Source organism: Paenibacillus sp. JNUCC-31 (assembly GCF_014844075.1).
Lineage (GTDB): Bacteria > Bacillota > Bacilli > Paenibacillales > Paenibacillaceae > Paenibacillus.
Map to the genome: position 1 here is coordinate 3977202 of NZ_CP062165.1, position 115343 is coordinate 4092544.

General features: G+C 48.4%; 107 protein-coding genes and 1 riboswitch (1 of these 108 only partly in view). Of the genes, 82 read left to right on the forward strand and 25 right to left on the reverse strand.

What is annotated here, in order from left to right; all coding sequences use genetic code 11:
• The 3 genes from cysT to JNUCC31_RS17285 all read left to right on the forward strand — a co-directional run.
• A protein-coding gene (gene cysT, locus JNUCC31_RS17275; protein ID WP_192262794.1) for a sulfate ABC transporter permease subunit CysT crosses the window boundary here: on the forward strand, nt 1–810 show its 3' portion. The gene continues 27 nt to the left of window position 1, outside the view; 810 of the gene's 837 nt are visible here — the last part of the coding sequence; the start codon falls outside the window, past its left edge; the stop codon is at nt 808–810.
• 232 nt (nt 811–1042) lie between these two features.
• Complete coding sequence (gene cysW, locus JNUCC31_RS17280; protein WP_192262796.1) at nt 1043–1918, forward strand: sulfate ABC transporter permease subunit CysW; 876 nt, start codon at nt 1043–1045, stop codon at nt 1916–1918.
• 236 nt (nt 1919–2154) lie between these two features.
• Entirely contained in the window at nt 2155–2394 is a 240-nt protein-coding gene (locus JNUCC31_RS17285; protein WP_192262798.1) for a YezD family protein, read from the forward strand.
• A 190-nt stretch (nt 2395–2584) separates the two neighbouring features.
• On the opposite strand, the gene JNUCC31_RS17290 is transcribed toward JNUCC31_RS17285, so the two are convergent.
• On the reverse strand, nt 2585–3502 hold the full coding sequence (locus JNUCC31_RS17290; protein WP_192262800.1) for a hypothetical protein: 918 nt from the start codon (nt 3500–3502) through the stop codon (nt 2585–2587).
• 214 nt (nt 3503–3716) lie between these two features.
• Here JNUCC31_RS17290 and JNUCC31_RS17295 point away from each other — a divergent pair, with 214 nt between their 5' ends.
• The 4 genes from JNUCC31_RS17295 to JNUCC31_RS17310 all read left to right on the forward strand — a co-directional run bounded on the left by JNUCC31_RS17295 (nt 3717) and on the right by JNUCC31_RS17310 (nt 7171).
• Nucleotides 3717–4142, forward strand: coding sequence for a GNAT family N-acetyltransferase (locus tag JNUCC31_RS17295; RefSeq protein ID WP_192262801.1), 426 nt, complete (start codon nt 3717–3719; stop codon nt 4140–4142).
• 250 nt (nt 4143–4392) lie between these two features.
• Nucleotides 4393–5025: an NAD(P)-dependent oxidoreductase gene (locus tag JNUCC31_RS17300; protein ID WP_192262802.1), complete on the forward strand. Its 633-nt coding sequence runs from the start codon at nt 4393–4395 to the stop codon at nt 5023–5025.
• A gap of 159 nt (nt 5026–5184) precedes the next feature.
• On the forward strand, nt 5185–6858 hold the full coding sequence (locus tag JNUCC31_RS17305; protein WP_192262803.1) for an NAD(P)H-hydrate dehydratase: 1674 nt from the start codon (nt 5185–5187) through the stop codon (nt 6856–6858).
• 175 nt (nt 6859–7033) lie between these two features.
• The gene (locus tag JNUCC31_RS17310) at nt 7034–7171 is read left to right on the forward strand and encodes a hypothetical protein (RefSeq protein ID WP_192262804.1); all 138 of its coding nucleotides are present in this window, start codon (nt 7034–7036) and stop codon (nt 7169–7171) included.
• 417 nt (nt 7172–7588) lie between these two features.
• On the opposite strand, the gene JNUCC31_RS17315 is transcribed toward JNUCC31_RS17310, so the two are convergent.
• Complete coding sequence (locus tag JNUCC31_RS17315) at nt 7589–9199, reverse strand: gamma-glutamyltransferase family protein (protein WP_192262805.1); 1611 nt, start codon at nt 9197–9199, stop codon at nt 7589–7591.
• 236 nt (nt 9200–9435) lie between these two features.
• A complete protein-coding gene (locus JNUCC31_RS17320; protein WP_192262806.1) occupies nt 9436–10335 on the reverse strand; it encodes a glucose 1-dehydrogenase in 900 nt (299 codons plus the stop codon).
• A 168-nt stretch (nt 10336–10503) separates the two neighbouring features.
• Between JNUCC31_RS17320 and fosB the strand changes: the two genes are divergently transcribed.
• Nucleotides 10504–10923, forward strand: a complete 420-nt coding sequence (fosB, locus tag JNUCC31_RS17325) for a metallothiol transferase FosB (RefSeq protein WP_192262807.1) — start codon at nt 10504–10506, stop codon at nt 10921–10923.
• Between the two features lie 133 nt (nt 10924–11056).
• Nucleotides 11057–11254, forward strand: coding sequence for a hypothetical protein (locus tag JNUCC31_RS17330; RefSeq protein ID WP_192262809.1), 198 nt, complete (start codon nt 11057–11059; stop codon nt 11252–11254).
• Nucleotides 11255–11384: 130 nt separating this feature from the next.
• On the opposite strand, the gene JNUCC31_RS17335 is transcribed toward JNUCC31_RS17330, so the two are convergent.
• Nucleotides 11385–11669 carry a hypothetical protein gene (locus JNUCC31_RS17335; protein ID WP_192262811.1) on the reverse strand — a complete coding sequence of 95 codons (285 nt, stop codon included), beginning with the start codon at nt 11667–11669 and terminating at the stop codon, nt 11385–11387.
• Nucleotides 11670–11706: 37 nt separating this feature from the next.
• On the reverse strand, nt 11707–11832 hold the full coding sequence (locus JNUCC31_RS33835; RefSeq protein ID WP_267132476.1) for a hypothetical protein: 126 nt from the start codon (nt 11830–11832) through the stop codon (nt 11707–11709).
• Here JNUCC31_RS33835 and JNUCC31_RS17340 point away from each other — a divergent pair.
• The 3 genes from JNUCC31_RS17340 to JNUCC31_RS17350 all read left to right on the forward strand — a co-directional run bounded on the left by JNUCC31_RS17340 (nt 11824) and on the right by JNUCC31_RS17350 (nt 14552).
• Nucleotides 11824–12180, forward strand: a complete 357-nt coding sequence (locus JNUCC31_RS17340) for a 3-oxoacyl-[acyl-carrier-protein] synthase III C-terminal domain-containing protein (protein ID WP_228469054.1) — start codon at nt 11824–11826, stop codon at nt 12178–12180. The two genes, JNUCC31_RS33835 and JNUCC31_RS17340, sit on opposite strands and share 9 nt — an antisense overlap.
• Nucleotides 12177–12620 (forward strand): 4'-phosphopantetheinyl transferase superfamily protein, encoded by a 444-nt coding sequence (locus JNUCC31_RS17345; protein ID WP_192262815.1) that lies wholly within the window; start codon nt 12177–12179, stop codon nt 12618–12620. The genes JNUCC31_RS17340 and JNUCC31_RS17345 overlap by 4 nt, the downstream gene beginning before the upstream one ends.
• 120 nt (nt 12621–12740) lie before the next feature.
• Nucleotides 12741–14552 carry a S9 family peptidase gene (locus JNUCC31_RS17350; protein WP_192262817.1) on the forward strand — a complete coding sequence of 604 codons (1812 nt, stop codon included), beginning with the start codon at nt 12741–12743 and terminating at the stop codon, nt 14550–14552.
• Between the two features lie 118 nt (nt 14553–14670).
• On the opposite strand, the gene JNUCC31_RS17355 is transcribed toward JNUCC31_RS17350, so the two are convergent.
• The 4 genes from JNUCC31_RS17355 to JNUCC31_RS17370 form a co-directional block, all read right to left on the reverse strand.
• Complete coding sequence (locus tag JNUCC31_RS17355; protein WP_192262819.1) at nt 14671–15705, reverse strand: phosphotransferase family protein; 1035 nt, start codon at nt 15703–15705, stop codon at nt 14671–14673.
• Between the two features lie 18 nt (nt 15706–15723).
• Nucleotides 15724–16698 carry an SMI1/KNR4 family protein gene (locus tag JNUCC31_RS17360; RefSeq protein WP_192262821.1) on the reverse strand — a complete coding sequence of 325 codons (975 nt, stop codon included), beginning with the start codon at nt 16696–16698 and terminating at the stop codon, nt 15724–15726.
• Nucleotides 16699–16896: 198 nt separating this feature from the next.
• Nucleotides 16897–17928 carry a ribonucleotide-diphosphate reductase subunit beta gene (locus JNUCC31_RS17365; RefSeq protein WP_062322688.1) on the reverse strand — a complete coding sequence of 344 codons (1032 nt, stop codon included), beginning with the start codon at nt 17926–17928 and terminating at the stop codon, nt 16897–16899.
• Nucleotides 17929–18145: 217 nt separating this feature from the next.
• Entirely contained in the window at nt 18146–20479 is a 2334-nt protein-coding gene (locus JNUCC31_RS17370; protein WP_192262823.1) for a ribonucleoside-diphosphate reductase subunit alpha, read from the reverse strand.
• Between the two features lie 770 nt (nt 20480–21249).
• Here JNUCC31_RS17370 and JNUCC31_RS17375 point away from each other — a divergent pair.
• A complete protein-coding gene (locus tag JNUCC31_RS17375; RefSeq protein WP_192262825.1) occupies nt 21250–21576 on the forward strand; it encodes an MTH1187 family thiamine-binding protein in 327 nt (108 codons plus the stop codon).
• A 104-nt stretch (nt 21577–21680) separates the two neighbouring features.
• On the opposite strand, the gene JNUCC31_RS17380 is transcribed toward JNUCC31_RS17375, so the two are convergent.
• The 3 genes from JNUCC31_RS17380 to JNUCC31_RS34125 all read right to left on the reverse strand — a co-directional run bounded on the left by JNUCC31_RS17380 (nt 21681) and on the right by JNUCC31_RS34125 (nt 24224).
• Nucleotides 21681–22202, reverse strand: a complete 522-nt coding sequence (locus JNUCC31_RS17380; RefSeq protein ID WP_228469740.1) for a stalk domain-containing protein — start codon at nt 22200–22202, stop codon at nt 21681–21683.
• A gap of 465 nt (nt 22203–22667) precedes the next feature.
• Nucleotides 22668–23798 carry a PsbP-related protein gene (locus tag JNUCC31_RS17385; RefSeq protein ID WP_192262829.1) on the reverse strand — a complete coding sequence of 377 codons (1131 nt, stop codon included), beginning with the start codon at nt 23796–23798 and terminating at the stop codon, nt 22668–22670.
• A 66-nt stretch (nt 23799–23864) separates the two neighbouring features.
• Nucleotides 23865–24224 (reverse strand): helix-turn-helix domain-containing protein, encoded by a 360-nt coding sequence (locus tag JNUCC31_RS34125; RefSeq protein ID WP_192262831.1) that lies wholly within the window; start codon nt 24222–24224, stop codon nt 23865–23867.
• Nucleotides 24225–24588: 364 nt separating this feature from the next.
• Between JNUCC31_RS34125 and JNUCC31_RS17395 the strand changes: the two genes are divergently transcribed.
• The 5 genes from JNUCC31_RS17395 to JNUCC31_RS17415 all read left to right on the forward strand — a co-directional run bounded on the left by JNUCC31_RS17395 (nt 24589) and on the right by JNUCC31_RS17415 (nt 29015).
• Nucleotides 24589–24693, forward strand: coding sequence for a sporulation protein YjcZ (locus JNUCC31_RS17395; protein ID WP_192262833.1), 105 nt, complete (start codon nt 24589–24591; stop codon nt 24691–24693).
• Nucleotides 24694–24861: 168 nt separating this feature from the next.
• On the forward strand, nt 24862–25176 hold the full coding sequence (locus tag JNUCC31_RS33395) for a hypothetical protein (protein WP_228469056.1): 315 nt from the start codon (nt 24862–24864) through the stop codon (nt 25174–25176).
• 585 nt (nt 25177–25761) lie between these two features.
• The gene (locus JNUCC31_RS17405) at nt 25762–26262 is read left to right on the forward strand and encodes a sigma-70 family RNA polymerase sigma factor (RefSeq protein WP_416234315.1); all 501 of its coding nucleotides are present in this window, start codon (nt 25762–25764) and stop codon (nt 26260–26262) included.
• Nucleotides 26259–27236 (forward strand): anti-sigma factor, encoded by a 978-nt coding sequence (locus JNUCC31_RS17410; protein WP_192262835.1) that lies wholly within the window; start codon nt 26259–26261, stop codon nt 27234–27236. The genes JNUCC31_RS17405 and JNUCC31_RS17410 overlap by 4 nt, the downstream gene beginning before the upstream one ends.
• Before the next feature lie 249 nt (nt 27237–27485).
• A complete protein-coding gene (locus JNUCC31_RS17415) occupies nt 27486–29015 on the forward strand; it encodes an HD-GYP domain-containing protein (protein WP_192262837.1) in 1530 nt (509 codons plus the stop codon).
• Here JNUCC31_RS17415 and JNUCC31_RS17420 read toward each other — a convergent pair.
• Nucleotides 29008–29661: a phosphatase PAP2 family protein gene (locus JNUCC31_RS17420; protein WP_192262839.1), complete on the reverse strand. Its 654-nt coding sequence runs from the start codon at nt 29659–29661 to the stop codon at nt 29008–29010. The two genes, JNUCC31_RS17415 and JNUCC31_RS17420, sit on opposite strands and share 8 nt — an antisense overlap.
• 230 nt (nt 29662–29891) lie before the next feature.
• Here JNUCC31_RS17420 and JNUCC31_RS17425 point away from each other — a divergent pair, with 230 nt between their 5' ends.
• From JNUCC31_RS17425 to JNUCC31_RS17440, 4 genes are all read left to right on the forward strand, one after another.
• Nucleotides 29892–31307 carry a sensor histidine kinase gene (locus JNUCC31_RS17425; RefSeq protein ID WP_192262841.1) on the forward strand — a complete coding sequence of 472 codons (1416 nt, stop codon included), beginning with the start codon at nt 29892–29894 and terminating at the stop codon, nt 31305–31307.
• Nucleotides 31308–31461: 154 nt separating this feature from the next.
• Nucleotides 31462–32673, forward strand: coding sequence for an MFS transporter (locus tag JNUCC31_RS17430; RefSeq protein WP_192262843.1), 1212 nt, complete (start codon nt 31462–31464; stop codon nt 32671–32673).
• A gap of 30 nt (nt 32674–32703) precedes the next feature.
• The gene (locus JNUCC31_RS17435) at nt 32704–33384 is read left to right on the forward strand and encodes an oxidoreductase (protein ID WP_192262845.1); all 681 of its coding nucleotides are present in this window, start codon (nt 32704–32706) and stop codon (nt 33382–33384) included.
• A gap of 91 nt (nt 33385–33475) precedes the next feature.
• The gene (locus tag JNUCC31_RS17440) at nt 33476–33850 is read left to right on the forward strand and encodes a RidA family protein (RefSeq protein WP_062322713.1); all 375 of its coding nucleotides are present in this window, start codon (nt 33476–33478) and stop codon (nt 33848–33850) included.
• Nucleotides 33851–33983: 133 nt separating this feature from the next.
• On the opposite strand, the gene JNUCC31_RS17445 is transcribed toward JNUCC31_RS17440, so the two are convergent.
• Nucleotides 33984–34742, reverse strand: coding sequence for a tryptophan-rich sensory protein (locus JNUCC31_RS17445; RefSeq protein WP_192262846.1), 759 nt, complete (start codon nt 34740–34742; stop codon nt 33984–33986).
• A gap of 232 nt (nt 34743–34974) precedes the next feature.
• On the opposite strand from JNUCC31_RS17445, the gene JNUCC31_RS17450 reads away from it, so the two are divergent.
• Nucleotides 34975–35922: an arsenic resistance protein gene (locus JNUCC31_RS17450; RefSeq protein ID WP_192273094.1), complete on the forward strand. Its 948-nt coding sequence runs from the start codon at nt 34975–34977 to the stop codon at nt 35920–35922.
• 163 nt (nt 35923–36085) lie between these two features.
• Here the strand turns inward: JNUCC31_RS17450 and JNUCC31_RS17455 are convergent, their stop codons facing one another.
• A complete protein-coding gene (locus JNUCC31_RS17455; RefSeq protein ID WP_192262848.1) occupies nt 36086–37717 on the reverse strand; it encodes a response regulator in 1632 nt (543 codons plus the stop codon).
• A 5-nt stretch (nt 37718–37722) separates the two neighbouring features.
• Nucleotides 37723–39549 carry a cache domain-containing sensor histidine kinase gene (locus tag JNUCC31_RS17460; RefSeq protein WP_192262850.1) on the reverse strand — a complete coding sequence of 609 codons (1827 nt, stop codon included), beginning with the start codon at nt 39547–39549 and terminating at the stop codon, nt 37723–37725.
• A 142-nt stretch (nt 39550–39691) separates the two neighbouring features.
• On the opposite strand from JNUCC31_RS17460, the gene JNUCC31_RS17465 reads away from it, so the two are divergent.
• The 21 genes from JNUCC31_RS17465 (at nt 39692) to JNUCC31_RS17565 (ending at nt 66859) form a co-directional block, all read left to right on the forward strand.
• Nucleotides 39692–40573: a carbohydrate ABC transporter permease gene (locus JNUCC31_RS17465; protein ID WP_192262852.1), complete on the forward strand. Its 882-nt coding sequence runs from the start codon at nt 39692–39694 to the stop codon at nt 40571–40573.
• Complete coding sequence (locus JNUCC31_RS17470) at nt 40574–41410, forward strand: carbohydrate ABC transporter permease (RefSeq protein ID WP_192262853.1); 837 nt, start codon at nt 40574–40576, stop codon at nt 41408–41410. It begins immediately after the preceding gene.
• 724 nt (nt 41411–42134) lie between these two features.
• Nucleotides 42135–43433 carry an ABC transporter substrate-binding protein gene (locus JNUCC31_RS17475; RefSeq protein ID WP_192262855.1) on the forward strand — a complete coding sequence of 433 codons (1299 nt, stop codon included), beginning with the start codon at nt 42135–42137 and terminating at the stop codon, nt 43431–43433.
• Nucleotides 43434–43870: 437 nt separating this feature from the next.
• Nucleotides 43871–44461 (forward strand): TetR/AcrR family transcriptional regulator, encoded by a 591-nt coding sequence (locus JNUCC31_RS17480; RefSeq protein WP_228469058.1) that lies wholly within the window; start codon nt 43871–43873, stop codon nt 44459–44461.
• Nucleotides 44462–44539: 78 nt separating this feature from the next.
• Nucleotides 44540–46558, forward strand: coding sequence for an alpha/beta fold hydrolase (locus JNUCC31_RS17485; RefSeq protein WP_192262859.1), 2019 nt, complete (start codon nt 44540–44542; stop codon nt 46556–46558).
• Between the two features lie 227 nt (nt 46559–46785).
• Nucleotides 46786–47736: a DUF1177 domain-containing protein gene (locus JNUCC31_RS17490; protein ID WP_192262860.1), complete on the forward strand. Its 951-nt coding sequence runs from the start codon at nt 46786–46788 to the stop codon at nt 47734–47736.
• A 99-nt stretch (nt 47737–47835) separates the two neighbouring features.
• Nucleotides 47836–48507, forward strand: coding sequence for an AroM family protein (locus JNUCC31_RS17495; RefSeq protein WP_192262861.1), 672 nt, complete (start codon nt 47836–47838; stop codon nt 48505–48507).
• Between the two features lie 19 nt (nt 48508–48526).
• Entirely contained in the window at nt 48527–49480 is a 954-nt protein-coding gene (locus JNUCC31_RS17500; RefSeq protein ID WP_192262862.1) for an aminopeptidase, read from the forward strand.
• Between the two features lie 225 nt (nt 49481–49705).
• Nucleotides 49706–50332, forward strand: coding sequence for an aspartate/glutamate racemase family protein (locus tag JNUCC31_RS17505; protein WP_192262863.1), 627 nt, complete (start codon nt 49706–49708; stop codon nt 50330–50332).
• 370 nt (nt 50333–50702) lie between these two features.
• Nucleotides 50703–52235 (forward strand): PucR family transcriptional regulator, encoded by a 1533-nt coding sequence (locus tag JNUCC31_RS17510; protein WP_192262864.1) that lies wholly within the window; start codon nt 50703–50705, stop codon nt 52233–52235.
• 271 nt (nt 52236–52506) lie between these two features.
• Complete coding sequence (locus JNUCC31_RS17515; RefSeq protein ID WP_192262866.1) at nt 52507–53517, forward strand: ABC transporter permease; 1011 nt, start codon at nt 52507–52509, stop codon at nt 53515–53517.
• A gap of 51 nt (nt 53518–53568) precedes the next feature.
• Complete coding sequence (locus JNUCC31_RS17520) at nt 53569–54444, forward strand: ABC transporter permease (protein WP_192273096.1); 876 nt, start codon at nt 53569–53571, stop codon at nt 54442–54444.
• A gap of 262 nt (nt 54445–54706) precedes the next feature.
• Complete coding sequence (locus JNUCC31_RS17525) at nt 54707–56290, forward strand: ABC transporter substrate-binding protein (RefSeq protein WP_192262868.1); 1584 nt, start codon at nt 54707–54709, stop codon at nt 56288–56290.
• A gap of 95 nt (nt 56291–56385) precedes the next feature.
• Complete coding sequence (locus JNUCC31_RS17530) at nt 56386–57732, forward strand: M20 family metallopeptidase (protein WP_228469060.1); 1347 nt, start codon at nt 56386–56388, stop codon at nt 57730–57732.
• 111 nt (nt 57733–57843) lie between these two features.
• Entirely contained in the window at nt 57844–58821 is a 978-nt protein-coding gene (locus JNUCC31_RS17535; RefSeq protein WP_192273098.1) for an ABC transporter ATP-binding protein, read from the forward strand.
• A complete protein-coding gene (locus JNUCC31_RS17540) occupies nt 58818–59780 on the forward strand; it encodes an ABC transporter ATP-binding protein (RefSeq protein WP_192262870.1) in 963 nt (320 codons plus the stop codon). The genes JNUCC31_RS17535 and JNUCC31_RS17540 overlap by 4 nt, the downstream gene beginning before the upstream one ends.
• 190 nt (nt 59781–59970) lie before the next feature.
• On the forward strand, nt 59971–60492 hold the full coding sequence (locus tag JNUCC31_RS17545; protein WP_192262872.1) for a chemotaxis protein CheW: 522 nt from the start codon (nt 59971–59973) through the stop codon (nt 60490–60492).
• A 351-nt stretch (nt 60493–60843) separates the two neighbouring features.
• Nucleotides 60844–64047: a DEAD/DEAH box helicase gene (locus JNUCC31_RS17550; RefSeq protein ID WP_192262874.1), complete on the forward strand. Its 3204-nt coding sequence runs from the start codon at nt 60844–60846 to the stop codon at nt 64045–64047.
• 154 nt (nt 64048–64201) lie between these two features.
• Complete coding sequence (locus JNUCC31_RS17555) at nt 64202–64915, forward strand: hypothetical protein (protein ID WP_192262876.1); 714 nt, start codon at nt 64202–64204, stop codon at nt 64913–64915.
• A 317-nt stretch (nt 64916–65232) separates the two neighbouring features.
• Entirely contained in the window at nt 65233–66204 is a 972-nt protein-coding gene (locus tag JNUCC31_RS17560; protein ID WP_192262878.1) for a M15 family metallopeptidase, read from the forward strand.
• 226 nt (nt 66205–66430) lie between these two features.
• On the forward strand, nt 66431–66859 hold the full coding sequence (locus tag JNUCC31_RS17565) for a RidA family protein (RefSeq protein ID WP_192262880.1): 429 nt from the start codon (nt 66431–66433) through the stop codon (nt 66857–66859).
• Between the two features lie 194 nt (nt 66860–67053).
• On the opposite strand, the gene JNUCC31_RS17570 is transcribed toward JNUCC31_RS17565, so the two are convergent.
• Nucleotides 67054–68115, reverse strand: coding sequence for a copper amine oxidase N-terminal domain-containing protein (locus JNUCC31_RS17570; protein ID WP_228469062.1), 1062 nt, complete (start codon nt 68113–68115; stop codon nt 67054–67056).
• Between the two features lie 306 nt (nt 68116–68421).
• On the opposite strand from JNUCC31_RS17570, the gene JNUCC31_RS17575 reads away from it, so the two are divergent.
• The gene (locus JNUCC31_RS17575; protein ID WP_192262884.1) at nt 68422–68898 is read left to right on the forward strand and encodes a GNAT family N-acetyltransferase; all 477 of its coding nucleotides are present in this window, start codon (nt 68422–68424) and stop codon (nt 68896–68898) included.
• A gap of 38 nt (nt 68899–68936) precedes the next feature.
• Nucleotides 68937–70007 carry a Gfo/Idh/MocA family protein gene (locus JNUCC31_RS17580; protein WP_192262886.1) on the forward strand — a complete coding sequence of 357 codons (1071 nt, stop codon included), beginning with the start codon at nt 68937–68939 and terminating at the stop codon, nt 70005–70007.
• A 69-nt stretch (nt 70008–70076) separates the two neighbouring features.
• On the opposite strand, the gene JNUCC31_RS17585 is transcribed toward JNUCC31_RS17580, so the two are convergent.
• From JNUCC31_RS17585 to JNUCC31_RS17595, 3 genes are all read right to left on the reverse strand, one after another.
• On the reverse strand, nt 70077–71117 hold the full coding sequence (locus JNUCC31_RS17585) for a zinc-binding alcohol dehydrogenase family protein (protein WP_228469064.1): 1041 nt from the start codon (nt 71115–71117) through the stop codon (nt 70077–70079).
• 205 nt (nt 71118–71322) lie between these two features.
• A complete protein-coding gene (locus tag JNUCC31_RS17590; RefSeq protein ID WP_192262887.1) occupies nt 71323–71691 on the reverse strand; it encodes a hypothetical protein in 369 nt (122 codons plus the stop codon).
• A gap of 85 nt (nt 71692–71776) precedes the next feature.
• Nucleotides 71777–74347, reverse strand: a complete 2571-nt coding sequence (locus JNUCC31_RS17595) for a UvrD-helicase domain-containing protein (RefSeq protein WP_192262888.1) — start codon at nt 74345–74347, stop codon at nt 71777–71779.
• A 345-nt stretch (nt 74348–74692) separates the two neighbouring features.
• Here JNUCC31_RS17595 and JNUCC31_RS17600 point away from each other — a divergent pair, with 345 nt between their 5' ends.
• Both JNUCC31_RS17600 and JNUCC31_RS17605 read left to right on the forward strand, forming a co-directional pair.
• Complete coding sequence (locus tag JNUCC31_RS17600; RefSeq protein WP_192262889.1) at nt 74693–75484, forward strand: zinc ribbon domain-containing protein; 792 nt, start codon at nt 74693–74695, stop codon at nt 75482–75484.
• A 71-nt stretch (nt 75485–75555) separates the two neighbouring features.
• On the forward strand, nt 75556–76362 hold the full coding sequence (locus JNUCC31_RS17605) for a TrmB family transcriptional regulator (RefSeq protein ID WP_192262891.1): 807 nt from the start codon (nt 75556–75558) through the stop codon (nt 76360–76362).
• A gap of 272 nt (nt 76363–76634) precedes the next feature.
• Here JNUCC31_RS17605 and JNUCC31_RS17610 read toward each other — a convergent pair whose 3' ends face one another.
• Nucleotides 76635–77321 (reverse strand): NUDIX hydrolase, encoded by a 687-nt coding sequence (locus JNUCC31_RS17610; RefSeq protein ID WP_192262893.1) that lies wholly within the window; start codon nt 77319–77321, stop codon nt 76635–76637.
• A 79-nt stretch (nt 77322–77400) separates the two neighbouring features.
• Between JNUCC31_RS17610 and JNUCC31_RS17615 the strand changes: the two genes are divergently transcribed.
• Nucleotides 77401–77703, forward strand: a complete 303-nt coding sequence (locus JNUCC31_RS17615) for a hypothetical protein (RefSeq protein WP_192262895.1) — start codon at nt 77401–77403, stop codon at nt 77701–77703.
• A gap of 168 nt (nt 77704–77871) precedes the next feature.
• On the opposite strand, the gene mscL is transcribed toward JNUCC31_RS17615, so the two are convergent.
• Nucleotides 77872–78399, reverse strand: coding sequence for a large conductance mechanosensitive channel protein MscL (gene mscL / locus JNUCC31_RS17620; protein WP_416234316.1), 528 nt, complete (start codon nt 78397–78399; stop codon nt 77872–77874).
• A 235-nt stretch (nt 78400–78634) separates the two neighbouring features.
• Nucleotides 78635–78734: riboswitch (purine riboswitch) on the forward strand.
• A 304-nt stretch (nt 78735–79038) separates the two neighbouring features.
• Here mscL and JNUCC31_RS17625 point away from each other — a divergent pair.
• Both JNUCC31_RS17625 and JNUCC31_RS17630 read left to right on the forward strand, forming a co-directional pair.
• Nucleotides 79039–79626 carry a xanthine phosphoribosyltransferase gene (locus JNUCC31_RS17625; RefSeq protein ID WP_062326302.1) on the forward strand — a complete coding sequence of 196 codons (588 nt, stop codon included), beginning with the start codon at nt 79039–79041 and terminating at the stop codon, nt 79624–79626.
• A gap of 1 nt (nt 79627) precedes the next feature.
• Nucleotides 79628–80989, forward strand: a complete 1362-nt coding sequence (locus JNUCC31_RS17630; RefSeq protein ID WP_192262897.1) for a nucleobase:cation symporter-2 family protein — start codon at nt 79628–79630, stop codon at nt 80987–80989.
• 299 nt (nt 80990–81288) lie between these two features.
• Here JNUCC31_RS17630 and JNUCC31_RS17635 read toward each other — a convergent pair whose 3' ends face one another.
• Entirely contained in the window at nt 81289–81627 is a 339-nt protein-coding gene (locus tag JNUCC31_RS17635) for a DUF4870 domain-containing protein (protein ID WP_192262898.1), read from the reverse strand.
• A gap of 283 nt (nt 81628–81910) precedes the next feature.
• On the opposite strand from JNUCC31_RS17635, the gene JNUCC31_RS17640 reads away from it, so the two are divergent.
• The 16 genes from JNUCC31_RS17640 (at nt 81911) to JNUCC31_RS17715 (ending at nt 100769) form a co-directional block, all read left to right on the forward strand.
• Nucleotides 81911–83491, forward strand: a complete 1581-nt coding sequence (locus JNUCC31_RS17640) for a hypothetical protein (protein WP_192262899.1) — start codon at nt 81911–81913, stop codon at nt 83489–83491.
• Between the two features lie 22 nt (nt 83492–83513).
• Nucleotides 83514–84641, forward strand: a complete 1128-nt coding sequence (locus JNUCC31_RS17645) for a pentapeptide repeat-containing protein (RefSeq protein WP_192262900.1) — start codon at nt 83514–83516, stop codon at nt 84639–84641.
• Nucleotides 84638–85135, forward strand: coding sequence for an imm11 family protein (locus JNUCC31_RS17650; protein ID WP_192262901.1), 498 nt, complete (start codon nt 84638–84640; stop codon nt 85133–85135). Before JNUCC31_RS17645 ends, JNUCC31_RS17650 begins: the two co-directional genes overlap by 4 nt.
• Nucleotides 85132–85791 carry a hypothetical protein gene (locus JNUCC31_RS17655; protein WP_192262903.1) on the forward strand — a complete coding sequence of 220 codons (660 nt, stop codon included), beginning with the start codon at nt 85132–85134 and terminating at the stop codon, nt 85789–85791. The genes JNUCC31_RS17650 and JNUCC31_RS17655 overlap by 4 nt, the downstream gene beginning before the upstream one ends.
• A gap of 12 nt (nt 85792–85803) precedes the next feature.
• The gene (locus JNUCC31_RS17660) at nt 85804–86181 is read left to right on the forward strand and encodes a DUF4280 domain-containing protein (protein WP_090904232.1); all 378 of its coding nucleotides are present in this window, start codon (nt 85804–85806) and stop codon (nt 86179–86181) included.
• A 30-nt stretch (nt 86182–86211) separates the two neighbouring features.
• On the forward strand, nt 86212–89343 hold the full coding sequence (locus JNUCC31_RS17665; RefSeq protein ID WP_192262905.1) for a deaminase domain-containing protein: 3132 nt from the start codon (nt 86212–86214) through the stop codon (nt 89341–89343).
• 17 nt (nt 89344–89360) lie between these two features.
• Complete coding sequence (locus JNUCC31_RS17670) at nt 89361–90047, forward strand: Imm3 family immunity protein (protein ID WP_192262907.1); 687 nt, start codon at nt 89361–89363, stop codon at nt 90045–90047.
• 116 nt (nt 90048–90163) lie between these two features.
• A complete protein-coding gene (locus JNUCC31_RS17675; protein WP_192262909.1) occupies nt 90164–91048 on the forward strand; it encodes a hypothetical protein in 885 nt (294 codons plus the stop codon).
• A complete protein-coding gene (locus tag JNUCC31_RS17680; RefSeq protein WP_192262911.1) occupies nt 90996–91163 on the forward strand; it encodes a hypothetical protein in 168 nt (55 codons plus the stop codon). Before JNUCC31_RS17675 ends, JNUCC31_RS17680 begins: the two co-directional genes overlap by 53 nt.
• A 76-nt stretch (nt 91164–91239) precedes the next feature.
• Nucleotides 91240–92283 (forward strand): AHH domain-containing protein, encoded by a 1044-nt coding sequence (locus tag JNUCC31_RS17685; RefSeq protein WP_192262913.1) that lies wholly within the window; start codon nt 91240–91242, stop codon nt 92281–92283.
• A gap of 18 nt (nt 92284–92301) precedes the next feature.
• Complete coding sequence (locus JNUCC31_RS33400) at nt 92302–93579, forward strand: suppressor of fused domain protein (RefSeq protein WP_228469066.1); 1278 nt, start codon at nt 92302–92304, stop codon at nt 93577–93579.
• Nucleotides 93580–93771: 192 nt separating this feature from the next.
• Complete coding sequence (locus JNUCC31_RS17695; RefSeq protein WP_192262915.1) at nt 93772–95325, forward strand: HNH endonuclease; 1554 nt, start codon at nt 93772–93774, stop codon at nt 95323–95325.
• Nucleotides 95326–95336: 11 nt separating this feature from the next.
• Nucleotides 95337–95756, forward strand: a complete 420-nt coding sequence (locus JNUCC31_RS17700; RefSeq protein ID WP_192273104.1) for an SMI1/KNR4 family protein — start codon at nt 95337–95339, stop codon at nt 95754–95756.
• Between the two features lie 324 nt (nt 95757–96080).
• Nucleotides 96081–97946: an AHH domain-containing protein gene (locus tag JNUCC31_RS17705; protein ID WP_192262917.1), complete on the forward strand. Its 1866-nt coding sequence runs from the start codon at nt 96081–96083 to the stop codon at nt 97944–97946.
• Between the two features lie 11 nt (nt 97947–97957).
• Entirely contained in the window at nt 97958–99235 is a 1278-nt protein-coding gene (locus JNUCC31_RS33405; protein WP_228469068.1) for a suppressor of fused domain protein, read from the forward strand.
• A gap of 292 nt (nt 99236–99527) precedes the next feature.
• Nucleotides 99528–100769, forward strand: a complete 1242-nt coding sequence (locus JNUCC31_RS17715) for a M48 family metallopeptidase (RefSeq protein ID WP_228469069.1) — start codon at nt 99528–99530, stop codon at nt 100767–100769.
• A gap of 113 nt (nt 100770–100882) precedes the next feature.
• Here JNUCC31_RS17715 and JNUCC31_RS17720 read toward each other — a convergent pair whose 3' ends face one another.
• Nucleotides 100883–101158: a transposase gene (locus tag JNUCC31_RS17720; protein WP_192262921.1), complete on the reverse strand. Its 276-nt coding sequence runs from the start codon at nt 101156–101158 to the stop codon at nt 100883–100885.
• A 393-nt stretch (nt 101159–101551) separates the two neighbouring features.
• Between JNUCC31_RS17720 and JNUCC31_RS17725 the strand changes: the two genes are divergently transcribed.
• From JNUCC31_RS17725 to JNUCC31_RS17765, 9 genes are all read left to right on the forward strand, one after another.
• Nucleotides 101552–101740 (forward strand): hypothetical protein, encoded by a 189-nt coding sequence (locus tag JNUCC31_RS17725; protein ID WP_017690840.1) that lies wholly within the window; start codon nt 101552–101554, stop codon nt 101738–101740.
• Between the two features lie 157 nt (nt 101741–101897).
• Nucleotides 101898–102659, forward strand: a complete 762-nt coding sequence (map, locus tag JNUCC31_RS17730) for a type I methionyl aminopeptidase (protein ID WP_192262923.1) — start codon at nt 101898–101900, stop codon at nt 102657–102659.
• Between the two features lie 586 nt (nt 102660–103245).
• On the forward strand, nt 103246–104298 hold the full coding sequence (gene coxB / locus JNUCC31_RS17735) for a cytochrome c oxidase subunit II (RefSeq protein WP_192262925.1): 1053 nt from the start codon (nt 103246–103248) through the stop codon (nt 104296–104298).
• Between the two features lie 71 nt (nt 104299–104369).
• Entirely contained in the window at nt 104370–106220 is a 1851-nt protein-coding gene (gene ctaD / locus JNUCC31_RS17740) for a cytochrome c oxidase subunit I (RefSeq protein ID WP_416234445.1), read from the forward strand.
• On the forward strand, nt 106217–106843 hold the full coding sequence (locus JNUCC31_RS17745; protein ID WP_192262929.1) for a cytochrome (ubi)quinol oxidase subunit III: 627 nt from the start codon (nt 106217–106219) through the stop codon (nt 106841–106843). Before ctaD ends, JNUCC31_RS17745 begins: the two co-directional genes overlap by 4 nt.
• 3 nt (nt 106844–106846) lie before the next feature.
• Complete coding sequence (locus tag JNUCC31_RS17750; RefSeq protein ID WP_192262931.1) at nt 106847–107167, forward strand: cytochrome C oxidase subunit IV family protein; 321 nt, start codon at nt 106847–106849, stop codon at nt 107165–107167.
• A 106-nt stretch (nt 107168–107273) separates the two neighbouring features.
• Nucleotides 107274–108197 carry a cytochrome c oxidase assembly factor CtaG gene (ctaG, locus tag JNUCC31_RS17755; RefSeq protein ID WP_192262933.1) on the forward strand — a complete coding sequence of 308 codons (924 nt, stop codon included), beginning with the start codon at nt 107274–107276 and terminating at the stop codon, nt 108195–108197.
• Between the two features lie 36 nt (nt 108198–108233).
• Nucleotides 108234–108698 carry a DUF420 domain-containing protein gene (locus JNUCC31_RS17760; protein ID WP_192262935.1) on the forward strand — a complete coding sequence of 155 codons (465 nt, stop codon included), beginning with the start codon at nt 108234–108236 and terminating at the stop codon, nt 108696–108698.
• A gap of 113 nt (nt 108699–108811) precedes the next feature.
• Nucleotides 108812–109183 carry a hypothetical protein gene (locus JNUCC31_RS17765; protein ID WP_192262937.1) on the forward strand — a complete coding sequence of 124 codons (372 nt, stop codon included), beginning with the start codon at nt 108812–108814 and terminating at the stop codon, nt 109181–109183.
• Between the two features lie 106 nt (nt 109184–109289).
• On the opposite strand, the gene JNUCC31_RS17770 is transcribed toward JNUCC31_RS17765, so the two are convergent.
• Nucleotides 109290–109619 carry a hypothetical protein gene (locus JNUCC31_RS17770; protein WP_192262939.1) on the reverse strand — a complete coding sequence of 110 codons (330 nt, stop codon included), beginning with the start codon at nt 109617–109619 and terminating at the stop codon, nt 109290–109292.
• Between the two features lie 191 nt (nt 109620–109810).
• On the opposite strand from JNUCC31_RS17770, the gene JNUCC31_RS17775 reads away from it, so the two are divergent.
• The 6 genes from JNUCC31_RS17775 (at nt 109811) to JNUCC31_RS17800 (ending at nt 115334) form a co-directional block, all read left to right on the forward strand.
• Nucleotides 109811–110524, forward strand: a complete 714-nt coding sequence (locus JNUCC31_RS17775) for a hypothetical protein (RefSeq protein WP_192262941.1) — start codon at nt 109811–109813, stop codon at nt 110522–110524.
• A 94-nt stretch (nt 110525–110618) separates the two neighbouring features.
• Entirely contained in the window at nt 110619–111011 is a 393-nt protein-coding gene (locus JNUCC31_RS17780; RefSeq protein WP_192273108.1) for a GntR family transcriptional regulator, read from the forward strand.
• Nucleotides 111012–111026: 15 nt separating this feature from the next.
• Nucleotides 111027–111923: an ATP-binding cassette domain-containing protein gene (locus JNUCC31_RS17785; protein WP_192262943.1), complete on the forward strand. Its 897-nt coding sequence runs from the start codon at nt 111027–111029 to the stop codon at nt 111921–111923.
• A gap of 20 nt (nt 111924–111943) precedes the next feature.
• Nucleotides 111944–112846 carry an ABC transporter ATP-binding protein gene (locus JNUCC31_RS17790; RefSeq protein WP_192273110.1) on the forward strand — a complete coding sequence of 301 codons (903 nt, stop codon included), beginning with the start codon at nt 111944–111946 and terminating at the stop codon, nt 112844–112846.
• Complete coding sequence (locus JNUCC31_RS17795) at nt 112839–114137, forward strand: ABC transporter permease (protein ID WP_192262946.1); 1299 nt, start codon at nt 112839–112841, stop codon at nt 114135–114137. The genes JNUCC31_RS17790 and JNUCC31_RS17795 overlap by 8 nt, the downstream gene beginning before the upstream one ends.
• A gap of 720 nt (nt 114138–114857) precedes the next feature.
• Nucleotides 114858–115334 carry a recombinase RecA family protein gene (locus tag JNUCC31_RS17800; RefSeq protein WP_192262948.1) on the forward strand — a complete coding sequence of 159 codons (477 nt, stop codon included), beginning with the start codon at nt 114858–114860 and terminating at the stop codon, nt 115332–115334.
• Nucleotides 115335–115343: the final 9 nt, after the last annotated feature.

The following is a 115343-nucleotide window of genomic DNA, read 5'->3' on the forward strand; positions in this document are numbered from 1 at the left end:
CGCACGCTGCCGGGATTCGGATTAACGATGGGTTACAGTGTGCTCTACCTGAGCCTTGTTGTACTTATTCCATTGGCAGCGCTCTTGTTTAATTCCACAGGACTGACCTGGTCCACGATGATTGAGGTGGCGACGAATCCCCGGGTACTGGCTTCCTTTCAGGTGAGCTTTCTAACTGCAGGCGCAGCGGCTCTGATCGATTTGGTCCTCGGGCTGCTCCTGGCTTGGGTACTGGTCCGGTATGACTTCCCCGGAAAACGGCTGTTTGATGCCGTTATTGATTTGCCTTTTGCCTTGCCGACGGCTGTGGCGGGGGTTGCCTTAACGGCATTGTATGCCGGAAATGGCTGGATCGGACAGTTGGTGGAACCTCTGGGCATTAAGCTGGCATATTCACAGGCAGGCATTACTCTTGCGCTGATGTTTATCGGAATTCCGTTTGTGGTGCGTACGGTACAGCCGGTATTGCAGGAACTGGAGGCTGAGGTGGAGGAAGCTGCGGCTACGCTTGGAGCGGGAAGATGGCGGATATTCCGGAAGATCCTGCTTCCCGATCTGATCCCGCCGCTGCTGACAGGTTTTGCGTTAGCTTTTGCCCGAGGCATAGGCGAATATGGCTCAGTGGTATTTATCTCAGGCAATATGCCGATGAAAACGGAGATTGCGCCCCTGCTAATCATGGCGAAGCTGGAGCAGTTCGATTATGCGGGAGCTACGGCGGTAGCCTTGCTGCTGCTGCTGGTCTCTTTTGTCCTATTGCTGATCATTAATTCATTGCAGCGCTGGAGCCGAAAGGCAGGCAGAGCTTAACGCATATAAATAAGCCAACCTATATAAGTTGAACTTAACCTTTACACGATAACGGAGAGGACAGAAAAATCTGGAGAAGCGGAGCGTTTGCCTTTATCCCCGGATTTCCCCTTTTTAGGATTGGTTCAAGAAAAATCGGGGGATAACAGCAATCGGAAGATGCTCTGACCGCGCAGTGGCTTAGTGTAAAATCATTTGTTCAACTTATATAAACCAAAAGGAGGTACAGAATATGGCGGGTTCCGTTCCATTAACGCCTGCTTCCCGTGTGCGAACCGGGCCGAGTCCAAACCGTGCAACCACGGAAGGGCCATGGGTTAAATGGCTGTTGATCGGATTGGCAAGTCTGGTGCTGCTCTGGCTGCTCATCTTGCCGCTGGTGATCGTGCTAATGGAGGCGTTAAAGCAGGGCTGGGGTGTCTACATCGCCGCGCTTACCGAACCGGACGCCATGTCAGCCCTGAAACTTACGCTGTTGGTTGCCGGGATCACCGTGCCTCTGAATACGATATTCGGTGTGGCGGCCGCGTGGGTTATTACCAAGTTTCAGTTCAGGGGCAAAGGGCTTATGATCACCCTGATTGATCTTCCGTTTTCGATCTCGCCTGTCGTGGGCGGGTTGATCTTTGTCCTGGTCTTTGGTTCGAATGGATGGTTTGGACCGTGGCTGGCCCACCATGATATCAAAATTATTTTTGCGCTGCCAGGCATTGTGCTGGCTACATTATTCATTACGTTTCCCTTCGTCGCCAGAGAGCTGATTCCGCTGATGGAGGATCAGGGCACGAGGGAAGAAGAAGCGGCCGTTACGCTTGGGGCCTCCGGCTGGCGGATCTTCTGGAACGTGACGCTGCCCAACATCAAGTGGGGACTGCTGTACGGCATTATTCTGTGTAATGCGCGGGCGATGGGCGAGTTCGGAGCCGTGTCTGTTGTGTCGGGGCATATTCGCGGAGAAACCAACACGCTGCCGCTGCATGTCGAGATTTTGTATAACGAGTACCAGTTCTCGGCATCATTTGCCGTCGCTTCCCTGTTGTTGATCCTGGCTTTGGCTACGTTGCTGCTCAAGAGCTGGCTGGGGCATAAAACGATTCCTGAAAAGTGAAGAGAAGGGGCCCGATGCTCCTTAATCCTTGCCGGATGCCTTAGCCTGGGTGACAGTATGGCATAAAAATAAATTTTGCCTCATAATCATAAAAATTCGGATTGACAGCTACTGGAAGCCCTGCTAATGTATAAACCAAGTATATAGGTTGGATAAGAATGAATTATAAAGTCGGTTGGATGACAGCACACGAGTTGAATATCGCGGGCAGCAGCCCGAGAAGAGGAGGCGGCTCTATGGCTAAGCCGTTAAAAGTGGATGAGGTATGGATGGATCGCATTGCCGGACAGCTGAATGACATGGAGTTTGGCTCCCTGCACATCGTTGTACACGAAGGTCAGATTGTACAGATGGAGCGGACCGAACGCAAGCGATTTGAAAATGCGCCCTCCGGCAGCGCCTCCAAATCCGGCAGCACTGCACGAAGCAATACACCCCGTTCGTTGCGCGGATCAAATGCGAGCGCGAAGGGATAGGCTTAAGGTGATCCACGATTGAACCTGTTATCATATGTTTGGACCTTTTCTATAATGGAAATCGAAGTATGCAAAATGCTGAAAGAAGTGAAAATCATAAAAAGAGAAGCCGACGATTTCGCGGGCTTCTCTTTTTTTTGATATTGAATTAACTTGAGAATGCACATATCAGGCAAACCAGTTAAAAGGTTCACTTTTCGGAAATGGCTCCGGGTGTGCGTGGTTTATGGAGATTCAGCTCCAGGTTCAGGTTCTCATTGGCATATGTGTCTGTACTCATATTCAATCCATCATCGGAATCGGTGTGTCCCACATAGGGACGATCACTGCGAGAAGGACTTCCTGTCAGGCCGAAACCGGAGATGAACAGAATGAGTTGCAATCCGAGCGCATAGGGAGCAGCAACGAGTCCAATCAGATGCAAAAGGCCGCACAGTGCAATCAGCAAGGATAGCGCCTTGGTAACTGTACCTGCTGTATCCTGTCTTGGGCTCGCCCAGAGCAGATAGCCATAAATTATGGTAATCATCAGGGAAACGAAGCGTATCCAGGGCAAGGCTGCCTGCCAGGAATCGATGGAAACTTCGAGAAGACGCTGACGGAATATCAGATCGATTGTGAGAACCGACACCGCGAACAGCGCAGCGGGTTCAGCAACAGGCCGGATGATTTTCCAAACGGCTTTTCCCCAATGATCAGCCTGTGTATCCCGGCTAAGTTCTTCGGATAATGCTGTACTCTCACGTTCCAAAGCCCTGTGCATCAGTGCGAGTCTGGCCGGATCATGATCCCGAACACAGTCACGGATCTGATCCTGGAGCTGGGAGGATAGGCAGGCTGCTGCCTTACAGGCCAGCATGGCGGTTAACCATTCATTATGTTCATGTTCCGAAAATTTAAATTTCCGATTTTCGATGTCGGCAAGTTGTCCCAGAAGAGCTGTACTTATGTATAAAGTATCTCGTATTCTCCGCATTCGCCGGTCACGGCTGCGGCGAACTTCAGTGGCAGACCATATGTATATGCCAAGAAGCACAGCCATTACTCCGAACAGCACAGCATCAGATCCTGGTCGTGATGTGGCATCATCTATCCAGCGTTGAAGCACATGTGTTCCTCCTTTGCATGAACTTGGTGTATCATAAAATACGAATCAGTTCAGCTTCTCTCAACTATTACACAGGAAGTACATGAATTCAAGCAGGAACAGTAGGAATTTACTGTCATAAGTAGGGTTAAGGGGCCTAAGCAAAGAAATATAATCTCCATGGGATTTTCTATTTTTGCATGTAATCCTATTTTAATAGGAAGGGGTATGATTTATGGACCGAATCAACGTTGAACACACACCGCCCTCAGCAGCAGAGTACCTTGCGTTACGGAAGATCGCAGGTCTCAGTGCGATGAGCAAGGAGGGGGCGGAGATCGGGCTGCCGAATAGTCTTTTTGCTGTATGTCTGCGTGAAGAAAATGAAATTGTAGGCATGGGCCGGGTCATCGGAGACGGTGGTTGTTTCTTTCAGGTTGTAGATATTGCTGTACACCCGGAATACCAGGGCAAGGGCTATGGCAAACTGATCATGAGCGAGATCATGAATTATTTGCGTGAACGGGTACCTGCTCGCGGTTTGGTCAGTCTGCTGGCAGATGTCCCTGCGGATCGTTTGTATGCTCAATTTGGCTTTGCCTACACCCGTCCGAAATCGGAAGGCATGTGGTGGAGACAAGGGGAAGATGGACCGGAATAAAACAGCGGGCTGTAGAAGAAGCGAGGTATGATGAAGAAACTCCATCTCAATATGAGGTCATTGTTGTTGAGCTGCATCATGGGGCGTTTTCCTATGAATTAAGGGCAAGAGATGTTTTTTTACGATGGTTTACAAGTGAGTACACACGGTTTAAGATGGCGTGAGCCGTTTAAGGTATATAACAATGGGATTAAGTATTAAAATAACGGTAAATTGACAAGATGATATCTACTGAAAAGAGGGATTTAATATGAAAGTTGCCATTTTTGGAGCAACCGGAGCGATTGGGAAGACGATACTGTGGGAATTGATGGACCGTGGACATGAGGTGACGGCAATTGTTCGTGAGCCTTCGAAGGTTGAGATGGAACATGAGCGTTTACGTGTGGTGCAAGGGGATTTGCTTAACCCGGACCAGATTGCCGACTTTACAGCCGGTCAGGAGGCCGTTGTAAGCGCCTATGGACCACAGTTTGGCCAGGAGGAAGAGATGCTTGAAGTCACGCGATCTCTGATTGAGGGGGTACGGCGAGGCAAGGCGGGACGTTTGGTTGTCGTTGGCGGAGCGGGAAGCCTAATCACGGATTCTGGGGACATGCTGATGGATACACCAGGATTCCCGGAGGAAGTCAAGCCACTGGCGAAGGCTCATGCAGACGCGTATGACCTCATTGAGAAATCGGATATACACTGGACCTACATGAGCCCTGCGGCTACGATCACAACGGGAAGACGGACAGGCATCTTCCGGGTGGGCATGAATCGTGTGATCACCGATGACCTTGGTGAGAGTTCGATTTCCGTTGGCGATTTTGCAGCGGCGTTAGTGGATGAACTGGATGATCCGCAATTTATTCAATCCCGGTTTACGGTGGGGTACTAAGCACGTTATGCAGACTGAATGGTAAGATGGAGAACCTTGGCTGGTTTTATGGAAGGTGAGTGCGGAGTTCAAGTCTGGAGATGTGAAAGTGCGGCAAGTAAGATTAACTAAGGTTGGGTGAAGTTGTAAAAAGGGTTGTCACCGGGGAGGGATGGACTGTTGTTTATCGTAACCGCTGAACAGATGAGAGCTGTGGATGAGCATACCATTCATCAGCTTGGCATTCCTGCGGCCAGTCTGATGGAGAATGCAGGCAGGGCTATTGCCGAGGAAGTTATCGGGCTGTGCAGGGAAGATGGCACGAGGCGTGGAATGGAGCGAGGAGCGCGGTGTGAAAAGACGGCATCGAATTCCATGGCTCGCACCGGGCCCGGGGATCGGCAAGGTCATGGTGGCGACATCATCGCCGATCCGGCGCTCGTGATGGAGCAACCCGGCGATCAGCAGTGGTACATGCTGATCGGCAAGGGTAATAATGGCGGCGACGGGCTGGTTGCCGCGCGCCATTTGGTTGAAGCGGGGCTCGGCGTGACTTTGGTTTACGCCGATGCGCCCGAGTCACTGCGGGGAGAAGCCGCAGTGCAGCGGGATGCCGCCGCGCAGCTCGGCATCCCTGCTCTGGTCCACGGGCGCGAAGCCGTGGACTTCAGCCGGTGCACAGGCATCGTGGATGCGCTGCTGGGCACCGGCTCGCGGGGGGCGCCGCGCGGAGTTTACGCGGCGCTGATTGAGGCGGCGAACGACAGCGGCAAGCCGGTCGTGTCCGCCGATGTGCCAAGCGGGCTGAATGCCGACACCGGGGAGGTATATGAGCCCTGCATTCAAGCCCGGGTGACCGTATGTCTCGCGCTGCTCAAGCGCGGGCTGGTGCAGTACCCGGGTGCTTCCGCTGCAGGGCGCATCGTAGTGCGCTCCATCGGCATTCCCGCGCGGCTTGCGCCGGAGCATGGCCCCTCGGTCCGTCTGCTGACGGAAGAGGTGCTGCGCAGTGCCCTGCGCGTGGACACGGGCCGCCTCCGGGCACCGGACGGCCATAAAGGCACCTACGGCCATGTGCTGCTGGCCGCAGGCAGTCTGCCGATGAGCGGCGCGGGCTTGCTCTCGGCCAAGGCCGCGCTGCGCGCTGGCTGCGGGCTCGCCACATGGGCGCTGCCCGCGGCACTGCTGCCGCATGTCATCGGCACCGTGCCCGAGCTCATGCTCGCTGCCGCCGCGGATGGCGACAGCGGCGAGTGGAACGCGGCTTCCGCAGACGCTGTGCTGCGTCTCGCGGAAAGCCGCGACGTGCTTGCGACCGGCCCGGGCCTTGGCCGCTTCAAAGGCGACACAGACTGGCTGCGCCGTCTGTGGCAGCACACGGATCGCCCGCTCGTTATCGACGCGGACGCCCTCAACATGCTTGCAGACGCCGGCCCACAGGGGCCTCGCGACTGGGGCAAACGCAGTGCGGCGACCATCCTGACGCCGCACCCCGGAGAGATGGGTCGACTGCTGGGCATGCCGACCCCGGAAGTGCAGCGTGACCGAATCGGACACGCTGCACGGTACGCCCGCGAGCAGGGCGTGACCCTTGTGCTCAAGGGAGCACGAACGGTCATCGCAACGCCTTCCGGCGAGGCGTACATTAACACCACCGGGCATGCCGGCATGGCTACCGGCGGTGCCGGAGACGTATTGACCGGTATTATCGCCGGTCTGCTTGCCCAAGGGTTCAGCGCGGAGCAAGCCGCTGCCTTTGGTGTGTATCTGCATGGGCAGGCTGCCGAGCGAGCAGCATTGCTCCGCGGTGATCCGGCCTCTCTGCTCGCTGGGGACATCATCGACGCGCTGTGATGCTGGTTTGTGATTAGCCATTAGACATACAATGAATAAGGCACCTCGCACCCAAATATAAGAAAAGAAAACCTACGTTTCCCTCATGTAAAAGGAACGTAGGTTTTCTTTGGATATACCATTAAATCTAACTAGCGCACGGCTCCATTTTGTTCATATGTAACTGTTGGTGAATATGAGTAACCGTGATCTAAGTGATGAGCTGAAGGAACATCTTGCAAGTGGTTATATGGTTGGTCCACTGGAAATGCCGGATGCAGTACTTCAGGATCACTTACCATTGCAACAAACCTATCAGGACTTAATTTTCTGAGCAGCAATAAAAAAAGATAAGATACCAAGTTTGAGACAGGGAGTATAAGTGTTGACGCGTGAGGTGAGCATTTCCCTATATGTATATCGGCCAGAAACAGAGTGGGTATTATGGTGCTGGATGAAAATTTACGGAAAACGAATATAATCTCATGAATTGTACATTCTGTTTACAAATCTCAGCCATATGAATGTGGAAAAACTGAAACTGGTGGTTTGCAGATGTACAAAGACTGAAAAAAGGCAAAGAGGAGATGGGATGAATCATCTCCTCTTTGCCTATGGAATGGATCAGTTGCGTACATATTTTACATCATGTGTATGTCCTGCTGTTGATGTTAATCGTCCAATCGAAATGTATAAGAAAACGCTGTGGTAGCGATTAGCGATATACACTGGCTCCAGGGTTCCCTGTGGGTCACCATGCGGCTACCGAGCCATCAGCCCGGCTTTCCGTGCCGCCGCACAATACACCGCTGTCCGGGTTGCGCCAGATGATCTGGCCCCGTCCAAACATCGACGGGTCGAGAGCGACCTGTATGTCATGCCCTTTGCGGGCAAGTGCCTGTGCAATATGCTGAGGGAATCCGGGCTCAACCAGGATCGTTTTGCCTTTGGTCCACTGCCAGCGCGGAGAATCAAGCGCAGCCTGTGGATTGAGGTGAAAGTCCACCGTATTCATGACGACCTGCACATGACCCTGGGGCTGCATGAAACCGCCCATGACGCCGAATGGTCCGACCGCTTCATCACCCCGTGTGAGGAAGCCTGGAATGATCGTATGATATGTCCGTTTGCCCGGCTCCAGTGCGTTGGCGTGATCGGGATCAAGCGAGAAATTATGTCCCCGGTTTTGCAGGGCAATGCCTGTGCCTGGCACAACCAGCCCGGAGCCGAAGCCCATATAATTGCTCTGGATGAAGGAAACCATGTTGCCCTCACCATCTGCCGTTGCGAGATACACCGTTCCGCTTGCTCTTGGGTCGCCCGCTTCAGGTAGAAGTGCCCTATCGCCAATGAGCTTGCGTCGTTCGTCTGCATACGCTTCGGACAATAATTCCTGCACCGTTACGCCCATCTTGCGTTCCTCGGTAATGTATTTCTCCCCATCGGCAAACGCCAGCTTCATGGCTTCCAGCTGCCTGTGGTATGCCAGAACGGATTCCTTTTCTTCAAAATCAAAACCCTTCAACACATTGAGCGCTGCGAGAGCAATCAGTCCCTGACCGTTCGGCGGGATCTCCCACACGTCATAGCCACGATAGGAGACCGAGATCGGATCAACCCATTCAGGCTGGAATGCAGCCAGATCTTCCTTGGTCAGGTAACCTCCGTGCTCTGCCATAAAAGAGTGGATACGCTCCGCGAGTTCGCCTTCATAGAAGTCTCGCGCATCGCTCTCGCCAATTCGGCGCAGTGTAGCCGCATGATCCAGCGAACGCCACATCTCGCCCGCGGCGGGAACACGCCCGCCTGGGGCAAACGTCTCAAACCAAGCACGCCCGGCTTCCGCATCGCCTTGGCTTGGATAGATATCAGCTGCCCGTGCCCATTGGCGGGCCAGCCTTGGCGCAAGCGGGTAACCTTCTTCCGCATAGCGGACAGCCGGTTCCAGCGCTTCCGCCAGCGTGAGCCGCCCGAATCGGCGGCTCAGCTCAGCCCAACCGGCCGGTGCGCCAGGCACCGTCACCGGGATGACCCCAAGCTTCGGCATCTCCGAATGGCCTGCCGCCTTGAGCGCCTCAATCGATATACTTTGAGGCGCAGGCCCGCTCGCATTCAGGCCATGCAGCTTGCCCTCGGTCCAGACGAGGGCAAAGGCATCGCCCCCAATGCCGTTGGACGTTGGCTCCAGCACGGTCAGTGCCGCCGCCGTTGCGATGGCCGCATCAATGGCATTGCCGCCTTTTTTTAATATATCCAGTCCGGCTTGTGCAGCCAAAGGCTGTGAAGTGGCGACCATGCCTTGCTTGGCATAGACGGGCACACGGTAAGACGGATACGGTTGGTAGAGTGGATCGTAGTTCATCAGGTTGCTCAGCTCCTTGTCGCAAGACGTCAGGTTCCGGATTGACCGGTTCGATTTACGAAAGTACTCCTAAACCTCTTCGGAACAAGACCGCCGTTCTCCTGCTGACCGTACGAAATCCAACCTGACATGCCCGATCACACCGAAGTGTACGCCGCGCCGCATCCATGTCCTTGTGAGTTTCCTTGAATGGAGAAATGGTGCAAAAAAACCACTATCAATGTGACCCATTGGGATTAGGTTGTTACCATATCGCCGCCATTGACATGAATGCACTCACCGGTGACGTAGGAAGAGTCGCGGGATGCGAGATAGACGTAGGCAGCCGCTAGTTCATAAGGCTGGCCTGCCCGGCCCATCGGCGTCTCTGTACCGAACACCTGCACATCTTCGGCCGAGAAACTGGAAGGAATAAGAGGTGTCCAGATGGGTCCAGGAGCCACGCAATTGACCCGGATTCCTTCGGAGGCAAGCGATTTGGCGAGTACCCGGGTCAAAGAAACCACCGCCCCTTTGGTGGAGGAGTAATCAATCAGCTGCACATCCCCTTTATAGGCCGTAATGGATGCCGTGTTGATGATAGATGCTCCTTTACACAGATGGGGAAGAGCCGCTTGAATAAGAAAGAAATAGGCAAACACATTGGTCTGGAATGTATGGTATAGCTGTTCTTCCGTAATATCGACTATGCTCGGCTGTACGTATTGCACGCCATGATTGTTGACCAGAACGTCGATTTTGCCGAAGGTTTCCATCGTCGTGCGAATGACTGCCTCACAGTTTTTCTTCAAACGCAGATCAATCTCGATCAACAGACACCGTTGTCCCAGCTCTTCAATGCGATCACGTGTCCTCTCGGCGTCGGTCCGTTCATATAGATAAGCGATGGCGATATCTGCACCTTCTTTGGCAAAAGCAATGGCTGCCGCTCTGCCGATTCCGCTGTCACCACCGGTAATAATGGCCACCTTGCCCTCCAGCTTGCAGCTGCCGATATAGGCCGGATCTTCACTGATCGGTTCAGGTACCATCAAGGTTTCCAGGCCCGGCTGCTGGTCCTGATGCTGGGGTGGGAAAGCCAGCTTTTGTTCCTTGCACACCGTTTTCTCACCGTAAAAAGGATAGACAGGACTCATTTGTAATACATCCTCCTCGCACGTTCGTTCATACGCCTAAACTATGCATTCGCCCAGAAGAAGGTGCGACAGGAGGAAGAAGGGCATTTGTTTTTTGCGCAAAATATACCATAATAAGGATGTAGCTAGGGCAACACGCCATTAAAATATGGAGGTGTCAAGAGCCAAATGAATATTCAGGGGATCAATCATCTCTGCTTTTCGGTATCTAATTTGGAACAATCCATTGCTTTCTACGAGAAGGCTCTCGGTGCCCGCATTCAAGTGAAGGGACGTAAGCTGGCCTACTTCGAGCTTGCAGGTCTCTGGATCGCCTTGAATCAGGAAGATGTGATTCGCAATTATACCGAACGAACCTATACGCATATTGCATTTACCGTAAAAGAGGAAGAATTCGATGAATCTGTCCAGCAATTACGGACAGCCGGGGCAGACATTCTCCCAGGAAGACCACGTGATCCAAAGGATGCGTTGTCCGTTTATTTTACCGATCCAGATGGTCACCTGTTCGAACTGCATACAGGTAACATGAAGCAAAGGATGGATTATTATCGCGAAGAGAAGCCTCACATGACTTTTTATCCATAAAATCGTTGTGTAAATGGAGGTAAATGGTAATTAAAGTATTTAATGTCACTGCGATTATCCGTAAAATAAGTCTCAGGTTCGCCGAGGATAAAGGATAGATCTATTGCCAAATGATACAGAAGGAGAGATGGACGTGGGGAGCAAAGGATCCAAATTACGGGTAATGGCAAGTGGACTCTGCATGGCCACAGTCGTGCTGGTTTCGGTTCTTACAGGGGGGATTCACGTTTCGGGGGAACGCACGGGGCTTGTTGAATTTTCGGATCAACAGAATTACGGATTTCCACCTTCAACTCTACTTGATCTGAATGATCCGGTTCCTCTTAGATGAACATGTTGATTGGATCCTGTGTCGTTTTGAAGCTTAAGCCGTAAATAGGGGCCTCTGTACCAGAGACCCTGGATACCATAAAACCTTTTCGTTTTGTTTCTGCAGTTGTTAGGAGAAGATGATAGTTGCCTTATTTGATAAATGCTTTGTAGTCGTTGTATTCCATTTTACCATTCTGTTTGCTCAGAAGGAGTAATTGGTGGCTGATGTTCGCTTCACGGTCTGCATAGATGCGTTTGAGCAGATCGTGGCTCATTCGAAGAAAGTAATAGCCTTCGTCTGGATTGTCTTTCTCATGAAACACCACGCCAAGAAGACGATATAATTTTGCCCGGAGTATCCCTTCATCTTGCTGATCCAGCAATTGAAGGGCTTCTTTTTCTGCTTTATGATAGAAATCCAGACCTTGGTCCACATTCCCCAGGCGCAGTGATTCTGCCGTAGCTGTTCTGTTAAGCAGAGATGGTCATCAGCATGTCGTTCAGGCGACGCATATTTTTCGGGATACCCGGTTCCATACCGGCTATCACGCAACCGCCGATGAGATTACGGCATTTAACCGATTGTATGTGGATCATATCATTCAAGGCATGGAAGAGCTGCTGTCCATGAAAGGCTTGACTCTTCAGGAAGTGGATCATATTTTCCCCCATAACGTCAACTGGAAGACCTGGAGGGAATTCTCACGGCGAACGGGGATGGGGCAGGAGCGGATATATCTGGATAACATTCAGCGAATCGGGCATACCTTCTCCACGGATCCGTTTATTAATTTGAGCTCGGGATTGGAGCAGGACTGGGTTTGCAGGAAGGGACGCTCCATCATGGTCAGCATCGGGCTGGGCAGCTTTTTCGGTTTTGCATTGGTAGAGCATGGAGGGAATGAAGAACGAGCGAACAGGAGGAGTGACAATGCACGTCATTGAATTCTAGGGAAGGGGAGCGAAACCTGCTGGCCTGCAAGCGGCTGGCGACGGCTGTTACACCCCGTAATACGGAGCTTGGAGTAGACGTTGAGTGGATGCGTCCGTTGCTGCGTCAGCAAGCCATTATTAACCGATTTCTGACTTTGGAAGAGCAAGGTTATGTTCTGGATAGCGCGTGTAAGGGAGAAGAGCATTTCCCCCTGTTATGGGAGATCATCACTCGCAAGGAGGCTTGGATCAAAGCGTGTGGCCAGGCACTGTGTGGACAATGGAGGGCGCTAAATACGGTGGATGAACGTTTCACTAAGCTGGATCTGGTTGAACACGAGGGACGCTTTTATAAGCTTTGCAAACGGGATAACTTAGGATTGGGATATAATGCCACTCTATGTACTGAAGGGAGAACAGAGTCTTCCATCCGATGGATGTCTTTTATTTGAATTTGGACAGGAAATAGCTTACATATCTCTTGTGCAAACAATGGATGTACATATAATATGGACAAGTAGACCCTTAATTTACCACTGTTCAACGGACTACCATGTTGGAGGAGGAATGTCATGATTCAGTTTCCCAAACCGGATGTAGAGCAATATTTCCAGACGTATCGGATATCCCATTTTGCCGTATCGGCCGACGAGAAGCGCATGTATTTTGACAGTAATCTGAATGGTCAGCCTAATATCTGGGCGATGGATTTGCCAGGTGGATATCCGTATCCCTTGACGTATTTAAATCAGAGCAGCCAGTTTATTAAAGCAGACCCACAAGGACGCCATATTCTCACGGCGTTTGATCGGGATGGAGATGAGAATTACCATCTATATGCACTCCAACCGGAAGGTGGCGTTCCATTTCCTGTTGTTCCGGCAGAGCCGAATGATCGATGTTATTATGCCCACTTATCCGAGGATGGACAGCGTTTATATTACATGACCAGTAGGGATAACCCCAACTATCTCAATTCACGCCGGATTAATCTGGAAACGGGGGAGGATGAGCTTCTGCATCAGGGGGAAGAGGTTACAAGCAATCTGGTTGCTGTGAGTTCGGATGAACAAGCCTACGTAATCCTGGATGTATACTCTAATACCTATCAGAAAGCATACGTGTACCGGAACGGTGAGTCAGAATCCATTATTCCGGTCTCCGAGCGGCAGAGTCAGGTCCCGTATGTCCTTTTTGCAGACAATAATCGGCTTCTGATGATTACCAATGATGACGAAGCGTATTCCTATGTAGCTGAATACCGGATGGATAACCGAGAATTCCGCTCATTGTGCAGAATTGAAGGCGAAGACGTAGAGGAAATTCGTTGGCACAAAGCTTCAGAGACGTTATATTTCTGGACGTTTACAGGACCAGAGAATCGGATGTACGCGCTGGATAAAGGCTCCGAACAGCCTCGTCGTGTGGATATGCCGCTGGATACGGTAGATCAAGTGACGGTTACCGAGGCTGGCAACGTGTATATTCTGGGGCGTGGAGCCGTCCAGCCGCATAACATCTATCGGTTGATGGCAGGTAGCGACTCCTGGGAACCTTTGACTGCCAATCGGGTAACGGGGCTTGATCCGAGTGATCTCGTCTACCCGGATGTTATTCGATATAACTCCTACGACGGACTGGAGATCGAAGCGCTTTTTTTCACGGCGAAGCCGGAACAGGCTAATGGCTACACCGTATTTTGGCCGCATGGCGGGCCACAGGCATCAGAAGCGAAGTTTTTCCGACCGATGTTCCAATTATTGCTGGCACAGGGCTATCATATTTTTGCCCCAAACTTCCGGGGAAGCACGGGATATGGAGCTGAATTTGTCAAAATGGTTGAGAGGGATTGGGGTGAGGGTCCCCGCCTGGATTGTGTTGCCGGTATAAACTGGCTGTTTGACGAGGGGATTTCGTCTCCAGAGCGCTTGTTCGTGGTAGGAGGCAGTTATGGTGGATATATGACCCTTCTGCTGGCAGGACGTCATCCGGAGTTATTCCGGGCTGCTGTCGATATTTTTGGGCCGAGCAACCTGTTCACCTTCCTGGAATCGGTGCCGGAAGACTGGAAGCCAATGATGGACAACTGGCTGGGTGATCCGGTCCGGGACCGCGAACGCTTAACGAAGGATTCACCGATTACGTATCTGGATCAGATGGTGAACCCGATGCTGGTCATTCAGGGGGCCAATGATCCCAGGGTCGTGAAGGCGGAATCGGATCAGATTGTGGCCGCGCTGCAGGAGAAAGGGGTAGACGTGGAATACGTTGTTCTGGATGATGAGGGTCACGGTTTCTCCAGAAAAACGAATGAGATTCTCGTTTACCGACGGATGCTGGAGTTTCTACAGAAACATCAGGAAGCTCCCGTTCCGCAATCCTAATACAGATCAACGTCTACCCGTTAGCTCCAGCTTCATTGTGAATTAATGTATAAGAAAAACCGTCAGAATGAGAAGTTCTCATCGCCTGACGGTTTTTTTGGCGAGTGGTTTGATTAGGCTAATCCAGCAGAGCAACAACCGAATCCAGATATTGTTCCGCCCACTGCGCAAATGGCATATCTGAAATCCAGGTCACTCGGCCTGTTGCTTTAACTTCGCCCCACAACAAAATACGTTGATACAGCAGATGTATTCTGAGGCGTGTAGCGAAGTGCTGGCATCGCTCTGCGTCTGTTGCACATACAAGCTCCCGGTAACCGGACAGGAAACGCTTAGCGAGTTCTGGGGAGCCCTCGCTTACATACCTGGCTGTTATTTTGGTGAGATCGGCTGTACCGTCTCCAAAATAGGAAGTAGTAAAATCAAAGAGGCCACTAATTTCCCATTCCGAAGCAAGGCTGTTCTTCTTCTGGATTACAAAGTTTTCAACCTTAAAGTCCCCCATCACAAACCCGGCAACAGCAAAGGCATGAAACGCAGATTCAGCCTGTCTTAATTGCTCGTCCACCCACTGTAGATCTTCATCCGTAATCACAGAGTACTTCGCAGCATCCTGTAGCCAGTGACGGATGGTTCCGTAGAGCCAGTCCTGGTACGTTCCGGCAAAGGGGACAATCCTTCCAACAACTGGGTCGTATTCACCAGCGTCGGGTACTTTCCAGCGGTGTAATTCTGCCAAGGCGTGGGCGAGCATGGTAGCGATATTCTCCTGCTCCTCCTGGGACAGTGAAGCCTTTAAGGACGGATCATGTAGGTGTCTTCCGGGTAATCGGGGCATAATGGCATAGCTCCAGCCCAACGTGTCAGTTTCTTCATCTAGCAGGTATGGATCAGGCACAGGAATGTTGGTGTAAGTCGTCAGCTGTTCTATGAAAAATTTTTCCTCCTGGAGCTGTCCTGGATATAGGGGGTTACCTTTCAGAATATACTCCCCAATGGAGGAACGAACGAGCAGCGTCTGGCCCATCATGCCTTCTTCTGTCCGCTTATAATCGATCAGCGTTCCCAGATTAAAATGATGCAGTGCATCTTGTAATGAAGCAGAGGAAATCTCTCCAAGTGTGTTGGAGCCAAAGTAAATACGGGTTGTCATAAAGCTCCCTCCTAGTGTTTAATCCTCAACTTCTTCGTCAGACAGTTCAATCGTATCCGCATCAACCAGACCGCGTATAAATGCTTCAAAATGAGGTGCAAGATATGTAATCTCATAATCGTCTTCCTGATCCACATGAACGACAGCAGGCTCGCCCTCCGGGCCGCAGAATCGATAGTCCAGCATCACCACATCATGCCCGGCGGAAGGGCAATCACAGATGACAATCCCGAGATCGGGATATCCCCATTCTTCGATCATGAAACGACTTCCAAATTCCCCAGCCAACGTATTGGATTTGTCCCGACCAATTCCAAGGATTCCGGTAATGGCGATATGATCTTCAGCCCATGAAGTTGCTGCTTTGGTTGGAAAAGCGGTGCGTGCAGGAATGCCCCCGTTTTGGGTATTCATTAGCTGAATATAGGAAGCGGGGAGCTTGTACCCCAGCTCTTGTTCAATGGAGATAATTAAATCTTCGTCGAATGGCGGAGATACATAGCTTTCCAGCGCATATTCACTTTGCTCCCAAAATGTTGCAGGTACATATGTACCCGATGCCGCCCTTAGATGATTCAGTGTATCACTCTGTTCTAAAGCCAGTCGTTTCTCTTCATGTTGCTGACGGTCCCGCTGCATCTTTTCGGCTTTTGGGCGTACCCATCCAAGGAATTCGATGGTCGATTCATCATGGGGCGAGAGCTCGTTCGCCATCTCAAAAGCTTGCAGCGCCTGTTCATACCTGGCCATATGATAATAGGCGTAACCCAGGCGGTAGTGCCAGAGCGGATCACTTGCTCCCTGCCCGTTGACGAATAGTAACTGTTGGACAGCTTCACGGTAACGTCCTTCATTGTTATACGCTCTGGAAAGTTGTCCAATTAGCTCATAATCCCGCTGCGATTCAGGGATATGTTGAATGCGTTCGATTATGAGACCGAACTGGTCCTGTTCATGCCACATGTTTAGTTGTTCCAGCAGCTCTTTTTCCATCGCTATGCCTCATTTCAATAAGGGAATGTGAACCTAACCTATTTCCATTATATCTTACAAGCTTGCAGGATGAATGGGTATAGTATCCTATCCAGCTGTATGGAAAAAAACACTCCCCTGTGCTGAAAGCCATCAAGACAGTTCAACAAGGGGAGTGTTGTGTATTTGTTTTATGTTGCGTTCAATTCATCAATTAACTTACAGATCGTCAAATCCGTTATCGTCGCCAACTTTACCATAGTTACGGGATTTAGCTTCGAAGAAGTCTGTTTTGGTTGCATTCAGTGCTTCATCGGAGAATGGTTTGATCCAAGGCATGCAGTTCACATCCACGCCTTCGTATGCTTTTTCCATGCCCATCAGGCGCAAACGTTTGTTGGCGATATACTTGATGTAGTCTTCCAACTCGTTCAGGTCAATGCCGCGTACGTTGCTGAGTGTGTAGTGTGCCCAGTTGGTTTCAAGTTCAACAGCGCGATGGATTGTTTTGTATACATAGTCCATGTTCTCAGGCGTGTTCAGTTCAGGGAAGTCTACCAGCAGCTGTTTGTACACTTCAGCGAAGAAGTAACAGTGTTGGTTTTCATCACGCTGGATATAAGAGATCATCTGACTGGTTGCCATCATTTTCTGGTCACGGGCCAGATTATAGAAGAAGGCAAATGTACTATAGAAGAAGATACCTTCAAGTACCAGATCGGCTACCATGGCTTGGAAGAACGTCTGTGGAGACGGATTATCCCGGAACGTTTGGTAGATGTCGGCGATGAACCGGTTACGGTCAAGCAGCACCGGATCATGCTTCCAGTATTCAAAGATTTCCTTTTGCTCCCGATCAGATACGATGGAAGAAAGGACGTAGGAGTACGATTGGTTGTGTACCACTTCCTGTTGTCCAATGATTGCCGAGATCGCTTCCAGCGAGGAATCGGTGAAATAACGTTTCACGTCACCGACAAACATCGTTTGCATGGAGTCCAGTACAGCGAGCAGGGAGATGTTGACTTTAAATGTGCGCTGTTCTTCCGGGTCCAATTGGGCAAATTGGGAAGCATCCTTGGACATCGGGATTTCATCCGCGATCCAGTGGTTGAGCAGCAGTACTTTGTACAGCTTGTACATATGAGGCATGCGAATATCGTTCCAGTTCAGAATGCCTGAGCATTCACCTTCAATGATACGGGTAGACTGGTTAGGCGCTTCGGTATTGAAAATTTTCTGCAATTGCATAATCCGTTCACTCCTTGAATGAATTTACACTGTATAACTACGATGACAGAACAACTTTTATATTAGGGGCTGTAATGTGGCATCTATATCAACATCCATGATGTTGTGATCATGTTTTGGGCAAAAAAGTACCAGGGCAACACCATTTTGCAATCAAAACAGGGATGCCCTGGTGGTCATCTTGGATCTAGTGAATCTTCTTCTTCACTGATAAAACTTAGCTTGCACAAGAATCGCATTCTTCAATAGTCAAAGCACGGCTGCGGACATAATAGGTTGATTTCAGGCCGGCTTTCCAGGCATGCAGGTGAAGCTCCAGGAACTCGGTTGCTTTAATATCTGGACGTACATAAAGGTTGAAGCTTTGAGCCTGATCGACGTGGCGCTGACGGGCAGCAGCCATATTGATGGAAGCATGCTGGTCCACCATGAACGCTGTTTTATAGTACCAGATCGTTTTTTCAGACAGGTCAGGGGCCGGGTTGGCAATTTTGTATGTCGTTTTCTCTTCATAGGACAACAGTTCGTAAAGTGGATCAATACTGGCTGTGGAACCTGCGATGATGGACGTTGAACCATTCGGTGCAATGGCGAACAACCAGGCGTTACGTACACCGTTTTGCTGTACTTCCGTTTGCAGTTCTTTCCATTGGTCGGTTGTAACGAATTTGCCTACGCGCTCACCGGTTGTGTACTCCCGTTGGTCGAAGTATTTGCCTGTCTGCCAATCGGAACCTTGGAATTTCGGATAATGACCTTTTTCCTTGGATAGCTCCATGCTGGCTTTAACGAGCAGATAGTTAATTTTTTCATACAGGTTATCGTTATACGTGACTGCTTCTTCCGATTCCCACCGAATGCCTTCAAGAGCAAGCAGGTGATGGAGTCCGAATGTTCCCAGACCAACCGCACGGTACTGACTGTTGGTATATTGGGCTTGCAGCACTTCAATATTGTTAATGTCGATAACGTTGTCCAGCATACGAACCTGAATCGGTACCAGACGCTCCAATACATCATGCGGCACTGCACGTGCCAAGTGAATGGAGTTCAGGTTGCAGACTACGAAATCGCCCGGCACTTTGGAAATCACGATGCGGGTTTGTCCATCTTTGGTTACGAGCTCTTCCTTTTCAACTACAGTTGCAGATTGGTTCTGCATGATTTCGGTACAAAGGTTGGATGAGTACACCATGCCGTGTGCGCTGTTCGGGTTCGCACGGTTGACGGTATCCCGGTAGAACATGTAAGGCGTACCCGTTTCCAGTTGGGATTTCATGACACGTTTCATGATGTCAATCGCCTGAACCGTGATCCGGGACAGCAGCGGGTGGTTGACCGCCTCCTCATATTTCTCACGGAATGCGCCTTCGCCTACGGACTCATCATAGAAATCTTCCAGTCCGAGTGGACGACCGTTCTCATCTTTCCAGCCCATCACTTTTTTCGTTTCATGTGGGCAGAACAGGCTCCATTCACCGCGGCTGGCTACCCGCTCCATGAACAGATCTGGCAGGCAAATCCCGTGGAACACGTCATGCGCACGCATCCGCTCGTCACCGTTGTTCAGCTTCAGATCGAGGAAGGCCAGAATGTCTTTGTGGAAGACGTCCAGATAAACAGCGATCGCACCTTTACGTGTTCCGAGCTGGTCTACGCTGACCGCAGTGTTGTTCAGTTGGCGAATCCAAGGGATAACGCCAGAACTTGTATTTTTGTGCCCCCGGATGTCCGATCCACGCGCTCTGACTTTGCCAAGATAAACGCCGATGCCGCCGCCCATCTTGCTCAGACGCGCTACATCTGTGTTGGAATCAAAGATTCCTTCAAGGGAATCGTCTACTGTATCAATGAAGCAGCTGGAGAGTTGTCCGGCCACTTTCTTGCCCGCATTGGACATTGTAGGTGTAGCTGCTGTCATATACATGTTGCTCATGGCCCAGTACGCTTCTTTAACGAGATCCATACGTTTCTCAGCAGGCTCCTGATGCATCAGGTACATGGCGATAACCATGTAACGCTCTTGTGGCAACTCCATTACTTTTCCGTCAAAATCGTGAGCGAGGTAACGTTCTGCCAGTGTGAGCAAGCCGATATAGTCAAACAACAGATCATTACGGTAGTCGATGCATTCAGCAAGTTCGTCGATCTGCTCCTTGGTGTAACATTCCAGCAATTCTTCACGGTAGATACCTTTCTTCACGAGATCTACGAGAAGAGGGTGGAACGCGCCGTATGGCTCTTCCGGATATGACTTATATCTGCGGTTTGTGGCCGCTTTTTTGTAAAGGGATGTCAGCAGGGAGCGCGCCGCTGCAAATTTCCAGTTAGGCTCTTCCTTTGTTACCAGTTCCAGTGCGCTCATCATAAAAGCGTTGCTAATCTCGTCTCCGGTAACTTCGTCACGACGGAGCTTGCTGTTTACCCCGCGTACCAGACGTTCCTTGTCCAGCATGTCCAGTCCTTCCAGAATACGATCCGCATATACCGAGATGCGCATTTCATCAAAGGCAAGCTGGCGGTTGTTCGGCTTGGTCACAACTTGTGGCATGAATATTCCTCGCTTTCACATGTTTAAGAGATAAAATGGAGAAATTCTTTATATAAAGAATTGAGTGTCTTCTTACGTTGGGATATAGATATATACTGCATAATGCGGACTGAATGGTGGTGACAGGGCGTCGTACTTCATCTTGTGACATAGGACAGCTTTCAGCACCTGATCCATATACAAGGTATTCTTCTCGCGTTGCGATTGGAAATGCCCATGGAAGGATGCTCTGGCTTCCTTATGACCCATTATTAAAGGTGCAACAAATGACATAAAAGGTTTCTTATGTAAACTTTTGTCTATTGCAAACGCGCCTGTATGATGAGGATACCGGGTGCAGTCCAAACAGCCCCGTTAACCTCAGTGTCAGCTCTGTTTCGAGAAAGCGATTTACACCTACAGGGACGTGCCTTTGAAGGTGATTTCATCCTTTTTTCACGAGATTTCAGAAGGTGACTCATAGAAGTGGGGTAATTCGAATTCACTACATTTTGTTGCTGTTATCATAATGTAACCCAACATATAGTGTTTGTAAACAGGGTCAACACCGTGAAACGTAATTCCGAGTATACCATTTTAGCCAGGAATCCGCAAAGGAAAAGGACTGGAAGATTTGAAGATTGTTCAAAAAAATTTTTGGGTCAAATCAGATGACGTCTTCACGTCAGTTTGAATTGTTACGCATTCAGCTGGTAGAATAAAAATAGTCAAAAATCGACTAAAATGAGCGGCAACGGTGAATCACGGGGCCCAGAGGAGGCGGAGCGAAAGTGGCAATAGCAGAAGTGACTGTAATTCCAATTGGAACCGGGACGACCAGCTTGAGCAGTTATGTGGCGGATATGCAGAAAGTGTTGGAAAATCAGCGGGGCATTACATATCAGTTGACCTCCATGAGCACCATTATTGAAGGCCCGTTGAATGAGGTGTTCACCGCAATTGCGGCCTTGCATGAAGCTCCGTTTCTATCTGGAGCCCAGCGTGTTTCCACCTCCGTGAAGATAGACGACCGTCGTGACAAACCGGACGCTTCCAGTGTGCAGAAGCTGCAATCTGTTCAGGATCAACTGGCATCTCGTCAAGCTCGGCCCAATTAGCAGATACCTTTAGTGTATATGGCATTCTGATGCAGGATGCAAACCTAAAAAGCTTCGCAGGATTTCTCCTAGCGAAGCTTTTTAGGTTTACAGGATACTGAATACTACAGAATTAAACCTGCTTTTTTAAGATCAGCTCTGTTTAGTACCAAGGATCCTTGTAGTTTTTTTATACGAACTGTATTTCCGGATGGAGCGGTTACAACTTTCTCCTCATCCTCTTTGAGACCATTGGCATTAACGCTGAGGATTGTTTTTAAATTTTTAGAAATGTTATATACATCTGCTGAATCTCCCTTTAGATTAACCTGGTATCCATTAGATGCAGACAAATCAATCAATGTAATCCAATCTGCCTGGGATTGGCTTTTGGCAGAGAATTCAATAGAGCGGGTTGCACTTGAATAGTTTACCTCATAACCGAGGATTTTAGCAGCCTCGCGTAGTTGGAGATATGTATTCCCTTTATAGAGCAATTGATCAGATGTTACTGACTTGGATTGGCCATTTACGATAACTTTAAAGTTCGCAAGAGTGGCTTGTACCTTTTTGGAGGTAGCTGCAACAGCCATGGAAGAGGACCCGATCAACATCCCGATGGATAAAGCAATAATTACCTTTTTCATTTTCACGTGCATCATCATCTCCTATGTAAGTATGCTATACCTAGGAATAATACCCTAATCAGGAAGGATTGACACGGGTGTAAATTATTATATTTTTACTCCTTATGAATCAATTGTTGGCTTTCATATATAAATTCAAATGTCCAAATATGTTCATGAATTTTATGAACGGGTTGTTTAATTGGTCCCAAAGATCTGTATTTATAAAATAGTGTTATGACAAGAGGACTATACCCTTTCATTTTTATGTTAATACCGCGGCTTGCCAAAAGTAAGGCCTGGAGGTCTGGTGGCTTTGCCTTGCCTGCATTCTGCTTAAAAAAGCCGCAATGGTGGAAAAACGCAAAAGGGACAAAGCAGGATAAACCTCTGCTTCGTCCCTTTTGAACGTATGGGTGTTATTTCTCTTCACCAATATGCTTTTAAGGGCATTTGAGACAGCCCCTTTAAGGAATATTGAGAAGGCTATTCTGCAGTCACCAGTGCTGCTCCAATGAGCGTAGCATTGGTATAACCACCTCCAACATTCTCAAATGAGAAGTTGGCGATCGGAGCACCGATTACGGTAGCGTAGTCTCCCTCAAGCAGATCGCCTGTGGAGGATGGATAGATGGCGAGTACATTGTTTCCGTTATCATCCATGATATGAACGATAGCAGCTGTGGAGCCATCAGAAGTATCTTCTTCAACCTCAATAACTTCACCGCTAATTTGTATAAAATGTTCATAGTAATTCGCAACATTTTTATTCAAATGTTTGGTTGTCACTTTGGTATCCACCAAACTTTTAAGCTTTTTGCGAACTTCAGCTGTACTGGCTGGGATTAAATCGTCGTGCGCTGTGAAAAAGTCATAAGAAACTTGTTCCATGATCGCTGTATCATTAGTTATGATCGGGGTTAATTCTTTGAAATAATCAGCCGCAGTTACTACTGTCTCCTGGTTTAAAGAAGCTGTATTCGCTTTAGTCTGTTCAATAGGAGAGGAAATAACCAATGAATTCAAAATTTCATTGACTTGCTCTTTTCCTTTTTGTTCATAATAGTTCTTGGAGTAGGTTAATGTCAGACTATAAAGCTCAGCATTGGATGGAATCAGGTATTGAATCAAGACAACCTCTCCTCCAGATGGGTGGTTATATGTTCCTTCCAGAACACCTGCATTGTAATCTTTGAAAGGTTTTTTGGTGTAACTGGTCTTCTTATACTCTGGAACACCAATGCTTTGCCCATTTTGTTCATAGTAGGCAACAGTTGCATTGGCTATTGCTTCGGGGTTAGTTTCACCACTCGGATTAGCATCAATAAGAAAATTAACGTTATCGGCAAATTGAGTTGCTTCCTGGTTAGAAAAAGCAGCTTTGAGTGCTGGCACGTTCAATTGGCTTGTATCTACGCTTTTCCAGTGATCCGGATATGAAAATGAGAAACCTTCTCCACTATATGTAGTGTATTTAGTAGCTTTAGCCTCGGCCGAGCTCGTTTCGGTTGTACTTGCTTTCTCTGAAGTTTGTGTATCTGCTGTTTTTGTTGTTTCTGAATTACCGCAAGCACTAAGCAATGCTGTTAATGCCAAAATCGTAATAAGCTTTTTCATGATATCTAATTGCTCCTAGTGTGTTCCCCATCGGATGGGATTTTTTTCTAAGATCATCGTGTGGGTTCAATGATTACGATCTGAACTGCTCATGATAAAGTTGAAAAATTGCCTGGTTTCGTTTTTGAGTTGATCAGGCGCATTAAAAAATTCCCTTAGAAAGACTCCGTGTAAGGGATGATCCAGGTAAAAAGACATTTGCTCATTTAAACTCTGAATTGGATTTGAGGTTAGACCGATAAGATAATCGGCACTCGTCCCCAGAACGTTCACCAAACGACATAAAGCATCTGGATCAGGTTTCCTATGATTGTTTTCATACCGGGACAATTGAACTATTGTAAGGTTCGTTTTTTCAGACAATTCCTTCTGAGAAAAACCCTTCAGTTCCCTTAAATGTTTAATGCGTTCACCTAGAGTAGGCATAGACACTCCTTTCTACTTGAATAGTAAAATAATATCATCCCTACATAAATGAGAATACATAATTACCGAAAAGGTAATGAGTGTGTTGAAAAGACGGTAATCCTATCCAATAAAATATACCATTACGGTAATGTTTAAGGATGTAAATAAACAACATCTTGATAAAAAACTATGATTTTAATAAATATACGCGTGCTCCTAAAGAACCATGGGATCGTTATATGTGTAATATTGAAGCTTAAAGTTTCACTGCTGTAGGGAAGATATCCTTTGAAGGACAGCCGCCCAATTTTAACTGGAGCCCGGTCTCACGAGGGACTTTTGCATATAGTGAATTGTACCTCAAATCAAAGGAGGGTTTTACATGAGTGGAGTTGTAGGTGGATATGGCGGCGCTTGGACATCGACTGGTGCCATTTTGGTTCTGTTCATTCTTCTCGTTATCATCACTAAATCTTTCTGGGTATAATGTGTGGAACTCCGCCGGTTTACCGGTGGGGTTTTTTTTGTAGGTTGTGGACAAGCCCATATGAATAGTGAAAACGCCTATTTTGTCAAAGGAGGGCGATAGCCCGATCCAGAGGTAGGCAGAATACATAGCTTAGGGGTGTAGGCAAATGTTAAGGAGGAATGAACAATGAGCGAAGTTAAACCGAATTCACCGAACGGACAGGGACACGTATACGGACATATGGGAGGGTATGAGCATATGCAAGGATATCAATACACAGGTCATGAAATGCATGGGTACGGATATGGATATGGGTGTACAATGCCGATGGGATATGGCTACGGATATGCACATCATGCGAATCATGCTCCAATGCTGCATGGTTATCAGCAGGGTTGTGGAACTTCCTATGGACATGGTGGAGGAAGCTGGGGGTCCATGGGTACGATTCTTGTACTGTTCATCCTGTTGGTCATTATCTCCAAAACGATGTTTATCTAGCTCTTGCCATAACAACGGGTTCAGGGAGTTGATCCGTACAACTCCGATGAAAGGCGCCGAGATTGTATCGGCGCCTTTTGGCGGTCTGACGTTGCCAAAACTTAACACGGTTGTAATCCCGTGGTTTCTGTAAGCAGACATGGAAAAACACCCGGAACCCAATTCCGGGTGCTTTGTGTATGTTTTCAATCTTCTCAAGAATAAGTGACATCCAAAACAACAAAAGCCCTACCTCTCTTTTGTCCTTGCGGCTCCGATGACCGCGCCAGTGTGAATGGGAACATCTTGTGAAACTCTGTACTACCGGGTTATTGTGATTCAGGTTCTTCAATCTTCATAGGTTAATGTGCTTGTTCGCTGCGGTCGCAGCATGAAGAAAATATTCCGGGGTTAAAAGAAGACAGAAAATCATATGAGGTTGTTTAAAAACCAACTCTTATACTATACCACAGGCTGTAATTTTTTGCAATTAAAAGGAAGGGTGAAGCTTTTTTTGAAAACAATTGCGAAAATATTTCAAATTTTATCTTCCATAAGGTAATCCTCTTCGATTGATTCATTTTATATGACCGCTATGAGCGGGCGGTGTATTCTTTTGCCTACCGGATCGTTGGTGATCCGATGACTGCAGAAGAGACTGTTCAAGAATTATTCTTGCGGGTCTGGAACAATGCGGAACGGTATGAGGCCTCACAGGGGAAGCTGACCACATGGATGTTTGCCATTACGCGCAACATTGCAGTGGACATGCTGAGGCGGAAATCCAAAGGTGCAGCTACGACCTCAGTGGAGAACGAAACACTGGCGGCTTATGCCGATGAACATACAAATACAGAAGAAGAAATAGAACGCAAATGGGAAGGTGTCCGAATCAAAGAGGCCCTGTCCCAGTTAAACGGTGATCAGCAACAGGTCATTGAATCGATCTATTATGCAGGCTTAACGCAACAGAAGGTATCCAGCAGATTCGGGATTCCGCTGGGTACGGTAAAGAGCCGTGTCAGGCTTGCCATGCGGCAGCTTCAGAAGCTGCTCGCCGATGCTGAATTGCATCCGGACGCGGGAAGGGAGGGCATACATCCATGATAGAACGACATGAGGAATGGTCTGATCTGGCGCCGGTGTATGTGCTGGGAGGACTCGAAGCGGAGGAAGTGGCAGCGTTTGAAGCGCATTTGGCCCATTGTGATTCTTGCCGCCAGGAGGTGAGGGAATTGCAGGAAGTCACTGGCTTCCTGCCACTCGCGGCGGAACCTGTTGCACCGCCGCCTGGCATGCGAGCACGTGTGCTGGGCAACGTGCTCGGCCACGCGCAGCAGAGCGCCAAGGCGAAGCCGGCGGCTCCTGCGAAGCCTGAAGCACCCGCGGTGCTTCAGGAGGATCTTGCGCCGCAGCAGGAAGCGGCGCAACCCGGGCAAGGCCTGCCGCCGGAGACGGCGGTGCCTGCAGCCCGGGTGGAAGAGGCTGCACAGGCACAGCCGTGGCAGCCACAAGGACGCGCGCGTGCGCGCAGCAGCCGCGCCTGGCGCGTAGCGAGCGCAGCCCTTGCGGCAGCGGCGCTTGTGCTTGGCATCTACGCCGGGCAGCTGCAAGGCCAGATCAATTCGCTGAAGCAGCAAGCTGCGGGCTCATCGGCTGCGCAAGAGCAGCTTGCTCAGGCACAGGCACAGAATGCGCTGCTGCAAGAGCGGCTTGCTTCAGCAATGCAGCCTGCACAGGGGATGCAGACAGGTGAAGCCGTCAGGCTCAATCCTGCCACGCAGGACATCGTGGCCCAAGGTTTGGCTACCATCGTCATTGACAGCAAGGGGACGCACCTTGTTGTACAGGCAGAGAACTTGCCCACGCTGGAGGGGGATGAGGCGTTCCAAGTTTGGCTGATCAAGGGGGATACTCCTCAGAATGCAGGGACATTCCTTAGTCGTGACGGTACGGGAGCAGTGTATTACACACTTGACTCTGCCAACGACTACGATACGGTTGCCATCACACTTGAACCGGATGCAATGGGTAAGGAGCCTCGCGGCACGATGATTCTGGCTGCCAAGATCAAAGGATAATAAAATGAATGACCATACCAGACTGTTCCCTCCAGGGAGCAGTCTTTTTATCGTGCTGCATGAGTATAGATAGGGGTGGAAAGTACAATTCCAACAATCTAGCAGGGGTGGGTTTCCAGTTCTTCTATTGGCTGATTCAATTAATTTTTTTAGTCCAAATAACCGATAACAAATAGGAGGCAATACTCTTAATCTCTCCACTGTCATCAATGGGGAGAACTGGTTGCACCAAGAGAGTGAGGGGTTGGGTTGGAAGTATACCGTTCATTTATCTTACGTCTGTTGCGCAATTATCTGATCGGTTCAATAGCGGCTGTTTTTGTGGTTGGTTCCGTGGTTATGGTGTCTACATTACAACTACCAAACATTCAATTTATACGTCTTATTATCATTGTGCTGATTTCACTCTTGTTCATGCTTGTCGCTGAACTGATTACCCTATGGGCGCAACTTGGGCCCATTCGGCAATTTTTTGCATCAGAGCATCATGAGAAGGCTGATCTGACCAAGATGTATGAGAGCATCCACCGTTTTCCTGGACAAACGATTTATCGTATTTTGGGTCCGCATATGCTTGGCTTTTCCCTGCCGGCAGCCGGACTGACGATATGGATGATTTCTACCGGGGGACTGGAATTTCCGTACGGATACGTCGCAGTTGCAGCTGCGTGTGCGTTATTGATTGCCGTTATGCATGCCTTGATTGAGTATTTCCTGACCGTTCGGACGGTGAGACCATTGCTGCTGGAAGTTCGTCGCAGAGGCAAAGAGCAGCATGGCATAGAGCCATCGCTTGGTGGACGTGTTCTGGTTTCCATTCAGCGTAAATTTCAGCTGAGTACGGCACTGATTGGTTTATTTCCATTACTTCTGTTCTTCCTGGCTACATTTATCCGTCTTCAGTATATGGATAGCGAGTTTGCGAAAGAGTATATTCTGTGGGCAGTTCTTATCGTTGTGCTGGGCGGGGGATTCGCTCTTGTGGGAAGCTGGCTGCTGATTCGGGATGTTCGCGGTCCGGTTACGGAGCTGACTGAGGAGATGACCCGAATTCAAGAGGGGGATCTTGGCAGAAGGACCCCTGATCTGTACGCGGATGAATTTTCTGCACTGATCTCCGGATTCAATATGATGATTAACCGGCTTGAAATGCGACAGGAACGCAACCGGCAGTTGCTGCAGAGTTATTTTTCGACCCTGGCGGCTGCACTGGATGCACGGGACAAATATACGGCTGGTCATTCTATGCGAGTCGCAGAATATTCTATCCTGATTGGGAAGCTGAGCGGAATGAATGAAGAGCAAGCTGATCTGTTATACAAATCAGCGCTGCTGCATGATATTGGGAAAATCGGCATACCCGATGAAGTACTCCTGAAGGATGGAAAACTAAGCGATGATGAATTCGCCATTATTCGCACACATCCCGTGTTAGGGGAGAGTATTTTGCTACAGATTGAGCCGATCGATGCCATGGCAGACTTCCTGCCGGGTGTAAGATCTCACCACGAAAGATATGATGGCAAAGGATATCCGGATGGCATGGTTGGTGAGGAGATTCCGCTGTTTGGCCGTATCATTGCCGTAGCCGATGCATTTGATGCGATGACGTCTGACCGTCCATATCGGAATGGGATGAGCCATGAGAAAGCGTTATCTATTTTGGAAGAAGGAAAAGGGACCCAGTGGGATCCCTATTTTGCCGGTTTGTTTATTGACGAGTGGAGAAGGCAGCAACAACAGCATGTCCAGGAGCCAGCCGAGCGAGGGGTCAGCTGATCCCCTCTGTCCACTTCGATTCTTTTCTGCGCCGACGGTGAAGAGCAAGTCCGGATATGATTGTGAAAATGCATTCGCCAAGAACAACTGCGCCCAGAGCGTCATAGATGACGTGTTGTTTGATCATTAAGGTGGACAGTATAATCAGGGCTGCACCCGCAACAATAAACCATTTGACCTGTTTTCGAATGTTCTGAACGGATAGAACTGCACGCATAACCAGATAAGAATGAAGAGCATGAATGCTGGGAAAACAATTATATGGACGATCCTGGCTGTATAGCCATCCAACAACAGAAGCGCCGAGACCTGTACCTGTTAACTCGGGACGGGGCACCATAGTCTGAAAATTAAAATAGATCAGATAACAGATCCAGACACAGATATTCATGGATAACAGGACACGGTAATAAGTGAGCCGATCCTTCGCACATAGATAAGCCAGCACGCCAAAAACAAATGGATACCAGGCTAGATATGGAATGGACATGGCAGGTACATAAGGAATCAACCGGTCGATCGGGGAGTTAAGTACAGAGAATCCGCGCTCCGGACTATTCAGAATATCATAGAACATTCCCATGACAGCCAGGGAAAGCATTAAGCTTAATGACAGCCAATAGGATTTGCTTTTTAACAAGTGCACAACACCGGTTCTCCTTTCATCCATGTTCGCAAGGAACAGGATCAGCAGTAATTAAAATTTAAACAACAATATATTCTACTACGTTCTGCGCACAAATTGAATCCTGATTTGTGTATTTTTGTGCATTTTTTGATGGCATGGGAATGCCGAAGGCTGAAAGGGCATGATATGATAGAGGCATACGGACTAAGGTTTTCAGTCATTGAATACACGACAACAGGAGTGAGTGAATGCAATTTTCAAAAATGTTCGTATTGAATATGGGGATGCTTATTACCATTGCTTACCTCGCCAGTGTGTTCTATAAATACGTCGTAATACGTGCTTCATCACGTGTAAAACAGATCAGTTCGTTGTTTGTACTTATATTTGCTGGCTGGATCAGCACGGTATTTGGGTTTCAACTTAATGATGAAGTGGTCTTCGATCTTCGTTTTGTTCCTTTAATTGTTGCGGTTTTGACGTATAGACAACCCTATAGCGCTATTATCGTAGGGGTTGGAATTGGACTGACCAGGTTAACTTTCGGTATCAATGAGGCTACGTTGGCTGCACTGATTAATATGTCGATTCTGGGCGTGGTGTGTGCCGGGTTGAATATATGGATGAGACGCAGTGACTACAGGCTGATTGTTAAAGTTGTGCTCGTTACAGTGATCGTAAATGTGATCAATAGTTTGAACATCGCTGCTTTCGGTGTTATCCCGGCTGCATACTTTTTCTCACATATTATGCCGTATACCCTTCCAGCAGGTATTGTACTCAGCCTTATTTTTGCTTTTATTTTGCGTGATTTTCAGAATGAACAGAATCGGATTTTGCTCATCCAGAGCACAAACCGTCTATTATCTATACAAAAGGAAGAATTGCAGAAAGCAAAAATAGTCCTGGAAGATCGCGCCAAACAATTGATGATCGCTTCGCAGTACAAATCGGAATTTCTGGCGAATATGTCACACGAGCTGCGAACACCGCTGAACAGCGTGATTAACTTTGCCCAGATGATCAGTGAGAACAGCGATACAATGGAACCGGAGGATATCAGCCGTTTTGCAATGATGATTGAACAATCTGGTCAGGAATTGCTTGCATTAATCAACGACATTCTCGATCTGTCCAAAGTGGAAGCAGGCAGACTGGATATCGTCTTGGAGGATATCAGTGTGGCACAACTCACGGAAGATGCCATGAACCACTTCCAACTGGTTGCCGAGAAAAAGGGAATCCAGCTGCATCTGGTCAAGAAACCAGGGTTGCCAGAGACCCTCTGGTCTGATCCCCAGCGGGTTCAGCAAATTTTGCGCAATCTCATGTCCAATGCCATCAAGTTTACTCATCAGGGGAAGGTCACACTGACCGTGAGTACCAAGCAGATCAAGAAGTCAGGTATTCAGAGTCGATGGATTGTTTTCTCGGTGCAAGATACCGGGATTGGGATTTCTAAGGATAAACATCAATCCATCTTTGAGGCATTTCAACAAGCGGACGGGTCCATTAGCCGAAAATTTGGGGGAACAGGTCTTGGCCTGTCCATTAGTCGGGATTTGGCCAGATTGCTGGACGGATCAATTGAACTTGAAAGCACTGAGGGCAAGGGAAGCACCTTCTATCTCTATCTGCCGTTGAACCGTGAAAAAATGAGTTGACAACCCTCACGCTGTGAGTAGAATTTGGGGTGACAACTAGCATCGACCGGCACTTGAAACCCGGTCTAAGGAGTGTATCCCCATACAGAAGACGGTCAACGTTAACCCTTCCCCGTTTGCAGGCAAACCACGGCGCAAGGGTTCAACACAACGCATGAATTTATCCATTGCAACATGGGAGGGTGTTCCGGCAATTATTTTGCAGACGTTGCTGGGAGGCCCATTTTTAACCGGATTTCTGTTGTACCTCGGGGCCGGGTCAAGACATATTGGCTTCGTGCTCGCCATCACGACATTTGTGAATATCGCCCAGATTGGGGCAGCTTACTGGATGCAGCGTATTCGCAGCCGCAAACGGATGCTAATAGTATTTGTGGGAATGCATCGCATTCTGTGGAGTTCGACGGGGCTAATCCCGTTCCTTTTTCCCAAGGAGTGGTGGGTAGTCATCTACATCGGTGTGTATACGGTTGCATTCATAGCCAATACAATTGGCGGTATGATCTGGACTTCGTTGATTGGAGACATTGTTCCTGCCAAGGTGAGAGGACGATATTTCGGAATTCGGAACACCATTCTGAATGCGCTTGGAAGCATATGCTTATTCGTAGGTGGCATCGTTCTGGACCGATTCCCCGGGGAGACGGGGTTCTTGATCCTGTTCATTCCTGTATGGATTTGCGCCATTGCCAATACGGTAATTTATTTCTTTTATCCGGATGTGCCGTTTGAGCGTTCAACTGAAAAGGTTTTCTGGAAGATGTTCAAAAAGCCGTTTCAGGATTCGTCCTTTCTGAAGGCCGCACTGTTCCTCGCTGCCTGGTTACTGATCCAGACGTTGATCGTTCCGCTATTTTCCTATGTGATGCTCGACCTGCTTAACATTAATTATCAGACGGTATCCATGATTACCGTGGTACAGACGCTCGTCATGATGGCCGGATTCTATATCTGGGGTAATCTGAACGCGAGATTCAGCAACAAAACCTTATTATTTTGGACATTACCGATCATTGCACTCTCCTGTTTGTCATGGGGATTGATGTCGTTTATGCCTGTTTTGATAGCGCTCTTTTTATCTCATATTTTTCTCGGTATTGGTGTGGGCGGGTTCAACCAGCTTGCCTTCAACTTTACAATCGGAGATACACCGAAAAGCGAAAGACCAATGTTTGTCGCCGTTTATTCAGCTCTGACCGGAGTGACTTCGTTTCTTGGGCCGCTGATAGGCGGCTGGTTGTATGAGAGAATGGAAGCCTGGCCCGATGCGTTGACCTGGGTTTCTACCTATGGTTTCCAAGTGGGTGTCGGTGCAGCCATGCTGATTCTCACTTTTACGCTGGGCCGTCGTGTACTTCTGAAATAAACATCCAGTTTGGCGATTGGAGGGATGTAATTGGAGAGTCTTGAACGGAAAGCGATAGTGATTGGAGCTACGGGGCTTGTTGGTGGCTTATTGGTGCGGAGTCTGCTCCAGCATCCGGGGTATCATCGAATTCGAGCGCTGGTCAGGCGACCGCTGGAATGGGAACATCCCAGGCTGGAGCAGTATGTGGTGGACTGGGAACAATTGGAGAGCCGCACAGATCTGTTTGATGATGTGGATGACTTGTATTGCTGTCTGGGGACAACGATTAAAAAAGCAGGCAGTCAGGAAAATTTCCGCCAAGTGGACCTTCATTACCCCGTAAGAGCCGCAGCACTTGCTAAGGAGCAGGGAGTTACCCAGATGCTTGTCATTTCCTCCATGGGAGCGGCTTCCGGTTCCCGATTGTTCTATAGTCGAACCAAGGGTGAGATGGAGGAGGCATTGTCGGCTATCGGTTTTCGTTCTTTACATATATTCCGTCCTTCCTTAATCCTTGGCGATCGCAAAGAAAAACGGTTGGGAGAGCAGTTGGCTGCGCATGTCATGACATTTCTGGATCGCTGGATGAAAGGCAGAGTGGATAAATACAGGGCAATCCAGGCTTCCACCATAGCTCGAGCCATGATTAACATTGCCATTGTTCGAGCGAAGGGGGATCATGTGTATTCCAATGACGTCATTCATGTGCTGGGATTGGATGAGTCCTGAGAGGGATCGTGGTATAATAGGCTGTATAAATAAATTCGGGGCCTGCTCCCTAGAGAGACAGGACGGCGAATAAGAAGGAGAGAACTCGTTCATGAAAAAACCAATCTCCACCGATCAGGCGCCAGGCGCTATTGGTCCATATAGCCAAGCCGTTGATGCAGGTGATTTCATCTACACTTCCGGTCAACTGGGTTTGGACCCGCATACGGGAGAATTCGGAGCAAACGTACAAGAGCAGACTCGTTTGTCTCTGAGCAATGTAAAAGCAATTCTGGAAGCAGCAGGTACGAGTATGGATAAAGTCGTGAAAACGACGGTTTTCCTGAAAGACATGAACGATTTTGTACCGGTAAATGAAGTGTACAGCACGTTCTTCGAACAGCCTTATCCGGCACGCAGTGCGGTTGAAGTCGCTCGACTGCCGAAGGATGCACTTGTGGAGATCGAGGTCATTGCTCTGAAATAGAGCTGACGGGTATTTGCCAAGCAGAATCAGCATTTTACGTTGTTTTATTTATGCAAAATGCTCGGATACATAAAAAGCCGATTTCAGGTCATGTGACTGAAATCGGCTTTTTGAATTATTCATGAACTGAGGCTCAATCCCGATCCTGATTACGGGCGAAGAACAGCCATACCGCATAAATGGCCAATGCGATCGCAATGATAATTGCCGTATAATATACGGAAGTGACGTCTTTTTGTTTGAGAGCGATGGCAATGTATGCCCATGTGAAAACAAGTGGATACGCGCTATCCCGGTAAGGGAAGCTCACGAGTACAGCCAGCACCAGACCTACAATTAACATAATGATGGTCCAGGTAGGTTCACTGAGCCCGAAGCCATCCCAGCCGACTTTATATAATAATACAGCCGTATTGATAATGGTTGCCACGCTGACCCACCCAAGATATATGCTGAATGGCAGCTTCACGAGCCAGACTTCGGCAGTCGTGGGGAGGGTGATTGCACGCGTTTTTACATACAACATGATCAGGGACAGCAGTAACAGAACGATGACGACTAATGCGAGTCCAATTTTGAGGTTTTGAAAAGCAAAAATCCACGCTACATTAAAGGCGCAGCTTGCCAGAAACCAGTAACCGAGGCGGGTAATGGAGTCCCTTTTCCACGAAGAAGGAACGAATTGATAGATGACAAAGCCGGCGAGCAGCAGATAGATCAGTCCCCATATGGAGAAAGCATAGCCAGCAGGTGTGAGCATTACAGGGTACATATCCGATACGTTCTTGTTGGTCCTGCCTCCGATCGGCAGTGCGTTGGAAAGGTAGTTTACTACGATCACAGCTATAAATCCAATCGCGTTTAACCACTTATACGGATTGTTACGTGACATGGTGTTTCCTCCTTGGTTTAACAAAAATGAATGAACCACGGGTCAGTATACAATGAATATACCCAGTTCTTTCGCAGTCTAATAAGGAGCCGCAAAAAAATTCACAGGATCGTTGTCTTCTATCCTGCGGTTTGCCGCTCTTTTATTCGCTGTGCTACGTCTCAATGTACGCTAGCAAAAGCAGAAATATGTTCACTTTAAAGGAGGAAGAAAGTTGTTTACGAGAGAAACGATGGAGAAGCAACAAACGTGGTTTTATGTCGTTGCCCTGTTCGTGGGAGCGGCGATTGGGCTGGGCACCCCTGAATGGGGATCAGCGCTGCATTATACGGTTTCACCCGTGCTTGCCATTTTGTTATATAGCATGTTTGCACAGATTCCTTTTTTGCAGTTAAAAGAATCCTGGTCTAACCTGCGGTTTATTGGAGCTTTGCTGGTCGCAAATTTTATCGTTGTCCCTGTGATTGTGTGGTTGTTAACGTTGGTGTTTCCGCAACCTCCTGCCGTACTCATAGGCGTGTATCTCGTACTGCTGACTCCCTGTATTGATTATGTTATTGTTTTTACACAGTTGGGTCGTGGCAATGAAAAGTTGATGCTTGCCGCAACACCCATCCTGTTTGTGATGCAAATGGTCCTATTGCCCGTTTATTTGTGGTTGTTGATAGGGAAGGAAGCGGCACAGGTCATGCAGGTGGGGCCTTTCGTGGAGGCTTTTCTGTTCCTGATCGTTATTCCGCTGCTGTTGGCTATTTTTACGCAAATTGTGACCAAAGGCAAAGCTGGAGGGGAAAGGGTGATGAACGCAACCGCCTGGCTGCCTGTACCCCTGATGGCTTTGGCATTGATTGTCGTTGTCGCATCGCAGATCGGTAAGGTCTACCATGATTTTGCTGTGATTGTGGATGTTCTGCCCATCTATATTATTTTTCTGATGGTTATGCCCTTCATCTCACGAATCGTAGTGGCTCTATTCCGATTGGATACAGGCGCAGGCAGGGCCGTTATTTTCAGTGCAGGGACCCGAAATTCACTTGTCGTTCTGCCATTGGCACTTGCGCTGCCCCAAGAGTGGGCGACAATTGCCGCCGCTGTGATTGTAACCCAGACGATCGTGGAACTGGCGGGGGAGTTAATCTATATTCGAATTGTTCCTTCTGTCATACTGCGGGATCGCTGATCCCTTAGAAAAGAAGATCCGGTTGTATCTATTAAGATAAATTCATTGGTGTAAAAAGGAAAAGGGGCTATCCCAGAGTCATAACATGACGGGATGCCCCTTTTACAATTCAAGGAATAGAGCACGTTTTATTTAGCGAAATTTTCACAGTTCCGGAGACTCATTAAGTATTCCCGTCAGATAATGTTTTGCGGTATTCCCCCGGTGTGATGCCCTCCATTTTTTTGAACACTTTACTGAAGTACTTCTCGTCCTGATAACCGACCATCTCCGAGATTTTTGCAATTCGCAGTGAAGGGTTCTGTAACAGCAGCTTGGCGTTATTGATCCGCAGCTTGCCTAAATACTCCGACCAGTTCAACCCGAATTGCTGCTTGAATCTGCGTGAAATATATTCGCGACTCAGGTAGAACCGTGCAGCAATCTGCTGCAGGGACAGGTCCTCCTGATAATGGGCATCCATATAACGTGCAATCTCACTCATTGGGTCCGGAGTGGCGTGATGATGTGCAGTGAGTGCCTTACCGGCAGCGAGCAACCGCTGTTCCAGCAGGGAACGCAGCAAGGGTAGAGATATCAGACCTTCGTGATCCCAAGGTAACTCGGCGAATGGAATGGACTGTTCCTCTAACGATTCCTCTTCTTCCTTCGGTGGTGCGCCTGCGGCATCGTCGAGCCAACGGTCGAGCATCCACTCCAATTCATCCACCCATTGCTGTATTTGCTCGGCGGTTACAACATCGAGCCGAGTGATGGGATCAATCCATTCTGCAACTGCATTGGACACACTGGAAGCACGTCCGCTCATGGATGCGAGCCGCAAAGATTCCTCAAAGGTGGATAACCTCAGCCCCTTGTTGCCAATGGAGGACTCCAGTGCATCGTGAATGCGCTGCTTCGTTTGCAAGGCGTTGCGTCGCCACAACCGCATACTTGCTTCCTGATAGGCTCCCGAGGTTCCTGAGGGATAAAGCTCACAGCTGGATATACCAAAATGAAGACGGCGCTGTATAGTCTGTTCCAGTCCATCGTTCACTTTTTCGAGAATGGATTGAAGTGACGAGCATTGGCCCCAATATAGGATAACGATCTCATCCGGTCGATCAAGCTGGCGGAACACGACACCTTCGGCAGGTGGGGATAACATCTCCGCACAAATATTCAGGACGGAGAATACAAGCAGGTCAGGCTGACTGCGGTATTTCGCCAAACATTGAGCATCGAGATGCGAAAGGCTGGTGACTGCCACACTGCAACTGTCGATCTGCTCGGGCAGATTCAATTCATCCCGCAGCCGCTGGAATTGGGTATGGTTACTCCCGCGCCCAACGACCAGCTCCGTGAGCAGTCTATCATGGTAGTGAGGGCGCATCTGGTTAACTACCATGGATTGTCGTGTGGACTGCTTACGTACCGCATCCGCTTCTTTCCAGGCATCGACGGCTCTGAACAAGGATGAATTCAGTTCATCTGCTTCGACGGGTTTGAGCAGGTAGTCTGTACCTCCATAACGAATCGCATGTCTGACCAGTTCAAAATCATCATATCCGCTGATGACCAGTACCTTGCTATGCGGGGCATGAACGGATATCCATTCAAGCAGAGCCATGCCATCCTTGCCAGGCATTCGCATATCGCTGAGTACAATCTGCGGTTGATGGGCCGTAATGGCGGCGACCGCCTCGTGACCATCTGCGGCCTCATACAAGGTATCAATTCCTGCCGCATCCCATTGGCCAAGTAGCCGTATCGCATCGCGGACGTGTTTTTCATCGTCGACAATCAAGGCTTTCATGTTGTTCACTCTCCCGCGTATAGTTTGACTATAATCTCCACGCCATTTGGTTTCAGATTGCCAATCGTAAGAAGCGCATTGTATCCGGGCGGGGAATTCAGTTGGAGCCGGCGCATCACGTTACGCAGTCCAATCGACTCGCTTTCTTCTGTATTTTGAGTAGGGCCGGAAGAGATGGACGCTTCACGCAACCAACGCTGAATTTCGGACAACTTGTCTTCCGGGATGGACGGCCCGTTATTTTTCAGATGAATTTCAATCCAATCGTCAGGCGTCCTGCGGCTGGTGATCTGTATCCTCCCTTTACCGGGCTGGATGTCCGCTCCATGTTTGAAATAATTCTCAATCAAAGGCTGCAAAGTCATCCTCGGCATTTCAGCGCGCAGGGTATCTCCGGCAAAATCCAGCTCAACCTCCAGGCGGTCACCGAACCGCTCTTTTTGCAGTTCCAGATAAAGCCGTGCATGCTCGGCTTCTTCATGCAACGTGACCTGAGTCTGGTCACGCATGCTGTAGCGCAGCATTTTGGATAAGGAAGAGAGCAGCACATACACCCGCTGTCCTTGTTGTTGCAGCGCCAGTGTACCAATGGATTGCAATGTATTGTACAGAAAATGGGGATGAATCTGGGCTTGCAGTGCTTTAAGCTGATTGGTTTTATTGGCAATTTCCAACCGATATTCCCGCAAAATCAAATTGTTCACCGTATCCATCATATCTCGGAAGTGGCGGGCGAGCACACCGATCTCATCTCGACTCGTTAACCGGATATCCACATGAAGACGTCCTGCCTGAATCTGGTTCATATAACGCATTAATTGCTTGAGCGGTCCGGTGATCCGAATGGAGATGAACAGGGTTGCCACAATGACCAATAACAAGGCAGCAATGGCGATCATGGCGTTATTCCACGTTAATGTGGTGGCACTGGCGTACAGCGTTTCATTCGGAATCTGCTTGATAATGGTCCAGTTGGCAAATTGGCTGCCTAATTGCTGGTACACATACATCGAATGATCTTGTTCAAAATGTCCCGACGCGGTCTGGGCTGACCCTGTAGCAGTACGCGCTGAATTCAGCTGAGTCGCCGCTTCCTGCCGTAATGCATTCGTTCCACTAACTTCCGATTTTCCTTCGTATATCATCTGGTTCTGATTGTCGATGACATAGATCTGTTCCTTTACCGGATCATACAGTCTGCTGCAAATTTCGGCAATTGTATCCATATTCAAATCAATGGCAAGCACGCCCAATCGTTCAGTCGAAGGTACATCCTTGATCACACGGTGAAGGGTGATTACGGTTCTTGGAGGATCGTCCGCTGACGCCGCCTTGAAGCCGTAGGAATGACTAAGGTGCGCCGATTCGATCCAGATATCGGGGCTGTTGCCGGCGGCTATTCCATGTAGCGAGTCGGAATAGGCCTTTTTTCGTTCTTCCCGCTTCGGGAAAGGATTCGCAATCAATGTCGATTGATTGGCAACAAAAGAGTGCAAATACAGCTGGAAAACATCCGGTACAGCCGCGCGGATCGTCTGCAAAGTGGTGTATACCTCGGCAACTGCGCGATAGTCACCTGGGATTTTCGACAGATTCCGCAAAAAATTCGGATCGTTGTACACAGCAAGCGAAGCCCTTGCCACGTTATCCACGTAATTGTTGAGATTCGTGGACGCCTGAAAGATCAGGCGTTTGTTCTCTTCGACAGCCTGCTCACGCAGAGCGGTCTTGGTCTGGATAAACGTCATGCTGATGGAGGCCAGCAGCGGAATCGTCGTGGCAATGAGCATAAAAGCGATGAGCTTGGTGCGAATACTGTAGTATTTTGACATCGGACACCCCTTCTGGTTGCAGGATAATAGAGGACAATATTTTACACCCAACTGTTCACCAGGGTCGGTGTTTCCCTGCCCGAGATTGGGGTTTAATAGAACAAGAGACCAATTTCATCCATCAATAGAAGGGGAGAACGATATGAAGCATCGCAAGTCTTCACAGCTGTTGCAGCAGCTTGTGTTCGTAGGTCCCTCCATCGTCTTTTTTATTCTCATTATCGTGGTCCCTTTCCTGCTTGGTATGGTGTATTCTTTTACCGACTGGAACGGGGTGTCAGCTAACATTCATTGGGTGGGATTCGATAATTTCAAACAAATTTTTGCGAATGATCCCAAGTTTGTATCTGCGTTTTGGTTTACGGTGCGCTTCACCTTGGTTGGTGTAATCTTGACCAATGTTATCGGTTTTTTCCTGGCGTATTTCCTGACCAAACCGCTCAAGACGAGAAACATTCTGCGTACGATCTTTTTTATGCCTAACGTGATCGGCGGGCTGTTGCTCGGCTTTATCTGGCAGTTCATATTTGTGAAAGGGTTTTCAGCTGTAGGCGATGTAACGGGCTGGTCCTTCTTCAACCTCCCATGGCTGGGAGATGAACCGACCGCCTTCTGGGGGATCGTCATTGTATTTGTCTGGCAGACCGCAGGGTATCTGATGGTCATCTACATCTCTTCCTTGACCAACGTCTCGCCTGATCTGCTGGAAGCTGCCGAAATTGATGGTGCCAGCCGCTGGCAGGTACTGCGCAGCATTATTTTCCCGCTCATTATGCCGGGAGTTACGATCTGTCTGTTCCTGGCGATTTCCTGGTCGTTCAAAATGTTCGATCTCAATCTGTCCCTGACCAAAGGCGGACCGTTTGGATCAACAGAGTCGGTAGCTCTGAATATTTACAACGAAGCTTTTGTGAATAATCGGTACGGCATCGGTACAGCCAAAGCACTTGTGTTCTTCGTAATCGTTGCCATTATCACGATGATTCAGGTACGTGTGACGAAGAGCAAGGAGGTGGAGGCATAGATGGAAACGTCGAAAAATTATCGCTTCAGTACCATTGTAACCGAAATTATTATGGTGCTCATTGGATTATTGTTCCTGGTACCGTTCTACTTCCTGTTTGTCAATTCGGTCAAAACGTTCGGTGACTTGCTCACCAATTCAGCTGCTTGGCCGGAAGCATTCCAATGGGGCAACTATGCGAACGCCTGGGAGAAAATCAAATTCCCATCAGCGTTGATGAACTCGCTCATTGTCACAGTGGTCAGCAATCTGCTGCTTGTACTAATCAGCTCCATGGCCGCCTATCGAATGGTTCGCAGCGATACCCGCTTCAACCGGATTCTGTTCGGCATGTTCATTGCTGCCATGGTGATTCCGTTTCAGTCTATCATGATTCCACTCGTTACTGTAACCAGTAATCTTGGACTGATCGACAGTCTGTTCGGACTTATCATCTGTTATCTCGGTTTCGGGGCACCGATGTCCATCTTCCTGTTCCACGGATTTGTCAAATCGGTTCCGCTCGAAATTGAAGAAGCAGCGCGGGTGGATGGAAGCTCTGCCTACGGCGTGTTCTTCCGGATTGTATTCCCGCTCATGAAGCCGATGTATGTTACGGTCATCATCCTGAATACACTCTGGATCTGGAATGACTATCTACTGCCATCCCTGATTCTGCAAAGCTCCAATTTGCGTACAATTCCGATTGCGACCTTTGCGCTTTTTGGACAATATACGAAGCAATGGGATTTAGCCCTGCCTGCACTGGTGCTTGGCATCATGCCAATTATCATTTTCTTCCTGCTGATGCAGAAATACATCATTCAGGGGATTACCGCTGGATCAGTTAAAGGGTAGTGCGAGGGGATGTGCCGCTCCGGGATCATGTGGGGGAGTGCGAGGGCGGTCCGCTCCGGGATCATGTGCGATTTCGGTCGCTGTTGCTCCTCGGTGGCCTGAATGAGTTAAGGCAAAGAAGCCACCGAGTATCAAAGGCGAGCGCTCCGCTCCTCCAGCGCATCATGATCCCTCCGCTCCGACCTCGCACGGAGGTATGCAAATGGAGTCATGCCCGCATAGCATGGGCTTGACTCCAGAAGGGAAAATGACCAAGGGCGATGCGATGAAAGTATGCATAGTCTGGGCACTTCTCTGGGGAGGAATGATATATTCTCGGGTCAAAGTTCTAACGAACCCACCGCATCTTATGAGGTGAATAATCAAGGGATTCAAAGTTTAACGAACCTCAGTAACGTTATTTAGGCACAAACAAGCGTCCGAGCTTAAAATTCGCACAAATCAACGAAATAACGTCTCTATGATTCGTTAAATTACTAATCTGGGCAAATAATAGCGAATAGCATGCGCTTGGTTCGTTAGAATGGAAGAACGATAGAAAGGGGTGTAACTCGTCATACACATGGCTTATGAGCCTTTCCCTCGGGGAAAGAATAGAGCAAAAACGAGTTGCAAGAGCGAAAGCTGCGGGGCGGTTGTGAATTAATCACCGCTTGTTCCCGGTGGCCAGAATTAAAAAGCAAGGAAGCTGTTATACTGAAACTACTATAGGGAGAGTGTATGTATGAAAAGAATGACCAAGTTGACGTTGCTTATGCTAATTGCTTTTTCCGTAATGCTTGCGGGTTGTGGCAACGGAGATAAGAGTGGAAGTCCTGTTAACACAGACGCCCAAGGTGGCGGCGAGGCAGCAGCAGGGGACAAAACCATTAAAATCTTTCAATATAAAGTCGAAATTGCGGAAGCGCTTAACCGTCTTAAAGCGGAATACGAGAAATCCCATCCAGGCATCAAGCTGGACATTCAGACTGTGGGTGGCGGCAGTGACTACGGCGCTGCATTGAAAGCCAAGTTCGCGGCTGGCGAGCAACCGGATATTTTCAACGTTGGCGGTTATCGTGAACTGGACACATGGCTCGAATACCTGGAAGATCTGTCAGGTGAAGCATGGGTTAAAGATGTGCTTGATGTAGCCAAAGAGCCAATGACCAAAGACGGCAAACTGTATGGACAGCCGCTGGCACTGGAAGGTTATGGTTTCATTTATAACAAAGACCTCTTCCAAAAAGCAGGCATCACCGAAATTCCAACCACACTGGAACAATTGGATCAGGCTGCACAGAAGCTACAAGCCGCAGGAATTACCCCGTTCTCCAATGGATATCAGGAATGGTGGGTACTCGGCAATCATAACGTAAACGTGGCATTTGCGAATCAGGCTGATCCGGTGAAATTTATCCAGAGTCTTAACGAAGGTACGGAGAAAATCCCTGGTAACCAAGTGTTCACGGACTGGATGAATCTGCTCGATCTGACGCTGAAATACAGTAACAAAAACCCGCTCACAACCGACTACAACACACAGGTAACCCTGTTTGCAAGCGGGGAAGCAGCGATGATGCAGCAAGGGAACTGGACGCAGGTACAAATTGATGGCATCGATCCTAATCTGAATCTCGGCATTCTGCCGATGCCAATTACGAATGAACCGAATGACAAACTGTTTGTTGGTGTACCGAATTACTGGGTTGTGAACAAGAACTCGCAAGTAAAAGCGGAAGCAAAAGAGTTTTTGGAATGGCTCGTGACATCGGATATCGGTAAACAATACATGACCAAAGAATTCAAGTTTATCCCGGCATTCAGTTCCATTCAGGCATCTGAAGAGGATCTGGGTGACCTCGCAACCGACATCATGAAGTACAGCCAGGAGAACAAAACGTTAAGCTGGAACTTCAACCGTTTCCCTGAAGGTGTTCCACAAGAATTCGGCAGCACCATTCAGGCATATGTGGCAGGCAAATCGGACAAAAAAGCGCTGCTTGACGCCTTGCAGCAAAACTGGGATAGTCTGAAAAAGTAACCAACTCGGATTAACCATATGCAGAAGTAAAATAGTGCCGTCTCAACCTTGAATGGTTATCCACATACTAGTATCCACAGGCTATGGGAGCCATTCGCATGTGATTTGGATGAACAGCCAACTCCAATAGGTCAACCAGAATTGTTCTGGTTGGCCTATTTTTTAGTTGGAGGACTTTCTGCTATCGCAGATCGGAAGAATATTTGCGATACGGCTCCTGAAATGTGGATAACTCCATCATATGTAGAGGTTCAATGACATTTTTAACACAGGGATAATACTATATGTGGATATCTTGTGTGTACAACCTTCTAAATGTGGACAAGTATGACTAATTTCGGGCAAAGAGCATCTTTTGTTAACGGAAAAACTTGTATTTGTTTAATTAGTACTGTATAGTTCTAAATATGACAAATGAAAAATCAATCTCTGGATCTGTGAAATCCAAAAGTTCCAATCCGGTCAATCGGATCAAGGCAGTCGAAGTGGCCGCTCAGTTATTTTTACGTCAGGGATACAGCTATGTCAGCATGGACGAGGTCGTGCGGACAAGTGGTGTATCCAAATCGAATATCTATTATCATTTCAAAAACAAGGAGGAATTGCTTCAGGCCGTGGTGCAATACTGGATTGCCCAGTATGAATCGGAGCTCTACCTGCTGCTCAGTCAGCGTGAACGAGAGGTGACAGAACGCATCTATTCGTTTATAGCATCACTGTCCGCAGGCATGGAGGGGCGCGATTATAAAGGAAGCTGTCCATTTATTACACTGTATATGCAGACACCAGTCAGCGCGCCCGAAGTGAAAGAAAGTATAGCCCGCTTTTTCCGGGATCTGCAGCCGATGATGGAAAAGCTGCTGCAGCAAGGACTGGATCGTGGAGAATTCCGTAAAGGAATTGAGCCGGGACCGGCGGCTTCATTATTTATTGCAGCATTGGAAGGGTCACTTGTACTCGCGGAGACTGCGCGTGATATAGGGATTATTAAACAATCAGCACGTACATTTTGTCAGATGCTTCGGTAAACGAAGCTCTTTTTTTGGATTTTACTAGTACTATATAGTACTAAAATACATGGTGCTAAAAAGGGAGAGAGATTAGAAATGAGTATACATAATTCATCATTGTCAAATGCAGAACGTAACACCAGTCCTTATCAGGCAAAAAACAGCATAGCGACTCAATCAACCATTATTTTGATGACTGGCAGTACCGGATTTATAGGTAAGGAGGTAGTGAAACAACTTGGGGACAGTGAGGCCCAGTTATTGCTGCTTGTACGCTCTGAATCCAAAGCCAGGAAAGCTCTGAAAGCATACGGAGTAACGGATTTCAGCCGAACAACCTTTATTCAGGGAGATTTGTCAGCTCCAGGTCTGGGTCTAACCAAAGCTGATCGTGAGCGTGCTCTTCAGGCCAATGTCATCATTCATGCAGGTGGAACGATGGATGTTACATTGGAGCCGAAGGTGGCAGAACAGATTTTTATGAATGGAGCAAGGGAGATCGCCAAACTTGCGGAAGAAATCCAGCGTACACATGATTTGAGGCATTTTATCCACATCGTTGGTTTTATGAGTCCGTATGGAAGGACGAACTCTCCATCCATATCTTCAGCCAATAATGATGTTGGGCATAAGTTGAACCGACAGAAGTCATTGATTAGCAAATATTTTCATTCCGAGAGTGCCTATGAGCATATGAAATTCGAAGCGGATCGCTATATTCGACAACACGCTGAGCAACATTTGTATACCTTATCGGTTGTAAACCCGAGTACAGTCGTGGGTCCGTATCCCACGGGTGCAACCGAGCAAACGGGCGGGATTGGCATGCTGATACAGGCGATGAGAAGGGGGAGAATGCCTGTGATTCCCGGTGGTTTTCTGCACTGGCTTCCACTTGTGTCCAATGACGTGGTTGCACAGACCATTGTTTTTCTAACCCAGGACAGCAAGCCATCCGGCGGCACATATCCCTTGTTATCCAGAAAAGTGGACAGTCCGGATATGAACGATCTGATTCGGTTGCTGGCGGCAGAATTGGATGTATCTGCACCATGGTGGTCAGTGCCACTGCCGCTGATTCACGCAGCCATGAAGGCTGGTGGCACAAGGATCAGCGGTATTCCGCCTGAATCCATTTCGTTTATAACCAAACAGGATTTCGAGGTGGAGCAGACGGAACAATTGTTTCGGCGAATGGGGCAACGCATGCCGGATATCAGTCAGCTATTGCCTTATGTTACAGCTGATCTGGACTATCGATTTAGCTATTCTTCACAGGATAATCTGTCTTCGGGCTGGACTCGAACAAGGAAGGGCAATCTTGCGGTGCTGGTTCATGAGGGCCAGGGAGAGCCGTGGGTAATTATTCATGGTTTGATGAGCAGTGCAGACGATATGTTACCTTTGGGAAATGCGTTATGGTGCATGACGGGGAACCCGGTATGGCTTGTGGATCTTGCCGGATTTGGGCGTTCCCCGGTTCATAGAAACAGGGCAAAGGGGATGGCTTTCAAAGGGCAGGTCGAGGCGGTGCAAAGTGTACTGGATGAGGCGCATGGCCCTGTTAGACTGGTGGGGCATTCCGTTGGGGCTGCGATAGCCGCGGTGGCAATGCAGGAGAGTGAACGTCATCATATCCAGCTTGCCATGCTGCAACCTGTATGGGAAGCACCGAGGGGTGGCGCTCAGCGCCTGATATCAAGGTTCCCGAGAAGAATGCTGCAAGGAATGCTATTGCGAATGACTCCACATTGGTTGGCGGGGCTGCTAAAGAGGGCAGATGTTTCGGATATCGATCCAACTTTGTTTGATGACTATGCCCGGAGGGCTTCTTCCGGTCTGAAATCACCACGCATCGCAGGAGCGAATGCAGATCTGCTCCGCTGGATACAGTCCCATCCAGACCATAAAATATCACAGACGAGTGTGGAGGCACAGCGCACATTTATGATTTGGGGGATAAACGATCAAGACTACACACGCCCGGCAAATATACATTCATCAGTCCAGCGTGTGGAAGTTCCCTACGGTCACCAGTTTCCTGTGTTTTATGCAGAGGAAACAGCCTCATTGCTTGTTAATTGGCAAATGGAGAGTAGGACATCGTTGAATTGAGTGTTACATCCCCAAGGATTGGATCATATTCAGGAGAATCGACACTAATGTTAAATAAAATAACATATTCAGTTAGATAAAACGTATAAAAGCGTTATTTTCATTCCCATTTATACTTGCCGCACAATAAAACCATGCTCATTTTGGCAAGGCAGTACATTGTGACCCTCTTCTGAACTGCGATAGACTTGATCTCAAGATCAACAGCTAAGAGGAGGATGTGTACGATGCCACTTCAAAAAACGTTATTGGCACTGGACGCGCTGGACAGCGCTTATGTGAATGGTGAGAGTGTAAAGCAATTATTTGTTCCATATCCACAGGTTTCCGTTGGAGTACTGACCGTACATGGGGAAAAGGGGAGTACGGATTTTGTTAAAATCATCATCCCCGGTACGGAGGGTAAGCGGTCTGGAGGACAAGCCCCGACCATGGGTATTGTAGGACGATTAGGTGGGATTGGTGCCCGTCCAACGCGCATTGGACTTGTCTCGGATGCCGACGGCGCCGTCGCTGCTGTTGCAGCAGGCCTGAAGCTCGCCGATATGCAGACCAAGGGCGACTCGTTAAAAGGGGATATCATTGTGACGACGCATATCTGCCCCGATGCACCTACTCTGCCGCATGAGCCGGTTGATTTTATGGACTCTCCGGTCGACATTTTGCAAATGAACGAACATGAGGTTCTGCCCGAGATGGAAGCTATTTTGTCTATCGACACAACCAAAGGAAACCGAGTGATTAATCATAAAGGGATCGCTATTTCGCCAACGGTGAAAGAGGGATACATTTTACGGGTGAGCGATGATTTGCTCCGCATCATGGAGATGACCACAGGGCAGCTGCCTGTGACATTCCCGATTACAACACAGGATATTACGCCTTACGGCAATGACTTATACCATATCAATTCCATTTTGCAGCCAGCGGTGGCTACACATGCACCTGTTGTAGGCGTAGCTGTAACAGCCCAATCCGCAGTGCCGGGATGCGGCACAGGAGCAAGCCATGAGATTGATATTGCAAGCGCAGTTCGTTTGGTTGTGGAGACCGCCAAGGAATTCACCAATGGCACTTGTTCTTTCTACAGCGTGGAGGAATATAACCTGATTACTCGTCTGTATGGATCAATGAAAGTACTTCAGACCCCGGGGATGCAAGCAGCTCCCTCTGCATAGTGTTCCTGAAGAGGTAACGATTGAAGCGGCAGATGGGAATACTGCTGCGGACATGCGAATGTAACGTGTACAGCAGATATGAGATGTAGGGGGCATAAAATGATAAAGCAGCTTGGCATGATAACAATTGGACAAGCTCCGCGAACGGATGTGGCACCTGTCATTGAGAAGCATTTGGAGGGGCGGGCAGAACTTGTTCAGGTCGGGCTGCTGGATGGACTTTCAGCAACTCAGATCGCTGCGCTGGCCCCGGAACCTGGTGATTATGTGCTAACTTCCCGTCTGCAGGACGGCAGTGCGGCTATCGTATCCCGAGAAAAAATCAGGCCGATTCTGGATCGTAAAATCCGCGAATTCGAAGGCTTGGGTGTCTCCAATATTTTGTTGCTGTGTACAGGTTCATTTCCGGGTCTGCGATCAGCCAAGGCGCATCTCATTGAACCTGACCGTATTATTCCTCCAGCGGTACAGGCCATGGCCGATGGGCGCCGTCTCGGGCTGATCGGGCCTTTGCCTCAGCAGGCGGGGCAGCTTGATCTGAAGTTTTCCTCCCTGGTCCAGCCTGCGTTTGCCGCAGCTTCTCCCTATACATCCGGCGAAGCCGAATTCCGTCAGGCGGCCGAATCACTGAAGGGGCGTGTTGAGCTCATTTTACTGGATTGCATGGGGTATGATGAGCGCCACCGTCAATGGGTTGCCAATGCAAGCGCAGGAATCCCGGTCATTTTGTCGAATGCTCTAATGGGCAAGTTAGTAGCGGAAATGGTCTGACACAGGAGGAGACGAACGAATGAACCAGCAGCGAATTGATGTCAGTAAAAATGTTTTGGTGGAATGCCTTGGACTTCGCAGTGGTGAGACACTGGCTGTTGTAGCGGATGATGCCAAGAGAGAACTGGCGGAATCCATATATGAGGCAGGCAAGGCACTTGGAGCAGATGCGGTGCTTATGGTAATGAAGGAACGGAGCAAATCCGGTGAAGAGCCGCCTGCGCCGATTGCCGAAGCGATGAAACGTGCGGATGTCGCGGTGTGCGTAACCCGTTATTCACTAACCCATACACAGGCTCGCAAACAGGCGGCAGCTGCCGGAACCCGGGTAGCCACGATGCCGGGCATGACGGACGATATGTTCATGAACGGTGCAATCACCGCAGAGTATCCCAAAGTGAAGGCTTTGACCGATAAGGTTACAGGCATGCTAAGTGCAGGGAGCAGCGTTCGCATCGAGAAGGATGGATACCAGCTGTCATTCTCCATTCAGGGACGCAATGGCGTGCCGAGTACAGGCATGTATCTCAATCCGGGTGAGTCCGGCAATTTGCCTTCAGGTGAAGCTTACATCGCACCCGTTGAAGGCATGGGCGAGGGTGAAATTCTGGTGGATGGCTCCATCGCAGGAATAGGCGCGATCAGCAAACCTGTTCTGTTGACGGTTAAAGAGGGCCGTCTTGTTTCGGCAACCGGCACCGAAGGAGACAAGCTGCTATCCATGCTGGGCGAAGGTGAGGGTCGGATTCTTGGCGAATTCGGCATTGGTACCAATGACAAGGCCCGAATTACTGGGGTTGTCCTGGAGGACGAGAAAGTCTACGGGACGATCCATGTTGCTTTTGGCAGTAACAATACCTTCGGTGGTACAGTTGCAGCAGGGGTTCATATTGATGCTGTTGTGCAGAAGCCGGATGTCTACATCGATGATGTCCTTATTATGCGTCAGGGAGAACTGCTTGATCAGAAATAGAGCAGAATAATCATGAGATAACCTTGTGGATCAGTAGAGGTGTATGAGAGCGTACCCACAACCTATCCACAATGGGGGTAGATGCGTAAATTTCGCGGTAGTTTTAGCGACAAATACACAACATATTCACAATAAATATAGAGATATCCACATGATTGGGGGTAACTATCAACAGATTGTGGGTAACATACGCACAAGATATCCACAGCCTGGGGAGGAACGCCAATGTTGGGTCTTATAAGAGTGATTACGCTTCATCATGAAGAAGATATCCACAGACACGGGGCATTAATTGAAGGGCGCTATGGCATTCGGGTCCGAAGTCGATGCATTCCCCAGCAACCGCTGGGTGTGTATGATCGAGCTACAGAGCTTGAATCGATTCCCAAAATTGTGGATCTGGCGCGGGAACTGGAACAGGAAGGGTGTACATCTATTGGTATTAGTTGTGCAGCTGATCCGGGTATTGCAGAAATACGCGCCGCTGTTCGGGTACCCGTATATGGTGCTGGATCATGTGCTGCACATCTTGCACTCACCTCAGCTACACGGGTAGGTGTATTGACGATTCTGGAGGAAGTGCCTAGCCTGATTCGTGAAATACTTGGAGAAGCTTATATCGGGATGGACCGACCCGAAGGCGTGGTTACAACCCTCGATCTGAACACGCCAACAGGGCGGATGGCGGCACTGGAAGCTGCTGGAAGACTGAAGGCTGAGGGTGCTGAGTCCATTGTTCTCGCGTGTACCGGCTTTGCAACGATGGGTTTCGCTTTTGAAGTGGAAAAAGAACTGCATATCCGCGCACTCGACCCGATCTATTCCTTAGGTGCAGCTGTGTCTCTGCGGTAAATGCTTAATCCATGGGATGCCTGAATCGTATTTTAGTAGGAAAATATAGCTTGATTCTAACGCCGATGCAGTTATTCACAACTGTGTCGGCGTTATTTGTGATGCTAGGATAGTTAATCTCGGTATAGGAAGTGAATAAGTGAAGTTTGTTTTATAATGTGACGCGATAAAGTGTTAAAATTATTTTTTGGGTTATATGCTGCAACTAACAACCTGAAAAGTTTGTTTTATTTTATGAACGTAATCCAAGCCATACGAATATCACAGAATTTCCCGTTTTTTTTGATCAGATAGTCTGGTAAACTATCCAAAAAATTAGATGCAGTATGCGAGGGCGATTTGCAAATCTGGCTGAGGGTGGTCGATAGGCTTGAAAACGACAGGCATTACACTGAAAGAACTGTTGAATATTCCTATACTCAGTAAGGCCAAGGTGATCAGCGGGCATCAGGGATTGGATCGGGTTGTTCGGTTTGTGGATATTATGGAGGTGCCTGATCTGCAAGGATGGTTGCGGGAAGGCATGCTCATGCTGACTACGGCCTATTCGATTCGCGATAATCCCGGTCTGCTTGGGGAACTGATCTATACGCTTAATGAGGCGGGGGCGGCTGCTTTGGCTATAAAACCTGCCCGTTTTCTCAAAGAAATTCCGGAAGAAGCCATAGCAGCCAGTAATGACTGCGGCCTGCCTATTATTGAGATTCCTCCCGAAATACCTTACATGGATATTACGCAACCTGTTATGGAATTGGTGCTGGACCGACAGGCAGCCTTGCTCCGCAGATCCGAGGAAGTATATCGAACACTGATGACTATGGTGCTTGAAAACAGTGGGATTCAGGCTGTGGGAGACAACGTGGCCGAACTGCTCCAGGCGCCTGTAGGTGTCATCGACAATGGTGGACAGATTATTGTTTCTTCACCCCCTGATTATGATTGGAAGGAAGCTGTAAGCCCGCTCGTATGGGAGATCAATCTGGATCGCCGGAAGGTTGCGCGGCTGCTGGTGGATAAGGACTCCCTTGATGAAATGGAACAAGTCGGAATTGAACAGGCCAGATTGGTTCTATCCCTGGAATTGATGAGAAACAAGGTGGCGGAAGATACCGAATTGCGTTTACGGGGCAATTTCATTGATGAACTTTTGACACCTCCCCTGCTCTTACGGCATGAAGCCGAATCCAGAGGGCGCAAGCTCGGAATGAATCCGGAGCATCTATGGGAAGTGGCCGTAATGGAAGGTGAGGCTGCCCCTGATGAAGACTTGTTGACTGAATTGCTTGCACATGAAGCCAGAAAACGGAGAGTTACACCTCATATTGAGTTCAGGACTAACCGGGCTGTGCTCTTTTTGCCAACACCGGAGTCCAAGGATGCGGTGTGGATGGATCACATTCAATCCTGGACTGAAACCATCGCGGTATGGATCGAAGATCCGGCAAACAAGTTTGGACAATGTAGAGTTGGTGTGGGCACACAGGTTTCGCTTTGGAATATGCATCAGAGCTATGGAGAGGCCAGAAATGCTCTGATGGTATCCTCCCGTTTGTCGGGAGGGCGTACCACCCGGTTTGAGGATGTGGAGGTATATCATCTGCTGGGCGAAACGGCAGATGATCCGGGTTTTGCAGCATTGTTTGAGCGAAAGCTAGGGAAATTACGTGACTATGATGAAGAACATAGCGGCGATTTGCTGCGGACCTTTTTTTATTATCTGGAAAGCCGGGGGAGTCTGATTGAGACAGCAAATCGGCTCTACATCCACCGGAATTCAGTCAAATATCGCCTGGAGCGGATTAGGGACATTACGGGCTTCGATCTGAACCACCCGCGTGAACAATTTGTCTGTCATCTATGTCTGGTGTACTACTACATGAGGCAGGACAAACAAAAGGTTTAGGTTCTACTCATCGGGCCTAAAGGTCGAAAAATAGCGAACTATGTCTTTAAGTGTGATTTAACATGACATATTGGGGAGACATTAGTGCACAATCGACAAACGGTTGTGCTTTTTTTTAGCTAAATGGGACGTAGTTCGTCGCTTGGTTTCTAGGTAAAATAAGCACAATTACAAAAGAAGAGACGGATGACAGACATGCTGTCAACATTGGGCCGTCCACAGAGAACCGTAAAACAGCAAGTGAGACATCAGAGTTAAAGGGGTTGATCGATTGTTTGCTTACACGCTCCGAAGGCTGCTGCAGATGATTCCGGCGCTGATCGGCATCGTGGTGATTACCTTCATCCTGTCCCGTGTTCTTCCGGGAGATCCCGCCATTGTCATGGCTGGTGAACAGGCCACGGATGATGTCATTGCCAAAATCCGAATGGACATGGGATTGGACAAGCCGCTAGTTGTACAGTTTTTTAGCTACGTTGGACAATTGCTTCAAGGGAATCTGGGGTTCGCCTACCATACCGGTCATACAGTGCTGAGTGATTTCGGTACCCGCTTTCCAGCAACCATTGAGCTGACGCTGGCCAGCGTGATTATAGCCATCTGTGTTGCAATTCCGGTAGGTATCATCGCCGCAACCCGAAAAGAGTCCTTTGTGGACCATATCTCCAGGGTGTTCTCACTGATTGGAGCATGTGTACCGATCTTCTGGCTGGGGTTGTTGTTTATTTACATCTTCTATTCCATCCTCGGCTGGGCTCCAGCTCCCATGGGACGCATCAGCGGAGACCTCAACCCACCGACTCATATCACCGGATTGTACGTGGTAGACAGTCTTATGACCGGAGATATGGTTGCACTCAAAAGCAGTCTTGCACACTTGCTGCTCCCGGCGATCTGCCTGAGCACAGGAACCATGGCGATTGTCGCGCGTATGACCAGGTCCAGCATGCTGGAAGTCATCGGACAGGATTATGTGCGTACTGCACGAGCCAAGGGCTTGAGCGAAACCGCGGTCGTCGGCAAACACTCCCTGATCAATGCTCTGATTCCCACGTTGACCGTGCTCGGCCTTCAGTTCGGAGGATTACTCGGTGGTGCGGTAATCACGGAAACGATCTTTTCCTGGCCTGGCGTCGGCGGTTATGTCACAGATTCGATTCTGGCTGCCGATTATGCACCAATTCAGGCGTTCACACTCGTAAGTGCCATTCTGTTCAGCTTTATTAATCTGGCGGTGGATCTGGTCTATGGATTGATTGATCCACGAATCCGTTATGAATAGGGTCGCCGCGAAAGGAGGAGTACCGCTGTGAGTACTGCCGCACCGACTTCCATGGGAACAAAGCCTACACAAGCGGTTGTTCCCAAACCCAAAACCTTTCTGAGACTATTGCTCCGCAATCGGCTCGCTGCCATTGGTCTGGTCTTTATCGTCATGTGGACGGTCATTGCAGCCATTGCTCCCTGGATCGCACCATATGATCCGTATATGACCGATACGGCCGTGAAGCTGGAATCCCCGTCAGGCGGTCACTGGTTTGGTACCGATAACTATGGTCGGGACATTCTGAGTCGCGTACTGTACGGAGCCAGAATCAGTATCTGGACGGGCTTGATTGCCGTCAGCATCTCGTTTGTCATTGGGGTTCCGCTTGGCGGAATTGCTGCTTATTACGGTGGACGTACCGGCAATATCATCATGCGGGTGATGGATGTATTGCTTGCTTTTCCCTCGCTGGTGCTGTCCATGGCTATTGCTGCTTCCATCGGCAACGGACTGACGAGTGCAATGATTGCTGTTGGAATAGTCGGCATTCCCGAATTTGCCAGATTGATGTATGGACAGACGGTATCTCTGCGCGAGAAGGAGTACGTAGAAGCCAGCAGAGCCATTGGTGTACGGGACAGAGTGATTCTGTTTCGCCACATTTTGCCGAATGCTTTGGCACCGCTGCTGGTGCAGGCAACGCTCGGTATGGGTTTTGCGATCTTGACGGCATCCAGTTTGAGCTTCCTCGGTCTTGGCGTCAAACCGCCTACAGCCGAATGGGGGGCCATGATCTCTGAAGGACGAGAGTATATCATTTCCGGACAATGGTGGCTCGTGACGTTCCCTGGACTGGCTATAGCCACATCCATTCTTGGTTTTAATCTGCTCGGAGATGGTTTCCGTGATGTACTGGATCCGCGGTTGCGTTCGGGAAAATAGAGATGGGTCACCACCAGCCTCTATAGAACCGATTCATAGATAGCTGTATGGTGGAACCGACTTGCGGGGAATGCCTGAGATAACGGCATGCAAGGTTCCATCATCGGCAGTAGGCTGATCGAATGCTGGTGTTTGGCATCGGGAGTGAGGTGAGCTGCCTTCCCGGTACTGAAGTACACATTTACTCTGTCTAATGAAAGCTGCAACGTTTTACAGCTGTATTGCATCATAAGACTGGTTCGAAAAGGGGAGGAAACTAAAAATGAAAAAGTTCAAATGGTTTTCTGCAATGATCGCTCTTACGGTTGTTCTAGGCGGCTGTGCCAGCAATGCCAACCAGCAGCCTGCGGCATCCGGTTCAGGGGAAGCAGCGAAACCTGCACCGACACTGACAGTTGCGTATTCAGAGGGTGGGACGACGATGGACCCGGCTGAGGCGAATGACCTGACTTCCGACACATTGGTACTGGCAACCTACGACCAGCTGGTAACCTATGGTGTCAAAACGGTGGATGGTGCAGACGTAGCCAACACAGAAGATATTCAACCGATGCTCGCTGAGAGCTGGGAAGTATCAGATGATAACAAGACATATACGTTCAAAATCAAAAGTGGCCTGAAATTTCAAAGCGGAAATCCGGTTAATGCGGATGCAGTTGTGTACTCTTTTGACCGTGTGGCCAAATCAAGCTCCGGCAGCTTTCTATACGGAATGGCCGACATCAAGAGCGTGACTGCCAAGGACGACTCCACTGTCGAGATCGTGCTGAATAAAGCCAACCACATGTTTACCCAGATCATTGCCATGTATACCTTCTCCATTGTGGACCAGAAGCTGGTCGAGGAAAAAGGTGACGATTATCTGAAAACAAATGCCGCTGGCTCTGGCCCGTTCACACTCGAAAAATGGGACCCGGCCAGTGAAGCCGTCTTCCAGGCTAACAATGATTACTGGCAGGGTGCACCGAAGCTCAGCAAAGTAACACTGAAATTCACGAAGGAAGCCTCCAACCGTGTTCTGCTGTTGAACAAGAGTGACGTGGACATGGCAATTGAGATTCCTCCAAAAGATGTTGCGGCTTTGCAAGAGAACAGTAATTTGACGATTAAGTCGAATGCGAGTAACCGCATTTTGTTCTTCGCGATGAACAACAATGTCAAGCCGTTTGATAATGAAAAAGTACGTCAGGCCATCAACTATGCGATCCCTTATGACCAGTTAATCAACGATGTCATGTATGGTCAGGCCAAAGAGATGAAGAGTGCTGTGGCGAGTAACACACCAGGCTTTACGGATGCAGGCTATGTGTACGAGTACAATCTGGACAAGGCCAAGGAATTGTTGAAAGAAGCAGGATATGCAGAGGGATTCAGCTTTGACTTTACTCTCGGTTCCGGATTTGACGATTGGGAATATGATGCGGTGCTGATTCAAGCGGAACTGGCCAAGATCGGTGTCAAAATGAACATTAACAAGGTCGCTCGTGCACAGTTCCTGGAACAACAAAAAGAAGGCAATCTGGTCTCCTACATTTCCAAATGGACCTCTTTTGTTAATGATCCTGGATACCACCTGGGCTTCCTGCTCTACGGCAAAGGTTCTTCCAACTACATTCACTACAACAATGCAGAAGTCAACAAGCTGTGGGAAGAAGCAGGAGCAGAGCCGGATCAGGCGAAACGAAACGAGCTGTACATGAAGGCACAGGAGATTATTACAACAGAAGCACCGTGGGCATATCTCTACGAATACAATCGGGTTGTCGGCATGAACAACAAAGTCAGCGGATATGTGTACTACCCGGATGAGGTTCTGCGTTTCTACCCACTTAGCAAGGAGCAGTAAACGAAGGATGACTTTGGGGGACAGGCAATTATGCCTGTCTTCTGACGATTCGTGCCAAGTACCATACAGCCAATATTGGAAGGAGCCTGATCAGGATGGATTGGAAAAGGAAAGTACTTGAAGCAATCGAGGAAGGCCAGGATGAATTATTGGAGTTATGTTCACAGTTGATCCGCTTTCCTACGGAGAACCCTCCAGGGGATTCACGCGAGATTAGCGCTTTTATTATTGAATATCTCCATCAGGCCGGAATCGATACCAAAGTACATGCGGCAACGGAAACGATGTTTAACCTGATCTCGACGTTAAATGGAGAAGGGGCGGAGAAGTCGGACAAACATCTGATTTTCTGTGGGCATACGGACGTTGTGCCAGCCGGGGATCTTTCACGATGGGATTTTGATCCGTTCTGCGGCGAAATTAAGGACGGCTACATGCTTGGACGGGGTGCATCTGACATGAAGGGCGGGCTTGCGGGTCTGATCTATGCGACGGTTATTCTGGCGAAGCTGGGTGTACCTTTGCGGGGTGACCTGTCACTGATGATTGTCCCTGATGAGGAAACGGGAGGCGATTTGGGTGTGCCCTGGGTACTGGAGCGCGGCCTGGCAACGGGTACTGCAGCAGTCATTGCCGAGCCGTCCAGCCCGCAGCATCCGACGATTGGACAAAAGGGGAGCTGCTGGTTTGAGTTTACAGTGGAAGGCACACCGGGTCATGGCAGTCTGCAGCCCATTGTAGGCGATAATGCGATTGTAAAGGCGGCCAAGGGTATTGAAGCTTTACAGCGGCTGTGGGACATCAAGCCGGACATCCCGGAAGACGTGAAAGACATTATCCGCATCTCGCAGGAGTATGCTCGCGACCGGGAGAAGGCAGGTCTGGCCTATCAGGTGTTCGATCATGTAACCGTGAATATCGGTTCGATTCAGGGTGGAACCAAGGTGAACGTGGTAGCGGATCGCTGTACGGTTCAGGTGGATTCACGTGTTCCATTTGGTGTGGATTACCGGGATGTGCTCGACCGTGCTCGTTCGCTTCTGCTTGAAGCAGGAATTGAGTCGGAGTTGAAGCCTTTTGGTTTCCAGGGCAACGCAAACTGGACGCCAGCACATGAACCGATCGTTAGTCAACTGGTGGAGAGCATCAGCGAAGTGAGCGGCGAAGAGGCGTACGGTGTGCTGCAATGGGCATCCAGCGATGCACGCCACTTCCGTAATCATCAGATTCCGGTATTGCAATATGGTCCGGCAGAGCTATCCACGATTCACAATTTTAACGAAAAAGCACCCGTATGGCAGATTATCCAATGCGCCAAAGTGTATGCGCTGAGCGCCCTTAAATATTTGGGTGTGGAAGGCATGGAAGATGAGACGTCATTGAAGAATTTGAAGGGTTTGAACGGTGCAGCTTCCGAAGAAGCCACGATTGCCAAGCGCTAATTCTTTTTCGGGAGAGAAGGGAGTCTGGAGAACAAGCTGAACGACTGAGTGGTAGGGGCATGTGTGAGGATGCAGAAGATTCAGAACGTAATGGTATGGGAGGGGAACAACATGACTGCACTGCTCGAAGTTTCGGATTTGCGGACAGAGTTTATAACGGATGCAGGCGTAATTCGTGCCGTGGACGGAATCAGCCTTTCCATACGGCAGGGAGAGGTGCTGGGTATTGTAGGGGAGTCGGGATGCGGGAAAAGTATTACCTCGTTATCGATTATGCAGCTTCTTCCCAAAAAGATCGGCCGCGTGGCTTCAGGAGAAGTCCGTTTCCAGGGGAAAGATATGCTCAAGCTGTCCAGGAGGGAGATACGCCGAATTCGGGGTAACCGAATGGCCATGATCTTTCAGGAACCGATGACTTCGCTCAATCCGGTATTCAAGATCGGCAAACAAATCTCGGAGGCGGCAAGGTATCATCTGAAGCTGGGCAAAAAAGAGGCTTGGGCACGGTCAGTTGATATGCTTCGCAAAGTCGGCATTCCCCGTCCCGAACGAATTGCGGAACAATACCCGCACCAGCTCTCCGGCGGCATGCGCCAGCGGGTGATGATCGCCATGGCGATGGTATGCAGCCCGCAGCTGCTCATCGCCGATGAACCGACAACCGCCCTGGATGTAACCATCCAGGCGCAGATTCTGGATCTGATGCGTGACCTCCAGCGGACGGAGAATATGGCAATCATGATGATCACCCATGATCTCGGCGTTGTAGCTGAGATGTGTGATCGCGTCATGGTGATGTATGCAGGACAAGTAGTGGAAGAGACGGATGTCAAAACCCTTTTTGCCGATCCGAAGCATCCGTATACCCGTGGACTGCTCGCTTCACTGCCACAGCTTGCGGGAGATCAGGATCGTCTTCAGTCCATTCCGGGCCAAGTTCCGAATCCCGCCCATATGCCGTCTGGCTGCCGCTTTGCTCCTCGTTGTCCGGTTAAGGAAGCGCGGTGCGAGACGATACAACCCGAATTACTGGAGACAGCGCCAAGTCACAGCTGCCGCTGTCTGCTGCAGCAGGAGGGGATTATATGAGTGCGATATTGGAAGTCAGAAACCTGAAGAAGCACTACCCCATTCGTAAAGGTCTTTTCTCCAAACAGGTCGGTGCCGTCAAGGCCGTTGATGGCGTAACGCTGTCCGTGGAGCGCGGTGAAACGCTCGCTGTGGTCGGGGAATCCGGGTGTGGCAAATCCACTACAGGACGTGCAATTTTACGACTCATAGAACCGACGGATGGCGAGGTGTTCTTCGAGGGCAGGGATGTACGAAAGCTGCCCCCAGAAGAGCTGCGCCGTTTCCGAACCGACATGCAGATGGTATTCCAGGACCCGTATGCCTCCCTCGATCCGCGCTGGACGGTACAGCGTACGCTGGAGGAGCCACTGCTTACCCACCACAATCTGGGGAAAAACGAGCTGAAAAGCCGAATCGAAGAACTGATGGAAGTGGTTGGATTATCTCCATATCAGGCACACCGTTTCCCGCATGAATTCTCGGGTGGACAACGCCAACGGATCGGTATTGCCCGTGCTCTCGCATTGAACCCGAAGTTCATTGTGTGTGATGAGCCGGTCTCTGCATTGGATGTGTCCATTCAGGCACAGGTGCTGAATCTGATGCAGGATCTGCAGGAACAATTCGGACTGACGTATATGTTTATCTCTCACGATCTGTCCGTCGTTAAGTTCATCAGTGATCGTGTGGCCGTCATGTATCTGGGCAAAGTGGTGGAGCTTGCGCCCACCTCCGAGTTGTTCACCGAGGCGCTGCATCCGTATACGAAAGCATTGATGTCTGCTGTTCCCGTTCCTGACCCGAATGTGCAAAAGGAACGAATTGTCCTGAGCGGAGATGTGCCCAATCCGGAGAACCCGCCATCCGGTTGTGCTTTTCATACCCGTTGTCCGTATGTAAAGGACGAGTGTCGCTCTGTTATCCCGGAGCTGCGGGAGATTTCCCCGGGACGCCAGGTGGCGTGTCATCTGTATTAAAGTGATCACCAGAGTTGAAGAAATACGTAGAGAAATGCAAACAGATAATGCAAACCGAAATGCAAACAAGTCTCCAGTGTACGTGGGGCTCCGTTTGCATTTTTCTTTTCTTTAAGCCATCCCATCAGGCCAGTAATTGAATCCTAAAATTTTTCCTGACATCAACCGATATAAACACAGAGAAAGCAACATGAGATGGATTATTCATGATCAGGTTTATTATAAAAAGCTTCTTATCGAAACTGAAAACAAGAAGGGTATGAAGACATCTATGGATGAGGAAGTACAAGTTCAATACATTAATTTCTCAGTCGGAAATCAGATTTGTGCGATTCGTATTGATGAAGTTCATGAAATTATCAGAATGCTCCCGGTAACCACTGTTCCTTTTGGCAGCCCTGAGATCAAGGGTTTTACACCCCTTTACGGCAAAGTGGTTTCGGTTGTTAGTGTACGCGTCCTGCTGGGCATGCCTGACGAGGAGCCTACACCGTCCACTCGCATCATTGTTGTGCCGTACCATGACGATTATGTACCGCTCGTTGTCGATTCAGTGGATTCCGTGGTGATGTATGATCGATTTGAAGAGCCTACGGAAGAATATAGACGTTACGCAAAGGGAATATTCAAGGAAATCGCACACAATGACGATCATGAAGCCGGTATTCTTAATCTGGACGTATTGCTCGGTAATTTAACCCAATCCCATTAAGCATTGCTCTTACGGATGCTATAACAAAGCATAAATTCAGTTAGTTATGAAAATGCTCCTTGCCCTTTTCAGGGATGAGGGGCATTTTTTAGTGTGATCATCCTATCCTCCAATGCAATTTACGTGTTGTGTTTCACCCTTTAACAGACGTAGTCAATATCATATAAAGTGGTTTGGATGGTTTTTTGAAGTGATGTAGAAGCAGAAAAACGGAAAAGGGAACTATTTTTCGGTACAGATCAGAGGGGACAGGGAACAAAAGAAGCACTTTTTATGTGTAAAAGTTTTTAAATCCGAGCATTTTCGTATATGATGGAGAGTAACAATGCGAAGGGATGACGGGAGACTGTAATGATGCAATCGCTGTATGGAGTATGGCTTGGTGACGTGTTTTTTTGTTTTTCCGGTGAAACATCGGAGCCGCGTGTGGATGCGTGGAGCCACGTGGTACGGAAGCTGAATTTTGGCGACGGGGGCCGTCTGTTTCAGCCTGCGGCTCTGCGTCTTGCGGAGCTTCGTTGGCCTAATCCGATGCGTAATGCTGCGGAAGCGAAGGGTACGAAGCGGCGCCAATTGCTCGGACGGACGTTGGAGGGGCTGGCTATCTCGCCCAAAGATACGTTCAAACTGCTGCTAAATTGGGACGACAGGATATTGAATGCGTCAGGAATTCAGGCTGGAGAAGAAATTCGCTACTGGGTAAAAGCGGCACAGTTTACACAGGAACTGCTGCTGCGGGGAGAATTTTCTCCTTCCGCTGAATTTGCGGCCAAGACGGGTGCGCGTCGCCGTACTGGTCAGGAAACGCTGACAGGGGTATGGCGTCCACGTCTGTTGCAAGAAGCGGATGTGGACCGTTTCCGGGAGCTGGCGGAATCGATGCCGCCGATTGGATTGTCTGCTCCCGGAGCATACGCATCTTCTGAACCGGAATCACGGGAGGAGGCGGGAGCGACCGTATTATTTTCATTTATGAGCGGAATGGTTCATGCGGTTGTCACGGGTGAGATGGAGGGCATGGATAGTGAGTTGTCTCGCTACCGTACCCCATTCCGGCGTGGATCTTCTCCAGTTGCGGAGTTATGGTGGAACAGCCTGATCTCGATGTTCCGTCCGGTGACGGTGCAGGGCCCGACGGAAGAAATGACAGAACTCATTGGCACGCTGCAAGAAGCGGGTGGAACAGCGATGCCTGTCGTAGGGGGCGAAGAGTCCACACCGACGGAAGGTCAATTGAAGCTGGTGCTGCGACTCGAACCTCCTCTGGGTGAGCATGAATCGTTGTGGGGAATTACCTTCTGGGTAGACAGTGAACAGGAAGCCGGTCTGAGATTGCCTGCACGTACAATCTGGGCCCATCCGGACCGGGATCTGGACCGGGGCAAGGTGTGTTATATTTCGGCTGCTGAGCAATTGCTGATGGGGCTGGGTCAGGCCGCAGAATTGGCACCGGAGCTGGAGACGGCACTTCTTCATGCAAGGCCGGAAGGAATGAAGCTGGAACAGCAAGCGTTTTTTGAATTTTTGACGTATGCTGTGCCTCGTCTGCAGAAGGCGGGAGTAACCGTGTTAATGCCTTCCCGCTGGAGCCGTGCCGGGAAGCGCCGCGCAGGATTGCGCCTGCAGATGCTCAATCGTGGAACAGAAAGACCGCTCGGAGCCCCGTCTGCACTGGGTATGGAGCAGTTGGTCGCTTTCAAAGCGGAACCGATGCTGGACGGCAAACCTGTGACGTCGGAGGAGCTCGCTGCTCTTGCGGAAGCAACGGTTCCTTATGTCATGTTCCGCGGCGAATGGATTGAAGTGGATACAAAAGAGATTCGCCAGGTTCTGCGTTATATGAAAAAAGAAGAAGAACAATATATGCCTCTCTCCGAATGGCTGCATCTGGCAGCTGAGGAAGGTGAGGATACAGCATGGAAGGGTCTGTCCGTCTTTGGCGCGGATTCCGAAGGACTGCTCTCCTTCCTGCTCGACGGACAGGTGCTTCGCAGTATTGAGCCGCGTCAGGTTCCGGCAGAGCTGCATGGTGAACTAAGACCTTATCAGGAGCGGGGTTACCAATGGTTATCCGCCATGCGTGAGCTTGGGTTTGGGGTATGTCTCGCCGATGATATGGGACTGGGGAAGACCATTCAGGTGATCACCTGCTTGCTGGATTTGAAGCATGAGGAACAACAAGCGGCGGCTGAAGAAGCACGTGAACATGAAGCGTTTATGGGTATGGAAGGACGTTCCTCGAATGATGAGCAGCTGAACATGCAGGGTGTACATCTGCCTGCGCTTATTGTGTGCCCTACCTCTTTGCTCGGGAACTGGCAGCGTGAGCTGAAGCGCTTTGCCCCGAATCTGTCATTGTATATCCATCATGGCGGACAACGGCTGCACGGCAGTGCCTTTCAGGAAGAAGCACAGTCTCATGATATTGTGCTGACAACCTATCATCTGGCAGGCAGGGATGGCCCGGATCTGGCTTCGTTGCATTGGTCTACCGTTGTGCTGGATGAGGCACAATATATTAAAAATTACCGTACGAAGCAAGCACAAAGCGTCATGCGTCTGTCTGCGCCGCACCGCATTGCGATGACGGGTACGCCGGTAGAGAATCGGTTAAGCGAGCTGTGGTCCATTTTTCAATTCCTGAATCCGGGGTATCTGGGTACAGCTTCTTCATTCCGCCAGCGGTATACGGGACTGGGTCCATCCGAAGAAAATGCAGCGTCCTTGCGTGAGCTTCATCGGCTTGTATCGCCCTTTATGCTGCGCAGACTGAAAAGTGACCCGGATATCCGCAAGGATCTGCCGGAGAAGCTGGAACTGAAATCCTATTGTTCCCTCACGCCGGAGCAGACCGTTCTGTATCAGCGCGTAGTGGATGATCTGATGGGTGGATTGGATGGGCGAAACGGAATCGCCCGTAAGGGAATTGTGTTGTCCTCACTGACCAAGCTGAAGCAGATCTGTGACCATCCCGTTCTGGCTGACAGCAGCCGGAAGGAACATGGCAAGGCTGAGGCATCCGGCAAAATGGAACGTTTGCTGGAATTGCTGGATGCAATCCGTGACAACGGGGAATCAGCGCTGATTTTCACCCAGTATGTGGCGATGGGGGAGCTGCTCGTTTCCCGGCTTACACAGCGCTACGAGGAAGAGCCGTATTTCCTGCATGGCGGTGTATCGAAGTCGCAAAGGGATGATATGGTGGAGACCTTCCAAAAAGGGGAGGGCCCATCCTTGTTTGTCCTGTCTCTTCGTGCCGGGGGTGTGGGTCTGAATCTGACGCGTGCCAGTCATGTCGTTCACTACGATCGCTGGTGGAATCCGGCGGTGGAGAATCAGGCGACGGACCGGGTCTTCCGAATCGGACAGAATCGCAATGTACAGGTGCATAAACTGATCTGTCAGGGCACCCTGGAGGAACGGATTGATGAGCTGATTGAGAGTAAAAAGGCACTTTCCGAGCAAGTCGTCGGTTCAGGTGAGAACTGGTTGACGGAGATGTCGGATGATGAGCTGCGCGGCCTGATCTCGCTACAGGGCGAGGCGTGGCTGTAAGTTGCGAGATAAACAATGAATGCACAATATAATCACAGGAAGGGGGATTGTTGTGAGCGAAAAATGGAATGTCGAGCTGCATATGTCCCCCGGTGGATGGACAGCAGAAGTGAGTGCAGCTCCTGATGCAGGCCAAGCGGCGTCAGGAGACGTAGTGAAGACCGGATCAACCGTAGGCCCGTTCACGGTCACAGGTACGCTGCCGCAGCTAAGTGAAGCCGCACGCGAGGCCGTGCTAGATCAGCTGCGCAAGCGCCCGCTGGCGCTGTATGCGCTGCTGCGCGGCGGCCCAGCCCCGGCGGAACTCGCCGCGCTGCTTCCCGCTGCGCCAGGCGAGGCCGCGCCGGGCACGGCCCCCGCTGGCAGCTCGCTTGGCGCGGGCGGCGCAGCGGCGTGCACCTGCGGCCGCCCGGGCTGCGCGCATGCCGCGGCCGCTGAGCGTGCCGTTGCTGCGCGCTTCGCGGCCGAGCCGCTGCTGCAGCTGGCGCACGCTGGCCTGCCGCGCGAAGCGCTGCTCGCCGGCGTGCTGGGGTCATGGGCGGAAGAACTCGCCCATGATCCCAGCGGCCCCGGCCGCGCAGCCGAAACGGCCGGCCGCCCGCAGGCGCGGGGCGGCGAAGGCGGCGCAGCCGTCGGCGAGTGGATCGCCGAGGCCGCCGCGGAAGGCGCCATGCACCAGCCAGGGCCTGGCTTCGGCGCCGTGAAGGTGCGGCTGGTGCAGCCGGGCAAGCTCCCGGCAACGCCGGAACTGGCGGCTTTGCTGCCAGGCGTGCCGGCCGCCGCAGGGCTGGCATTGATCCGCGAGCGCGTAGCCGCGCGGATGTGGGAGGCTGTCCAGAAGAAGAAGGACAGCCCGGCAACCAAATGATGCATCCATTGTGGCGGGGGAGATCTCAGATCGCCCCCGCTTGTTTGTGATGTGCATCCGAACCAGCTTTCTATCCGGAAAGGTATACACACTCGTCCAATTCACTTCTTTTGTATACATCCATGGGATAAGGGCCTAAAAGTCCAAAAAACGACCGTACAAGCTGTACACCCGGCATATCTTTATGTTGACTTCTGCTCAGGGAGCTCTTTGTCGGTGGAGCTTTGTTGCAATTTAAGGTATACTGTCGCAGGGGATGACAAGCCCGAATGCACAATTTCAGCCATTTTTGATCATATTGCGATAGGAGATTTTACATGAAAACACGTACAGGACGACAGCGCTACATTGCAGTTATGCTGTCTTCACTTATGATATGCGGAGCCTTGCTGTCCGCTTGCCAGGACGGTTCAGGATCAGAGGAGAATCAGAATCTGAACGCCGCAGGAAATGCACAGCAAGAGTCCGATGGGACCACCGTTCATTTTACCGAGGACAACGGCGGTGATGGTAACACAGGTGGGGATGAGAGTTCATCTTCTGGCGATAGCAGTGAAGGTACGGATAGTAGTTCTGGCAATGCTTCAAATGGAGAAAATCAAGGATCTTCTGATGCAGGCAATGGAGCCACAGCAGATGATCCCCTGATGGAGAAACGCAGCATTAGCGCCCTGCAAACGACGATTGATGCACAATCGGTAGTGACCAATGCACAGGCGATGACTGTTATCGTTAATAAACAGCGCAGCCTGCCTGAAGGGTATGAGCCGGATGATCTGGTGGAGCCGAACGTACCGTTCTCCTTCGACGGACCGCATGAGAAGCGTCATATGCGCAAGGAAGCTGCCGAGGCGCTGGAGAAGCTGTTTGCAGGTGCCAAGGCGGACGGCATTGAGCTTCGTGCGGTATCTGGCTATCGTTCTTATCAGCGTCAGGTGTCCATCTACAACAACAATGTCAAAACCAAAGGTCAAGAATACACGGATCGTGTAAGCTCTGTGCCAGGCCACAGCGAACATCAGACCGGACTTGCGATTGACGTTTCCAGTCCAAGTGTAGGCAATGCGCTGGAAGAGGTGTTTGGCACATCAAAAGAAGGCGAGTGGTTGGCCGAGCATGCAGCTGAATATGGGTTCATCATTCGTTATCCGAAAGGTGAGGAAGGTGTAACCGGCTATGTGTACGAGCCATGGCATATTCGCTATGTTGGCCCCGAGCTGGCCCCGGATGTTGTGAAAAGCGGCTTGACACTTGAAGAATACTTCGACGAAGCCAATATCAAGCTGTAAGTTAAGGGCCACCTTACGTTTGCATACAAGAGTGCAATAGGATCAATATTCCGAAGTCCCTGAAAGATACTACTTACCGAGGTAAGTGGTGATCTTTCAGGGGCTTTTTTAATATATATGAAGTTCAACCGATGAGAACCTTAATTTCCTTGTCTACATGGACAGTAGACTGATATACTTCAGAGATTAATCAAGGGGTATGACAACGAAAGCGAGGGACAGCAGAATGAGCAAACAGCAGGTGTTTACGGGTTCTCCATGGGAGCCGCTTGTCGGATACTGTCGTGCCATCCGTGTAGGCAACCGGATTGAAGTGGCGGGGACAACGGCTATGCAGGACGGTGTTGTGGTTGGAGCAGGTGATCCATATGCACAGACGAGATTTATTTTGCAGACCATTGAAAATGCACTGAAAGAATTGGGAGCAGACATGTCTCATGTCGTAAGAACCCGCATGTTTGTAACCGACATTTCCCGGTGGGAAGAAGTGGGCAAGGCTCATGGTGAATTTTTTGGTCAGATCCAGCCTGTCGCCACGATGGTGGAGGTTCGCGCACTTATTGATCCTTTGTTGATGGTCGAGATCGAAGTGGAGGCCATTGTAGAAGCAGAAACTGGAGCTGAAGCTGAAGTTGATACCGAAATAACAGAATAGGTCCAATACGTACATTCGCGAAGAACTTTTTTGGACAGCAAGATATACATTGGAAGATGTAAAAAATGCGTGATCGAGAAATAACCTTACCCAACCTCCATGAAAGAGGATATGCGGGATAAGGTTATTTGTGCATGAACCATGTTTGATCCAGGGTTTTCTATAGATGAAGCAGGCCAGCCATCACTGGCTGTTTATTTCGCTTCGGATGGTGCTGCTGGTGCCTCCAGTACCACTTTCCAAGCGTTACCGATCGGCGGCAGACTGCGAGTCAGGACCGGGCTATAGAATCCGATGACTTTTGCCCCTTTGGTCAGTTGTTCCGCTTTAACCGTTTCCCCTTTATGGTTCACCAGTTGTGCATCCTTGCCAATGTTAAGGATAACATGATCAGGTGCTGTCTCTGTCAGACGGGAACCGGAGATCTCGATCTGAGAGCCATTATCTTCGATTGTTTTTACGTTTTCAATTGTACCTGCTGTACCCAGAACCTCTTTTGGTTGTGCTTGGGATTCAGAAGCTGCAGTATCCAGTACAGTGACCTTGTAGGTAGGTGTTTGCGGTGGCAAACTGAGGGTTGCAATCTCTGAATGCTCCGCTTCCACGCTCATACCCAGGGTCAGATCGGTGAGTTTGATTTCTTTGCCATCCGCGGATTTGAAAGTGGTATCCTCACCGACATTCAGTACGATCCCGTCTGTACCTGCACCGCCGATATGGATGGATTGATATTTGCCTTCGCTGTTGATTCCTGTAATGACACCACGCTCGGTTACGGTTTTCACGTCCTCTTCAAGAGAAATGTTAACCTGGTTTCCTGTTGTTTTCACTTGACCATGCAATACCTTTTCTGCAAAAGAAGCAGGTACAAATAACTTGCCCTCCGTGATTTCGGGTGCTGTTCCCAGCGTAAGCAGCATTTTGTTGACCGAATACTGGTCTTTGCCTGTAATGACGAGTGTCCAGAGAGTGCCTTTGGACAATTCGGCGGATTTGTTCTCCTTGTTCCATTTCAGTTCAATGCCAAGCGCCTCGGTAAGGTCACGCAGCGCGATCATCGGTACTTGACCATCTTTATTCCAATAGCCGTCAGCCATTGATGCGCCATTCACAGATACTTTAACGGCTTCGAGGCCTTTGCTGTCAGCTGATACGGAAGTTGAGTTAATCGGTTGTGTACTGTCCAGAGTAGCTGCATATGCCGCTCCGCCGCTCAGGGCCAAGGACAGGACCATCAGGGCGCTTACTTTTTTCATGTTGTTGTTCATTGCTGATTTTCATCCCTTCTAATCTTGGTTATATCGCGGTAAACTCCTAATTAGGGCCGCGCTTCATTCTTATAGACGGGACAACTTGATTAAGTGTTGCACTTGAAAGTCATGAATGGAAGCAGTATGTCAGATCATTATTTACAATATCGGCCAAATTGCAGGTTACAGGCATCAGGATACGGTTAAGATCCAAGTGAGTGGTAAACCTGTAATTCACATTCCTGATTGTCTATATTTTGGAATGAATTCATATGTAACTGATCACATTCAAAACAAGGAGGAACAGGTCAGATGAGTGATATGTTGGTTAAGCTTTACGATTTGCCGGAGCAAGAGAGTGGACTGAAAAAGTTGGAGGAATCCTCCATTGTCATCCGAAGAGCCATCGCACCAGAGAAGCAGCTTGTGCTGGATTGGGTGAGATCCCATTTTAGCCAGGCGTGGGTGGATGAATGTGATGTGGCCTTTGCACGTCAACCCGTGTCTTGTTATATTGCACTCGAGCATGGCAAAATGATCGGGTTTGCCTGCTACGAGTCGACGTGTCGCAACTTCTTTGGTCCAACAGGTGTGGGTTCGGAGGCAAGGGGTAAAGGGGTGGGCACTGCTTTGCTCTTGGCCTGTATGCATGCCATGAAAGCTGATGGTTACGCTTACGCGATCATTGGATCGGCGGGACCGGTGGACTTTTATGCTCAGACATTGGGGGCCGTGAAGATCGAAAATTCAACACCAGGGATTTACAAAGGCATGCTCCGGGCAGACTAAACAATATCCATGTTCAGGAAAAGGAAGGGAGGACGAAGATGAGCACGAGCAAAATGCTGCATATTGGCATGATCGGTACGGGGTCCATCTCGGATCTTCATATGAGGTGTTATGCCAAAAACGAGAATGCCGTTATCTACGCCATCTGCGATCTGAACGAACAACGTGCTACCGCAGCCGCACAGAAATATGATGCACAGTCAGTGTACACGGATTACCGGGAGATGCTGAAAGACCCGCATGTGGATGCCGTTAGTATTTGTACGTGGAACAATACCCATGCGGATTTTGCCATTGCTGCTCTGGAGGCAGGCAAACATGTGCTTCTGGAGAAGCCGGTAGCAACCAATGTGGAAGATGCGCTGCGAATCGAAGAGGCCGTGAAGAAGAGCGGGTGTACATTCATCGTGGGTTTTGTGCGTCGTTATGACAATAATATGCAGATGCTGCGCAGTTTCATTGATGCGGGTGAGTTTGGTGAACTCTATTATGCCAAAGCCTCTATCCTGCGGCGTCTGGGGAATCCCGGAGGATGGTTCGCGGACAAAAACCGTTCCGGGGGTGGTCCACTCATTGATCTGGGCGTACATATTATCGACCAATGCTGGTATCTGATGGGCAGACCGAAACCTGTTTCGGTCAGTGGCAATACGTATCGGAAGCTGGGCAATCGTGCCCATATCGAACATCTTTCTTTTTACAAAGCCGCAGACTACAGCTCCGCAGTTAACAACGTGGAGGATATGGCGAATGCACTGATTCGCTTTGAGAATGGGGCCTCTCTGGCAGTAGATGTGAGCTTTACCCTGCATGCCCGCGGGGATGAATCTTCCGTTAAGCTTTACGGTGAGCGTGGGGGATTCGAGCTGGAACCCAAAACGCTAATCGTCACCGAGAAACACCATACGATTCTGAACATTGAACCCCAGACAGACTATACAGGTTTAGATATTCATGGCGCCTTCCAGAATCAGATTGATCACTTTGTGGATTGTTGTTTGAATGGTACCGAGCCGATCAGCCCGATCGCGGATGGTGTGGCCTCGACAAGGATGCTGTGCGGGATCTACGAGTCAGCCGGAAAAGGTCAGGAGATTCGTCTGGACTGATTCATCTTACAATCGGTTCGGTTTCCTTTAATGGATTCATGGATCGTGATCAGATAAGTGGACTACCGTTTACTTTTCAAACCCTTCCAACACGATTTTACCAATCGCAGTGCCCGATTTGCTCTTTCGGTAGGCTTCCAGCAGGTTAGCCGCATTAATCGGTTTAATCCGCTCTGCCATCGTTGTATGAATCTTGCCAGCATCCACCAGATCCGCGATTTCATTAAGTAGATGATGTTGTTCAATCATATCATCTGTCTGGAACATCGGACGGGTGAACATCATTTCCCAAACGAGCGTTACACTTTTTGAAAATAACTTTTGAAGTTCGGCTGGTTTTTGGAATGGCAGAATGGAACAAATTTTCCCTTGCGGCAAAATAACGTCTGCCATCTCTTCCATATGCTCATCTATATGATTTAGCACGAAAATATATTGTACACCAGTGAGTCCGAGATCTTTAAGTTGGGGTCCAAATGGTTGATGATGGTTGATCACGTAGTCTGCCCCGTTTGATTTTGCCCAAGAGACCGATTCGGGACGAGAGGCAGTTGCTATGACTTTAAGGCCAGCCAATTTGGCTAATTGAGTAGCGATCGATCCGACGCCCCCCGCAGCCCCGATAATAAGCATACTGTTGCCCTCGTTATCCGATGCATTCCTGGAAATGCCCAAGCGCTCGAAAAAGGCTTCTCCCGCCGTAAGGCTTGTCAGAGGTAAAGCTGCCGCCTGGGCGAAATCCAGATTTTTCGGCTTTCTGCCGACAATTCGTTCATCCACTAAATGAAATTCACTGTGTCCGCCTGGGCGCATATTGCTCCCCGCATAATACACTTCGTCACCAACGTTGAACAAATGGCAATCGGAGCCGATGTCAACGACCACGCCCGCTACGTCACGGCCAGGCACAGTCAGGGATAAATCGTCTGGATGTTTGGAAAGATGCGACCTCCAATCCGTCGGATTAACAGACACCGCCTTCACCTCAACAAGTAAATCCTGTCCTGTAGGTTGGGGTTTCTCCACTTCTACCTCCTGAAATGGCGGTATGTCAGTCTCTATCCCAGGTTCGTAATATCCGAACGCTTTCATCATGATTGGATTTTCCATCGCTATAGTTATCCTCCTCGCAGATATAAGTTTAGAATATAAATATATGACATAATATCTAAAATAGATAGTAGTATCAATTTTGGTTTATAGTATCAATAATGATACTATTGGGGCGGAACCTGTAAAAGAATAAAGACCTCCGTCCCCCTGAAACAGACGACTGGTCTGGATCGATCGGAGAGGAAGTCTTTGTGAAAAGAGTTTATTTATTCAGTGGTGAGTTTTCGTACCCCGGGTCATCGTAATCCGTGTCTTGCAGCTGGGGAAGCACATTCATACTTTCAATCGCCTGCCGGGTATCCGGAGTGCCGTGGTGATACAGAAAGGTGTACAGCAACGTCATGCCATCCGAAAACTGTTCCGTAGCCTCATCATGATCAGCCGATTTGTAGGGAACCGGGGCTCGTTGCAGCGTATAGGCATCTTCATCCTCCAGCACTTTCATCAGGTCTTTTAACCGGTTTAGCTGTTCATCGTCGACCATGACTTCAAACGGTGTTGATTCGTTCTTGGTCTGTTCAATGAGATTATGGGTTACCGATACATAGTAATGCTTTTTGCCGTCCTGCATAATCCAACCTCCATTCTAAAATGGAAAAAAGACGCTTCTACTGTTAATAAACAGCAGGAAGCGTCCTGAAACGAATGGCAATCGTTTACCTTCCGAACCGCCCGGTTACGGGAACCTTGCGGGTACCGGCTTCCATCGTGCCTGAACACAGGGGGCAGACTGGAGGACCAGACGTTACCCTTTTGGATGCTTTGGCTGAAGGCACGTCCGATTTCTGGCGCAGCCACGCCTTGCAGGTGGAAGAACTGCATTTCCAGATCGCCACGGTCTCCATACGTTCGCCATTTCCTGAGGAATGCGATCCCGAACGGTTCGAGGACGAAGATGCCTGACTCACACCTGTTGTGCTGAATGCTTTATGATTGCGGATTTCACCGCTGCCACGCCGTTCACTGAGCCGATCATCGTCACGTTCATTGTGCACTTCGAAGTCACGACGTTCACTGTGGCTGATTGCACGACGCTGTACAACATCCCGACTTTCGGAACGGGCACCAGAGCGGGCGTGTTGTCCATTGCCTTTGCTATATGACGCGTGATGGCCTGTTCGGCTGTCTTCGCGGTTTTTGCGTTTGTCTGGAACTTCCATGCCAAAGGCCTCAAGCAGAAAACGGGAAACATCTGCCGGTTTTCCGTGATGACTGGCGGGAGAAGTTATATATAAATACTGCTTGGCCCGTGTGATGGCTACATAAGCGAGTCGCCGTTCTTCTTCCAGAGCCATATCCAGCTCTGCATCCGTTTGCTGCACCGTAAGGGCAGCCTTCTGGTCTTCGGGAATATCCTGCCGCAGAGCTGTGCTGTGAGGCACGATTCCTTCGCTGGCTCCGATCCAATACACACATGGGAACTCAAGCCCTTTGGCGCGATGGATGGTCATCAGTTGTACCGCGTCACTGTCCTGTGCACGGCGCAGTGATTCCATCTCTCGGTGCCTGCGGGAGAGTTCATCCGCAAATTGGATGAATTCTTCAACCGTCTCAAATTTTTTGGCAGCAGCTTCGAATTCGTCCAGTGTCTCCAGCATAGTCTCCTTGTAATGGGTAAAGATGCTTGGATCACCGCTCTCCATATACTTGTCGTAGAACTGGCGGCGCATTTCCTGGATGGCAATAACCGGTTTCAGTTTCGTTAGCGATTTGATCAGTTTGATGCGTTCCTTAACTTGTTCCTGCTGGAAAGGTTTCAGCTTGTCCCATTTGGCCAGATGGATGAGTGGATATTTCTTCGCCTGTTGCTGTTCACTACGCTGAATCCACTCCAGACCGGCGTCCCGGGACACATAGAGGGGTCCAAGTGCGCTCGGCAGAGCTTCCATGGCGCGTGGATTTAGCGACAGACGCATATGATCCATCAGCGGTCTGATCAGCGACTGATCATAGAAGACCGGCGAAGCCCCATGTTGTACAAAAGGTACATTCTTCAGAACAAGTTGCTCAAATATCGCTCGACTGCTGCTGGCTGTCCGGTGGAGAATCGCAATATTGCGATAAGTGTGCAACCCTTCCTCCACCTGTTGACAGAGCTGGTTCACGACCCAAGCTGCTTCTTCCTCGGCATTGGAGGGAGTTGCAAACCGGGGGGCGTCCCCGCGGTGTCCAGCTGCCCGCAGCCGTTTGTCGCGTCTGCGTTTGTTCCGGGCAACCAGTTCGCTGCCTAGTCCCAGAATACGCGCATCACTGCGGTAGTTGATATCCAGCGTCACGATACGTGCACCAGGGTAAACTTTATCGAATTCCAGTATGGATTCCTGGCGCGCTCCATTAAACGTATAGATCGTCTGGTCGTCGTCTCCCACAACCATGAGATTGCGATGGGCTGCAGCCAGTTTTTGTACAATCTCATATTGCAGACCGTTGGTATCCTGGAACTCATCAACCATGATGTATTGAAAACGCTGCTGAAGTGGTTTAAGCACCGCAGGATCACGCAGCAGAGCAGCTGCGCGCAGCAAAATATCATCAAAATCCATTTTGCTCCGATCCCGCTTCCAGGCTTCATAACCAAGAAGAACACGCTTGGCATCGCGTTCTTCCTGAGATTTTTCGGGCAGATCGTTGGTTTCCGATCCTTGCATCTTCCAGGCAGACAGCATGGCCAGCAAACTCTCCGGTTGGAATGCCTCACTCATGCCATATTGGCGAAGGAGCATCTTGATGACAGTGTGCTGAGCCCGGGACTCGCCAAAAATCTCCTCCTGCACGCCGTAATGACGCAGCAGCGTCAGTGCAAAGGAATGGAAGGTACGGGCCTGCACCGCTCTTGCGGCCGCGGGACGGATGCCAGGCAGTGCGGCAATACGGTCCTTCATCTCGGTAGCAGCTTTGTTGGTGAACGTCACCAGCAGGATGCTGCCGGCGTGAACCCCACTAACCTCCATTAGATAGCCGGCTCGTGCAGCGAGTACGGTTGTTTTGCCGCAGCCCGCTCCTGCGAGGGTCAGCAAGGGTCCCTTGCCATGGCGAACCGCGGAGATTTGGGGTCCGTTCAGCCGGATGCCCACCTCCTCCAGCGAGCGGAAATAAGGGGCATCCCGTTCATCGCTGCTCACAAGTTGCCTGCTCGTCTCCAACGGAGCGGAAGGAGAGTTAGGCAAGGATGCCGCCGGGGTAACCCCAAGCGGACGGGGGTAAAACGTTGAGTTCGGACTTAACATGTTTCATCCACCTCTGTATGCATTCAGGGATAGGGACTATCCCGGTTCAAAAGTAATCCATTTGCCCTTTTCACAATCACATTGTAAATTGGTATGATAGAGTTAATTATCCAAGTAGGCGGACCAACAGGGCCAAAGCTTCATTATAACCGAACGTATGGTCCTGACGAAAGCCCCCGAATTCATCCAGCATCGGCAGAAAACGGGCAATCACGCAAGATTGCGCAACTTTTTGGCATGATATCGTATAAGTTATATACTGGAGCATCATCTGATTATGCAGAATGCTTAACAATGAAACATTCAAAATGATATGGGTTTTGACGGGACCGAGGAGGAGATTTCATGAAATTGCTTCAGCGAATTAAAAACGGAGCGAACAAAGCAACAGAGCGTGCCCAACACGCTGTTGAAATTGGGAAATTGAATAACCAGATTGTGGGCTTGCAACAGGAGCAGGAAGTCCATTTTACAGATATGGGTCGAATCTTCTATGAGGGTTATCGGGCACAGGACATGACGCGTGCGGAAAAAGAGATGGTTGATCTGTCACGGTTATGCGATGAGCTGCAGGATGAGATCGATGGTCTGCGCAACAAAATTGCAGAGCTCAAAAATGAGCGGTTATGCGAGTGCGGGCACGTCGCTTCACTGGATGCCAACTTCTGTCCGAAATGCGGACGCAAGTTGGGTGAATTCAAGCCCGCAGCAGCTTCTGTGGGAGCCACAAGTGCGGCGAGACAGGAAGCAGCTGTAGCCCAAAGCCCGGAGCGGCCAGCTTACGATGCGCCAATGGAAGAGGAGCTGGAGGAAGCTGAGCCGTATCATACGGTCATTCCGTCCATCGCGGACCTGGAGACTGAATCGGAATATAACAGCACGGAGTTTACCCAGGAAGAAAAGGAAGCGTTCGATGCAGAGTGGGAGCGCCGCCGGGATGAAGAAATGCAGCGGGAGCGTGAACGTCAGCAGGAGCTGGATGAGCGCATTCGGTACTGGAAAGAAAATAACCCAATTGTGAATACAGTCGACGTACAAACCGAAGTGCCACGTGAAATGGTCAATTGTCAGATTTGTGCAGCTGAGCTGCCCAAAGGTTCAAAATGGTGCCCGCGCTGCGGTGCTGAGCAGATCTGATGCAGTAGAAGCGCTGTTACATTCAAAGTGTGAGGCAGCGCTGGTTGCTGACAGCATGGGGGGACGGGAATATGGACCAACTGCTGCATCATTTGCGCCACCTCGGGTTTACCGAGATGGAATCTAAAATTATGGTAGAACTTGCCCGGCAAGGGTCAGCCTCGGGGTATGAGGTTGCCAAACGTCTGGGCGTGTCCCGTTCCAATGTATATAGTACCCTGCAACGTCTGGAACAGCGGGGATTCCTGCGATGCAGCCCAGGAGAGCCTGCGAAGTACAGTGTGCTGAAGCCTGACGAGATGACAAGCATGATCTCTGGGCAGATGCGTGCCTCGCTGGAGTATGTACAGAGCAGTATGCCGCAGCATGAGCCGGAAAAGCCAGTCTTTTACAACATTGAAGGCGACAAAAATGTATTTGAGAACCTAAGCCGTGAACTGGCTGAGGCCCAACATGAGATCGTGGTGGATGTATGGCGTGAGGAAGCGGAATTGCTGCATGATGACTTGCGGCGCGCGGAAGATCGGGGTGTGCGTCTGTTATGGTCATGTGATGGTGGAGAAGGCATGATGGACCAACCCGCTCCCTGGCCAGGCTTGCCTCTGTACGGTACCGGTAATGGCCGAAAGTTCTCCCTCGTAATTGATCGCCGCTGGAGCATGTTAGGGGTGCGCGGAGAATCCTGCGCGACTCAGGCGCTGGTGACAGAACATCCCGTCATGACCGGACTGCTGCTGAACCATTTTGCACAGGAACTGGTGTTGTATGAACTGGAACAGGACATGGGTGAGGAGCTGGAGCAGCGTTATGGACATCGGTACAAAAACCTCTCTGCACGTTATTGGTCGGTTCCCTCGAAAGGTGATCAGGAGGCCTGAGCACTGGTGCTGAATCATCCTCAACCTGCTTACTTATCTTGATTTGCTTAGCTTAAACAGAACCAAGTATCCGATGAACTTGAACTTCAATACATGCGTAAACGAAGCAGGCGCTGCCATGAGGCAGACGCCTGTTTATGCTGCTTGAACCGAAGCAGTGATGTTCATCACAGCAAATGTTCCCTGCTAAGTTAATGTAATAGAGGTATGAAGTCTTGCTATTTTCGAGAAAATGAAGCTATGAACGTAACTTGAGCATAGGCAGAATGGGATCAGTCTTTGGGCACATGATATAACGCCTCAAGGACATCCATATAATATGCTGTACCGTGTGGTACAAACTCGGAGGCTCGAATCGGACGTTGTTGAATGGACAGGGGAACTGGATTATCCGTTGTCTGATGTACATGATGTACATGATCCGGCCCCACTGACTGGGCCGCCTTCACTCCAGCAGCATGAATGACGTCTGTTTCACCTCGAAACAAGGCGAGCAGATCATCTAGGGGTACTTCGAACAAGCTGTCGACTTCACTTGCTTGCAAGGTATAGGCTTCGAGAGGCTGGTTCAGGCAAAGTCCATACACGGAACTGAATTCCCGGTCGATAAAGGGTACACCTCGCACTTCCCCCTGTAACTGCTGCTTTGCAGTCATCAGGTAGGTCAATGTTTCAAAAGGTGTCTGCACACCCAGCTCTTCCTCCAGTTCACGACTGGCTTCATGCAGCTGTTCGCCGGCAGTGAGGTGTCCTGCAGCTGTAATGTCGTAACATCCAGGGAAGGTATCCTTGATCTCCCGTCGTCGCTGAAAAAGAACCCAACGTTGCTCGCCTTCGTCGCGCACGATCCAGCAGTGAAATGAACGATGCCAGAATCCTTTGGCATGAACCACACTGCGCAGCTCGGTACCTATCCAATTTTGCTGATCGTCATAAATATCGAAACGTTCTGGGGTCATGAAACGTATCTCCTTATATAGCAAGTTTTAAAGTTCAAAATTTCACAAAGTATGCTTTAAACGAAAGGGGAACGATTGTATGGAATGCATTGTACACTTTCAGGTCATTTATCCGCAACCTCAGGAGCGCAAAAATCTTAGAGGGTTGATTCTAGTAGGGCAGGGTCAAGAGCCAGCCAATAGCCAGTTAACGACGATGTTCAAGGATATGGGCTTCAACGTACGTCTGGAAGACGAGAGCCAATTGTTGTTCAAACCTGTGGATGCTTCAATGAATTTTGAGTATATCCGGGTAACCGAGCTGGATACCGGGGAAGAAGTTTATAAAGAGGATAAGGATTTGAAGTCGATTTTGGAACACTTGTTGCCACGTCGATTCTAGTTTTAAGCAGGCACCTGTAGGTGTGAAATAGGAAAGGCCCCACCTTAACGGTGAGACCTTTCAAGTGTTTTTTACATAACACTAAGATAATTAAGGATAATACCCATTGTCTTCAATCGATGCTAAGCAGAAATTTAGTTCTTTGATGTGCTTGAAGCGTGGAAACGACTAAGCCGTTGCACCGTTTCCTTCTGCCTCCAGTGCCGAAGTGCAGTGCGAACAGCGGGTAGCGGCAGCCGGAATTTCGGACAGACAGTATTTGCAGGCCTTGGTCGTTTTTTGCGGCTCGGGCTTTTTGTGTTCTTTGCTTTTGATGTAATTGATACCTTTGACAAGCATGAAAATACAGAAAGCAACGATAATGAAATCAATCATGACGTTAATGAACTGCCCGTAAGCAATTACGGTTGCGCCAGCTTCGTTGGCTTGTGCCAATGTTTTGATTTCCTGCCCACTGGCGGTTCTCATATCCCAATCCAGATTGATAATTTTCTGACTGAAATCAACCCCTCCAAGCAGCTTACCCACCGGTGGCATGATGATATCATTCACGAGAGATGTGACGATTTTACCAAAAGCAGCCCCGATAATGACACCGACAGCCAGGTCGATGACGTTGCCGCGTACAGCAAATTCTTTGAATTCCTTAAGTACACCTTTCATGCTCTGCAAATCCCCTTTGACGATTAAATTCATAACACAAGCAGCGTTTCCATCCATTCTCCGTTCGGACACGCGCTTCCGCCTTCATATTGTACATAAAAAACACGCAGCAATCACCCCTTTCATGCAAATTAAGACAAGTTTCCGCAATTTCCATGAAAATACTTCTTTATTTCACGTCGCTGATTCGGTATACTTCTAACATTATCAGTTACGTTCACTTTTACATTCAGGTTCGCGATCATACATTGTAACGAATCATGGAGCTTAAAAATTTAATATGCCGACTCGTATATGTGCAGGAATAGGCCTGCATGTTTCTACCCGATCACCGGAATGATCGGACTACGGGAAAGATTCTGCAACGTTTTTAAGGTATGGAGAGAGATGATTCTCGGGCCGTGTGTCTGAAAAAGGATATTCAGGCAGCATTAGTTCCCTTCCTGGATAGGGAGGTTAGAGGTTTGCTCCGAGATATCCAGTTATCATGCTCTTCCATTACGCTACGCTTGCAGTATCCATGCGGCTTGTCCACATACGTACAAGTCCGTCTTTTCCCGTCTCCGGTTCTTCCGCAGCGTGTGAAAAGGCGGGCTTTTTGTTTTTTTACGCCTTGGAGACGGGAGGGCATGCGGACATCTGCTTTGGAGGGCATACAGGGGGAAGAATGACATGCAATTGTTAAAAGACAAGGTAAGACAGGAAGGGATTGTCCTGTCCGAGCAGGTGCTCAAAGTGGATTCATTCCTGAACCACCAGATGGACCCGGTTCTGATGAAGGAGGTCGGCAAGGAGTTTATCCGCCGCTTCGAAGGAGAGAACATTACCCGTGTGCTGACGATTGAGTCGTCAGGGATTGCACCCGGGATCATGACTGCGCTGGAACTGAATGTCCCCCTTATTTTTGCACGCAAACAGAAGTCGCTCACGCTCACAGAGGATATTCTGGTTGAGAAAGTGTACTCCTTCACCAAGCAGGAGACCAATGAAATTACAGTCGCCAAGAAGTTCATGCAGCCCGGTGACCGCGTATTGATCATTGATGATTTCCTGGCCAATGGCGAGGCGGCATTTGGTCTGGCCCGCATAGTGGAGCAAGTCGGTGCAGAAGTGGTTGGGATTGGCATCGTTATTGAGAAGGCATTCCAGCCGGGAGGCCGCTTGCTGAAAGAAGCAGGATACCGGGTGGAATCGCTGGTTCGCATCGGGGCGCTGTCCGATGGACAGGTTACGTTTGCGGATGAGGAGGTCACGATCTAATATGGCACGCGAACGTATTTTTCAGCGGCATCGGCATCCGATCAAAACGTTCTCCCTGGGTCTCCAGCATGTGCTCGCGATGTATGCAGGAGCCGTTGTTGTTCCGCTTATCGTCAGCAAGGCGCTTGGCTTTACGCAGGAGCAATTGACCTACCTAATTGCGATTGACCTCCTCGCCTGCGGCGTAGCCACATTGCTGCAAGTCTGGGGCAACCGCTTCTTCGGGGTTGGTCTGCCGGTCATGCTGGGGTGTGCATTCCAGGCGGTCTCTCCGATGATCCTGATCGGTATCAACAGTGGAGTATCTGCCATTTATGGTGCGATCATTGCATCGGGAATATTCGTCGTACTGTTTTCAGGGATTTTTGGCAAATTGATTCGGCTCTTTCCGCCAGTCGTGACCGGTTCGGTCGTAACTATTATTGGTCTGACCCTGATTCCGGTAGCATTCAATGATCTGGGTGGCGGTCAAGGGGCAGAGGATTTTGGTAGCGGTGTTCATCTTCTGCTCGGGTTCGGTGTCCTGGTGTTTATCATCCTGATGACGCGGTTCACTACAGGATTCATTCGTTCAATCTCGGTCCTGATCGGGCTTCTCGTGGGTACAGTGGCAGCAGGGTTTATGGGCGAAGTTAACTTTGCACCCATTCGTGAAGCGAGCTGGTTCCATGTCGTGAAGCCGTTTTACTTTGGCACACCGACGTTTGAGATTGTACCGATTCTGACCATGATTCTGGTTGCCATTGTCAGCGTGGCGGAATCTACAGGTGTATTTATGGCTCTAGGCAAAATTTTGGACAAAGACCTGTCCTCCAAGGATCTGGCGCGTGGTTATCGTGCAGAAGGGCTCGCCATTGTGCTGGGTGGTATTTTCAACTCATTCCCTTACACTACTTACTCGCAAAATGTAGGGCTTGTACAGATGACTCGTGTCAAAACGCGCGATGTAATCGTTGTAGCGGGTGGGCTGCTTGTGGTGATCGGCTTTGTACCGAAGATTGCTGCACTGGCGCAGCTTGTCCCAGGTTCAGTTCTTGGCGGGGCCATGGTCGCGTTGTTCGGCATGGTAGTATCGTCGGGTATTCGCATTCTGGGCAGTCAGGTCGATCTGAACCGTCATGAGAACCTGTTCATCATCGCTTGCTCTGTAGGCATGGGGCTTGGTGTAACGGTTGTACCTCAACTGTTCGCAGGTGCACCGGACTGGGCACAAATTATGCTCGGTAACGGAATTATTGCGGGAAGTTTTACTGCCATTTTCATGAATTTGCTGTTTAATGGTCTGGGTTCTCAAGCAGCGGCTGACCAAATGGCTGAGCGTCAAGCGGATGTGATCCTTGGAGAAAATGGCAAGTCTGCGTAACATATAATGTTATGAAATCGGGGTTGTTATTGCCTTCAACATGTATGTTATGTTAACTGTATATGTTTCATGGAATGAATCATAAATGATGTGAAGTAAAAAATAATATGACATGAACTATTTAGGGGTTGAATCACTTATCCTGTGAATAGTCATCTTGAATGCATAAGGGAAACACCGGAAATCCTTGCTCGGAAGAGCGGAATTCCCGGTGTTTTTTGTGTTTTTCAGATTGAAAACAAAATTAATTATTATGTTGACTCACGGGATGAATTACTTTTGAATCGAATTCGCACCTGTTACAGATGCCGCATCTGTTTCTCTGCAAAGTCTCCGACCCATGGCAGCTTCAGCCATTTGCCTTGCAGACTGGTGACTACCATGAGAAGCCAGACCACTACGCCAAGCAGGGACAACAGCGATGCCAGCAGTGGACCAAACAGTGGGAGAAATGCACACAACACATGACCGACCATAATGAGGCCAAATACCGTGGCGGATTGAAGTGCATGAAACAGAACGAATCGGCTTCGTTTCTCTACAGCCAGAAAGACGATTCCGCCTACAAAAGTGAACAGATAACAGAGCATGCCGGCAATATTCTCATCCAGACCGCTTGATGATTTCATGGGGGACATCCGGTCCAGCCTCCTTTGTCCTTTTTAACTAGGTTATGAAGGAGGTGGACAGAACTGAACCGGTTTGATCAAGGAATGTTCCAGATGGACAAAAGAGAAGGAGATACTCAATTAGGTAAACACAACGTGAGACTATGGATTCATTTGAGAATTGAAGTGCGTATATACACATCCAATTTGAGACTTTCTACATATTCAAAATATTCCATAAAATTCCGAATTATATAAATACAATTATAAAGGGTAAACCATTAATTCATTTGAGATGCAAGGAGGCTTATTCATGAATATATCCGCAACAACATACGGTCAGGTTCGGGTAACACCTTACGAAATCGTTCGCCTTCAAACCCTTGAAGTGAATAAAACGATGAACGGACATGCACGAATGAGAATGACGGCAGTGATACCGGAAGCCCGAAAAGACAGCTATGTCCAGGCAACAACATCCCAAACCGATATTAAAGTGAAAATTACAGATGACGATGGACATGAGAAGGTGTTCTTCTCCGGTGTGGTGCTGCATGTGAAAGTGAACGTCATTAACGATGTACATACACTAATGGTTGACGCTGTATCCCATACCTACTTGCTGGATGTAAAGTTGCACAAGCGTTCCTTCCAAAACCCTAATCTGTCCTACAAGAATTTGGTGCGCAAGATTATTTCTCCCTATGAAGGTTCAGATGTCATTGATTTTGCTACAGACGGCCGTAAAATCGGAGACTTTGTGATGCAGTATGAGGAAACAGATTGGCAATTTATCAAAAGGATGGCTTCCCATTTCTACACTGGAGTTGTACCGGATACAGCGTCAGGCAAACCCAAGTTTTATTTTGGCTTACCCGAAGGCCAGTATAAGGGAGAATTGCAAGCATCCCATTACATAGCAACCAAACGAATTGCCGACTATCGTTCTGCCAAAGAAAATAAAGTACCGGGTGCCAAAGATCCGGATTATATCGTATACGAAGCGGACAGCAGGCAATGGTTCGAAGTGGGGAATGAGGTGGAATTCAAATCCAAAAAGTGGATTGTAGGAGAGGCGAAGACCCGATTCATCGATAGTTTGCTAAATCATACCTATTCCTTATTTCCTGCGGAGGGGCTTCGTTATAAGAAGAGCTACAATACTTCCATTATTGGCGCTTCCATACAAGCCTCGGTTCTTCAAGTCAAGGGGGACAAAGTTCGTGCGAAGCTGGATATGGATGAGCAGCAGGATGAAAGCACGGCCTATTTCTTCCCCTATTCAACGATTTATGCTTCCGAGAATAATACGGGCTGGTATTGCATGCCTGAAGTGAATGACAGCATCCGTATTTATTTTCCGAGCAAAAAAGAGGAAGAGGGCATCGCCATAAGCTCTGTAAAAAGACAAGATCCTGAGAACGTGCCGGCTGTACCGAGGCAGGTTTCAACCGCATCACCAGCAGCTGGAAAGGGTAGCGCTTCGGGACAGTCTGGCGGAAGTCCAAGTGGGAGCAAACGTAATAGTTCAGGCGGGGGTGGAGGCGGAGGGACACCAAGTTCGGCCAGCCGAGTAGCCCCGCCCCCGGTGCCCGAAGATCGAATGGGCAATCCGGACATCAAGACATTCCGAACCAAGTATGGAAAAGAGATCATGCTGGCTCCAGACAAAATCGTGATCTCGGCGGGTGGAATGTATATCACGGTCAGTGACGAGAATGGCATCGAGATTGTAAGCGATCAGAATGTGAGCATTACAGCGGGTCAGGATGTCGTCATGTCAGGACAAACCATTCGGATCGCAGGCGAAAAGGTTGAGTTAACCGGAAAGGGCAATACCATCACTTTGGAAGAAGAGCTGAAGATGCACGGAGCAGAGATCAAGATGAATTAGCAGGAGGTAGAGAGGAAGAGATATGAACAAAGCGGAAGCGATCGTACATTTGCAGCAGGAAATATTGGAACCCGTACTTCAGGATCATCTCTCAAGCCTCCGGGTGTACATTATGGAACATCAAAACGCGTTAATCCAATCTTTCGTAGAGTCTATGCGGCAACTCTGTTTAAAAGCAGAGTTGGCACAACATGAACTCGGGAAAGAACCAATCTCAATTCTTCATTGTTCCATGTTGAGAACATCTATATTGGATGGGAGTTACACCTGCTTATTGGAGGCGTACTCCGATCAATGGTATTGGGATGAGGTAGAGTGTCTCCATACATATGATGCGACGTGGGCATTCCAGTCGTTAACTCCGTTAAAAGAGCTTCTTCATATCGAAATGAGACGTTATGGAGGTGTACTTAATGCTTCTGATGCGGAACGGATGATGTTGCAGTCTGCGGGTCGTTTCAATGCCTATGTCACTGCGATTGCACGTTTGGCTGTTCCTCATATGTTGAACTTGAAAGAGATGGAACGCCTGCACTGTGGGGAACAGTTTCAGATCAGGGTAGGTGAATACAAGGACTGGAGTGAGCCTGTGTATGTCAGGGACTATCGGTATAGGGATATTCAGAACATTCGCAAGAAATTGACCTTAGCAGAAGGGATGGAATGTGCCTATGCAGACTATACGTCACTATCCTTGACAGAGGGACTATTTGATCACGTTGATATCAGGTATTCCGATTTCAGTCTTGCTGATCTGAGCAAGAGCGACTTAAGAGGTGCTGTATTGATTGGGACCAGATGGGAACAAAGCGACCTGAGTGGAGCTGACCTCAGAGGGGCGCTACTGGTGGATGCTATGTTCCGGGAATGCAGTCTGCTTGGAGCCAACCTGTCTGATGTCAGTGATGGAGCAAGTATGGAATTCCAGGAAAGTGTTCTTGGTCTTCAGGGAATCTGTTTTGCCGGAGCCAATCTGGAAGGCGCCAATCTTAAGGGAGCGCAATTATTCCATGCTGATTTCCAGGGGGCTAGGCTGAGTCAGGCACAGATATGGCTTCATGACCGTGAACAGTATAGGCATGTTTTGAGTGAAGAGCAGATTGAATCGATACGCTGGGTTGTCTCCCATGAGAAAGAGGAGGAGTTATGATCCCGCGATTTTATGAACTGACCGAGGATCATCGGATATTGAATCCGTTTAGGCCTCCTGCACTACAAACCAGTTTTGATGAGTTGCCCATTTCATCCGTCTTGATGATTGAACGCAGACTGAATGAAGAGCCAACGGATTGGATAAGTAGGCCTTCATATTTTGTCAGTGACCGCATGAAGCGGCTGATGGAAATGGTCGATGAAGCAATGTTGTTCAAATCGGTCACCTTCATCGATCAAGGTAGCGGGGAACAGTTGAGCTACTGGGCGTGTCATATCCCTGCTGTGCTGGCTTTGTCTGACCATAGCCTGTTTTATCCGAATGGTTCAATACAGCAGCTTGTATTGCAGGGTGAGGCGGTTAAAGATCAACGCATATTTACATTGGAGGGTGTAAGAGGGAGTGGTGTAATCGTACGTTTTGATGTAGCAGAGAGCATGCTTCGCAGAGGGTTAAGTGGCTTTGTTTTGCGAAAGGTGGATCTGGAATGAACCGATATGGTGATGAGATGCTGCTGAAAATGGATCGGGATTTGCGTTTGGCAAAGCGCATTCAGGAAGCTGAAGCGGCAAGTAGGGAGCTGATGACGCAGGAAGAGGTTACATACGGAGTACGCCAGGGTCTGATCGAGACCGAAGCAGAAATCATCACGTTGAACAATCACCAAATCTGGGAGGGGATAATAACCCTTCCTTTACCGGATCATCTGGTCCAGGTTCCCCGAGGCAAACTGCAGGAGGGCCGAAACAGCCATGGACGAGATGAGGTCATGTGGATTGATGAGCAAAAGGGTATCAGCTTAAGCCTATCTAGATCATCTCATCCATTGCACGTAAGCCAGATTGAGGGAATGGGCAGTATCATCACAGATCAGATGCGAAAGCTCAAAAAGGATGCGCAATGGTTACATGAGGAGACGGTACAAGGAGATAGCCTGATTGTCTTCTTTGGAGAATCCATTCAGCCCTCAACCTTGGGAATGGCTTACGATATTGTGATCGTTACATCAGTAAAAGGAAGAGCGGTTACAGGGAATGTCCGTTTTCCGGTTGAGCGGCTTCCTCTATGGCGACTTCTAACAAGGGCGATATTCACATGCGCCCAGATGAGTGAAAACGGAAATGAACCAATCGATTTATTGACATAGGAGGGAATTAGAATGCTGCTACCCATGCTGTTCAAAGCTTTGATGTCAGGAGGTTTCGGTGGTGAATTCACCTATGTGGTCAGAGGTGCCGAGATTTCCTGTAGTCAGGGGTCAGATCCGGGTGTACTGAACCTGCCTCTTTCCCACGGCATCTATATCAAGGAACAGCCTGTATTAAACGTTGCTGACGTGATTCCACTAGCTAACGTTGGACGATGCGGGTTTTGCAAAATGGACGGAGCATTGTGTGAACCAGATACGTTCTTCAACAAATGGAGCCAAGGCAAGGAGGACGTGCTGGTGGAAGGTGAGGCTGCTCTGCTCAGTCGATCTGAACTGATATGCCGAAAAGGCGGGATTATCAAGATTGAGGTCGATGGACAGTTGTAAGATGCAGACGGATAAGAAAGGGGGAACACTGTGCAGACATTGGAAAAATCAACTCTAACTTATGGGGATATCCATGTCCATTGGCCGTATGGCAAGATACGCCTGGATAAGCTGGAATTGATCCAGCAAGCAGGGGCCCATGCCCGGTTATCCTTCAGTGGATGGGTCGATGAAGAATGGGAAGAGACCATTATTCAGAAGGCTGGTAGTCACGATCGAGTCGGATTCATCCAGATGGATGAATCCGGAAGGGAGTTACCCCTGTTCAAGGGACAACTCCATGAGATCAAAGTCGAAGCCACCAGAGGGATCGTATATGTGATGGCTGTAGTCATCTCACATACCTATGAACTGGATGCCTTACAGAGAACGAAATCCTATCAGAATGATAAGCTGCGTTATTTGGACATTGTTAATCGTGTTATGAAGGGTTATCCTGAAGGAGACTATATTGATTTTGCCTTTGATGAGACAAAGACGGGCGCTTTTATTATGCAGTATCAGGAGACCGACTGGAGCTTTCTGAAACGGCTCGCTTCACATCTGGGAGCAGATCTGGTGCCGGATGTGACTGCACACAAGCCCAGGTTCTGGATTGGATATCCTGAAGGCAGAGGGGCATTTGAACTGAAATCCATCCCTTTTGAGAAAAGTCGTAATATTGAGCGTTTTTTACATACCGAAGCCCAGGGAAAACATGCGGTGACCGAGGAGGAGTACACAACGTATACCTTCAATCTGGGGCAGGAGCTTCAATTGGGGGATGAAGTATCCTCTGATGGCCATACCTACAACATAACCTCTCGCCAGGCGATGCTGGAACGGGGCTTGCTACAGTGGAAATATACATGTGCATTGCCAGCATCGCATCCACTGCCCAGACAGCTTCAAACGATGATCACGGGTGCGGCTATCGAAGGGAAAATCATTGATGTGAAACGTAACCAGGTGAAGGTTCATCTGGATATGGATGAGGGTCAGCAGGCAGGAGAGGCACGCTGGTTCCCGTATGCCGCGGAAGGCAGTCAAGTATGGTACATGATGCCCGAACCCGGCGCGAAGGTGAAACTGTATTTCCCAAGTGCAGAAGAAGACGAAGCCATGGTGATGCAGTCGGTTCGTCAGGAACCAACGGAAGCGGGACATGTGGAGAAGAGCGGCAAAGTGATGCAGGACCCGGGTGTAAAGTCTTTCGGTAACCCGCAGGGGAAATCGTTCACCCTTGGCGACAGCGAACTTGTCATGAACGCCCAAGAGGGCGCCTTGTATATCTCGATGGCTGCGGGTAACGGCGTTACATTGAATAGCACAACCCACGTACAGATTCAATGCATGGGTGACCTGAACATCAGCGGAGCCAGCGTTAGTCTGGAGGGTACAGAAGGTCTGTACATTCAGACGATGACAGATCATGTGGAGCTTGTGGAAGAGGTCAACGGAAAGAGTGAGAATGTAGTACTGGAAGCCGAGATCCATCGTTCCTTTGACATGATTCAGTCTGCGTTCGACCAGAGTCTGGCCAGTATGGGAGAGAGCGCGCTGAAGGAAGCGCGGCTGAAACGAAACTGGGATGCACGTGAAAAGGGAAAACGAGATGGTGTAATCGAAGAGGGGAAAACCCTGCTCAGTATGGTCGGTGATGTGGCTGACCTTGCATTTACAGGGATTTTCGGGGGTGACAATGCCCAAGGATTATACAGCTGGGTGAAGGGAGAACAGGTCGGATCGTTAACGGAGCGGAATGCTACGGTACAAGGAACGATTACGGGCGTAAATAACGTCATCGATTATACGGGAGATCTGGTCACGGGTCAGAAATCAGGGAAAGAGATCTGGCAGGATGTATCCGGTGCGGGAAAAGCGTATGCCAAACCGTTCATGGACCTGAAAGGCGAAGACAACCGCACGATGCTGACCCTGACGGAACAGGAGAGCCACGACGCAGGGTTAAACGATGTTGGTGCTACGATGCGAGTCGTGGATACAGCGGGGGCCATATTTGGTGGGGCATCCTTAGTCAAAAATGGCGTCAAGGTGCTCAAGGGTGGTGGCAAGAAGTCTGGTCATGCAGATGGAGATGGAGCCAAGGGCGGCGTTCCGCATGGTCATGGAGATGGGCCAGATGGAACCTCAGGCGGTGCGATGAAGGATGGCAAGCTCAAGACCAATGCCGCGTTAATGCCTTCCTCTCTTTCCGAGCTGGGAGAACGAATCAGCCAGGCTTTGGGCAACATGACCGCAGGCGCAGCAGCCAGTGTTCCATGGCGAGTCCAGCGGGTGAGGCTGAGCAACGGCCAGACCGTGCCGGTGATTGTGAAGAATGACCATCATATGTTCTCGGATGCAGGTGGGAATCGTGGAAAAGGCAGTGATTCTGGGAGTTCGAAGGGATCGCCGCACACTTCTCATGTGGATTCGAGAGAGAGTAGTGCGCCATCGAAAGGAACCGTTCATAAAGAGTCGACTAAGACGCCTTCAAACGTTACGCCGGTTAAGCCGAAGGATGCATCTAAACCTAAAGATGCTCCGTCATCGAAAGATGGAAGTAAGGTTAGAGATGGGAATACTGAGGGGACGGGTAAAGGTGTTATAGAACAAGGTTTCACACCATATGAAAACAGGTATGCTCTCGATCCTAAAACCGGACAATTAATAGATTTTAACTGGGTAACTACAAGAAAAGTTGATCTAGTAGCTGATGCATATATTGTTGAAAGAGTGAGTGAGCTAAAAAGTCGTTTATCAAATACAGTATTAAAAAAGGGTGGGAACTTTGGATATGCAGAAGTAGACATTCCTACATTAAATCAAAAAGAATTTTATTCTTCTAGTCAAGTTGATCAGTCATCTGGGAATCCCAATTTGAATGGTTTTTCTTTCAAACCAGACAAACCAGTATTTAAGGCTACAAAAGCACCTGATATTAAGGGAGATGTTTTTATAAGGGATACAGATACGGAATACAAAATATTGAATGATTTAGCTGAAAAGATAGGTGATGATCCTACTGCTACAGGAAAAGTGAAGTTATTTACTGAAAAGGATACCTGCGGAAGCTGTAATAATATAATTACTCAATTTAAAGAGAAGTATCCTAAAATAGAGGTTGAAGTGATTCATAATAGTGGTGATTTAGTCCCCCCTAAAAAAACTGATTTATAAAAGGTGGTAATTATAGTATGGATCTAAAATGGGAATATGATGAATTATTCGAGTCTTTTATGGAAGATTATAATTCTTATAAAAATAATAATATGAGTGATAGGGAATCTTTAGCAAGGACATTTGGTGAGTATGAAACAGTACTGAATGAAGGAGAGATGGAAAAAGCAGTTATCCATGTTTTGTATGGAGAGTTATTGTTGAGGCAATCGAAAGTTCTAGTTACTGCAAAACGAAGAACAAAAGAGGATTTACTTTCAATTAATTTGAATAAACTTAAAATGGAAATTACAGATGATCAATTTAAGGATATACTGGTCCGTAAAGATGAAGTCTTACAGGAATTAGATATGAAAAAATTAGATTATTGTCCTGAAGTAAGGTGGTATTATTTTGAAATTACAGACAAAGTAAAAGAGTATTTCCTCAGTCAAAATCTTGAAGTGCTTAGTCAAGTTGAGATAGTTAATAATATTCTGGAACGATTTAAAAGAGATTGCATGAATACTTTAAGTGAAAATATTACTATTAAAACAACTTTACTTGAAATGTTATTATTAAATGACATACCTCTAAGTGAAAATATCAGAATTTTAAAGAGTGAGTTAGAGAATTTTGATTTTAATGAAGTTGGAGAGCAATTGTCAGAAGATGAAAAGTTAGACTTATCTATCCGGATTAAGGAAGTACTGAGTAAACTCTAAAAGTAGTCCCTATATGACTCAAATTAATTACTTGAACTTTGATATTATTACCAGTAAGAGTAAAGATTTCTTCAATTCGTATACATTGAACAGGCTGATTATGGTCGGATATCGCCATGATTGACCTGTTTTTTGTTATGCAAGACCCGGATGTAAAGTCCTTCGGTAACCCGCAGGGGAAATCGTTCACTCTTGGCGACAGCGAACTTGTCATGAACGCCCAAGAGGGCGCCTTGTATATCTCGATGGCTGCGGGTAACGGCGTTACATTGAAAAGCACAACCCACGTACAGATTCAATGCATGGGTGACCTGAACATCAGCGGAGCCAGCGTTAGTCTGGAGGGTACAGAAGGTCTGTACATTCAGACGATGACAGATCATGTGGAACTTGTGGAAGAGGTCAACGGCAAGAGTGAGAATGTAGTCCTGGAAGCCGAGATTCATTGTTCCTTTGACATGATTCAGTCTGCGTTCGACCAGAGTCTGGCCAGTATGGGAGAGAGCGCGCTGAAGGAAGCGCGGCTGAAACGAAACTGGGATGCACGTGAAAAGGGTAAACGAGATGGAGTAATCGAAGAGGGGAAAACCCTGCTCAGTATGGTCGGTGATGTGGCTGACCTTGCATTTACAGGGATTTTCGGGGGTGACAATGCCCAAGGATTATACAGCTGGGTGAAGGGAGAACAGGTCGGATCGTTAACGGAGCGGAATGCTACGGTGCAAGGAACGATCACGGGCGTAAATAACGTCATCGATTATACGGGAGACTTGGTCACGGTTCAAAAATCAGGGGAAGAGATCTGGCAAGATGTATCAGGCGCGGGAAAAGCGTATGCCAAACCGTTCATGGATCTGAAAGGTGAAGACAATCGCACAATGCTGACCCTGACGGAACAAGAGAGTTACGACGCTGGGTTAAAACGATGTTGGTGCTACGATGCGAGTCGTGGATACGGTAACGGCTGTAGCTGGTGGAGCATCCCTGGTCAAAAATGGTGACAAAGTGCTCAAGGGTGGTGGCAGAAGTCTGGCCATGCAGATGGAGATGGAGCCAAGGGCGGTGTTCCGCATGGTCATGGAGATGGGCCAGATGGAACCTCAGGTGGTGCCATGAAGGATGGCAAGCTCAAGACCAATGCCGCATTAATGCCTTCATCCTTGCGGAACTGGGGGAACGAATCAACCAGGCTATGGGTAAAATGACCGCAGGCGCAGCAGCCAGTGTTCCATGGCGGGTTCAGCGGGTGAGGCTGAGCAACGGCCAGACCGTGCCTGTGATTGTGAAGAATGACAGTCACATGTTCTCGGATACAGGTGGAAATCGTGGGAAAGGCAATGATTCTGGGAGTTCGAAGGGATCGCCGAGCACTTCTCATGGGAATTCTAGAGAAACAGGGAAGCCACAAAAAGTGGAGTCTGGTTCTTCATCCACTTCACCGAAGGTTGGGGCATCCAAACCCCAAAATACATGGGTTCCCAAAGATAGTCCATCCGAAAATATCAAGCCGAAGACAAGAAATCACCAGGAATACGATGATCCACATCTGAATCAACAGAGTATATCCAAACTAAATGCAGCAGCAGATGAAGGGATCATTACACCCAACCAATGGACCGGGAAATTGGAATGTAAAAGTGGAGATCTGGAACATCTAACACAACGTGAGTTACAAGAGATTAATAAGCTGCTCATCGCTGGAAAAAATGTGGATGCGGATCGGATCATGACGTTACGCAATCAGTCTTCGAAGCTTGCAGAAGATTATTCTGATAAAGTTAAGGAAAGTAACGGATGGGAGCTCAGCAAGGAATATCCTGCATCCAGGCAGGACTCCGTAGTACTTGGAAAAGAACTGGAAGAAGCAGGTATTACCCGTCCGCCGGATTCTCAAGCGCATCACCTCGTGCCTGTAAATCAAGGAGGACTCCGAGAGCTAATCGAGAAGTATGGAATTAACATCAATTCCTCGGCAAACGGAGTCTTTCTTCCTCAGAAAGCAATGTCGGATTGGCCAGGGCAAGTGACGCATTTCCCGTTTAACAACATAGATAAAAAAGGGAATCCTATGTTCAGGCATGGTCAGGAGTATATTAATTATATGAGAGATAAATTAACGAAGATAGATAAATCAAATCTAAGCCCAGAATTAAAGAAGGAGCGTATTTTATCTTTTTTAGAGGAAACAAGGGAAGGTTTGTTAACCGGTAAGCTGGAAATCCTATATCAAGATTAGTGAAATGAGGGGATAGGTTTGAGAATATGGAAGATGTCAGAGGATTGCGATAATGAATTGCTTGATGTTACGGAAGAGAAAAGTGTTATAAGTGATATTAATAAAGGGAACTCTTTAGCAAAATTGTGGGAAGAAATAGATTTGAGAATGCATAGTGAAGGCGAGTCTGCTGATATTTACAGTATCGCCAGTCATTTAACGGATTTGGTGTTGAAGGAGCATGCAGCTGATGTATTAAGTGATTTGTTAGTAGACAAGGTGGAACTTTTACCCGTGTGCTATAACAATGATAAATATTATGTGGTGAATGTATTAAATATTCTGGATTGTATTGATTTGGGGAATTCAATTGCCGATAAGTATGGAGGATTCGATAAAGTAGAGTTTATTGAAGATAAAGTTACTCGTCAGCATATTTTCAAAACGCTCTCTTATGATTACCAAATCCAAAATGATCCAATTATTTCAGTTGAAACCTACGTATCGGATGAATTCAAACAACGCGTTGAGAAATTGGGTTTAAAAGGATTCTATTTCCGTTTAGCTTGGTCAAGCGAACCCGAAGCATACGTGGAACGTAATCCACGGATTCGAGTAACGGATCGTCAGGATGCGGAGGCACATATCAGCACATTCTATGGACCTATTCAGCATATGATTCCAGCAGATTCGAACGATGCAGGCGACCCGGAAATTTATATAACTGAACCGACTGCTGCCGTACCATATCAAACGCTGGTTTCATTTGGGAACAGTTACTTCCGGGGGATGACGCCAGCTTCACTGGATACCGGATATTCAGAAATTGTAATGCATCTACCAGTGGATGCGCAGTTGACGGAAAAGAACTGGGAGAATCGTCCGTTCGGTTGGGTCGTACCTATGATGCGGCACTTTGTGAAAGAGATCATGCAGCGTGGATATTTTATAGGGCAGTGGCTTGTCTTCCCTAACCAAAGTGAGGAGGATTTGGCGGACACATATCGTGAGATGTTTAGCGAGACAGGAGTACCTGCGCATACACAAATCCTGCCATATGACAAAAGTACTTCTTATTGTGGAGTTATGATTGTCCCGCCGCTACCTCAATGCGCAGAAGCGTTAAACATGCCGTACCGGGATGAAGGTAAGGAGATGGAGGGCGAATGGCCGATCTATTTCCATACATTGCTGCCTTTGTACCGGGAGGAGATCATACACTTTTTTGAAAAGGGACGGGATTCGCTGATCAGCAAGCTGATGTCCAATGGTGTTGAGGCAGTATATCAGTGGGATCGGAAAAATAGTTGTCTGTAGGCAAGTGAACGTATAACAGATCGATCGTGGTCAAATGACCAATGGGATCGGTCTGTTTTCTTGTTGAAAAGTATTGTGAATTACCTACAGTTTATATCCCGTATGCCGCGAAGGCAGCCAAGTATGGTACATGATGCCTGAACCTGGTGCGAACCTGAAGCACTGGAGGCCAAGATCCATCGGTCCTTTGACATGATTCAGTCTGCGTTCGACCAGAGTCTGGCCAGTATGGGAGAGAGCGCGCTAAAGGAATCGCGGCTGAAACGAAACTGGGATGCACGTGAAAAGGGTAAACGAGACGGTGTGATCGAAGAGGGGAAAAGCCTGCTCAGTATGGTCGGTGATGTGGCTGACCTTGCATTTACAGGGATCGTCGGGGGTGACAATGCCCAGGGATTATACAGCTGGGTGAAGGGAGAACAAGTTGGGTCATTAACGGAGCGGAATGCCACGGTGCAAGGAACGATTACGGGCGTAAATAACGTCATCGATTATACGGGAGACTTGGTCACGGGTCAGAAATCAGGGAAAGAGATCTGGCAGGATGTATCCAGTGCGGGAGAAGCGTATGCCAAGCCGTTCATGGATCTGAAAGGCGAAGACAATCGCACGATGCTGACCCTGACGGAACAGGAGAGTCACGACGCTGGTCGGAACGATGTTGGTGCTACGATGCGAGTCGTGGATACAGCGGGGGCCATATTTGGCGGGGCATCCTTGGTCAAAAATGGCGTCAAGGTGCTCAAGGGTGGTGGTAAGAAGTCTGGCCATGCAGATGGAGATGGAGCCAAGGGCGGCGTTCCACATGGTCATGGAGATGGGCCAGATGGAACCTCAGGCGGTGCGATGAAGGATGGCAAGCTCAAGACCAATGCGGCATTAATGCCTTCCTCTCTCGCGGAACTGGGAGAACGAATCAGCCAGGCTTTGGGCAACATGACCGCAGGCGCAGCAGCGAGCGTTCCGTGGCGAGTTCAGCGCGTGAGGCTGAGCAACGGCCAGACCGTGCCAGTGATTGTGAAGAATGACCATCATATGTTCTCGGATTCAGGTGGGAATCGTGGAAAAGGCAGTGATTCTGGGAGTTCGAAGGGATCGCCGCACACTTCTCATGTGGATTCGAGAGAGAGTAGTGCGCCATCGAAAGGAACCGTTCATAAAGAGTCGACTAAGACGCCTTCAAACGTTACGCCGGTTAAGCCGAAGGATGCATCTAAACCTAAAGATGCTCCGTCATCGAAAGATGGAAGTAAGGTTAGAGATGGGGATACTGAGGGGACGGGTAATGGTAAACGGTTAGAACTGTCGGATTTCACCAAAGAAATAATGGAAACAAAGCCCATGAATTCACCTGTTCCTAAAAAGTGGTATGATAAAGGTGGACACATTTCAATTGATGAGAATGGAACTTGGACATATACAAACAAAGAGGGGATATCAATCAGTTATCCTAATGGGTATCCAGATTTTTCAGCATATTACCATCCTACTGTTAAACCAGTAACAATAGAAGTTACTGTGCCTAAAAACCCTCAAGAAGACTTTAAAAAAGCAAATGTAGAAGCAGGACTTAATAAGGATTCTGATCCATCTGTGCCAGCAAGTAATAAACCACCTGAAGGTTATACGTGGCATCACCATGAAGATGGAAAGACAATGATCCTTGTTGATGAAGATATTCATAGAGAGTTTAGGCATATTGGTGGTCAGTCAACAGTAAATGGAAAAAACAAAAAAGGAGAATAACTGTGGCGAATATGGATCGGGAAAACGAGAAAATAACTATAAATGATATTCGTGAATTTGAAGGTGAATATGTTCTTAAGCTTCCTGAACAGTACGTTGATTTCTTACTTAAATATAATGGAGGGTACCCTGAAAAATCGACATTTAAGATTTCTGATGAAGAGGGTGAAAGTGTTGTAAATAAATTCTACGGAATTGGTAACATGAAGGGGAATTTGGGTAAGGTATTTGGGGTTTTAGATGGAGAGTTACCTGAAGGATTTATATCGATTGCTAATGATCCAGGAGGAAACGAAATTTGTATTGGAACTGGTGAGAGATACTTTGGAGAAATTTATTTTTGGATGCATGATATGGAATCGGATGAAGAAATGGGAAATATGTTTTTTTTAAAAAGCAATTTCAACGATTTTCTTGACAACTTATATTAAAGATTTCGTTCAATATGGGCTGTGTTGTATGAGTGAACTTACACCTCTTAAAACAAAGATTGACAGCCGACATTGTTACATGGCGAGCTAACTGCACTTTTATTGCTCTTGTTCAGTCTCAGCTCCCTACCCAGTACCGAATAAGTCGGGTGGCTGATTCCAAGTAGCTTAACCTAAGTAATACCAGTACAAAGAGTTCTCCACTTCGGTTGTACGCATATCAAATGCTTTAATTTTATAACCTAAATAACACTATTCCGATACATTAAACAGGTTGATTATGGTCAGATACCACCGTAATTGACCTGTTTTTTGTTGTAAACGATGACAGATCATGTGGAGCTTGTGGAAGAGGTCAACGGAAAGAGTGAGAATGTAGTACTGGAAGCCGAGATCCATCGTTCCTTTGACATGATTCAGTCTGCGTTCGACCAGAGTCTGGCCAGTATGGGAGAGAGCGCGCTGAAGGAAGCGCGGCTGAAACGAAACTGGGATGCACGTGAAAAGGGTAAACGAGATGGTGTAATCGAAGAGGGGAAAACCCTGCTCAGTATGGTCGGTGATGTGGCTGACCTTGCATTTACAGGGATTTTCGGGGGTGACAATGCCCAAGGATTATACAGCTGGGTGAAGGGAGAACAGGTCGGATCGTTAACGGAGCGGAATGCTACGGTGCAAGGAACGATTACGGGCGTAAATAACGTCATCGATTATACGGGAGATCTGGTCACGGGTCAGAAATCAGGGAAAGAGATCTGGCAGGATGTATCCGGTGCGGGAAAAGCGTATGCCAAACCGTTCATGGACCTGAAAGGCGAAGACAATCGTACGATGCTGACCCTGACGGAACAGGAGAGCCGCGACGCAGGGTTAAACGATGTTGGTGCTACGATGCGAGTCGTGGATACGGCGGGGGCCATATTTGGCGGAGCATCCTTGGTCAAAAATGGGGTCAAAGTGCTCAAGGGTGGTGGCAAGAAGTCTGGCCATGCAGATGGAGATGGAGCCAAGGGCGGCGTTCCGCATGGTCATGGAGATGGGCCAGATGGAACCTCAGGCGGTGCGATGAAGGATGGCAAGCTCAAGACCAATGCGGCATTAATGCCTTCCTCTCTCGCGGAACTGGGAGAACGAATCAGCCAGGCCTTGGGCAACATGACCGCAGGCGCAGCAGCGAGCGTTCCGTGGCGAGTTCAGCGCGTGAGGCTGAGCAACGGCCAGACCGTGCCTGTGATTGTGAAGAATGACCATCATATGTTCTCGGAACCAGGTGGGAATCGTGGGAAAGGCAGTGATTCTGGGAGTTCGAAGGGATCTCCGAGCACTTCTCATGGGAATTCTAGAGAAACAGGGAAGCCACAAAATGTGGAGTCTGGTTCTTCATCCACTTCACCGAAGGTTGGGGCATCCAAACCCCAAAATACATGGGTTCCCAAAGATGGTCCATCCGAAAATATCAAGCCGAAGACTAGAAATCACCAGGAATACGATGATCCACATCTGAATCAACAGAGTATATCCAAACTAAATGCAGCAGCAGATGAAGGGATCATTACACCCAACCAATGGACCGGGAAATTGGAATGTAAAAGTGGGGATCTGGAACATCTAACACAACGTGAGTTACAAGAAATTAATAAGCTGCTCATCGCTGGGAAAAATGTGGATGCAGATCGGATTATGACATTGCGCAATCAGTCTTCGAAGCTTGCAGAAGATTATTCTGATAAAGTTAAGGAAAGTAACGGATGGGAGCTCAGTAAGGAATATCCTGCATCCAGGCAGGACTCCATAGTACTTGGAAAAGAACTGGAAGAAGCAGGTATTACCCGTCCGCCAGATTCTCAAGCGCATCACCTCGTGCCTGTAAATCAAGGGGGGCTCCGAGAGCTAATCGAGAAGTATGGAATTAACATCAATTCCTCGGCAAACGGAGTCTTTCTTCCTCAGAAAGCAATGTCGGATTGGCCAGGGCAAGTGACGCATTTCCCGTTTAACAACATAGATAAAAAAGGGAATCCCATGTTCAGACATGGTCAAGAGTATATTGATTACATGAAGCAAGGATTAAACAAAATAGATGAACTGGATGCCAGTTTGCAAGTGAAAAGAGAGAAGATACTGGCTTTTCTTGAGGAAACAAGGGAAGGGTTGTTAACTGGAAAACTGGAGATCTTATATCAGGATTAGGGAGAGTTCTTATGAAAATTTGGAGTATGTCAGAAGCGGTGGATACAAAAATTCTTGATTTTATCAAAAATGAAGAGATGCTTCATAGAGTTAGTAAAGGTACTCAACTGATTGACAAGTGGAGTTTATCCGAGCTGGGGCTAAAGTACGACGGCGATGAGACTCAACTCTACAGTATTGCAAGTCGATTATCAGTTATGGTTATGGAAGTTAGCGCAATAGAGGTTTTGAGAGATTTATTAGATGGTAAGGTAGAGTATCTGCCCGTGCTCTATAATAAAAAAGAACATTACATTTTGAATGTGTTAAATATTTTGGAAGTTATTGATTTAGAGAAATCGGTCTCTGATAAATATGGAGGATTTGCTAAATTAGAGTTTATTGAAGAAAAGATAAGCGGACAACATATTTTTAAAACAATCTCTTATGATTATGAAATTACTGAACATCCAATCATATCTAGTACAACTTACGTCTCAGATGAGTTCAAACAACGCGTCGAAGAGGCAGGGTTACAGGGATTTCGCTTCCGCCTAGCTTGGTCAAGCGAAGCCGAAGCATACGTAGAACGTAATCCACGGATTCGAGTAACGGATCGTCAGGATGCGGAGGCACATATCAGCACATTCTATGGACCTATTCAGCATATGATTCCCGCAGATTCGAACGATGCAGGCGACCCGGAAATCTATATAACCGAACCGACTGCTGCCGTACCATATCAGACGCTGGTCTCATTTGGAAACAGTTACTTCCGGGGCATGACTCCAGCTTCACTGGATACCGGATATGCGGAAATTGTAATGCATCTACCAGCGAATGCACAGTTGACGAAGGAAAACTGGGAGAATCGTCCTCTCGGCTGGGTCGTACCTATGATGAGGCATTTTGTGAAAGAGATCATGGAGCGTGGATATTTTATAGGGCAGTGGCTTGTCTTTCCCAACCAAAGTGAAGAGGATTTGGCGGACACGTATCGGGAGATGTTTAGTGAGACAGGAGTACCTGCACATACACAAATCCTGCCATATGACGAAAGTACTTCCTATTGTGGAGTTATGATTGTCCCGCCGTTACCTCAATGCCCAGAAGCGTTGAACATGCCGTACCGGGATGAAGGTAAGGAGATGGAGGGCGAATGGCCGATCTATTTCCATACATTGCTGCCCTTGTACCGGGAGGAGATCATACACTTTTTTGAGAAAGGCCGAGATTCGCTGATCAGCAAGCTGATGGCCCATGGCGTTGAGGCGGTGTATCAATGGGATCGGAAGAATAGTTGTCTGTAGGGAAGTGAATGTTCCAAAAAATCAACTAAGTAGCTTAAAGGCGTAAATACATCAGATCGATCCTGGCCAAATGGCCAATGGGATCGATCTGTTTTTTTTTTGTTGAAAACTTTGGGGATAAGAACATATTTAAAAATAGAAATGCGTATATACACATCCAATTTGAGACTTTCTGCATATTCAAAATTTCCCATAAAATTCCGATTGATATATAAATAATAAATTAAAGTTAGATGAAAGGGAGGGGACAGCGAACTATCAGGAATTCGACATTACATAGTGTAGTTGAGGAGTGGAAGAAATTTTGTATTACACAGAGCAAGAGATTTGTCCGGAATGTGCACACCAGATGGAAGTGAATCCAGGGTACAGCACCTGGTGTAGGAAGTGTAATTGGAATGTTTATGAGGATGAAAGAGGACAAGGAACAGATGGAGGGTTAAACGGGAATGATGATGAACGATCATCAGACCGATTGTTAGCGGAGTTTATGTATAGTGTCAATCGGGACCTTCCCTTCACTAAACAGAGGTTTTACACCTATTTGGTTGCTCTAACCGTGCATCTGTCAACGTTATCCATTTTGGGAGTAGCCATATTTTTCTTTTCAACCAATTCAACATGGCTAGGTATATTTGGTATTGCGTTGCTGTTCCTCTGGATCACAATTATATTGCCATACCGGAAACGACTTCCGGGCAGGGTGATCTCCAGAGACGAATATCCAGAGTTGTATGGAATGATTGATGAGATTGGTGAGCGCTTGAATGTTCCACCTGTGGATATGGTCATCATTAGCGAAGAATATAACGCATACAACCTGCATCTCAAAAGAAAAAAGAGAGCACTTGTCCTGGGCATTCCCTTTTTTGCTGCCCTAACGTTACAGGAGAAGATAGCCGCAATCAGTCACCAAATGAGTCAATTTGCACATCCGAACATTTCCAACAGCTCACTGGTCGAGCGAGCCGGGCATGTACTGAATTCATGGATTGACACCGTTGATCCACAAGATAGCGGTCTGTTATATTGGGTGGTATTTCCACTCATAATACTACGCTCATTGTTATTTGCTGTTATAGGCGGTGTCTATGCATTGTTAATCAGAAGCATGCGGAATGAGATGCAGCGAGTATTCTACATCGCAGATCATGAAGCATCTGAGACAGCTGGCAGTGAGGCAGTGTTATCTCTATTTTTGAAGTCCGAGCTGGAAGGCCTTTTTGCACATACGGCTGAACAGGTTGCGGAATATCAATATAACAAGGAGCTGTATGAGGAGTTCAGAAAACGGATTTCTGCCGTTCCAACTCAAGAATTTCTTCGGATTCAGCGGCTGCAGGAACTGAATGATACTCCGAACCGTAGCTATCATCCTCCAATGAAGAATCGCATAGAATTGATACGTGAGCATTGGGCGATGATTCCTGCGTATCGGCCGGATGCTGCTAAAGAGCGAAGAATTAACGAGGAGTTTCGACAATTGGAACAGCGTTCCCAGAAAATTCTGCTGAGTGATCTGAGGGGAAACTAACCAATGAATTTCGATTAAAATAATAAAATAAAATCAGGGGCAGTAGAAGCCAATGACGGCGTGTTCTGCCCCTGATTTTTTGTGGTTCATCCTTACTTTAACCAACAGAACAGTTATCCGCCCTGGAATTGTCTGCGCGGGCTGGTGATCTTGCCGTTTTTGTCCGTATCATTCTCTTTGGGCACCAAACGTTCATCGGTACGCCCTTCATGGTGGTTATCGAATGCAAATTCGGTAAGTTTCCATTCCGACTTGCCAAGCACGGGGTCAGCCGGGAAATGTTGCCCCCGGTGCAGATGCTCCTCGCGTCCAGCCTCGTTAATGTACACTCCGTCCACTTCCACCTTTTCATGCGAAAGGGGCAGCATATCCTGTTCTTTGCGGTCCATGAAACGGCCTCCTTTGGATAGCAGTAATTTAACTGTATAGGTAGTCCGTGATAATATCCCCCGAATAGTTGAGTGTTATGCTGGACAGATTAATCCGTATAGAATGGTCATATTCATGACTATGATTCGGAATTAAACTTTTTGGGCATAAAAACCGTTATAAATATTAGGTAAAATCGTCAAGTCGTAACATAGTTCCGAATATGCTACAATAAGATTATGATTCATACCGAATCATATCGGGTATTTATAGTGTCAGGTACTTGCTTAAGCAAGGTTCCCGACCTAAAGCTTGCTTTGAGCCGCGCACACAACTTCATGGATGGCATTTAAGACTTATTCGGCATTCTCTAAACGGAGCATTCACTTTCAACGTTTTGGGAGGGAATTACTATGGCAACGAAAGGTCACAATGAGGTCAAAGAAAGTTTGAGGGAAATGACTCGGATTTTCCGTCCTAAAGATCCAAAAAAATTCGTGAAGGAGTACGTGAGAAAATACCGGATTACGGGTGGATACGAGGAAGAATTGACTTCTGTGGTTGAGCATGAGCTTGTCAAGATGGATTCTTCCGTGTCCTGAAACACACACAACTCTGATTATACTGTTCCGATATGAATAGAACCGTCTCCCGGGCATCATGCTCCGGCAGACGGTTTTTTTTGTGTGGAAAATGATGGGGGTTTTGTTCCGTTCCTGCTGCATATACATGGAAGTAGACATATGGCAGGAAGGATGAATGCTTGTGGACCCTATTTTGAAAACAAAAGAAGAGATTGGCTATATGCGGGAAGCAGGACGAATCCTGCGAAGCTGCCATGAGCATATTGAAAAGTGGCTCACTCCCGGTGTAACGACAGGAGATATTGACGAGCGGGTGGAGGCTTTCCTGGCTGAAAGAGGAGCTATACCGGAGCAAAAGGGATATAAAGGCTATCCTTATGCCATATGCGCCTCAGTGAATGAAGTGGTTTGTCACGGCTTCCCGGATGACAGGAAGCTGGCCGAAGGGGATGTGGTAACCATTGATATGGTGGTGAACAAAGATGGCTGGCTTGCCGATTCTGCATGGACGTACGGGATCGGTGAACAACGCAGATCCATACGCAAACTAATGAATCGAACGGAAAGGGCCCTTCATAAGGCGATAGCACAGGCAGTGCCAGGAAATACGCTGGGGGATATCGGGAACGCGATTGAACGGACAGCCAGGCTGTATCGTTACGGGATTGTGAAGCCACTCATTGGTCATGGGATCGGTCGATATATTCATGAACCACCGAATGTACTCCCTTATGGGAAGCGCAGGACGGGTATGATGCTGACAGAGGGCATGGTTATAACGATAGAGCCCATATTTACGAAAGGCAGCTCGGGGGCGGTTGTATGGGACGAAGACGGATGGACGGTGAGAACGGTTGACGGAAGCTGGGGCGTCCAGTATGAGCATACGGTAGCTATCACTGGGGATGGCCCTGTTATACTGACTGACGGGACTTGAACACTCAATCTATCACAAGCTGCTAGTGAAAGCGTATATGATATCCGGAATTCGGGATCTAAAGTTGTTTAATAAACTCCGTGCCGTCTAATCCTGAATGAGGCGGTATGGAGCTCGATTGCTCCTTCCACGAGCTGTAAGAGAGACAACCTGATGCAGGCTGTTCCTTTTTGCATAATACTGCATGTTTCCAATGTGAGAAAAATCGGCAAAAAAATCAATTTCATCACCGAAATTTGGCAAAAATTTTCAAATGTAGAGAGTAATATTTTTAACTGAAATCGTTTACAAAACAAGTTGTGGTGCGGTTTTTTACATATAGTGAACAATTTGTGAACATGTGTCCAAAGATTGACAAAATCATACCCTCAACTTATATTTAATAAGTGATTGAACCATATAGAATGAATTGGAAGAATGCGCAGACATGCCCTGAGCAGGAAATGACGGGAGTACTGGAAGCGTTATTTTTGTAAGCGTTCTGTATGACGGACAGGATTACGTGTATTGTATTGAAACGGACTGAGTTAAGTTTGTTCCAGACGACACCGGTAATCTACGAAAATGTAAAAAGTGGGGTAGATCAATGATGAAACAGTGGCAGGTTGCAAAGCGAATTCTCCCCTTGCTAGCGGTGTTCTCTTTGCTGCTATCCGCATGCGGGCGGGAAGACTTGTCGGTAATGAAACCTCAGGGTCCTGTGGCACAAGGCCAATATGATCTGATGAAGCTGTCCATTACGATTATGATCGTGGTGCTCATCATTGTATTTGCAATTGCCGCCTATGTGTTGATCCGGTTTCGCAGACGAGCCGGGCAGAATAAAATGCCCGAACAGGTTGAAGGCAATTTCAAGCTGGAAGTAATATGGACAGCCATTCCGTTGCTGCTCGTTATCGTTCTGGCAGTACCAACGGTAAAAACGATTTTTGCCCAAGGCGAAGATCTGTCCAAGGACAAAAATGCAATTCAGGTCAAAGTCACCTCGCATCAGTACTGGTGGGAATTCACTTATCCTCAATATGACGTAACCACCGCTCAAGACCTCATCATCCCGACCGGAAAGAAAATCGCATTCGAATTGAAAACCGCTGACGTGCTTCACTCCTTCTGGGTGCCGTCTCTTGCGGGTAAAATGGACACAAACCCGGATGGAACACTTAACAAATTTAGCTTCTCGGCGCCAAATGAAGGCGTTTACCGAGGGAAGTGTGCTGAATTATGCGGCAGATCGCATGCCTTCATGGAATTCAAGGTCAAAGCGGTCAGCCAGGAATCCTTTGACAAATGGGTCAACGAAATGAAAGCTCCAGCGGTACTTCCGGAAGATACCCAATTGGCTGAAAAGTTCAAAACGAACTGCCTTTCTTGCCATGCAGTTGGGGACCAGGGCGGGCCAGTTGCACCTAACCTGACAGGTATCGGCGGGAAGCAATCCGTGGCAGGCATTCTTCTGAATCAGGGCGAAGGCCAGGAAGACGGTAATCCGGTACTGGACAACATGAAAGAATGGCTCCATGATCCACAATCCGTGAAGCCGGGTAATACGATGCCTAATCCGAAAGACCTTGGACTCACAGATGAAGAAATCGACGGAATTGCCGAATATCTGGCCAACTACAAATTGGACTATGAATAGAACAGCAAGGACGAAGAAGGGGGTACACAACCTTGGCTCATGCTCATAGCGTCAAGCGGTATAGGGGCTTAATGGATTGGATTACCACCGTCGATCACAAAAAAATCGCCGTGCTGTACTTAATTGCGGGTGGATTTTTCTTTGGAATCGGCGGCATTGAAGCCATTTTGATTCGGATTCAATTGATGAAACCGATGAATGATTTTGTGTCGGCGCAGGTCTTCAACGAATTGATTACGATGCACGGAACAACGATGATTTTCCTTGGTGTCATGCCTATTATTTTTGCCGTTATGAATGCCGTTGTGCCTTTGCAGATTGGGGCGCGGGATGTTGCTTTCCCTTTTGTTAACGCTCTGGGTTTCTGGACATTCCTGTTTGGCGGACTGCTTTTGAACCTGAGCTGGTTGATGGGAGGGGCACCAGATGCCGGCTGGACTGCGTATACGCCACTTTCGGGCAGCGAGTACAGCGGAACGCACGGTGTGGATTTCTACACGATCGGTCTACAGATTGCAGGTCTGGGTACACTAATCGGGGGCATTAACTTCCTCGCCACCATCATAACGATGCGTGCACCGGGAATGTCCTATATGCGGATGCCGATGTTCACCTGGACTACATTTATTACATCAGCCATCATCCTGTTTGCATTCCCTGCCATCACGGTAGGACTTGTATTGTTAACGTTTGACCGTATACTGGGAGCGAATTTCTTCGATGTTGCAGGTGGCGGTAACCCGGTACTCTGGCAGCATATCTTCTGGATTTTCGGGCACCCGGAGGTGTATATCCTCATTTTGCCGGCATTTGGTATTATTTCTGAGGTCATTCCAACCTTTGCACGTAAAAGATTGTTCGGTTACAGCTCTATGGTGTTTGCCACCATCCTGATTGCCTTCCTGGGATTCATGGTGTGGGCGCATCACATGTTTACAACAGGACTGGGGACAGTTGCCAATGCATTGTTCTCGATCTCAACCATGCTGATTGCTGTACCAACGGGGATCAAAATATTTAACTGGCTCTTTACGATGTGGGGCGGTCAGATTCGTTTTACGGCAGCAAACCTGTTTGCTGTTGGATTCGTACCAACCTTCGTTATGGGTGGGGTTACAGGTGTCATGCTGGCCTCTGCACCTGCGGATTTCCAGTTCCATGATACCTACTTTGTTGTAGCTCACTTCCATTACGTCATCGTTGGTGGATTGGTACTTGGCTTGTTCTCAGGCCTTCATTACTGGTGGCCGAAGATGTTCGGTCGCGTGCTGAGCGAAACGCTCGGAAAATGGACATTCTGGACGTTCATGATCGGCTTCCAACTAACGTTCTTTGTACAGCATTTCCTCGGTCTGATGGGGATGCAGCGCCGGATCGTTACATACTTGCCGAATCAGGATTTCGACCTGCTTAACCTGGTCAGTTCCGTCGGTGCGTTCCTGATGGGTGTTGGGGTGATCTTGTTCCTCGTGAACATCGCGATCACAACGAGAAAACCAGCAGATGCGCCGAATGATCCATGGGAAGATGGCCGTACACTAGAATGGTCGATTCCATCTCCGCCGCCAGAATACAACTTCAAACAGACTCCGCTGGTTCGTGGTATTGATGCGTACTGGAAGGAAAAGATGGCAGGACATACGGAGATGACACCGGCCGAACCTGTAGGTTCGATTCATATGCCGTCCGCGACTCCGCTGCCGTTTGTGATGTCTGTCGGTATATTCATTGCCGGACTTGGCCTCATGTTCAGCAAGGATGACTTCCACAATGCGTTTATGAACGGGTTGTTCAACAATTATATTGTGGTCATTATAGGTCTGCTGATTACATTTGGTGCAATGGCACTGCGTTCACTCTACGATGATCATGGCTGGCATATTGAACCAGAGGATCAGGATGAGAAGGGGGTTAGAACATGACAACTTCACATGCCGAACCGGTAAACGGCAAATTGCCGCATGAACCGGAGAAAGCAACGCTGGAAGGACGCAACAAGCTTGTAGGCTTCTGGTTGTTCCTCGGCGGCGAGACGGTATTGTTCGGAACCCTCTTCGCAACCTTTTTGGCTCTCCGTGGCCAAACGAATGAAGGACCAACGGCGAATGAATTGTTTCATCTGCCACTCGTGGCTGCCGCAACCTTTATTCTCCTGGTCAGCAGTTTGACAAGTGTATTTGCCATCCAGGCTATGCACAAGGGGAAACGCAATGCTCTCGCTCTCTGGCTTGGCATTACCGTTGTACTGGGTCTCGGATTCCTCGGTCTGGAAATTTACGAGTTCTATGAATATGTGAAACATAAAGAGTTCGGCATGACCACAAGTGCATTCAGTTCAGCGTTCTATACGTTGGTTGGGTTCCACGGAGCTCACGTTGCATTCGGTATTATGTGGATCGGGCTTATTATCGGGCAACTGTTCAGAAAAGGCTTAACGGTCGTAACTGCACCTAAAGTTTACGTCTCCGCAATGTACTGGCACTTTATTGACGTGGTCTGGGTGTTTATCTTTACGGTCGTGTACCTGCTCGGAAAGGTGGGGTAACACATGTCGGTACAGGATAAGAGTGATCAGCAGCCTGTGAAGCGTCGTCACCGGGTGGAGGGGCCACAGAAACACGTTGTTGTTTTCATTTTCTCGATCATCCTGACGCTCATTGCGTTCGCGGCTGCCGCCGCGGGAGGAGTTAATACGACCTTTACCATTATTATATTGGTGGTTATGGCAATCCTTCAGGTGTTTGTGCAACTTGGCTATTGGATGCACTTGAAGGATAAAGGACATTTGATGCCTATCCTGTTCATGGCCTTTGGATTTTTCGTAGCTTTCACATGCATCATTATGGCACTCTATTGGGTTTGGTGGTAAAAGAGATGGCGGCGGCGCAGTGTCGCCGTCTTTTCCCCTTTTTGGCGAATCAATCCATCAATGGATTCAGGCAACAACCAAATCAGGTCACGGGGAGGTTTCCCGTATGCTCGGGTTGCAATATTTTAGTTTTAACGATTTATGGAGTCCCCTTATTCTGGCATTATTTCTGCTCATTGCCGCAGCTTATCTAGTGCTCGTTGGTCCCTTCAGTGAGCGGATCAAGGAGGCCGATCAGACAACGGCTACGCAAAAAATCATGTTTATTACAGGACTTATTGTGTTGTATCTGGCTCAAGCGGGGCCATTTAATCTGCTCGGTCATGTGATGTTCAGCTTCCATATGGTGAGTATGGCTCTGTCTTACCTTGTCGCACCTCCTTTATTAATGAAGGGTTTACCGCTTTGGGTATGGCGGAAAATAGTTCAGTGGCTTCCGACAAGGCAGCTATCCTTTCTGGCTCATCCCATCGTGGCGGCTGTAATATTTAACGGATTGTTTTCGTTATATCATCTGCCGATAGTACATGATTATGTCATGCTGAATTTTACGGTTCACCGCTTGTATTACTTTGTACTCTTTATCACTTCCATGCTCATGTGGTGGACATTGCTTAATCCTTTGCCGGAAGGCAGACAGGCATCGGGCTTGTCCAAGATTGGATTTATTTTTCTGAACATGGTGCTTCTGACACCAGCTTGTGGGCTAATTATTTTTGCTTCCGAACCTTTGTATGAGACCTACAGCAATCCTGCCGTATGGGCCGAGGCGATGCGGTATTGTGTATCGGGGGATTCCACGGCATTGCTGCGATCATTCGGCGGACCGGCGTTCTTCAACTTCCTGTCCTCTGCCAAGGAGGATCAGCAGGTGGGCGGTATTTTGATGAAATTCATACAGGAAGGCATTTTCGTTTCCATGCTGGCTTATGTCTTTTTCCAATGGTACCGCAAGGAAAAACGGGAAGATGACGATGATTCATATCCTGTAGAGAATACGGAAGGACCGCTTAATCCTGCAGCGAAATAACACAAGTCTTGTTTGGACAAGAGGGGGAAACACACGATGGATATGTATTTTTGGCTACCCACGATCAGTACTTCTTTCATTGTGATTAGTGCGGTGCTGGTTGGGATCGGCTGGGTGCTGATTATTCGTGGCAAACGGGAGGCGCACCAAACCGCGATGGTTGCAGGGGCCGTTGCTGCGCTGCTGTTCTTTGTCATTTACACGTCTCGTACCATCTTTGTTGGCAATACAGCTTGGGGTGGGGACCCGGAGATGGAGATCTTCTATCGGATATTTTTGATCTTTCATATTATCCTCGCTACCGTGGCAGCGGTCTTTGGTATTTCCACACTGGTGCTTGGTTTCAAAAAGAAATTCAAGACACATCGCCGCTGGGGACGATTCACATCCATGATCTGGTTTAGCAGCGCCATTACTGGCGTCATTGTATATGTTTTGTTGTACTTGTTGTATCCCGGTGGGCATACACGTCCGGTATGGGAAGTCATCCTTGGGGTGTAGGTCAATGAATATAACACTTTGAAAATATGAAAATGGATGAATTGATCCGTTTATGCGTCCAAGCTTCCTCTCGCTTTCATTCATAGAATGAGATCGAGAGGGGGGAATAACAAATGAAAAAAACAGTCCATGTTAGTCAAACGTATCCACGTCTCACGGTCTATTCAGAAGAGAACTACTTTGGAAGAAGCCGGATTTACCGTGGCAACACGGGTCTTCGTAATCTGGACAACATTCTGGGTGGAGTAGAAAGCCTGCGTTTCTTCTCGACAAGGTCGAATGCAACGTTGGTTGTGTTTACACGTCCTAACTTTCAAGGTGGATTCCGTGTCTTCCGCGGCAACACTAACTTGAGAGATTTGGATGATCTGATCCGTGGCAATGATGTGGAATCCCTGATCTCCACCAATCAGCGTTTGACACTGGCTGAGATTCGCGCGATTCGCCGTAATCGCAGTCTGCCAAGTGGCTATAACCTCGTTTAAGAATTAAACCTCTTTTGTATTCAGGTGCCGGGAAACAGGAAAGAGCTGTTCCGAATTGTGTTCGCACAATATCGGACACAGCTCTTTTTTGGTTGGAGGAGTTATCTTAATCTCCCCCGCCCCCGCCGTCACCACCTCCGCTATCTCCACCACTGTCGCTACTGCTTCCGGTATCGCTGCTGTGATGGTGATTAGATCCCGAAAAAGAATCACCATCATGATGCTTGTGATCGTGAGTGTGTCTGGAATGATGAGTATGGGAGTCATCATTAGTAATGACGGGGTATGCCGGAGATGAGTCGGTGTAGCCATTGTTACGCCGCACACGATGTCTGCCTTTTTGAGCAGCATGTCGTTTGGGTTCGTCACGAACAATCAGCCAGATAACCACAATCAGAAAAAGGAACACAAACCCAATCTCTATTAGCGAATCCATGTTTGGATCATTCCTTTCTGTACGCTTATCAAGTTTTATTTTAACGTAACTCTCACATGAATCCCATACCCTCTACCTGATTCAGGAAAATAAGGGGTTGACGGAATAAGAAAGAGGTCTGTATACTGTGTATATTGATATATACAGTAGATACAGTGAACATAGTCAAGATGGAAAGGCAGGCAAGCGATATGAACGCATGGAATCAGGCGTGGTGGCTGACTCGTTACGAATTAAATAAGGATAAACTCCAATGGCTATGGACTGCGGTCTTTATGGTTTACGCTGGCGGCATGGGCGGTGTGATGTTACTGGGACAACGGCAGGAGGATTTTTTTAGTCCATTTGGAGACGCCTACTTTATGCTCATGTGCCCGTTCCAGGGGTTCATGTTCAGTAGACGATCCTTCCGATATATCCAGGAAGATTCCTATACACAGATGTTAACCTATTACCGCAGGATTCCGATCCCGGAACCAACGGTGATGTGGTCACGTATTCAGCAATCGTTGATAGCCTTTGTATACAATGGTATTTTTTTCTACGGCTTATTATATGTCGTTGGGCTCCGTACAGAAGGATTCCGATGGGATCAATATCTGGCTTTTGCCTTGACTTGTACGGGCTACGGAATATTGGTTACAGGCTTATATATCTACGGCGAATTTTTACACAGCGGCAAGAAATATTTGCTTCTCAATCTGCTGTTTGTCCCGGTCGTGATCATCATCTCCATTCTGATTCGAATGGCAGGCGGCAATGGATTTCAGCTTTTGTTGGATACGAGCAGAGCATGGGGGATGCTCTCCCCGATCATGTGGGCTACCCTGCTGGCGGGGTTAACAGGGTTATGGCTGTTCAGTCGGTTAACGATGAAGAAGCTGGCGAAGCGGGATTTGAGTTAGTTCATGATATGAAATATAACCGAATAGAACGAGTAGAGGAAACCGGCACTGTCATGGAACAGACTGAAGTGTACCGGAGGGCGAGGTGCAAGACGTGAATATACCGATTCAAATTAATGAAAACAGTGCTGAACCTTTATATCACCAAATTGAAAACCAGTTAAGATCGTTAATTATTACAGGTCAATTGGGGGAGGGGACACATTTGCCGTCCATTCGTGAATTCGCCGGATCTTTGAATTGCAGTGTCATCACGGTTCGCCGGGTCTATCAGGATCTGGAGAATGAGGGTCTGCTTCGCACAAAGCAGGGGACGGGCACATTTGTTGCCGAGGTTGAAGCTGGGGATCGGGAAAATTATAAATTAACTGCGGCCAGAGAAGCCTTGCAGGCTGCGGTACAATCGGGCAAAGCGGTAGGATGCAGCCAAGAGGAAATGGCAATTCTGTTCCGTGAAGCTCTCCAGACCATCTTTGATTCGAAGTAAAGGAGTGATCCACACATGGAATCGATAGCGGTTCAGTTGAACGGTGTATCCAAAATGCGAAAACGAAGAATCATCGGGCCCATTGACCTGACCATCCCGGAGGGTTATGTGATTGCCATTTTGGGACATAACGGTTCAGGCAAAAGCACGCTGCTAAACATGCTGCAACAAGTGGTACTGCCGGATGCCGGACAGATTATGTGGTTTGGAAATAGTTACCGGGAAGGGCTTCCCATAGAGCTTAGGCAGCAGATCGGTTTTGTCGCAGATAACGGGGGACTGGAAGAAAACCATATTACGGCCCTTGATGCGGCGAAGTTTCGATCGTATTGGTATCCAAGGTGGGACATGAGTCTTTTCAATCAACTGATGGATGAAATGGACGTACCTTATGATGTGAAACTGATCAAAATGTCCAAAGGGGAACGCCGCAAATACGAGATTGCAGCGGCTCTGGCAGCTCGGCCTAAACTTCTGCTTTTGGATGAACCTTCATCAGGACTGGACCCTTTTTCCTGGAAGATCATGATCGAGCAATTCCGAAAATTTATGGCGGAAGGGGACACCACGATTCTGGTTGCCACGCATATTGCCGACGAAGTGAAGCGACTTGCGGACTACATTGTGCTGATGCATCGCGGACAGTCTCTGGGTATGGCGGAGAAAGATGTCGTACTCGATCAATGGAGGGAAATCTGGTATGAAGGCGAACTGCGACCCGAGAGCATTCCTGGTGTCGTTGAATCGGTTCAGGAAGAGAACGGTCTGATGCGGGTAATTACAACCCGGGTGAGTGAAGCACAGGAACGGTTGGAGCTTGCAGGGATACGAGTCATGAAAGTCCGAAATCTGGAGCTGGATGAAGTGCTGGCATTCTGGATTGCCGGGTATGCACCAGCACAGTGGAGATAACCGAAGGGAGACGATACATGATGAACCGATTGGAATTGAAGCAGGTAGTCAAGCAATATGCAGACAAAACAGCAGTTAACGGGGTAACGCTTAATGTAAAAGAAGGGGAGATTTACGGACTGCTCGGAGCCAACGGCGCAGGCAAAACGACAACGATGCGTATGGTACTTGGGCTGATCCATCCTGACGGGGGAAATATCCAGTATAATGGAAAACCCTACAGCACGGAACTGCAGCAGATTATGGGCTATCTTCCGGAAGAGCGCGGTCTGTATCCAAAGGTGAAAGTCAGTGAACAGATCAACTACCTGGCCCGGCTGCGCGGCATGAATGGAAAGGACGCGGACCAGAGCCTGAAGTATTGGTTGGACCGATTCGAAGTGCCAGAGTATTACGACAAGAAGATTGAGGAACTATCCAAAGGAAATCAACAGAAAATGGGCTTTATTGCCGCAGTGGTGCACAGACCGCAAATTCTGATTCTGGACGAAGCCTTCAGCGGACTTGATCCGGTGAATGTGGAATTGCTTAAGTCCACGGTCAAAGAATTGCGTGATGAGGGCACGGCCATTCTGTTCTCCACACACCGTATGGAGCACGTCGAGGAATTATGCCGTCAGATAACCATATTGCATCGTTCCAATACCGTGGTGCAGGGAGAGATCAAGGAGATCAAGAGTCGTTATCCACGTGAGCAGGTGTTCCTGAGCACAACGGGCAATGTGAGTGGTCTGGAACAGTTGCCGGGTGTGAACAAGGTAGAGAAAAATGAGCGAGGATACCTGATCCATATTGGTCAGATGGAGGCAGCTCAGGAAATTCTGAAAGCTGCCATGGCTCAGACGACAGTGGAACATTTTGAAATCAAGGAACCAACGCTTAACCAAATCTTTATTCGTGAGGTAGGTGAGTCGAATGAATAAAATGGGGACGATTACCGGATTTACGTTCAAAAACAAAGTGAAAACAAAGTCTTTCATGGTGACGACCATTGTACTTGCACTTTTAATTACGATTGGACTCAATATTCCATATTTCATTACCTTATTTAATGGTGGTCCCATTGGCGGAGGTGCGGGCGGAAGTGGTTCTGTGAATATCGGTCTGCTGAGCACAGGGCAAACGGAGGTAGCTGAGAAGCTGGAGACCTACTCATCCGCACAAGGCAACGAGACATATCACTTCGTTAACGATGCGAGTAAAGATGAAGCGGCACTCAAAGCCGATGTGGAGTCTGGGGTTCTGGATGGCTACCTGAAGTTTGAACCTGTTGCGGGGCAAGACTTCCCGCAGCCTGTCCTGTACTCCAGCGAAGATATCTCCCCGCAGGTTGTAGCACCCATTGAAGCAGCACTTCAAATTGTGAGGCTGGATGTGGTCGTGAAGGATACACTTACAGCAGAGCAAAAACAGCTCATTAGTACGCCAGTGAAACTGACAGAGCAAAGCCTTGATTCTGATCAGAGTGGAGCTGCTGCCGAGTCGGAAGGTGGCATGAGTGGCATCAACTATATTGTTGTTTACCTGTTGATTATCCTGTTGTTCACTTCAACGATGATGACTGGTAATATGATTGCCTCCGAAATTACGGCTGAGAAGAGCTCGCGAATTATGGAAATTCTGATTACGAGTGTATCTCCGCTGAGCCAGATGTTTGGTAAAATTATCGGTATTTTCTTGGTAGGTTTGCTGCAAATCGGTATTTTCGGTGCCGTAGTTGCCGGCAATATGCTGTTACCCCATAACCGCGATGTATTGAGCGATTTCAATATGAATCTGAGTGATGTGAACGTCGCAGTCATAGTATATGGACTTATCTTCTACATTCTGGGCTACTTCCTGTATGCGGTTATGTTCGCCGCTATTGGCTCGATGGTGAGTCGGACAGAAGAACTGGGTCAGGCCGTGTTGCCGATTACGATGTTGTCCCTGGTTTCCTTCTATATCGCCATCTTCAGTATTGCTACACCGAACATCCTGTTGTTGAAAGTGGCGAGCTTCATTCCGTTCACTTCCCCAACGGCGATTCTGGTACGGATTGGGGCAGGCGTTGCACCAACCTGGCAGATCTGGACGTCACTTGCGATTCTCTTAGTTTCGATTATGATCTTCGGTTGGCTCGCAGCGAAAATCTATCGTACGGGTGTGCTGATGTATGGTAAACGCCCAACGTTCAAGGAATTGTTCAAAGCGATGAAGGCTTATAAAATCTAATCTGATGATGAATAAGTGCATTAGATGGAAAAATATTTTATAAGGTGTTATATACCAATAGTAGTAAAGAACCGATGGGTGCTTGGGGATTTATGTTAGAACTCACTGATCTATGGATGATTACATTAAACGCAATTAAATTTTAGCAGGTTCTGCACTGGAAGAGGGGTGCTGAACCTGCTAAATTTTTTTCTAGTGAACTATTGTCAGTTGATGGTATTTCTGTCGGTTCATTTCAATGAATATGTCTTTTTTCCTTAAGCATCACAGTTTTTCAACAGCACCTGCTAGACTCTTACGAGTCCCAACTAGGCATGTTTAATAACTTTTTCAAAGATCTGCGAGAAGAAATGCTGAAAGCAACACTCGATAACTTCGATGTATTGGATGAAAGTGTGGACCAAATGGCTGAGACATGAAAAAGGGGCAATGTCGATCGATCGTAACATCGGTATGTCCGGTGAGATTGAAGGATACCTAAAGAGTAATTGGAGGTAGGAGTACTTTATCATTGTAGGGGCTACTCACTACCTGGGCAAGAATGTTATCGTGAAGGTTTCCGTCCGGTTGCTGAGATCCAATTCGTTAGTTTTATCTTCGAGTCGCTCATCATTTTCACTTATAGTGGGTGAATGAAACATTTTTTTCTATCTACTTTTTACCCTTTATTCTCCTGCAGGGCAGCTTGTGCTAACATTTTGTCAGGAAAAAATTGGTGTCATGTTTGGTAGTCCGGAAGTAACTTCAGGAGGGCGAGCATTAAAATTTTTTTCCTCTATACGCCTTGATATTTGTCGAATAGAATCCATAAAAAATGGATCTGAAATTGTAGGGAATCATGTACGTGTCAAAGTTGTGAAAAACAAGTTAGCTCCACCATTTCGGATGACTGAGTTTGACATCATGTATGGTGAGGGTATCTCAAAGATGGGAGAACTTATCGATATAGGAATTGAACGTGGATTGATTCAGAAATCTGGTTCTTGGTTTTTTCAAGGAGAATTGAGACTTGGACAAGGGAGAGATTCAGCAAAGAAATATTTTATGGATCATCCTGATGAAGCAAAAACATTAGAAGATGAAATTCGAAAATGGGAGCACGCTTCTACAGGTGATAATGAGAAAGATTCAGTACAGGACAAACACGATCTATTATTGGATGCTAGGGATGATAGGGCCATATTGAATAATGATTAAGTTCTGTGT

What these genes read in the sequence shown, in the direction of transcription:
- cysW (WP_192262796.1), top strand. Translation starts at nt 1,043, where the DNA reads ATGGCGGGTTCCGTTCCATTAACGCCTGCTTCCCGTGTGCGAACCGGG.
- JNUCC31_RS17285 (WP_192262798.1), top strand. Translation starts at nt 2,155, where the DNA reads ATGGCTAAGCCGTTAAAAGTGGATGAGGTATGGATGGATCGCATTGCC.
- JNUCC31_RS17295 (WP_192262801.1), top strand. Translation starts at nt 3,717, where the DNA reads ATGGACCGAATCAACGTTGAACACACACCGCCCTCAGCAGCAGAGTAC.
- JNUCC31_RS17300 (WP_192262802.1), top strand. Translation starts at nt 4,393, where the DNA reads ATGAAAGTTGCCATTTTTGGAGCAACCGGAGCGATTGGGAAGACGATA.
- JNUCC31_RS17310 (WP_192262804.1), top strand. Translation starts at nt 7,034, where the DNA reads ATGAGTAACCGTGATCTAAGTGATGAGCTGAAGGAACATCTTGCAAGT.
- JNUCC31_RS17315 (WP_192262805.1), bottom strand. Translation starts at nt 9,199, where the DNA reads ATGAACTACGATCCACTCTACCAACCGTATCCGTCTTACCGTGTGCCC.
- JNUCC31_RS17320 (WP_192262806.1), bottom strand. Translation starts at nt 10,335, where the DNA reads ATGAGTCCTGTCTATCCTTTTTACGGTGAGAAAACGGTGTGCAAGGAA.
- fosB (WP_192262807.1), top strand. Translation starts at nt 10,504, where the DNA reads ATGAATATTCAGGGGATCAATCATCTCTGCTTTTCGGTATCTAATTTG.
- JNUCC31_RS33835 (WP_267132476.1), bottom strand. Translation starts at nt 11,832, where the DNA reads ATGATCCACATACAATCGGTTAAATGCCGTAATCTCATCGGCGGTTGC.
- JNUCC31_RS17350 (WP_192262817.1), top strand. Translation starts at nt 12,741, where the DNA reads ATGATTCAGTTTCCCAAACCGGATGTAGAGCAATATTTCCAGACGTAT.
- JNUCC31_RS17355 (WP_192262819.1), bottom strand. Translation starts at nt 15,705, where the DNA reads ATGACAACCCGTATTTACTTTGGCTCCAACACACTTGGAGAGATTTCC.
- JNUCC31_RS17360 (WP_192262821.1), bottom strand. Translation starts at nt 16,698, where the DNA reads ATGGAAAAAGAGCTGCTGGAACAACTAAACATGTGGCATGAACAGGAC.
- JNUCC31_RS17365 (WP_062322688.1), bottom strand. Translation starts at nt 17,928, where the DNA reads ATGCAATTGCAGAAAATTTTCAATACCGAAGCGCCTAACCAGTCTACC.
- JNUCC31_RS17370 (WP_192262823.1), bottom strand. Translation starts at nt 20,479, where the DNA reads ATGCCACAAGTTGTGACCAAGCCGAACAACCGCCAGCTTGCCTTTGAT.
- JNUCC31_RS17380 (WP_228469740.1), bottom strand. Translation starts at nt 22,202, where the DNA reads ATGAAAAAGGTAATTATTGCTTTATCCATCGGGATGTTGATCGGGTCC.
- JNUCC31_RS17385 (WP_192262829.1), bottom strand. Translation starts at nt 23,798, where the DNA reads ATGAAAAAGCTTATTACGATTTTGGCATTAACAGCATTGCTTAGTGCT.
- JNUCC31_RS34125 (WP_192262831.1), bottom strand. Translation starts at nt 24,224, where the DNA reads ATGCCTACTCTAGGTGAACGCATTAAACATTTAAGGGAACTGAAGGGT.
- JNUCC31_RS17395 (WP_192262833.1), top strand. Translation starts at nt 24,589, where the DNA reads ATGAGTGGAGTTGTAGGTGGATATGGCGGCGCTTGGACATCGACTGGT.
- JNUCC31_RS33395 (WP_228469056.1), top strand. Translation starts at nt 24,862, where the DNA reads ATGAGCGAAGTTAAACCGAATTCACCGAACGGACAGGGACACGTATAC.
- JNUCC31_RS17410 (WP_192262835.1), top strand. Translation starts at nt 26,259, where the DNA reads ATGATAGAACGACATGAGGAATGGTCTGATCTGGCGCCGGTGTATGTG.
- JNUCC31_RS17425 (WP_192262841.1), top strand. Translation starts at nt 29,892, where the DNA reads ATGCAATTTTCAAAAATGTTCGTATTGAATATGGGGATGCTTATTACC.
- JNUCC31_RS17430 (WP_192262843.1), top strand. Translation starts at nt 31,462, where the DNA reads ATGAATTTATCCATTGCAACATGGGAGGGTGTTCCGGCAATTATTTTG.
- JNUCC31_RS17440 (WP_062322713.1), top strand. Translation starts at nt 33,476, where the DNA reads ATGAAAAAACCAATCTCCACCGATCAGGCGCCAGGCGCTATTGGTCCA.
- JNUCC31_RS17445 (WP_192262846.1), bottom strand. Translation starts at nt 34,742, where the DNA reads ATGTCACGTAACAATCCGTATAAGTGGTTAAACGCGATTGGATTTATA.
- JNUCC31_RS17450 (WP_192273094.1), top strand. Translation starts at nt 34,975, where the DNA reads ATGGAGAAGCAACAAACGTGGTTTTATGTCGTTGCCCTGTTCGTGGGA.
- JNUCC31_RS17455 (WP_192262848.1), bottom strand. Translation starts at nt 37,717, where the DNA reads ATGAAAGCCTTGATTGTCGACGATGAAAAACACGTCCGCGATGCGATA.
- JNUCC31_RS17460 (WP_192262850.1), bottom strand. Translation starts at nt 39,549, where the DNA reads ATGTCAAAATACTACAGTATTCGCACCAAGCTCATCGCTTTTATGCTC.
- JNUCC31_RS17465 (WP_192262852.1), top strand. Translation starts at nt 39,692, where the DNA reads ATGAAGCATCGCAAGTCTTCACAGCTGTTGCAGCAGCTTGTGTTCGTA.
- JNUCC31_RS17470 (WP_192262853.1), top strand. Translation starts at nt 40,574, where the DNA reads ATGGAAACGTCGAAAAATTATCGCTTCAGTACCATTGTAACCGAAATT.
- JNUCC31_RS17475 (WP_192262855.1), top strand. Translation starts at nt 42,135, where the DNA reads ATGAAAAGAATGACCAAGTTGACGTTGCTTATGCTAATTGCTTTTTCC.
- JNUCC31_RS17485 (WP_192262859.1), top strand. Translation starts at nt 44,540, where the DNA reads ATGAGTATACATAATTCATCATTGTCAAATGCAGAACGTAACACCAGT.
- JNUCC31_RS17490 (WP_192262860.1), top strand. Translation starts at nt 46,786, where the DNA reads ATGCCACTTCAAAAAACGTTATTGGCACTGGACGCGCTGGACAGCGCT.
- JNUCC31_RS17495 (WP_192262861.1), top strand. Translation starts at nt 47,836, where the DNA reads ATGATAAAGCAGCTTGGCATGATAACAATTGGACAAGCTCCGCGAACG.
- JNUCC31_RS17500 (WP_192262862.1), top strand. Translation starts at nt 48,527, where the DNA reads ATGAACCAGCAGCGAATTGATGTCAGTAAAAATGTTTTGGTGGAATGC.
- JNUCC31_RS17505 (WP_192262863.1), top strand. Translation starts at nt 49,706, where the DNA reads ATGTTGGGTCTTATAAGAGTGATTACGCTTCATCATGAAGAAGATATC.
- JNUCC31_RS17520 (WP_192273096.1), top strand. Translation starts at nt 53,569, where the DNA reads ATGGGAACAAAGCCTACACAAGCGGTTGTTCCCAAACCCAAAACCTTT.
- JNUCC31_RS17525 (WP_192262868.1), top strand. Translation starts at nt 54,707, where the DNA reads ATGAAAAAGTTCAAATGGTTTTCTGCAATGATCGCTCTTACGGTTGTT.
- JNUCC31_RS17530 (WP_228469060.1), top strand. Translation starts at nt 56,386, where the DNA reads ATGGATTGGAAAAGGAAAGTACTTGAAGCAATCGAGGAAGGCCAGGAT.
- JNUCC31_RS17535 (WP_192273098.1), top strand. Translation starts at nt 57,844, where the DNA reads ATGACTGCACTGCTCGAAGTTTCGGATTTGCGGACAGAGTTTATAACG.
- JNUCC31_RS17540 (WP_192262870.1), top strand. Translation starts at nt 58,818, where the DNA reads ATGAGTGCGATATTGGAAGTCAGAAACCTGAAGAAGCACTACCCCATT.
- JNUCC31_RS17545 (WP_192262872.1), top strand. Translation starts at nt 59,971, where the DNA reads ATGAGATGGATTATTCATGATCAGGTTTATTATAAAAAGCTTCTTATC.
- JNUCC31_RS17550 (WP_192262874.1), top strand. Translation starts at nt 60,844, where the DNA reads ATGATGCAATCGCTGTATGGAGTATGGCTTGGTGACGTGTTTTTTTGT.
- JNUCC31_RS17560 (WP_192262878.1), top strand. Translation starts at nt 65,233, where the DNA reads ATGAAAACACGTACAGGACGACAGCGCTACATTGCAGTTATGCTGTCT.
- JNUCC31_RS17565 (WP_192262880.1), top strand. Translation starts at nt 66,431, where the DNA reads ATGAGCAAACAGCAGGTGTTTACGGGTTCTCCATGGGAGCCGCTTGTC.
- JNUCC31_RS17570 (WP_228469062.1), bottom strand. Translation starts at nt 68,115, where the DNA reads ATGAAAAAAGTAAGCGCCCTGATGGTCCTGTCCTTGGCCCTGAGCGGC.
- JNUCC31_RS17575 (WP_192262884.1), top strand. Translation starts at nt 68,422, where the DNA reads ATGAGTGATATGTTGGTTAAGCTTTACGATTTGCCGGAGCAAGAGAGT.
- JNUCC31_RS17580 (WP_192262886.1), top strand. Translation starts at nt 68,937, where the DNA reads ATGAGCACGAGCAAAATGCTGCATATTGGCATGATCGGTACGGGGTCC.
- JNUCC31_RS17585 (WP_228469064.1), bottom strand. Translation starts at nt 71,117, where the DNA reads ATGGAAAATCCAATCATGATGAAAGCGTTCGGATATTACGAACCTGGG.
- JNUCC31_RS17590 (WP_192262887.1), bottom strand. Translation starts at nt 71,691, where the DNA reads ATGCAGGACGGCAAAAAGCATTACTATGTATCGGTAACCCATAATCTC.
- JNUCC31_RS17595 (WP_192262888.1), bottom strand. Translation starts at nt 74,347, where the DNA reads ATGTTAAGTCCGAACTCAACGTTTTACCCCCGTCCGCTTGGGGTTACC.
- JNUCC31_RS17600 (WP_192262889.1), top strand. Translation starts at nt 74,693, where the DNA reads ATGAAATTGCTTCAGCGAATTAAAAACGGAGCGAACAAAGCAACAGAG.
- JNUCC31_RS17605 (WP_192262891.1), top strand. Translation starts at nt 75,556, where the DNA reads ATGGACCAACTGCTGCATCATTTGCGCCACCTCGGGTTTACCGAGATG.
- JNUCC31_RS17610 (WP_192262893.1), bottom strand. Translation starts at nt 77,321, where the DNA reads ATGACCCCAGAACGTTTCGATATTTATGACGATCAGCAAAATTGGATA.
- JNUCC31_RS17615 (WP_192262895.1), top strand. Translation starts at nt 77,401, where the DNA reads ATGGAATGCATTGTACACTTTCAGGTCATTTATCCGCAACCTCAGGAG.
- mscL (WP_416234316.1), bottom strand. Translation starts at nt 78,399, where the DNA reads ATGAATTTAATCGTCAAAGGGGATTTGCAGAGCATGAAAGGTGTACTT.
- JNUCC31_RS17625 (WP_062326302.1), top strand. Translation starts at nt 79,039, where the DNA reads ATGCAATTGTTAAAAGACAAGGTAAGACAGGAAGGGATTGTCCTGTCC.
- JNUCC31_RS17630 (WP_192262897.1), top strand. Translation starts at nt 79,628, where the DNA reads ATGGCACGCGAACGTATTTTTCAGCGGCATCGGCATCCGATCAAAACG.
- JNUCC31_RS17635 (WP_192262898.1), bottom strand. Translation starts at nt 81,627, where the DNA reads ATGTCCCCCATGAAATCATCAAGCGGTCTGGATGAGAATATTGCCGGC.
- JNUCC31_RS17640 (WP_192262899.1), top strand. Translation starts at nt 81,911, where the DNA reads ATGAATATATCCGCAACAACATACGGTCAGGTTCGGGTAACACCTTAC.
- JNUCC31_RS17645 (WP_192262900.1), top strand. Translation starts at nt 83,514, where the DNA reads ATGAACAAAGCGGAAGCGATCGTACATTTGCAGCAGGAAATATTGGAA.
- JNUCC31_RS17650 (WP_192262901.1), top strand. Translation starts at nt 84,638, where the DNA reads ATGATCCCGCGATTTTATGAACTGACCGAGGATCATCGGATATTGAAT.
- JNUCC31_RS17655 (WP_192262903.1), top strand. Translation starts at nt 85,132, where the DNA reads ATGAACCGATATGGTGATGAGATGCTGCTGAAAATGGATCGGGATTTG.
- JNUCC31_RS17660 (WP_090904232.1), top strand. Translation starts at nt 85,804, where the DNA reads ATGCTGCTACCCATGCTGTTCAAAGCTTTGATGTCAGGAGGTTTCGGT.
- JNUCC31_RS17670 (WP_192262907.1), top strand. Translation starts at nt 89,361, where the DNA reads ATGGATCTAAAATGGGAATATGATGAATTATTCGAGTCTTTTATGGAA.
- JNUCC31_RS17675 (WP_192262909.1), top strand. Translation starts at nt 90,164, where the DNA reads ATGATTGACCTGTTTTTTGTTATGCAAGACCCGGATGTAAAGTCCTTC.
- JNUCC31_RS17685 (WP_192262913.1), top strand. Translation starts at nt 91,240, where the DNA reads ATGGGTAAAATGACCGCAGGCGCAGCAGCCAGTGTTCCATGGCGGGTT.
- JNUCC31_RS17695 (WP_192262915.1), top strand. Translation starts at nt 93,772, where the DNA reads ATGATTCAGTCTGCGTTCGACCAGAGTCTGGCCAGTATGGGAGAGAGC.
- JNUCC31_RS17700 (WP_192273104.1), top strand. Translation starts at nt 95,337, where the DNA reads ATGGATCGGGAAAACGAGAAAATAACTATAAATGATATTCGTGAATTT.
- JNUCC31_RS17705 (WP_192262917.1), top strand. Translation starts at nt 96,081, where the DNA reads ATGACAGATCATGTGGAGCTTGTGGAAGAGGTCAACGGAAAGAGTGAG.
- JNUCC31_RS33405 (WP_228469068.1), top strand. Translation starts at nt 97,958, where the DNA reads ATGAAAATTTGGAGTATGTCAGAAGCGGTGGATACAAAAATTCTTGAT.
- JNUCC31_RS17720 (WP_192262921.1), bottom strand. Translation starts at nt 101,158, where the DNA reads ATGGACCGCAAAGAACAGGATATGCTGCCCCTTTCGCATGAAAAGGTG.
- JNUCC31_RS17725 (WP_017690840.1), top strand. Translation starts at nt 101,552, where the DNA reads ATGGCAACGAAAGGTCACAATGAGGTCAAAGAAAGTTTGAGGGAAATG.
- map (WP_192262923.1), top strand. Translation starts at nt 101,898, where the DNA reads ATGCTTGTGGACCCTATTTTGAAAACAAAAGAAGAGATTGGCTATATG.
- coxB (WP_192262925.1), top strand. Translation starts at nt 103,246, where the DNA reads ATGATGAAACAGTGGCAGGTTGCAAAGCGAATTCTCCCCTTGCTAGCG.
- ctaD (WP_416234445.1), top strand. Translation starts at nt 104,370, where the DNA reads ATGGATTGGATTACCACCGTCGATCACAAAAAAATCGCCGTGCTGTAC.
- JNUCC31_RS17745 (WP_192262929.1), top strand. Translation starts at nt 106,217, where the DNA reads ATGACAACTTCACATGCCGAACCGGTAAACGGCAAATTGCCGCATGAA.
- JNUCC31_RS17750 (WP_192262931.1), top strand. Translation starts at nt 106,847, where the DNA reads ATGTCGGTACAGGATAAGAGTGATCAGCAGCCTGTGAAGCGTCGTCAC.
- ctaG (WP_192262933.1), top strand. Translation starts at nt 107,274, where the DNA reads ATGCTCGGGTTGCAATATTTTAGTTTTAACGATTTATGGAGTCCCCTT.
- JNUCC31_RS17760 (WP_192262935.1), top strand. Translation starts at nt 108,234, where the DNA reads ATGGATATGTATTTTTGGCTACCCACGATCAGTACTTCTTTCATTGTG.
- JNUCC31_RS17765 (WP_192262937.1), top strand. Translation starts at nt 108,812, where the DNA reads ATGAAAAAAACAGTCCATGTTAGTCAAACGTATCCACGTCTCACGGTC.
- JNUCC31_RS17770 (WP_192262939.1), bottom strand. Translation starts at nt 109,619, where the DNA reads ATGGATTCGCTAATAGAGATTGGGTTTGTGTTCCTTTTTCTGATTGTG.
- JNUCC31_RS17775 (WP_192262941.1), top strand. Translation starts at nt 109,811, where the DNA reads ATGAACGCATGGAATCAGGCGTGGTGGCTGACTCGTTACGAATTAAAT.
- JNUCC31_RS17785 (WP_192262943.1), top strand. Translation starts at nt 111,027, where the DNA reads ATGGAATCGATAGCGGTTCAGTTGAACGGTGTATCCAAAATGCGAAAA.
- JNUCC31_RS17790 (WP_192273110.1), top strand. Translation starts at nt 111,944, where the DNA reads ATGAACCGATTGGAATTGAAGCAGGTAGTCAAGCAATATGCAGACAAA.
- JNUCC31_RS17795 (WP_192262946.1), top strand. Translation starts at nt 112,839, where the DNA reads ATGAATAAAATGGGGACGATTACCGGATTTACGTTCAAAAACAAAGTG.
- JNUCC31_RS17800 (WP_192262948.1), top strand. Translation starts at nt 114,858, where the DNA reads ATGTTTGGTAGTCCGGAAGTAACTTCAGGAGGGCGAGCATTAAAATTT.